The sequence below is a fragment of the Niallia sp. RD1 genome (assembly GCF_024219955.1).
GTDB classification, from domain to species: domain Bacteria; phylum Bacillota; class Bacilli; order Bacillales; family Cytobacillaceae; genus Niallia; species Niallia alba.
The window spans coordinates 460,708-576,050 of record NZ_CP100420.1 but is presented as its reverse complement, the minus strand read 5'-3'; the positions used below and the strand labels follow the sequence as shown (position 1 = coordinate 576,050).

Genomic DNA, 115,343 nt, shown 5'->3' with positions numbered 1-115,343 from the left:
CGTAATAGCTATTCTAAAACAGATCTAGATGCGACATTTATGCGAATGAAAGATGATTATATGAAAAACGGGCAATTGAAAGCTGGTTACAATGTACAAATCGCAACGGAAGGTCAATATGCGCTTGCTTATAGTTTATTTCCAAACCCAACAGATACACGTACGTTAATTCCATTTTTAGATGAGATAGAGCAACATTATTTCGAGTTACCGAAACATATTGTTGCAGATGCAGGTTATGGTAGTGAACAAAACTTTAGTGATATTCTCTCAAACAGAAACCGAGAAGCACTGATAACATATAACATGTTTTTGAAGGAACAAAAGAAAAAGTACAAACAAAATACATTTAATCCTGATAACTGGGTATATGATCAAGAAACCGATACATATACGTGCCCTAATCAGAAACGTTTAGAATTTCAATATCATTCTGTCCGAACCGACGCTACAGGTTTCCAAAGGAGTTTCAAAATCTACGAGTGCGAAGACTGTTCAGGATGCCCATTCCGTTCATCATGTACCAAGGCAAAAGAAGGAAACAATCGAAAACTAATGGTGAACAAAAAATGGGAACAGCAAAAAGAATATGTGAGAGCGAAGCTTTCAGAAGAGAAAACGAGTGCCATCTATCGAAAACGCAAAACCGATGTGGAACCAGTTTTTGGATTCTTGAAGGCTAATTTGCGTTTCACTCGATTTTCTGTACGAGGAAAATCGAAGGTGGAAAACGAAATGGGCCTCGCATTAATGGCAGTGAATTTAAGAAAATTCACTGCCATTAACTAAGATAATAGAAGAATTAACACGAAAAAAAAGAGAAAAGTGAATTTGAGTACCTCAAATTCACTTTTCTCTTTTTTAGAGGCTAGTTATGTCCCAGCCTCTTGTTATATATTAAGGGGGATAAATACAATGTTGGACACACTAGTTATTGGAGCGGGCCAGGCTGGTATTTCCATGGGTTATTATTTAAAAGAAACGGGTATGAATTTTCTTATTTTAGATAAAGGAAAAGAAATAGGGGAGAGTTGGAAGTCCAGATATGATTCCTTGATTTTATTTACTCCTAGAATATATAGTTCTCTACCTGGTTTTGCAATGGAAGGAGATAAGCATGGGTTCCCTACAAAAGATGAGGTAGCTTCTTATTTGAAACAATATGTTAAAAAGTTTGAACTACCTATTAAATTTCAAACAGTAGTAACAAGTATAACAAAACAAGAAGAGGAATTTGTAGTATGTACAAATAGAGATACGTACACGACACGTAATCTAGTTATTGCCACAGGTCCCTTTCAAACACCTATGATACCGTCATTCTCCAGTGATTTATCTAATGAGATTTATCAAGTGCATTCTTCTCAGTATAAAAATCCACAGCAGTTAAAGGATGGGAATGTCTTAGTTGTAGGCGGTGGAAATAGCGGTGCTCAAATAGCAGTTGAACTATCCGAAGAAAAAGAAACATACTTGGCACATAGTAATAAATTAGTATTCTTGCCATTAATTTTTAAACAAAAAAGCATTTTCTGGTGGTTTGATAAATTGGGAATTTTAAGTGCAAGTAAGAATTCTTTATTGGGAGGGTTCATCCAAAAAAAGGGTGATCCTATATTTGGATTCGAACTGAGAGATGCCATTAAACGAAATAAGGTGAAATTAAAAGAAAGAGTAATGGTTATAAATCGCGATAAAGTAATATTTAAAGATTTATCATCACTAGAAGTTAACAATATTATTTGGGCTACTGGTTTTACAAATTCATTACCTTGGCTGAACATAGATGATTTATACAATAAGGATGGAAAACTAATTCATCAACGAGGCGTTACCAATATTAAAGGTCTATATTTTATAGGTTTACCGTGGCAGCATAGACGTGGTTCTGCTTTACTTCAAGGAGTTGGATACGATGCAGAATATATAGTTGCAAAAATAAAATAGAAAAGTTGTTTAAGGGAAGAGGATGGACTTTACTTGTATAAGATAAAGTGGGTAGAGTCCTCAATAAAAAATAAATTAATTGACAAAGAAAATGTTTTTCAGATATCCTTTATATATGCATATCTGTTCATGTAAGAATATATTTATGTATAGGAAAAGAAGGTGGGGGAAGTGATGAGGAAAGAAGTTCTCTCTTTGTTATCGGATGAGAATATAAAAGGAGTTTCTCAACTATGCAAGGTGTTAACCAATCCAACAAGAATAAAAATCTTATCTTTAATTTACAAAAAGGACTTAACGGTTAACCAAATTTCCGATCGACTTAAAATGTCTAACTCAATGGTTTCTAACCAGATAAACTACTTGAAAAATATAAATTATATCGAGTGCAAAAAAGGTACAGAGAACTTTTATAGGCATGACGATGAGAAATTAATTGTTACCATTAATCGACTTTTAGAGCAATCTTGTTAAAAAGGTTGCTATTAAAATAAATAAAAAATATAAAGAAACCTGATAATCCCAGTGGACTATCAGGTTTCTTTATTAATTACTCATCGTTCTCAAATTTTTTATAAATGTATTGAGAAGGATCGATAGGGGTAAAGTTCTTAGGTGTATAAAATCTTAATAAATCACCATTAACCACTTGGTCTGAAAGGGATAGGATGTTAGCAACCTTTTTTTGAGTTTCAATGGCTTCTTCAATTTTATCAGCTTCTAATAACTCTCCTGTCTCCGAGTTATAAAAATTGTCATCAACTGAGGAAATGGTTGGGCTAACAAATTCACCGTTTCTAAAAGGTACAAGTTGATTATGTTCTTCTGACAGTAAGTCTGAACCAAATTGAATATACTCTTTTGTATCCATACCAAGAAGGTGTAGAAGAGTAGGCAATAAATCTATCTGACCCCCGTACTCTTCTTTAATTCCACCTTCTTGTCCAGGTACACGGATAAATAGTGGTACACGCTGCAAGCCAGCTGATTCAAATGGAGTTATTTTTTTCCCTATAACCTTTTCCATTGCTGAGTTATGGTTTTGGGAGATACCGTAATGATCCCCGTACATAATTATAATGGAATTATGGTATAGACCAGAATCCTTTAGGTAATCAAAGAAATTTTCAAGTGCTTCATCTGCATAGCGGGCAGTTTGAAAATAATCATCTACTGACTTATCACCTGTATTATTTGCTTGGATAGTAGTTTCTTCTTGATTTATGGAATAAGGATAGTGATTAGAAACAGATATAAATTTTGCGTAGAAAGGTTGTTTCAAAGAATTAAGCAATGGAATGGATTTATTAAAAAAGGGCTTGTCCATAATTCCATAATCAGTCATCTGTTCCTCGTTAATGCCACTATAATAGCTTTCATCAAAAAAGTTGTTATAACCTAATGATTTATACATCTCATTCCTGTTCCAAAAACTGCCTGCATTTCCGTGGAATACTGCTGAAGTATAGCCTTTCTGCCCTAGAATACCCGGTGCTGCTTGGTAGGTGTTCCCACTTTTCATGGTAAAGGCTGAACCACTAGGTAAGCCATATAGAGAATTTTCTACCATGAATTCTGCATCAGATGTTTTTCCTTGTGCAGTTTGATGGAAAAAATTTTTAAAATATAAAGTATTTTTTTCCTTCGTTAATGAGTTTAAAAATGGAGTAACTTCTTCTCCATTTAATTTGTAGTTAATAACAAAGTTTTGAATCGATTCTAAATGAAAGTAAATTACATTCATGCCTTTGCCAATACCATAATATTCTGGATTAGGTTTTGCATAATTTGATTTAGTATAATTTATTACTTCCGTCATTTCATCACTTGATGCCATGACCCTTTGGGCAGATGCTTTTGAACTCTGTATGCCATCATAAATAGTGTAGTTATATAACCCCAGATATTTTACAATGTAATTTCGATCGAATCCCCTTGTTAACAATTGTGGTCTGTCAACTTCAGCTAAAACGAGGTTTAAAATAGAAAAAATCATAGTAACTGTAAAAATACCTAGTTTAGTTCTTCTTCTAGGTTCTTTCATATCTATTTTAACTAACCGAAAGACTAGGAAAAGAATAAGAATTAATAAATCTAGAAAAAACAGAACATCATAAGGTTTTAATAATGATAATATACTACCACTTACATCTCCAAAATTTTGAGTTTGGGTTAATGTGGGCAAAGTAATAAAATCGTTGAAAAATCGGTAATAGAGAACATTTACAAAGAGTAACAAAGATAAAAATAGATACATGGAAATTAAGATTAAGTACTTCTTTTTAGCTTTAAATAACATTGAAATACCTAAAAAGAATAATGCTGAACCGAGTGGATTTAATAGTAATAAAAATTGCTGCATTAAGTTGGAAATTCCTAAGTCAAACTGAGTGAACTGGACCAGATACGTTTTTATCCAAAGAAAGAAAACTGATAAGAGATAGAAAAATAAAAAACTTATCTCTACTCTTGTTTCTTTTATAGAGGAGACCCTCATTTTTACACCACCTAATTTAAGAAATATTAATATTAAAAAATGTTTCAAGTAATTATAAGCTTTATCTAAACATGCTTACATGAACATATATAATTATAGAGTATAGAAACAAAAAATTATAGTAATAACCAAACTGTTATGGAATAAATTTCCTTCAATATTTTGTCACATTCCTATGATTTTTATTGTGTTAACATTATGAGAGTAGTGTAATCTAACTTAAAAGGTATAGTTAACACTAAAATGAATAATTGCGCATATGTTTTTATTTAAATATGCTTAAATGTTCATGTATGCATTATTCAGAAAGGAGAAATCAACTTTAATTTTACAAGGAAAGGAAAATAAATATGAAATTAAAAAAAATCTTATATTTTGCAACCTTACTTAGTCTTGTTGTTTTAACGGCATGTGAGCCCTTAATGGTTTTAGATCCAAAGGGACCGCAAGGTCGAATAACTGCAGATGTCATTAAAATTTCCATTTGGACAATGGCAATCGTAGTTATAGTAGTTTTGTCTTTATATTTTTATATGCTTTGGAAATATAAAGCTTCTAAACAATCCAAGGACTATGAACCACCTCATATCGAGGGAAGTATTAAATTAGAAATTATATGGACTGCTATTCCCATTCTGATAGTGGCATTCCTATCTTTTATAACCATTAAGTCAACCTATGAGGTAGAAAATGTACCTAAAGGATACAAGGAAGAGCCGTTAGTAATTTACGCTTCATCTTCCAACTGGAAGTGGCATTTTAGTTATCCAGAAGAAAATATAGAAACCGTTAATTATTTGTTCATTCCTACAGATCGCCCGATTCAGTTTAAGTTATATTCTTATGGCCCGATATCAAGCTTTTGGATACCGCAGCTAGGTGGGCAAAAGTACGCAATGGCAGATATGCTAAACACATTAAATTTAGCAGCCGATGTTCCTGGAGAATATATGGGACGTAACGCAAATTTTACTGGTGAAGGATTTGCTCAACAAACCTTTAATGTTCAAGCAATGTCAAAGGAAGAATATGAAAAGTGGATATCAGAAGTAAAGGATACTGCTGACACGCTAACAGAAGATAAATTTGAGGAGCTTTTAAATCCTGGACACTTAGGTCAGTTGACTTTCAATGGTACTCATTTAGGCTTTTCACCACCACCTCATGATATGAAAAAATCTACTAGCGAAGAGAAAAACGAAGACACAGAAAATACAAAAGATATGGACATGGAGGATATGGATATGGAAGGAATGGACCATTAATTATATATTCTTCAACACTAGTGTTGCATAAATGTTGTTAGAATATTCAGTTTAAATATGCCCCCTGTTAAGAGCCAAAAAAGTAAATACCCAACTTAAGGTGGATCCATCCATTTGGAAATTTATTTACAATTAGACTTAAGAGACGACGACAATTTGTTTATTAAGGAATGGTTTTTCCTTCAATCTTTCGAAGCCAAATATGTGCTGGTTTCCACAAAGCTGCCCGTAAATATCGGCTAATTTGTAGGGTTTTTCGTTTACTTTTTGTCTCGATTTGTGCGAGAACATGCAGGCAAAAAACAATAAGTGCGATAAACACTTGATTCTGAATTGCCCATTCGCTTTGGCCGTAAAACTTTTTGATATGGAGATGTTGTTTAATCCATTTGAAAAATAACTCAATCGCCCAGCGTGATTTATACATCTTTGAGATTTCTTCAGCACTTAAATCAAAACGATTTGTGATTAAATGAAGCTCATTTCCTTTTGAATCCATCACTTTTAGAAGACGAAAGTAATTTTCGGCACGGTTTTGCGTCGTACCAATCAACACCATTTGATCCGACAAAACAGATGTATTCTCGGGTAGTTTAAAATCGTAAACCTCCCGTATGACTGCGTTTTTTCGCAGCCTAGAAAGGAAAAAGTAGCCGTCATCTGTCATCCGATCAAAGCGTTCGTAGTCTAAGTAACCACGGTCAAACACATACATACATTCCTTGTCATCAACCATTACTTCAAGCTGACCGCGGTCATGTTCTTTGGCCGTTGTCATAATGGCCTTTTCGGGATAGGATATACCTTTTTCCATAAACACAAGGCGTAAGTGCAATTTAACACCCGCTTTTGTTTTGCGGAATTTTGCCCATTTATGATTAGTCAAATTGAGAGGCAATGTGCTTGAATCAATGATTTTTAATGGCATCACAAGTTTCGTGTTGTGCGTTTTGGCATGAATTTGTGAAACTAAATCAAGGAAAAGCTTTTGGAATAAGTCTGGATTCATGCCATTTAAACGGCGTGAGAGTTGGGAAATACTGATAGAATCAAGATCAATGCCCTTTTGCAGTTGATCATCGAAAAGACAATCGCTCAGCGCATGCAGACTTTCGACTTCTTCTAGCTGCGCAAAAAGTAATAATTTTAGAAATGACTCTGTCGTTAGTTTTTTCGTATAGAAATCTAATTTCAACGTTTTCACGTTTTCTTCAAATAATTGAAGATTTATTGGTGAAAACCATTGTCCAAATGAAGTTTTTCGTGTAATCTTGTCCATAAGATAGTCCTTTTTTAGTGGATTTGGACGGGTTACCACCTAACTTATCCATTATAAAGGACTTTTTCTTTGCATAAAATGATAAAATTGAACATTTCAAGTATTTTTAATAGTTAAATTAAATTAATGCAACACTAGTGAGCCAATATATATATATAAATTTAGTTGAAAGTTTAAAAAAAATAAAAAACAAAAGGCAAGTAATTATAGTTACTCATAACCCCAGCATAGTAACTAATGCAGGTGCAGAGCAAGTTATTGTCCTAGCTTCAAATAATGGAAAAGGGTGGGTTGAAGCTCAAGGATATCATGGCAATGCCAAGATAACTAAACATATATTGCAATATCTTGAAGGTGGTGAAGAATCTTTTCTCCACAAGATGGAGACATATAAAACAATATTAGGTTTAGGTAACTAATTTAAATCTTACGATAGAATTTATATTAAAGAGATGAGCGGAAGTTTCATTTATTAATTTGACTTCAAAGAAAAAAGCGTATTCATCTTTAATAGATTAATTAGCATTCGTTTGGAAAATAAACAAAATGACTTCACCTTTTTTCGTAGACCTAGGTATAATTCAGCAAAAATATATAGTGAAATAGTTAAAGCTTCGCAACTTTCTTTATTTATGTATGGCGACATATTTTTACTAATTGGTTAATTCATCAACAAATTTGCTGAATTAAGCTAGGTGAATTGTTTTTTGGAGAATTAACATCACTTGAAACTTCAAAAGCTTCCATTTGTTCAAAGTCAAAGGGAACAAGTAATTTACTTAACGAGTTAGTATCTGTATTTGTTGGATTTAGCCAGAATTGTTCATCTTCAGGTTTTAATATTACTGGCATTCTATCATGTATTTCAGTCATTAACTTATTTGGTTGAGTGGTAATTACAGAACAAGAATATATCATTTCTCCTTCTGGGGATTTCCAAGATTCCCATAAACCAGCCATACCAAATGGTTGATCATTTTTCAGTTTAATACGCATAGGAATTTTACGTTCATCTGTACGTTTCCATTCATAGAACGAATCAGCAAGGATTAAACAGCGTTTCTTTTTATAGGCATTTCGAAAACTTGGTTTTTCGGCAATTGTTTCTGAACGAGCGTTAATCATTTTATAACCGATTTTCATATCTTTAGACCAGGGAGGAATCAATCCCCAACGTAAATATCCAAGACGATTCTTTTCCCCATCATTAATCACAGAAAGTACGGATTGAGAGGGAGCTACATTATAATTTGGATTATAAAGGGATTCTTCAATTGCTGAGTCGATATTAAAGCGGTCAATAATTGTTCCAAAGTCAGTAAATAAAGTAAAGCGACCACACATGCTATCACCTGCTTTTTAGGTTAAGTGTAGCAAAGTAGAATACGGAAAACAAACGAGTAGTAACTTATCGTCAAGTACGATAACTACTACTACTTATTATTATATTATTAATAATACGAAATCAGCCTTAAAAAAAATAACGCGCTACCTTCAGGCTGCGCGTTTATAAATATAACTACTATCCCTACTATTTTTCTCTTTATATTTTTTTCTTGTTCCCATTTAATAACTAAACGCAATTAAAAATTTCTACCCGACTTTTTTGAAATAACTTTAAATTTTTCTTTCAGTCTTCTATTTGATAACCTATGAGATATTTTTTGATAACGGCAGTTCTTTTATATTTGACCATAAAACTTCAATTGTTTTTTTTCCATTAGCAGCATTAAAGGTGATTTTATTTATATAAGTAAGTTTAACTAGATGCTTCTCAGTATAAAAGGTAGATGTTTTGTAAACAAGAGAGTGTTTATTATTTTTAGATTTTTTTATTAGCAAAATTATCATCCTTTATTTTTTTCTTAATTTTATTAAGAAAAGTGAGGTTGAAATGATAATTTTGACAATGAATTTTTCATTTTCTTTTTCTCCAATTGTATAGAGATAATAAATACGTTTTTTTGACATAAAAAACAAGAACCATCCTACGATATATTGTAGGATGGATTATTTAAAGTTGTTAATTTTGTATCACTATAATTATTCTTATCTTCGAATTTGATAATAAAGTTGTTTGATTTTTAATTAACTAACGCCCCCTATTGTTTAAGTGTTATTTTTCACAAACTTATTCACTAGGTACTTTATTATTTATTATTGGAATGCAACCCCGTTTGGACTTCATAAAATATTTTATGAAATTCCTTTGTTTTCTAACATATACATCATTTTTAGAAAACTGACCTAGGATATTTGTTTTTTATTCTATTGAAGATGATAAAGGGCTTCTCTGTATCTACCCTTGCTTATATTTTTGATTTGTTCCTTGTTAAAAAAAGGCATTCCTGCTAAAAACAGGAATGCCACCTAATAAAGTTATTAATTCTTTACCTTTAATAACCTTAAACTATTTAATGTTACCAAAAGGGTTGCTCCCATATCAGCAAATATGGCTATCCATAATGTTAACCAGCCAGGAATTACTAAGACTAAAGCTAATAATTTTATAGCCAAAGAGAAAGTAATGTTTTGCTTGATAATGGTTAAAGCTTTGCGGCTTAATTTAATCGTATACGGTAATTTACTTAAATCATCAGACATTAGAGCAATATCTGCTGTTTCTAGTGCTGTATCAGTTCCAGCACCTCCCATAGCCACACCTACTGTTGAAGCTGCTAGTGCTGGCGCATCGTTTACACCGTCTCCAACCATTGCAACACTTTGATGTTTGCCACGAAGTTCTTTAATATAATTTAGTTTATCCTCTGGAAGCAAATCAGCTTTAATATCCGAAACACCAACTTGTTTTCCAATGGCTAACGCAGTCCTTTCATTATCACCAGTTAGCATAACTGTTTCAATTCCGTATTTGTTTAACTTGTCTATTACTTCTCTGGAAGATTCTCTAATTTCATCAGCTACAGCAATTAATGAAAGGATCTCTTGATTTGTTCCTAGAACCATAACAGTTTTACCCTCAGTTTGCATACGGGTAATATGTTCTTCAGTGGAACTTTCAATCTTGCCATGTAATTCTTGGAATAGGTTAGGGCTTCCAACATAGTACATTTCATTACTAACTCTTGCTTTTACACCCTTACCTGTAATGGATTGAAAATCTTCTACAATCACTTCATTTATATTCAATCCTGTTTCTTCTGCTTTTCTTAAAATGGCGGAAGCAAGGGGATGCTGTGAACCTTTTTCAATAGCTGCTGTAACTTTTAATAATTGTTCTTTATTTCCGTTAAAAGTAACTAAATCCGTAACAGCTGGAACACCTTTAGTTAAAGTTCCTGTTTTATCAAATGCAATTGCTTTTAAGTGTCCTGTTTCTTCTAAATGAATTCCACCTTTTATTAGAACGCCATTTTTTGCAGCATTCCCTATAGCAGTTACGATGGAAACAGGAGTAGAAACAACTAATGCACAAGGACAACCGACAACTAGTACAGCCAAACCTTGATAAATCCATTCACTCCAATCACCACCAAACAACGGAGGAATTACTGCTATTAAAACTGCCAGAATAACAATTGCAGGTGTATAGTATTTGGCAAATTTATCAACAAACGCTTGAGAAGGTGCTCGTTCAGCTTGTGCTTCTTCAACAAGGTGAATAATTTTAGATAATGTCGTGTCTTCTACTCGTTTCGTTACTCTTACTTCAAGTAGTCCTTCTTCATTTAATGTTCCTGCAAAAACCTCATCGTCAATAGTTTTTGTCACAGGAACACTTTCACCTGTAATGGCTGCCTGATTCAGTGTAGATGTTCCTTTGACAACTGTCCCATCCATCGCTAGTTTTTGTCCAGGCTTAACAATCATGATGTCTCCAACTTGTATATCATTTACATGAATTATCATCTCTTTATTTCCACGACGAATTAACGCTTCTTTTGGAGCGATATCCATTAGTGATTCAATAGATTGACGTGCTTTATCCATTGAATAGCGCTCTAATGCTTCACTAATTGCAAATAAAATAACAACTGTTGCGCCTTCACCCCATTCACCAATAATAGCAGCACCTATTATCGCAATGGTCATCAGTGTATTCATATCAAAATTTAGCCGAACAAGATTTTTTAGCCCTTTTAAGAATAAAGAATATCCTCCAATAACAATAGATGCTGCATAGCCAATATTCGTAAGAATATGTTCTTCTCCAAATTGCTCTCCTATAAACCAACTTATAACTAGTAATATGGCGGAAATATACACTTTAATGTTTTCTTTTTGTTTCCAAAAGGGTTCTCGTTCCACTTGTTGTTCTTTTTCATCACGAATTTTTAGATTCTCAAAAGCTCCGGCTTTTTCTAATTCTTCAATGGTTGTGTTTCCTTGAACATAAACCTTAGATGCTCCAAAATTTACTTTTGCATCCTGTACTCCAGAAAGATTTTTAACATTGTTTTCAAATTTGGCTGCACAGTTCGTACAAGTGAATCCTTGAACACGATATGCTTTCATTTCTTGTTCGGATAGTTTTCCTTGCTGATCAGACATTTACTTTCACCTCATTAATATTAGTTAGAGCAATCATCATTATTTGCCGAATATGTTCATTACCTAAGGAGTAAAACGCTAATTTCCCTTCCTTCCTATAGTTAACAATACCTTGCTTATGAAGAGTTCTTAAATGATGAGAAGCATTAGCAACGCTTGCACCAATAATATTAGCCACATCACAAACGCATAATTCTTCATCTTGGCACAAGGCATAGGTAATCTTTGCTCTATTTTCATCAGCAATGGATTTTAACAATTGGGACAAACTAGAGAAATCAACCTTGTTCAAATCTCCTTGTATTCGATTGACTTTTTCTTCGTCATAACAATAAATTTCACATATATCCTTTTTAATCATTTCTTTCCCCCTATACTCGTTCATTCAAATATACATTTGAATATAGTATACCCCTTACTCATCTTTTTATTCAAGTCAATATTTGAATAAAGAACAAACAAAATGAGAAGCCAACTAATCAAAATATTTATAAATGGATAATAATCCTAACTATTCAATTTTAAAAATAGTAATCTAGTATAAATTGTCTTTTAGTTGGCTATTCTTTTTTATAAGGGGAGTTGAAAAAAATGAAAAAATCCATATTAATTTTATTATGTCTTTTACTACTAGTAACTATTACAACCAAGGAAACTAAAGCTTTTTATGCAGATAATGAGTTAAGTCAGATTACAAAAATAGCTAATAAAAACAATATAAAGGTAACTACATGGAGTATGTATATAAAAGAACCAATTGGACAATTTACTAAAATGAGAGATCTTGATCAAGCAATTTCCACTTTCATGAGAACGGAAAAAGATTATACTTGGTCTAAAAAACAAGCTGAGAAAGATCATTATAAAATTGAAGGGAATAAAAAGTCTTCCAATTTAGAAATGGAAGAGAAAATCTTAATCATTATTTATTCTCAAAAAGGTAAATATAATTTAAGTATTACTTATGATGTAAAAGGTGATTGGAATGAAAGCAAATGGCCAAGAATTTTCAATATGTATAAACAAAAAATAGAGAACTATTCTACATTTTATACGGTTCAAGGAACTACAGATATAGAACAACCTTTGTATACAGAAGCATCCGAATTATTGGTTAGTTTTTCGGGAGAAGAATTACAAAGTCTTAATGAAGATAATTTTATTTCGCTATCTGCATATACAAAACGTTTGGAAACTAAACTTCCTCTTGGTGATAATCAATATATGAACCTTCATATCGCATACAGATTGACTAATGAATCGGCGGATCAGGTAAAAGTAACGATTGGTACCCCTATTATTACGTCAGAGTATTAACACAAAAAACGAGATGTCGTTATTAGACATCTCGTTTTACAGTTTTACTTTTCATTCGTAGTAACATAATGCATTTAAAATAACGGTTAAAGCTGGCCCTGTATCACTTATGAGCTAGCCTTTTCTTCAGACTTCGGAGACAACAATCACTTACTACTTTCGCTGCATCCTTAGTAGAATCTTTACTACAACATCCGCTTCTGTATAATCCATGGCTAAAGGCCAAATGATTAAATGTTTTTTACTCTTAATATTCTCATTGCATTCAGAACAGCAAGTAAGGTAACACCTACATCTGAAAATACTGCTTCCCACATCGTAGCAATTCCAAAAGCTCCAAGTAATAAGAAGATCGCTTTTACTCCTAGTGCGAATATGATATTTTGCCAAACAATACTTCTAGTCCGCTTAGCAAGTTTTATTGCTGTTGCTATTTTAGATGGTTCATCAGTCATTATTACAATGTCTGCAGCTTCAATTGCTGCATCTGATCCTAATCCACCCATTGCCATACCAACATCTGCTCTAGCTAATACAGGTGTATCGTTTATCCCATCACCAACAAACAAAATCTTATCTTTAGAATTCTTGGCAGCATCTAATTTTTCAATCTCTTCCACTTTATTTTGAGGAAGAAGTTCTGAATGTACCTCATCGATTCCAAGGATATTTCCAACTTGCTCGCCAACTGATTTTGCATCTCCAGTTAGCATTACTGTCTTTTTAATCCCTTGTTGTTTTAATGATTGAATTGCCTCAGGAGAATCTTCTTTAATCTTATCCGAAATGACAATAGATCCGATAAAATTCTTATCATAAGCTACATAGACAATCGTACCAATTTCACTATAGTTGTGATACTTTATATTCTCTTTCATCATTAGTTTATGGTTTCCAGCTAATATTTCTTTACCGTCCATTATGACTGAAATTCCATGGCCTGGTATTTCATTATAACTTTTAATACTGTCATCCTGTATTTCTTTCCCATAAGCCTTTTTAATGGATTCTGCTATTGGATGATTAGAATATGCTTCTGCGTAAGCAGCATATTTTATTATTTCAGCTTCTGTAAACCCGTTAGCCGGATGAATAGAAACAACCTCAAATACACCTTTAGTTAAAGTACCAGTCTTATCAAATACCACATACTTCACATCATTTAAAGCCTCTAAATAGTTACTTCCTTTTACTAAGATACCCTTTTTTGAAGCTGCGCCTATTCCGCCAAAGAAACCTAAAGGTATAGAGACAACTAAAGCACAAGGACAAGAAATAACTAAAAAGATTAACGCTCTATATAACCACTCGGAAAATGTAGCACTAGGCATTAATATCGGAGGTACTACAGCTAATAAAACAGCTATTATTACAACCACCGGAGTATAGTACCTAGCGAATTTCGTAATAAAGTTCTCTGTTGGAGCTTTACGACTGCTTGCATTTTGTACTAACTCTAAGATTTTAGAAACGGTGGATTCACTAAACTCTTTTGTAACTTTTACAGTTAAAAATCCATTTTTATTAATGAATCCGCTTAGTACATCATTACCACTTTCAATATCTCTAGGGACTGACTCCCCTGTTAACGCTGACGTATCGACACTAGATGTACCCTCTAAGACCACGCCATCTAAGGGCACTCTTTCGCCAGGTTTTATTACAATAATGTCCCCAATAGAAACTTCCTCAGGGTCGACTTTTTTTATTTCTGAACCTATTTTAATATTTGCATAGTCAGGACGAATCTCCATTAAACTGCTAATTGATTTCCTAGAACGATTAACAGCGATACTTTGGAATAACTCACCAACTTGATAAAATAACATTACTGCTACACCTTCTGGATACTCTTGAATCGCAAAAGCTCCAATAGTTGCTAAAGCCATTAAAAAGTGTTCATCAAACACCTGTCCTCTAGTTATATTCTTTATAGCTCGAAGAACAATATCTCCACCCACTATTAGATAAGCAATTAAGAATGTTACCAATTCTAAAGTCCCGCTTAATGGAGCAAAGATACCCAATCCAAAAATAATGCCTCCTATAATTAACCTGCTAATCATTTTCTTTAGATCATTACTTCCATGTTCATGGGTATGCCCATGAGCATGTGAGTGCCCGTGGTCGTGATCATGATTATGATTATGATCATGGACATGTTCATGGGTATGTTCACCTGAGTGTGATTGAGCTTTTTTCTTCTGCCTTTTTTGTTTCTCTAAAAGTTTAACATGGGGTTCTAGACGAGTAATTGTTTTTTCTGCTTTCGTTAATATCTCTACCTCTTGCTCTTTATCGTATTGCAAAGATATAGTCTGGGTTGCAAAATTAACATTACATTCTTTAACCCCGTTTATAGAAGAAACACCTCTCTCAATCTTCATGGCACAATTTGCACAATCTAAACCTTCTAAGGTAAATTCCCTTTTTAATTGATGTTTTCCTTCTCCCATAGATGTACCCCTCCTATATAGATATACCCCAATTTCCGAATTGTAAATATATGAACAGATATACATATAATCATATATAAATTATATGTACACAATTGCATTTGTGTCAATATCAATTTATATTTTATCCTTAGATGAAGATGGGGAAGGAAAAATCCCCATCCTTCAAATTGAATAACACATTCCTTTATGGAATTGTTAATGTTGGGCATGATCTATCATTTGATTTAAAACACTCATAACATGTTCATCATCACATGAATAAATAATGGTCGTTCCTTCTCTTCTATATTTTACAAGGCGAAGATTTTTCAAAAAACTTAATTGATGTGAAACTGTAGATTGCAGCATTTGTAACTTTTCAGCAATTTCGTTTACTGAGTGTGGTTTATCTGAAAGTAGATGTAATATCTTAATCCTTGTTGGTTCAGAAAGAGCCTTGAAAGTTTGAGAAACGATAAAAAGAGTTTCTTCATCTAATTTATTATTATAGTAATCCGTTGTAGAACCATTATAATCTTTATCTTCACCTAAATGTTCCATAAATTCTTACTCCTTGGTAATAATTTCTTACTATTATAGCATATTTTTTCAAACACCCTTCTTTAGATGCTCTAAATGTTATTAACCAACTATAGTATAGATTAACTCCCTTTAGTAACAATTATAATTACATTAAAACTAAATTATATTCACATTAAAAAGGCGGAGTATATAATTAACAGCAAAATTAAAAATTAAAAATTAAAAAAATTGTACCAAATTTTTCAAACTATAACTCAAAAACTCTAGAGTTACATGGTAAATGAAATCTTTGAATGTATATTTTAATACCTAACAGAAAAAAATAACGTCTGTAGTGAATTTTAAAAATGGAGGTATGAATTATGAGTCACTTTACTGATCATCATCACTCAGGGGAAACTGTAAAAGAATCTGGCCAGTATATAGATGCAGGCGGAGCAAAACAGGAACTAATTCAAGGAGATACTTTTCCGAATTGCCCCAATACAGGAAAGGAAACAACTTGGACACATGCTAGTCACACTCATCAAACAGGAGATACTGTTATGGAGTCTGGACATTATATAGATGCGGATGGCGAACATGTGGTGCTACAGCAAGGAGACAAGTTTCCATCATGTCCTAAAACTGGTCAATCAGTTACTTGGACACATGAACAATAATTATATTTGTTCAATAAAGTAAAAGATAATTATTTTTTAATTAAAACACAAAAGGCATGGTATTAACCATGCCTTTTGTATTTTTATCATTATTGATCTAAAAGTTGTTAAATTTTATAAAATGGAACGGGTTAGAGTAAAGTAGTACTCTTTTTTAATAATATCCCCATATTAAAGCGAGCAGTGTTCCGAAAACAGTTACAATCGCAATAAATAGACCATAATATATACTAGTGTATATGACTTTTTTGTCTTTTGATTCACCTGCATGCATGAAAATTACTAGTTGTACCAAAGCCTGAATAAAAGCTGTTATTAACAGTATGGTAGAACCCATAGCAAATGAAAGGTCAAAAAAATAAACAGTCAATGCTATGGCGGTAAGTATTAAAGAAGAGAGAAAGCCCATAACATGTTTTTTAGGAAATAATTCACTCATATTTACATCATCCCTTTCAAGAATACAAAACTATAAAGGAATATCCAGACAACATCTATAAAGTGCCAGTAAAGAGAGAAAATAAATGCTTTATTGGCTGTCCTTTCATTTATCCCATCTCTTTTTATTTGTAGTATGATTAATGTACCCCATAAAATACCGAACGCTACGTGAGCTCCATGCGTTCCTAAAAGAGTGAATAGGATTGCAGTAAAGCCACTAGTTTGTAAAGTTGCTCCCTCATGAATGTAGACAACAAAATCGTAAATTTCCACTCCTAAAAATGCTAAACCAAGTACAAGAGTTGCCGCAAAAAATGCAAGCATAGCTTTTTGTTTCTTCAGTCTCATCGCATTTATAGCTAATCCTATTGTAAAACTACTTCCTAATAACAATATTGTCTCAATAACAACAGGTGTAATTTCAAATATTTCTGCACCAGTTGGCCCGCTTCCTGTCCGATCTACAAGTGTAAAATACGAGGCAAAAAGCGTTCCAAATAGTGCTATTTCTGCACCAAGGAATATCCAAAAACCAAGAATGTTTAAGCGATTTTGTTGGGTACTATATTCAAGAGGCAATGAATTATCAATCTTCATTATTTTGGACCTCCCAACGAGTCTTCAATTTTTTCTACTGTTTCCTTAGAGATATACCTTCCATTGTCTTTTTCAGTGGAACGCAATGCTAAACAAATAAATATAGCTACTGTTGCTAGGATTAAAAGTATCCAAAGTGCGAATACAAATGCAAAGCCCCAAATAAAAAATAGGAATCCAAAAATAAATGGCATGCCACTATTATTTGGCATGTGAATCTTTTCAATATTACCTCTAAATAGTTTGTATCCCTTTTTCTTGGAATCCCAGAAGGCCTCGGTTGAATCAACTGTCGGAGTGATTGCAAAATTATACTCTGGTACAGGTGATTTAGTTGCCCACTCTAACGAGCGAGCGTCCCATGGATCTGACGAAATATTTCTTGGTGAATTTTTGTAACTGTATAAAATATTGTAAACTATTAAAACAAATCCTACTAAAAGACCTAGAGCTCCTATAAAGGAAATCATATTCCAGATACCGAAACCAGTTGACTCAGAGTAAGTGTACATTCTTCTAGCTTGTCCATCTAAACCTGATATGAACATTGGGAAAAAGGCTACACAAACACTTATCGAAATAAACCAGAACGCCCATTTTCCAATTCTCTCGTTTAGCATGTATCCAAACATCTTTGGCCACCAATAAGTAAGACCAGCAAGCATTGCGAATACAACCCCAGGAATTATAACTAAGTGAAAGTGAGCTACTAAAAACATGGTATTGTGGTATTGATAGTCAGCACTGGCCATTCCAAGCATTACTCCTGTTACCCCACCAATTGTGAAAATAGGAATAAATCCTAAAGAATAAAGCATAGGAACTGTAAATTCAATTTTCCCTTTTCTAAGCGTAAACAGCCAGTTAAATATTTTGATACCGGTTGGTACAGCAATAGCCATAGTTGTGATAGAGAAAATACTATTAACCAAAGCGCCTTGTCCCATAGTGAAGAAGTGATGAACCCAAACTAAAAAGGACAGAACAGATATAGCCACTATGGAAATTACCATTGACTTATAACCATATAGATTTCTTCTTGCGAATGTTGGTATTATTTCACTGTATATTCCGAACGCTGGTAATATGAGGATATATACTTCAGGATGTCCCCAAACCCAGAATAGGTTTGCCCAAAGCATATCCATCCCACCATCAGTGGTTGTGAAGAAGTTAGTACCAAAAAGTCTATCCATTGTCCCCATAATTAACGCTATTGTTAAAATGGGAAAGGCAAAAACAATAATTAAGTTTGTAATCAATGCTGACCAAGTAAACATCGGCATTTTCATAAGAGTCATTCCTGGAGCTCTCATTTTTAGTATAGTAGTAACAAAGTTAATACCTGTTATCAATGTACCAATCCCAGAAATTTGTAAAGCAATCATGTAATAATTGGTACCTACTGACTTACTAAAATCTGTACCCGCTAGTGGAAAATAAGAAGACCATCCTGCATCTGGAGACCCCCCTACAACGAAAGATATGTTAAATAACATAGCTCCAAAGAAATATAACCAGAAACTAACGGCATTGAGCCTAGGAAAGGCTACATCTCTTGCGCCAATTTGTAATGGTACAACAAAGTTCATAAGTGCCATTATAAAAGCCATCGCCATAAATATAATCATAACTACACCGTGTGTAGTAAATACTTCATTATATTCCTGAGCATTCAATAAATTATTATCAGGAACAGCTGTTTGTGCCCGCATCATAATGGCATCTGCTCCACCACGGAAGAGCATTAGTAATGCGGAGATTAAATACATAATCCCTATTCTTTTATGGTCTACAGTTGTAAGCCACTCTCTCCATAGATATCCCCATTTCTTTGTATACGTAATAAATACTAGGATGCCTATCATGGTAAGGACTATAGCAACCATTGAAGCATAGATTGTTGGCCCAGGATTGGGAACAGCAAACCTATCAAAAAAATCCATGTAATAGTACTCCTTTCAAGAAAAAATAATTTTATTTGAAGAATCACTAGTGTTGCGTTAATTTAATTTAACTATTAAAAATACTTGAAATGTTCAATTTTATCATTTTATGCAAAGAAAAAGTCCTTTATAATGGATAAGTTAGGTGGTAACCCGTCCAAATCCACTAAAAAGGACTATCGCATGGACAAGATTACACGAAAAACTTCATTTGGACAATGGTTTTCACCAATAAATCTTCAATTATTTGAAGAAAACGTGAAAACGTTGAAATTAGATTTCTATACGAAAAAACTAACGACAGAGTCATTTCTAAAATTATTACTTTTTGCGCAGCTAGAAGAAGTCGAAAGTCTGCATGCGCTGAGCGATTGTCTTTTCGATGATCAACTGCAAAAGGGCATTGATCTTGATTCTATCAGTATTTCCCAACTCTCACGCCGTTTAAATGGCATGAATCCAGACTTATTCCAAAAGCTTTTCCTTGATTTAGTTTCACAAATTCATGCCAAAACGCACAACACGAAACTTGTGATGCCATTAAAAATCATTGATTCAAGCACATTGCCTCTCAATTTGACTAATCATAAATGGGCAAAATTCCGCAAAACAAAAGCGGGTGTTAAATTGCACTTACGCCTTGTGTTTATGGAAAAAGGTATATCCTATCCCGAAAAGGCCATTATGACAACGGCCAAAGAACATGACCGCGGTCAGCTTGAAGTAATGGTTGATGACAAGGAATGTATGTATGTGTTTGACCGTGGTTACTTAGACTACGAACGCTTTGATCGGATGACAGATGACGGCTACTTTTTCCTTTCTAGGCTGCGAAAAAACGCAGTCATACGGGAGGTTTACGATTTTAAACTACCCGAGAATACATCTGTTTTGTCGGATCAAATGGTGTTGATTGGTACGACGCAAAACCGTGCCGAAAATTACTTTCGTCTTCTAAAAGTGATTGATTCAAAAGGAAATGAGCTTCATTTAATCACAAATCGTTTTGATTTAAGTGCTGAAGAAATCTCAAAGATGTATAAATCACGCTGGGCGATTGAGTTATTTTTCAAATGGATTAAACAACATCTCCATATCAAAAAGTTTTACGGCCAAAGCGAATGGGCAATTCAGAATCAAGTGTTTATCGCACTTATTGTTTTTTGCCTGCATGTTCTCGCACAAATCGAGACAAAAAGTAAACGAAAAACCCTACAAATTAGCCGATATTTACGGGCAGCTTTGTGGAAACCAGCACATATTTGGCTTCGAAAGATTGAAGGAAAAACCATTCCTTAATAAACAAATTGTCGTCGTCTCTTAAGTCTAATTGTAAAAAATTTCCAAATGGATGGATCCACCTTTAGTTGGGTATTTACTTTTTTGGCTCTTAACAGGGGACATATTTAAACTGAATATTCTAACAACATTTATGCAACACTAGTGAGAAAAAATGAATGGTTAAATTTTAGAGGTGTTCATTCATTTTTTCTCCTCTTTCTTCTTTTTTTAATCTCCTATGAAATGAACTTTTCCATTCAATCAAGTGACTGTACAAGTATATGTAAATGGTATTTTTCTTTTCTCTATGATTAATCTTCATTATTTACCAAATACTAGTTGTATTCTGGTATCTTTTTAGGAGGTTTAATAGTGAATATCAAAGAAAGCGAATATAATAAAAAGGTTCTCCATTTACGTGGCTTGAATGAATTAAAGCTAATGGAAATAAGGAATCCTCAAAAACGATATGAATATAAAATTTCTAATCCTCGAAAGAATAGTAATTATTTGATTCATTCAGGGTATGGTTTATATGAGAATGGTTTGAATGGTTCTCGTAGGATCTACGTAAAAATGAGTCAACACCCTATTCTCACTACTCTCACTGCTATCAGTATAGGAACAATGGTTTTAAAAGTAATGAAAAATTCAAAGAAATAATGGAAGGATTCATACTGTTGTTTTTCTAAAATTGATAACCGTTCAGGTTTAAAGGAGAATCAGAAATGTCAACAAAATCCAAAATACCTTCAGAAAAAGGATTAGATAAAACTGTCACTCTATTAAAAGAAGGATATTTATTTATTAATAAAAGAATGGATAAGTATAAAACGGATATTTTTAAAGTGCGTTTATTAGGGCAAAAAGTTATTTGTATAAGAGGAGAGGAGGCAGTGATAATCTTTTATGACGCGGAGAAGTTTCAGCGTAAAGGTGCAGCTCCTATGCGTGTGCAACAGTCATTGTTTGGGAAAAATGCGATTCAAAGCTTGGATGGTGAAAAACATCTTCACAGAAAGCTGCTCTTTATGTCTTTGTTGACACCTGTTCATCAACAAAAACTAGCTACTCTTACAACAGAATCTCTTGATAATGAAAGGAGAAAATGGGAAAATGCTGACCAAGTTGTTTTATTTGATGAAATGAAGCATCTTTTATGTAAAGTAGCTTGTCAGTGGGCAGGAGTTCCACTTGCAGAAACAGAAGTGACAGAACGTGGGAACGATTTTATCGCAATGGTTTATGCTTTTGGAACAATTGGTCCCGAGCATTGGAAAGGTAGAATGGCTCGTAATCGAGCAGAACAATGGATGAAGGATTTGATTGAAAATGCACGTAATGGAAAAGTAGAAACGGAGCAAGGAACTGCTCTACATGAAATGGCTTTTTATAAAAAAATAGATGGAACACAGCTTGATACACAAATGGCAGCCATAGAATTAATTAATGTATTAAGACCAATTGTGGCTATTTCTACTTTTATTACGTTTGCTTCATTAGCTATGCATCAGTATGTGGGAGAAAAAGAAAAACTTCGTTTCGCTGATAATCATTATATAGAAATGTTCATCCATGAAGTACGTCGATATTATCCCTTTGGTCCATTTCTCGGTGCCCGTGTACGAAAAAACTTTACTTGGAGCGGGTATTCCTTTAAAAAAGGGACACTTGTGTTATTGGATATATATGGGACCAATCATGATGCTCGTCTATGGAAAAATCCAACTCAATTTAATCCTAGCCGATTTGAAAATTGGAAAGGCGGATTATTTGATTTTATTCCACAAGGTGGAGGAGATCCGGCAAAAGGACATCGATGCCCTGGAGAGGGAGTTACTGTCGAATTGATGAAAGCGGTTATACGAATTCTTTCAACAAAAATTGAATATAACATTCCAAATCAAGATTTACAATATAATTTAAGTCAAATGCCAACATTGCCAAAGAGTGGATTTATCATGAATAATATTAAAAACTTAGTAGAATAGCACCTTTCAAAGAAACTTGACCTATTGTTCTTGGGTAGGACAAGTTTCTTTTGCTTTTCTCTTTGGAAATAGTTCAAAAATGCTAGTAAATTTTTTTGCGAAAGTAGGGAAAATTCCAATATATATTTTCAATAAAATGGTATAAGAGCGATATAATAATTGTAATAACAATTTAAATGGAAGAGAAGGAAAGAAGGAAGATAAAATGGTAGGTGAAAGAATAAGACAACTGCGAATACATAAACAGTTAACGCAAAAGGAGCTTACGGAAGGAATATGTTCTATCACTTATTTAAGTCGGATTGAAAATGGGCAAATAAATCCTTCGGCAGAGTTTCTAAGAAAAGTATCGAAAAGACTTGGTTATGATTTAACTGAGTTAAGCAGCCCAAATAGAGACGAAAAAACATTGGGGATTGTAGAAAACTATAAACAGAACGGTGAGATAACAGAAGAAGAACTCTCTTATTTGCATATCCAAACACTAGAGTTGAATTCTGCTAAAAGCAATCTTGGGATTTATGGTGTTCTATTGAAGTACTATACGTTGAAAGGCGAAATAGAACATGCGCGAAATATTTACAATTTATCCAAAAGATTTATTTCTGGAGAAATGAGTGTGGAGCTAGAAGAAGAATATTTTTACTATTTTCTCGCGTGTGGCAATTTCTTTTATTATCTTCAGGACTTTACGCTTGCCAATCATTATTATTCAAAAGGAGAGAGTTTACTAAAGTCTAGCGATGATTTGGATGCTGCTAGACTGTACTATAACCTCAGTCTAGTCAAACAAAGAATTCATACAAATACAGAAGTGAGCTTGACCTATTCCAAAAAAGCATATGAAATATTTAAAAGATATAGTGAAAATGAAAACATTATTATTGTTTTAATTACACTGGGTGTGCAATATCGGCTTAATAATAATTTAGATACCTCACTGGAATGTTTAAAGCAGGCATCATCATTAATTTCTCAGGCTGAACAGGATATGTATTTCAGGTATACTGCAATGATTAAATATAACATAGGTAGAATCTTTTCTATTAAGAAGGATTATCAAAATGCAGTAGATTATTATGAACAAAGCATTAAAATAAATGAAGCTTATTCAGCAGAAAAAGAAACTGTTCATTCATTAAGAAGATTAGTTGAGTTGTATATAGAATTAAAAGATTGGATTCAAGTTGAAAGATTTTTAAAAAGAGCTATTGGGATTTCGGAAAAATATCAGCTGAAACATGATTATTTTTTATTAAATCTATTGAAGTTATCTATTAATAAATTACAGGGGGAGGATAATTTCTATGAAAAAGGAATGCAGAAAATGTTGGAGTCGGCAATCCAAACTAATCAAGGATTTCTAATACAGCAAATTTCTAGAGAATTAGGTAATCATTTTTATGATAAAAAGGCATATAAGAAAGCAGCGGACTATTTTAAAAAAATATATGATTTAGAGATGAGTGAGTGATTAAAAGAACATAATTCACCAATAATAGTTGCTAGAATATCTCTTTGTTAAATTTTGATAGAAAAAACTCTATTAAATAGTAAAAAAAGTAATAATATTTTACTACTTTTTTTAACATACTATTTTAGCTATAGTTTAATATATAGAAAATTTAATGGTAGGAGTGATTGTAATGAAAAAATTGATAGTAGCATTACTAGTATTATTAACATTGACTGTTGGTGTAAATATGAATAAAGCTTTTGCAGAACATGAATATCAGCCAGGACCATTCGGGGTAATAAAAAAGGGCTTGGAGTAATTTGGATATGGTGGAGATGAATAATCAGTTAATGCAACGGATATTTGTAACCTATCAAGAGCAAATGAATCGGGATTATTTGCAACCATCAACTTCTCATATTGTCGCGTGTTCCATCGAAAAGCATCATAAAAATATAGGGAAAACAGGGGATTCACTTTTTCACAAAAATACACTCGCACAGATTTTGTTTGAGGTGTTTGAAAAGTTTGAACCAGAATTTATCCAAGCTATTTCTCCTTTAATTATTAAATTGAATCAAGATGTTGTTACAGGAATACCTAATAATGGTGTTTACAAGTTAGATGCAGACAATGAAATTTTTGTTCAGCTTGACCGCATCGAGAGCAATCAATTTCAAGAGGTTGCAGTCCATCAAAAGCAACTTGGCATAAAGTCTAATTTAGGGATTTCCTATAAACTTTTAAGAAAAGATAAAGAGACATTGGATACCTTAATTAAGGTGATGAAAAAATTAAACTATTATCTCTCCTTACATGGAGGGGTAGAATCTACTATTGCTATAGCTGATATTGTATCTGAGCAACAAGAGAAAAAGCTGCTATTGCCTCCTTATATTTTCATACAGTGGTTGTATCCTACTGGTAATTTTAGAGATACTTTTATCTCGTAGTAGGGAAAATTTAATAGTTTGGTGATAAAAAGGCGATAAACAAAATCGTCTTTTTTATTTGGAGTAAAATCATATCTTTTGTAAATGGGATTAAATTTAAGAAGAATTATTAGAGGATATTGATACTTTGCTTCTTTCTGCATCTAGGGATTTATGAATAATTATTGTTGTGTTTGATTTTTCTAAATATTTAAAATAATAATTGACCTCCTTAATAAGGGGAAGTATAATAATTTTATGTTATAAGAAGTGACATCGAATGACTTTCATCAATTTTTTGACATTTTTTTTGTTAGAAAATATAACATTTTTTTGTTGTGTACAGGTTATATACATAATAAGGGGGAAAACAATGAGAAAATGGTGGATGTTAAATGTATCAGTAATGGCAGTATTAGCTCTACTACTTAGTGGATGTGCTGGCTTTAGTTCTAGCGAAGAAGAAAAATCTAGCAATGAAGAAGTTAGTTCATTGAATCTTGCGTTAGAATCGGACATACCAGATTTAAACCAAACGAAATCAACGGATGGAACATCTTTTACCATCCTAAATAATGTCCTTGAGGGACTCTTTCGTCTTGATAAAGACAATAAACCTCAACCGGCAATGGCAGAAAGTGTAGAAGTTTCTGAGGATGCATTAACCTATACCTTCCATTTAAGAGAGGGAATTAAATGGAGTAATGGAGAACCTGTTACAGCAGCAGATTTCAAATATGCTTGGTTAAAAACGTTAGATCCTGATACAGCAAGTGAGTATGCTTTCATTATTGCTCAGTTTGTAAAAGGAGCAGCAGAATATAATGCTGGCGAAGCAGATGAATCAGCTGTTGCGGTAGATGCACCAGATGATAAAACACTGGTTGTGACATTAAACCAGCCTACGCCATTCTTTCTTGATTTAACTGCATTTGTAACTTATTTCCCACTAAATCAAAAGTTTGTGGAAGAAGTGGGGTATGACAAATATGCACTAACAGCAGATAGCATTCTTTATAATGGCCCCTATATATTAACCTCATATGATCAAGGAAAAGGCGTTTCATTAGAAAAAAATAAAGAATATTGGGACAAAGATAATGTTGCAGTAGATAAAGTAAATTTAGACGTTATTAAAGAAGCGAGTACCGCTTTGAATTTATATGATTCTGGAAAACTTGATAAAGTTTATTTACAATCCTCTGACGTAAATAGCTATAAAGATAAAGAAGGATATGGAACAGAAACGATGTTCCGTACTTATTTTACGCAAGTGAATTTACAAGAAAAACCATTTGATAATGAGAAAATTAGACAAGCGTTTCAATTAGCATTCGATCCGAAAATTTTAACAGACACTATTTTAAATAATGGTTCCCTACCTGGAACAGGGGTAGTTCCGGCTGGAATTAGCGGAAATAGTTCCTCCACTTATCGTGAAATTGCAGGTGATATTTTTACACCAGATCCTGCTAAAGCAAAAGAGTTGCTTGAAGAAGGAATCAAAGAGAGTGGAGAGTTACCACCTATCGAACTATTGGCATCAGATGATTCTGTTTCTAAAGATACGGCTACATTTTTACAAAGTGAATTTAAGAAGAATTTAGGGGTAGATGTTTCCATCGTCACGAAGCCGTTTAGTGGAAGATTGGAAGCGATGCGTGAGGGAGATTTCATGATCGCGGTAAATAGATGGGGAGCAGATTATAATGATCCGATGACATTTATTTATGAATGGTTTGGACAGCCAGCTTCCGCATCACGAGGCTATTTTGAAGACAGCAAGTATCAAGAATTAGTACTAGCTGCTCAAACAGAAACAGATGTAGATAAACGTATTGATTTATTTATCGAAGCAGAGAAAATTCTGATTGATAAAGGGATTGTTGGCCCACTTTATTTTGATGGTAGAGCGTTTATGATCAATCCGAAAGTAAAAGGGTTAGAATTGCCGCCTGGAGGATCATTAGAATTGAAGTATGTAACAATTGAAAAATAAAAATGGAGATAGGAGGGAGATTTTTTCCCTCCTAATCTATTAGATTGTTCTCCAACTAGTTAAGGAGGAACTTCTTTAGAAGAAATTAAGTATCTTTTCATGGGAAGAGGTGTTTTTATGGGGAAATTTATTGGCATAAAAATCTTAAATATAATCATTACATTATGGATTATTGCAACAATCACTTTTTTTCTGATGAAGCTGTTGCCGGGCTCTCCTTTTAATGAAGAAAAATTATCGAGTCTCACTGATGAAGCAAGAATGGAGTTTCTTGCAAAATATGAATTGGATAAGCCGGTTTATGTACAATATGGAAAGTATTTAGTGAATCTAGTAAAAGGGGATTTAGGAATTTCCTATTATTACAAAGGACAGTCGGTTAACGAGCTTTTATCTAGTCGTATTCTCCCTTCTGCATTTCTTGGTGTGCAGGCTATCATACTTGGATTATCTATTGGATTAATTTTAGGGATGATTGCAGCTTTAAAGCATAATACGGTTTGGGATTATGTCACGATGTTCGTTGCAGTAATTGGTGTTTCTGTTCCCAACTTTGTATTTGCTGCCCTTTTGCAATATGTAGTTGCCTTGAAATGGGGGTTGTTTCCAGTGGCGTTTTGGGAAGGATACGATAGTTCTATTCTTCCATCGATTGCCTTATCTTTAATGATTATCGCACTTGTTTCCCGATTTACACGAACAGAAATGCTAGATGTACTCCAGCAAGATTATATTCTAACAGCGAAATCAAAAGGACTGAGTCAATGGGGAGTTATTATCAAACATGCTGTTCGAAATGCGATGATTCCAGTTATCACGATTCTCGGGCCGGTTGCGGTTAGTATTTTAACTGGTTCATTGGTTATTGAAAATATCTTTAGTATTCCTGGTATTGGTAGTCTCTTTGTGGACTCTATTAAGTTTAATGATTATACAACCATTATGGGAGTAACACTATTTTACAGTGCCTTTTTTATTCTAACAATGCTTGTTATCGATCTTTTATATAGTGTTATTGATCCGAGAATTCGAATTAGTGGATTAAAGGGGTGAAAATAAATGGCAGAACCAAATCGTAAAATAGATCAGTTACCGGATGAGCTATTTGAGGTAGTTGGAAGGAAAGAGGAGGAGCTTGAACAAATATCTCAGCATTCCTTTTCTTTTACGAAAGATGCATGGATTCGCATAAAAAAGAATAAAGCAGCTATTGCTAGTTTAGTTGTTTTATTATTGATTCTTTTGCTTGCAATTTTTGGTCCTTATATGAACGGCTATTCCTATTATCAAACGGATTATGATAAAACCTATCAACCTCCTAATGGAGAACATTGGCTTGGGACCGATAAGTTTGGAAGAGATCAATGGACGAGAATATGGGAAGGGACAAGAATATCTTTATATATTGCCTTTTTAGCCAGTATTCTTGATTTAGCAATTGGAGTCACTTTTGGTTCTATATCTGCATTAATTGGTGGGAAAGTGGATAGCTTCATGCAGCGAGTTATTGAAATTCTGATGGGAATTCCCCATCTAGTTATTGTCATTCTATTAATCATGATGATGAAGCCAGGGATTTTTACCATCACGGTTGCGATGGTCATTACAGGCTGGGTTAATATGGCTAGGATTGTAAGAGCACAGATTATGAAATATAAGAATCAAGAATTCGTTCTTGCTGCTCGATCTTTGGGTGCAGGAAATAAACGGATTATTGTCAATCATATGATACCTAATACAATTGGCTTAATTATTATTAACATGATGTTTACCATACCAAGTGCTATTTTTACAGAAGCATTTTTAAGTTTTATTGGATTAGGATTACAAGAACCTGCAGCTTCCCTTGGTGTTTTGATAAATGATGGTTTCCACTCGATGCGGAATCAATTTTACTTATTGATTTATCCGGCCATTGTTATTACTGGATTAATGGTGAGCTTTAACTTATTAGCAGATGGATTAAGAGATGCATTTGATCCCAAATTGAGAAAATAATTTAGGAACAATTGTACATAATGATAGACTTTTGGGGAGGCATAGAAAATGGATACAATTTTAGAAGTGAAGGATTTACATATTTCCTTTAAAACATATGCCGGGACAGTTCAAGCAATTAGAGGAGTTGATTTCATTTTAAAGAAGGGGGAAACATTAGCAATTGTAGGAGAATCCGGCTCAGGAAAATCAGTAACGTCAAGAGCAATCATGAAATTGTTACCAGAAGGAATCTCGACTATTAGCAAAGGGGAGATTCTATTTAATGGCCAAGATTTGGTTTCTTTAACGGAACGAAAAATGCAAAATATTCGTGGATCTGAAATTTCGATGATTTTTCAAGATCCTATGACTGCCCTGAATCCAACAATGAAGGTTGGGTTGCAAGTAGTTGAAAGCGTAAGAAAACATCGGAAAATAGCTCAAAAGGAAGCAAAGAAAATAGCGTTAGAACTATTTGAACTGGTAGGAATTCCTAATGTGGAGCTAAGATATAATCAATATCCTCATCAATTTTCTGGTGGTATGCGACAACGAATAATGATTGCATTGGCATTAGCCTGTAATCCAAAAATTTTAATTGCAGATGAGCCAACGACTGCACTTGATGTAACAATACAAGCTCAAATTCTCGATTTATTGAAAGATATTCAGAAAAAAACAGGGACTGCCATCATTTTGATTACCCATGATTTAGGAGTAGTTGCAAATATTGCAGACTCTGTTGCTATAATGTATGCCGGGAAAATTGTCGAAAAAGGTACGGTTGATGAAATATTTTACGATCCAAGACACCCTTATAATTGGGGGCTGTTAAGCTCTATGCCGAACTTAGATACGAAAGGAGAACTAATTTCTATCCCAGGTTCCCCTCCTAACTTAATGAATCCTCCAAAGGGCGATCCATTTGCTGCAAGAAATGAATATGCAATGGCTATTGATTATCAATTAGAACCACCCATGTATCAAATAACAGATACGCATTATGCAGCAAGCTGGCTGTTACATGAAAAGGCTCCTAAAATTACTCCTCCTGTAAGTGTGAATGAAAAGGGAATTTCTTTAGTCCAGAAATCGCTGGAAGTAGAAGAGAAGGAGGAGAATCGGTATTTTTCTGGTGAACCAATTATGGAAGTGAAAAATCTTAAAAAGTATTTCCCACTAGATAAACATCAAACATTAAAAGCGGTTGATGATATTAGTTTCCACATTATGAAAGGAGAGACACTTGGGCTTGTCGGGGAATCTGGTTGTGGAAAATCTACGACTGGGAGAACGATATTAAAGCTATATGAAACAACATATGGAGAGGTTATTTTTAATAAAAAGAAAATTAATGGAAATGTAAAGAACGACGAAAAAAAGGAGATCCATCGGAAAATGCAGATGGTATTCCAAGACCCATACGCATCTCTTGATTCAAGGAAAACCGTGGAAGATATTATTGCAGAGGGGATGGATATCCATCAATTGTATCAAACGAAAGAGGAAAGAACGGAAAAGGTGAAGGACTTACTAGAATTGGTTGGACTTCAAAAAGAACATGCAAGCAGATACCCCCATGAATTTTCAGGTGGACAACGGCAGCGAATTGGAATTGCTCGTGCTTTAGCAGTTGATCCAGAATTTTTAATTTTAGATGAACCTATTTCTGCTTTGGATGTATCTATTCAAGCACAAGTAGTTAATTTACTGAAAAAGCTCCAAAAGGAAAAAGGATTAACCTATTTGTTTATTGCCCATGATTTATCAATGGTGAAGTATATTAGTGATCGTATTGGTGTGATGTATTTAGGGGGACTTGTAGAGCTTGCTCCTGCAGAGGAGTTATATAATGAACCATTGCATCCTTATACAAAGGCGTTATTATCTGCGATTCCAATTCCAAATCCGAAAGTAGAGCGACGGAGAGAACGTATTGTATTAAATAGTGATCTTCCTAGTGCAATTGCTCCCCCAACAGGCTGTAGATTTCGGACTCGATGTCCGATTGCGACAGAAAAGTGCAAAGAAGTACCAGTGTGGAGAGAGGTTAAGGAAGGTAGATGGGTTGCTTGTCATTATAGTGAAACAATGAATGAGATGGCTTAAAAAGAAAGGAAGTAAGGAGATTTTATGTTTCCTTGCTTTTTTTATGGATAAGCTAGAAAGAGTGTATGAATGGCTAATTTTAGTCCCCTCTAATTATCATCGCCTGATATCGATATGACATATGAAACGATGAATGGTATTGATCGAAGCAACAATATAAAATCTATGGCCTCGAACCAGATGGAATTGTGCCAACACTTGGAAGAATCCTGCAATTTATCCATCCAGAAGATCGTGAAAAATTTGAACAGACATATCGAAATGCTATTAAATTAAAGCACGATTTTAAACATGAATATCGAATTCAACGAAAAGATGGGGCTATTCAATATGTCATAGAGAAAGCAAATTAATACAAGATCAGAAATAGTATACCCTCAAATTTATTGGACGATAAAGGATATTTCCTTAAGACAGATTGCGGAGATTAGGCTTCCGAAATTCAGGGTTATCTATTTAATTGAAGGTTGTAATTTCATTCAAGAAGATGAAAGAGCGTATTTGAATAAGTGAGATAAGGAAAATTATATTTTTTAAAGTCGTGGGGAAAAGACTAAGATGTTCGTTTTGGTAAAAAAACCATGCGAGATAGAGGGGGTATTCTCCGCTATTAATATCTTGTGGATTAAGCATATTTAAAATTTTTAAAACAGTACCTTGCAATAAACAATACTAAATGATATATTATTGTCAGGAAGTATTAATTTTACACCAGTACTGTTTAATGTAAGATACTATGTAATAAGTATAGGTAGGTGGAAAAGGTGAATGTACAGTTTAAAAAAGGTGTTTTAGAGTTATGTGTGCTTGTACTTTTGGATAAAAAAGATCGCTATGGCTATGAGCTAGTTCAGAAGATATCAAATCAAATTGAAATATCAGAGGGTTCCGTTTACCCACTGCTTAGAAGGTTAACGAAGGAAGAGTATTTTACAACCTATTTACAAGAGTCAACAGAAGGTCCTTCCCGTAAATATTATAAGTTAACCGATAAAGGAAGAACGTATCTTTACGAACTTATTGCAGAGTGGAATGAATTTTCCACTGGTGTGAATCAATTAATAAAAGAAGGTGTGAATAATGACTAAAGATCAATTTTTTAAAGAGCTGCAAGTTGGATTACGAAAGCTTCCATCTGAGGAGCAAAAAGATATCATGCAGGATTATGAAGAACATTTTTTTATGGGAATGGAAGAGAGGAAAACAGAGGAAGAGATTGCTCATTCTTTAGGATCCCCGCAGCAAATAGCTAAGGAGTTGTTAGCCACTTATCATCTTGAAAAGGTTGAAAACACAGTTTCGACAGGAAATATATTTCGAGCATTATGGGCTGTAATTGGATTAGGCTTTTTTAATATGGTAATTGTTCTTGGTCCTTTTATTGCATTAGTAGCGCTAATTGTATCAGGTTGGATAGTTGGAGGTTCTTTTATCCTTTCTCCATTGCTTGTCATTGTAGATAGTATACTGCAACCAAGTGGATTTGCGTTTTTTCAATTGTTTATGTCCATTTTACTTGTTGGATTAGGAATTTTTATTGTAATTGGCATGTTCTATCTAACTAAATTTTCCATGAAGGGATTTGTGAGCTATTTGAAGTTTAATGCTAAATTGGTGAAAGGTGGCTTAAAGAATGACTAATTTGAAAAAATTAATGATCGTTGGGATTGTTTTAATTATAGTGGGCGCGTTAGGTAGCCTGTTTACATTTCGTGATAGGGGAATAGATATCGCGGAGGAGAAAGTGTTCAAAGAAACCAATATAACTAGTGTAGAAATAGAGTCGAATAACGCCGGAGTTGAAATTATACCAACAACAGATAAGCAAACTAAAGTAGAAGTATTTGGTACAGGATCCAAAGATTCAAAGGCAAATTTAACTGCAAAAGTTGAGGGAGAATCGCTTATTGTTAAATGGGAAGAACAACAGTTTGGTTTTCTTCACCTAGATTTTAATGATTCTCTTACAGTAAGGATTACCTTGCCTGAGAAACAGTATCAAACGATGACGATTAACAAAGATAACGGAAAAGTCTATCTAGCAAATCAAACTATCGAACAGATTAAAGCGGAAAGTAATAACGGCAGAATAGAAATGAAAAACATCTTATCAGAAAGTGTAGAAGTGAAATCTGATAATGGGAGAGTATCATTAGAGCATGTCAGTGGTACTATCAAAGGGAATTCCAATAATGGGAGAATATCCATGAAAACAGCTAATTTAGATCAACCAATTCAATTAGAAACGAATAATGGGCGTATCGATATTGAAACAGAAAATGAACCAGCAAATGTAACTTTTGATGTCCAAGTCGATAACGGCAGCATTAACATTTTGGATAAATATAAGGGAAGTACTGTGATTGGGAATGGGGAGACTCTAGTAAAACTGACGACGAATAATGGAAAAATTCAGGTGTTGAAATGATACAGGCATCTTTTTGAAAAATAGACCGCTTAATACATTTCTCAAAGGCAACTTTATACAGAAGTTGTCTATTTTTGTATGTTCAGATAACTATTGAAAAACTTTTTGCAAAAAATAATTTTTAAGAAAATTGGCAACGTATACATACTGTATAAAAAATAAATGTCTCCGATATAAGTAGAAGGTATATAGCTAAGGAATAAATCATCAATAAAATAGCTTTGTGAAAAGGCAAGAAGAACACAGGGGGATAAAATGAAAATAAAATATCAATTAGCATTAATTTTCTTCATTTTAATAATATCTATGTTAGGAATCGGTTTATACAGTAATTCCAGTCTGCAAGCTCTAATAACAAACAGTAAAGAGCTTACAGATGCAAAAGAGATGCAGCGTCTTGTTACGCATTTACAATATCGTATTGCGGGAATTTCTAATGATGAACGAGGCTTTCTTCTTACAGGAAATAATGAATATATCGATGGAATCAATAGCAAACAATCGGATATAAATGAGACATTGAACACAATGGAGAATTTATCGAATTATCGTGTTTATGAAGAAGGTATACAGACTTTCAATGCTAGTCTTGAATCGTATTTAACGACAAGTGATCAAGTGTCCGCGGTTTATAGAGAGGATAAAGCTTCTGCAGAAATGCTTCATTTTGAGGATTTACGTACATTGAGAAAAGAAGTACTGGATCCAGCTGTGAATGAATTAGTAGAACACATCAATCAAGATGTCATTTTAATCGAAGAAAAAAATCAACAAAATAATGAATTAACGAAAATGATATTAATAATAATTATTGCTATAGCGACTATTTTAAGTATCATATTAGGAGCAATTTTACTTAAATCGATTTTGGGACCATTAAACAAAATAAATAGTCAATTGCAAAATATCGCATCTGGCGAAGGGGACTTAACACAAAGAGTACAAGTAAATGGGAAAAATGAATTTGGTCATTTAGCAAATTCGTTTAACACATTTGTTGGATCGCTTCAGATGATGATAGGCAGTGTAGGGCAAACTTCTAAAAATGTGGCACTTGCATCAGATGAACTGGCTTCTAGTATGGAACAATCAACTGTAGCAGCAGAGCAGGTGGCGGATGCTGTTCAAACTATAGCGGAGAATGGAAATAAGCAAGATACACTTACTCAAAACAGCTTAATAGAGGTTAATAATTCATTAGAAAATATTAAGCATGTAGCAAATACTGCTAGCGAAGTTGCTAATGAGTCCCTACTTATTAAAGAAAAAGCAAAAGATGGAGAGTTAGCGTTGGCAGAAATGCAAACACGGATGGGGGCAATTCATGCATCTGTTGATTTGGCAGGCGATGGGTTAAAGTCCCTTGTTTTAAGTACAAATGAAATCAATCTAGTACTAGCAAGCATTCAAGATATATCTAATCAAACGAATTTGCTAGCATTAAATGCATCGATTGAAGCAGCAAGAGCTGGAGAACATGGAAAAGGCTTTGCGATTGTTGCAGAAGAAGTTCGAAAACTGTCAGAAATGACAGGTACTTCAGTTAGTCAAATTCATACACTTATTAGCTCTATTCATGATCATTCTAATACTACAGAAAAAAATATGTCGTTAGTAAAAGAAAATGTAGATGCTGGAACAAAATTATCTGATACTACAAATGAACATATAAAGGAAATCCTAAATCGCGTAGAATCCATCGCAGATCATATTAAAAAGATGGCTGAAACAACACAAGAAATTACAGCAGAAGTTCAAGAGGTACAAGAGTCTGTTGAAGCAATTGCTCATACTTCTCGTGAAACGTTAGAAAGAACAGAGAGTGTTGCAGCAGCAACAGAAGAGCAAACCGCTTCCTTCCAAGAAATAACAAGCTCAAGCATTGCATTATCTAAAATGTCAGAGGAACTTCAGCAATTAGTCTCTCGATTTAAAGTTTAGGGAAGGACATTCTTTCTTATTAAAAAAATTTTTAGAAATAAAAGAGGAGCACTTTTAATGTTAAGTAGTTCCGATAACGTGGAGAAAATGCAATAATGCAATCCAAATAACACACAGTTTTGTAGCCTGAATTACAAGTGAATTAACAACATAATTAGCACACAAAAAAGCTTGGGACCCCCAAGCTTTTTTTCTTTAATGCGTTGTTCTTATGCAATGTAAGCACCCGTTTGTTTAATAATTTTATACGGAATCATCTGTTTCTTTTTTCTTAAATATTCCTACTAAAAGCATAATTAGTCCTATGATGAAACCTATTGGAAACAAAATTATAATTGTTCCAGGTATTGCCCATCCGTTTTCAATAATAAATCCGTATGTTAAACCAATTGCAAAAGATAAAAATGGTGAAATTGCCACCATAAGAGCAATACCCCAAACAATGTATTTTCTATTTTGAGATTTATCTTTGCTTAGATAATACGCTACAAGTGCACCTATAAATGCAACTCCATACCCCACAACGAATGCCATTTTTCCAAGCCTTTCTCTATTTTATTTTTAAATACCGTTTTATTTCACAAACCTTCTCCATCAGTTAAAGGACTAACTATTCTGAATCTTTAACTATATTTTAACATATAAAGATACAAAATCTTTGTATTTTTCATAAGAACATAAAATTAACACATCAAATAACAAATAAAATAGCATCTTGACAATATCTATTGTCATCGTGCGGATTAGGGTGCTATTTAATATACTATTTTAAATCTAATTTACTTAAAAACACTGTTATATCAAAGAAAATAGCTATGAGATTTACCGTGTTAAAATGGTTGTTAAATACTTATGCTATTTACAATGTTTCTCCACAAAAACGGAACTACTTATTTTAATGTGACTCCTCTTTTATAAGTTTCAATTAAAAGAAAAGGCTATTCGCCTGAATAAAAAACTGGGATTGTTGGTAGTTATACGTTACTTTTGAAAAGTCAAAAGGCTGTCCATTTGTTAAATGAAAGAGGCTTTCTACTAATAATTTAGGGGAATTCTTTTCCAATCCTAAGTATGTTGCTTCTTCCTCATTTAACTTATCTACAAGTAAATAAACATCAGAAAAACCAACCTTTAATCCTAAAGCCTCTGTTATATAATGAAAGATAGATTCTGAAACGATTTCTTTATTTAGATAAGTAATGATCGCTTTATTATAATAGGATTCCTCTAAACAAAGGGTTTGCCCATTTATATAGCGAATTCTTTTCACATAATAAACATCTTCGTTTAGGTCCATATTTAAATGGAGAGCGACTTCTTCTGACGGTTTTCTTACCTCTAACTCGATAATTTTCGAAGTAAGTATATAATCCTCTAAATCTTTTTTAAATCCTTGATTAGACAGTAAACTAATATACCCTTTTCTTTTTTGTCTTCTTACAAAAATACCGCTTCCTCTTACTTGAAAAATAATTCCTTTTTTTTCTAGAAGCTCTAAGGTTTTCGTAATCGTGCTTTTACTTACACTGTACTGCTTCATTAATGACTCGATAACAGGCAGCTTACTTCCTTGTTTAAGTTCGTTTTCTTCAATATATTTTTCTATTTCTCCTGCGATTTGCTGGTACTTTAACATATTCATTCCTCGACAATCTAAATGTTATAGCTCGATTATAGCATATAGGATAAAAATGTTAATCTTAATTATTTGTGTATAAAATAATTATATTGTATTTTTATAATTATACCGGTACAATTATAAAAAGAATAATGTTTATTATTAATAATCGTGGAGATAACAAAATAAATAGGATTACGCTAGATGAGAAGGAGGAAGAAATGTGACTAAAATGCCGAAAGATTTCTTATGGGGTGGAGCGTTAGCGGCACATCAATTTGAAGGTGGATGGAACCAAGGAGGAAAAGGACCAAGTGTTGTAGACGTTATGACAGCAGGTGCCCATGGAGTGCCAAGGAAAATAACAGATACAATGGAAGAAAATCAATTCTATCCGAATCATGAGGCGATAGATTTCTATCATCGCTACAAAGAAGATATTGCCTTGTTTGCAGAAATGGGATTAAAGTGTTTACGAACTTCAATTGGATGGAGCAGAATTTTTCCAAAAGGAGATGAACTAGAACCAAACGAAGAAGGCTTACGCTTCTATGATCAAGTGTTTGATGAGTTGTTAAAGTATGGAATCCAGCCTGTTATTACCTTATCTCATTTTGAAATGCCACTACATCTTGCAAGGGAATACGGTGGCTTCAGAAATAGGAAAGTGGTTGATTGTTTCGTACGATTTGCAGAAGCATGTTTCTTGCGCTACAAAGATAAAGTGAAATATTGGATGACCTTTAATGAAATTAATAATCAAATGGATGTATCAAATCCGTTATTCCTATGGACGAATTCTGGCGTAACTGTAAAAGAAGGAGAAAATGCCAAAGAAGTAATGTATCAAACTGCACACCATGAATTAGTAGCTAGCGCGTTGGCTGTGTCAATTGGGAAAAAAATAAATCCTGATTTCCAAATTGGCGCAATGGTTTCTCATATCCCTATTTATCCTTATTCTTCTAATCCAGAAGATGTTATGTTAGCAGAAGAAGAAATGAGACAAAGATATTTCTTCCCAGATGTACAAGTTCGAGGCGCTTATCCTAACTATGCATTAAAGGAATTTGAGCGAGAAGGATATTCTATTAAAATCGAGCTAGGAGATGAAGAAATTTTACGAAATGGGACGGTTGACTATTTAGGGTTTAGCTATTATATGTCTACTACAGTAAAGAGTGATGTGAAAAATGACAATGCAGGAGATATCGTAAATGGTGCCTTACCAAATGCGGTAGAAAATCCGTATATTAAAGCGAGTGATTGGGGTTGGTCGATTGATCCAACAGGTCTTCGCTATGTGCTAAATCGCTTGTACGATCGCTATCAAATTCCGTTATTTATTGTAGAAAATGGATTTGGCGCAATTGATACGATTGAAGTAGATGGCTCTATCCATGACAAAGAAAGAATAGAATACTTAAAGGCACATATTGAAGCTTTAGAAAAGGCAGTAACTTACGATGGGGTAGATTTGATTGGATACACGCCATGGGGAATTATTGATATTGTGTCCTTTACAACAGGCGAAATGAAAAAGCGTTATGGCATGATTTATGTGGATCGGGATAATGAAGGAAAAGGATCAATGAATCGTTCAAAAAAAGACTCCTTTTATTGGTATAAAGAAGTTATCCAATCAAACGGAGAAAAATTATAAAGATTGCAAAAGAGGTTGGGAAATAACTAAATAGATACGCTGTAAAGACGAACAATCTCTCATTTAGCTAGTAAATAGCGGCTGCTTTCGCATGCTTTTTACAAGAGGAAATATAATTATTGGGGAAAACAGAGCAGCCGGAATACACGAAGACGCCAAGGGGATTAGCGAGACAGCCTGAGACCCTGCAGGCGAAGCCGAAGCGGCTCAGCGCGAGCCCCACGGAAAGCGAAGTGTATTCCGGCTGCGGGGAATCGCACTAAACTTCATAGAAACATCCTTTAAAAAACAAATAAAAAACCAAACAATTATACGGAACTTTCATTAGCATCTTCGTATAATTGTTCGGATTTATCCTTGGCTGGAATACTTATATCCCAGCCCCTTTTCGGTTTCTTATTTTTTTAATAACTTGCCTCAAGTTCATCTATTAAACTACCAACATAAGCAACGGCTTTTTGGATTGGTTCAGGTGTTGACATATCCACATTCGCTAATTTCATTAGATCAAATGGTTTTAACGTGCCTCCAGCTTTTAGAACCTTTAGCCAGCGGTCAACTGCAGGCTGTCCTTCTTCCTCGATCATTTGAGATACGGCAGTAGAAGCTGTAAGTCCTGCGGAGTAAGTATATGGGTAAAGTCCCATATAATAATGTGGTTGCCGCATCCATGTTAGGCCGGCTGCTTCATCAATTTCCACACTATCCCCCCAAAATGACTTTAAGACATCCACATTTTGTTCACATAATATCTTAGCTGTGATTGGGGTTCCTTGTTCTGCTAAGTCATAAATTTTTCTTTGTAAGGCTCCTTCTAAAATATGGGTAACGAAATTATGATAATACGTTCCTAAAGATTGAAGAATGACCCATCTTCTTATTTGATCGTTTGTCGATTTTTAATAATATACTTGCTTAAAAGCATTTCATTCATAGTTGATGGTGCTTCGATAAAGTAGCGAGATGGTCGTGTGTTTGAAATAATTTGATTTCTGCCAGCGAGAGCAAAATGTCCAGCATGTCCAAGCTCGTGTGCCAGTGTAAACGTATTGCGCATAGAGTTATGCCATGTCATTAAAATATATGGATGTGCTCCATAAGGGCTGGAACAGAAGGCACCTGATCGTTTCCCATGGTTATCTGCTAAGTCTACCCAACGATCTTTTAAGCCTTTTTCCATGATTTCCATATATTCTGGTCCCATCACATCAAGTGCCTCTAGAATAAGCTTGGATGCTTCTTCATAGGTGATTTCGGGATCATAGGTAGTATCGAGTGGTGCCTTTAAATCACAATAATGGATTTTTTCTAAACCTAATATCCGTTCTTTTAACTTAGCGTATCTACGCATATGTGGTGCCAATTCTGTGAGGATGGTATCCAGTTGGTTATGATACATTTCTTTCGTTACTTGTTGTTCTTGTAATAGCATATCTGTTACAGATTCATAGTTTCTTAGACGTGATTCGATTACTTGTTTTTTTACCTCTGTTCCATAGATAGCCGCATATGTATTTTTATAGCGATCAAGCCCTTCTGAAAAGGCAGCATATGCTTTTTTTCTTAATTCTTTATCAGAGGATTCTTCATATTTTTCAAAGGAATTGAAAGTCAATGGATATTCAGAGCCGTCATTTGTTACAAAGGAGGAAAATTTCATATCCGATGTTTTGCTTCTTTGATAAATCATATAAGGAGAATGATGGATTTCCCCAAAGGCAGCTAATACTTCCTCGGTTTCTGGTGTTAACATATGGGGTTTTAATTCCATTAAGTCTGTTAGTGTTTTAGAAAAAACTTGTAGCTCTTTTTCATCCTGTATGTATGTATTTAGTTTTTCGTTTGAGAGAGTAAGAATTTCCGAATCAATAAAGGAAAGACTAGAGCTTGCTTTTGCATAGAGGGAAGAAACAATCGCATCGTTCTCTTGATTAACAGGATTAGATCCATCTGTAGACTGATTAAGGTTTGCGTAGGTGAGAGCCCTTGCTAATCTTTCGCTTAGTGCATCTCGTGCTTTCAAACAATCCAATAATGTTTTTGCATCCTGGCCCAATTTTCCTTTATATTGAGTGACAGTAGGAATGTCTTCTTCAATGGCTAGTAATTCTACTTTCCACAATACTTCACTTTCGAATAAATCTCGTAAATCCCAGGTGTGTTCTACAGGAACCTCTGAACGGTAAAGTGTTTTTTCCATCTCTTTATTCATTATCATTCTCCTCTGCTAGTAATTTATCCCACTCTTAACGGACAGTAAGACTCAACCGTAAGCTTATGAGAATACGTGGAAGAGAGGTGGGATATCAACTGCCCGTAAAGGTCCGATTGGTTCACTAACCATCAGTGAGAGAAGAAGAAAAACCCCACTGATGGAAGTTCCATTTTATTTCGTTTTTCGAAACGATTAATTTGATTATACAATAAACGAATGAAAAGTGGGAATAGTTTGTTTATTTTCTCTGGAGTAAAGATAAAAAAACTACGCTTCCTCCCATAAATAATTGTATAATGGATAAAAACCGCTCACCAATTCACTAAATTTTACATTTTGAGGTAAAAGGAAAATTTGCTGAAATTGGAATAAACAAAAAGGAATGAATGGAAATTGCCCTTGAAAATCTCCCGTAAAAAAAGATTTTATTTATTATTTTTTATCTGTATTACCTCCATGTTTATTATCTTTCTCTTCTCCCATATGCCATATGAAGAACAAGATATAAAGCCATTCTTAAGAGATAAAATAGACCTTTCAAATGTTCCTATCCCCTCCATTACCTTTGAGTACGATGGACAGGTTATTTCCTCAGATTCTGATCCTTACGGTTTTATCGAATTTTTGTTTCGGAAAGCAGGGCATGTACTTGGCTATTGCCTCCTAACTCTTCTGCTTTTTCTCACCATTATGCAAACAAAGCTTAAACGAGCATGGGTATATATACTAAGCGGTGCTCTTGCAATATTTTACGCTTTAACAGACGAATGGCACCAAAGCTTTGTCCCCGGAAGAACAGGACATTGGCAAGATGCTATTATTATTGATGGAATCGGTGTAATATTAGGGTTACTTATAGGTTATATAGGAACCTTCCTTTTTAAAAAGAGAGAAACAAAGAGGATGGGACCTAACTAAATAGATACTCTGTAAAGACGAACAATATCTAATTTAGCTAGTAAATAGCGGCTACTTTCGCATCCTTTTTACAAGAGGAATATAATTATTGGGAAAAACAGAGCAGCCGGAATACACGAAGACGCCACGGGGATTAGCGAGACAGCCTGAGACCCTGCAGGCGAAGCTGAAGCGGCTCAGCGCGAGCCCCATGGAAAGCGAAGTGTATTCCGGCTGCGGGTAATCGCACTAAACTTCATGGAAACATCCTTTAAAAAACGAATAAAAAACCAAACAATTATACGGAACTTTGATTAGCACCTTCGTATAATTGTTTGGAATTATCCTTGGCTGGAATACTTATATCCCAGCCTTGTTCACTTATACCTTCTTATACTGTCGATAGGCAAGTACAGCTGTGATTAAGGCAATGGTTGATATCGTTATGGATGAATAAAAGTAACCTAATACAAGTAACCCTGCACTAATAAATATCCATATTTGGACGATCGCTTTCATTGTCTTTACTCCTCTAGATTAAATTGATATTCTTTGTTCTCATCCATTTTTTTTATGTTTAGTGCATCAAAAATGAGTGCTTTTGCAGCGACATATGCGTTATACTCAACGCGCTCTAGCATGTCGTATGCTTTTCGTAAGGTCTTATCAAGTACCAAAATTCCATGTTTATTTAACAGCATTGTTTTCGGTATTGCTTCTTCTTTTAAACTGGCAACATACTCTTTCACTATTAGCGCTAACTCCATGGATGTCGCTGGAGCGAAAGGGAGGACTGGGATTTGGCCAAGCTTTTGAGTGGCTTCTGTTAAATTAGGAAGATCCATTCCAATCGTCGCAAAAACCATTGATTCTTTTGGATGAGCATGAAGAACACAGCCAATGTCACTTCGCTCCCGGTAGCAAGCCATATGCATATTAATCTCCCTCGTTATTTTGCCATCTCCTTCGATTTTTTGCTCTTGCATATCGACGACTAAAATTTCTTCTGGGTTTAAGTCACAGTGCTTAGCTTGTGACATTAATGTAGGGGTCATAATAATATGATTTTCATTCATTCGAACACTAACGTTTCCACCAGCTGCATTTGTTTCAAATCGATCAAACATTGTTTTGACAACTTTACATAAATCTTCTCGCTCTTTACGATACAACATCCTCATCGCTCCCTAATTTTTTTATCGAAATTCTATTAAAATAACTTTCTGCTTCCTTTATGTCAAAATCAGTAGAATTGTGCTTGGTAACCTTTGAGGCTGAACAGCCTGTCGCATATTTCATGATAGTCTTCAGATCTTTTCCTTGAACGAATTGAGCGATAAATGATCCTACGAATACATCACCAGCACCTGTATCATTTCGTTCTTTGACAGTTGGAGAAGTAACTTGGTAAAGGTTATCCTTGTGTGCGACATAACTGCCATCCTTGCCTAAGCTAACGACGACATAATCAATCTTAATTGCAAGTTCTTTTATTTTTTGAATAAGTGTAGTCTGGTTATTTTGAAAAAGTACTTCCACTTCGTATTGGTTCGGTTTAATAAAATTTATGCCCATATCTACAACGGCAGCAAGAGCTTCTCCTGACAAGTCACAGGCGATAAAACATTTCTTGTTCTTAATGGTATTAATAATTTCCAGCAATTGTGCTATAGTGTAATTAGGCGGCATAGAGCCGGCAATAACAACAATATCTTTTTCTGTTAAAAACTGATGGAGAAAATCAATTAGTTTAGAATGGTTTTCTTTCGAAACGTGGAAGCCATTTTCTGTTATCATCAAACTCCCTGCATTGGTGTCGTCCATTACAACTATGCATTCTCTCGTTGAAGCGCCATCTTCAACGAGAAGGTGATGACAGATATTCTTCTTAGCCAAAATACTCTCCATTAATGGTCGATTTGTTTCTCCGATGTAACCGAGTGCTTTATTTTCCATATTGAATTTTGTTAATACATTGGAGACGTGCAACCCTTTTCCGCCTAAATCGTATTCTACTTGATGAGCTCGATTCGTTCGTTTTTTTGTTAGTGTTCCTTTTACTTTTATGAGCCGATCGATTGCCGGATTAAGAGTTATAGTGTAAATCATCTTTTCACCCTCTTTTTAGGCAGCAGAATTTTGTTCTTCTTCCTTCTCAAATTTCTCTGTTCGTTTTTTCATCATTTTATAGTAAGCGACAAATAAAGCGAGCCATACTGCTACCATAATAATTCCGATAATATTTCCCTCCGATGCACTTGCAAAAATATAGCGGAACACTGGGTATTCAAGTGTACTCCAGGAAATTAATTGTCCATCTTGAACGGTAACTGCACCTGTATCGTTCGCTAATTTTGTAATAGTGGAAGCAAAGCCAGTAGCAACATATAAGAATACTGGGGTTGTAATTACACCCAGAAGGAGCATGCGAAGCAAGTTGCCTCCTGTAATAATTAAAGCTGGTACTGCTAAGGAAATATTGATAATTCCTGCGAATGGAAGGATATTATTTCCTGGTAGAATAATTGCATAAATTAAGGTGATTGGGACCATCAAAATCATTGCTACCCAAGCTTCATTACTACCAGCTAAAATAGGCCAATCTAGTCCAATAAATAATTCACGGTTTTCAAATTTACGCTTCATAAAATCAGAAATAGCTTCAGACAACGGAGATAAAGCTTGCATAAACAATTTTGCTACCATTGGGAATAAAGTTAAAGCTGCGGCTGCCTGTACGGCGAGCATTAATATGTCTTGGAATGAATAACCTGCAAAGATGCCCAGTAGCCCTCCAATAATAAAACCCATGACATGATTTTCTGCAAAGATTCCAAGTTTATCTTTTAATGTATCAGCATCAACATGTTTATCTAAGAAAGGTATTTTACTTAATAGCCAATTGAAAGGAAGAAGGAAAACGGCAAATATCATCATGCTATGAGAACAGGTAATACCTGGAATACCAGTGATTTTTTCTATCTGTTTTTGGTTTACGTCGGCTAACAGCAATTCAACGACCATTTGAATGGCAGCAACGATAAAAGCTAAAACAATACTTCCGCTAACTCCTATAATTAAGACAGCTGTCAAAATCTTGCCCCAAACATTCCATAAATCAACATTTAATGTTTTCGTTTTATTAAGCACCAGTAAGATAGCGTTTACAAGCATTTGCAAGGGAAACATTAAGAATGCTAAAGGCCAAGCCCATGCAAGAGTAGCCATGGAAGTCCAACCACCATCTATTATGTTTAATTGAATTCCCGTTTTTTCTACAAGAGACTGTGCAGCAGGTGTTAGTGCATCAAGCATAAATCCTATTACAATCCCCATTCCGATGAATGCAACCCCTAAGATAATCCCAGAACTTAAGGCTTCACGGAATTTCATTCTTGCGATGATCCCGACGATAATCATTAGTAAAGGAACGAATACTGCTGCTCCAAAATCTAAAATATATTGAAAGAAACTTTGAATTACATCCATTTCTTTTCACCTCATATTATTTTAATAGAGAGATTAACTTTTCTGTTTCTTCTTGTAATCCCATCCCAGTTAGAAAGGCAATTCCATTTAATGTCGGAATATCATATTGTTTTTTTGCTTTCGTGATGGCAATATAGACATCACTTGATTTAACATGTAAATCTAAAGATTTAATATCGACTGCTTCAACATTTGCGCGAACTCCGTTTTTCTCTAAGATTTTTTTAACCTTAGAAACTACTGTTTGGCTAGTTGCAACTCCTGAACCACAAGCTACGATTACTTTTTTCATTTTGATTCCTCCTTAAAGAGATGTTTGTAAAAACGTAAATAAATCTCTTCCTTCATATTTTTTCAGTTTTTCAACAAATGGAGGCATATTAAAGCGTTCCATTAAAGTCTGAAGTAGTGAAATATGGCCATTTGGATCGGTAATGCCGAGGATAAAGAAACAATCAATATCAATAATATGATCATCTGTCCCCATATGAACAAAAGGAAGTTTATATTTATTTTTGACAACAGCAACAAAAGGTTGTTTGATATGCACAGAGTCTGTATGGGGAATGGCAACATTAAATTCTTCCAAAGCTAATCCTGTTGGGTATTCCTTTTCTCGATCAATTACTGCTTGGATAAAAGTCGACTTTACATAATCAAGTGCAAGAAGTTGATTACCGATGAAGTAAAAGAGCTCTTGGGACGTCTTTGCCTCTATGTTTGTAAAAATTAGCTCTTCTTTAATTAGGCCAGTTTTAAGCATATAATTTCACCTCCTTTCAGTAGCAGAATTTAAGCAATTCAGTATTTCGTCTGGCTGCGTTGCTTTGTAAAGAATTTCTGCCCTGTGTTCATCTAAAAATAATTCATTCAGTGCTAGTAGTGTAGGGACATGATGGTTGTTATCTTCAGGTGCTATTACTACAATCATTTTCGCAAGTTCTCCATCTGGCATATAGATAGGGTGTTTACATACTAGGAGACTAAAGTCTTCTTTTAATACGCCCTCAGAAGGTTTGGCATGGGGGAGATAGACAGATGGACCAATCATCATTCGACTACTGTCATTTTCAAATAGCTCGATGACTTTTTCTCCATAGCGTTCTGTTATTGAGCCCCGTTTTTGCATAGGTTCTAAGGCTATATTTAATGCGGATTTCCAGTCCATTTCCGTTTGAGTAAACAGAATGTTTTCAGGATAAAAAGTAAATAATTGCTCTGTATCGTTTACATGTTTCTCTATAACTGGTTCTGCCATTGTTTCTTGATAAAAATCTACTATTTTATTAGAAACTTTTTCATAATCATCGGTATTTAAATATTTTTTTATATGGTGAACTAACTCTTTAGCCTTTTTGTTTATATCCTTTTCAATTGATGTTCTTATTTGTTTTTTCAGTGCAAGGCGGTCTTCTTTGTTTAAGACTGGGTTTACAATCACTAGTTTTTTTGTTGTATTTAAGGGAACGGTAGCAAAGATGAAATCTACCTCATCTTCATAATTTTTAAAATTTCTTTCTGCAAAAGCGCCAAGAAATCGGAAGGTGGGAAACATGCCCTTTAAAGTCTCTAATAGAAATTTAGAGACAGATGTCCCGTTGCGGCATACTACCATTGCAGAAAAAACGTATTCTCTATCATCTTGTGTTTTATAGAGCCACGCTTGTATATGCATCGCAAGATAGACGATTTCTTCTTTGGAAAAAGGTTTTCCAGCAAAATTTTCGAGCGGGTACACCGATTTGGAAATAACAGCGAAAAGGGAAGAATATTCTTCAATAAATTGTTCAATAATAGCATTTTGAATATTTAATCGCATCCAAGATCGATAGATAGCTGGTCTTAAATGGACAAGTAACTTTTCCTTCATTTCTTTTTTTCGGATAAGGTCAATTGCTAAATTTTGTTCTACTACATCTAGAAACTCATCTATAGCAAATTGTAAATCTTCTCCTCGAGACAAATCCAAAGCTGATTCCAACATATTAGAGGATAAAACTTGAAGGGCCAGATAAAGCTTATCCTTCTCAGATAAGTCTGTTAAGTCCCAGAATATATTTTTTAATATTTCTAATTCATTGGTATTCTCTAAATCAAATCTTTTAATTTCTGAAAACCATTCCCGATTATAGGCCTTCATTCTTTTTATCAAGAGGGTTAGTATAATGGGAAGGTGTTCAATTTGTTCATCCGTGAATGAAATTTTAAGTGCTTTTTCGACTTTCAATAGTCTTTGTTCTAATAAGAAAAGCTCATTTCGAACAATAAATTTCTTTTTTTCTAACAGTGGAATAGCAAAATCATGAAGTAGTAGTGTCTTTAATTCAGTAACTAATAATTTGCGAAGGTTATATTCTGTACCGATAATTTTATATCCCTTTGTTCTTGAATATTCAACTTGTACGGAATAACCTTTTACTCGTTCCTTGATTATTTTGATATCATTCAATAACGTATTCTTACTAACGTCAACGAAATCAGCTAAGCCTTGGAGAGAATAATAAGATGAACTTGTAAGCAATAATAAAATAATTAAACTCATCCTTACTTCTGGTGATAAATAATCTAGATTGATAAATTTTGATGATTTAAGAATGTGATAAAGATATTCTCTTGTTTTATCTTCTAATTTAACACGACCATCGTAGTCAATCGAAATGGGTGGTATTTTATTCGTCCTCAAATATTTATTAATAAAATGAATTTGTTCTTTAGGTGATATTTTCTTATCAGGAACATCTCCTTCAATCCGCGTTAAAGAAGTAGATTGGTTGACTAAAAGATGAAAAATAATTTCATTTAATTCACTCTTCAATGTTTTCACCTCCATATCTATCTGTTATATTACTTGTATTACGCTACCGTTAATTTCATTATACACAATAAAAATTCCCTGGAAGATTAGTTAATCACAATTATGTAAATGCTTACATTTTGCTGATTGTGTTTTAAGTAAGCATGGACTACAGAGGGACGGTTTTAAAAAGAGAGGAGAGTTAAAGATATTGTATCAAGATAAAGAATTGACATTAAGACCGATTATGGAAGAGGATCTTTATCGTCTTTGGACGCTGGCGTTTAAAGAGGAAGCCCCAGAATGGAAAAAGTGGGATGCTCCGTACTATCCTTATAAACCAATAAGTTATGAAGATTTTTTAACAAAAAAAGAACAATATGTAGATAGAGATGATCGCTGGTCAATTATTGTAAATGAAAAGTTGATTGGTATCATCGGTTATTATTGGGAACATGAACCATCAAGATGGTTAGAGATGGGAATTGTTATTTATGATCCAAATTATTGGAGCGGTGGATATGGAACAAGAGTGATAAAGATTTGGATGGACCATCTATTTAAAGCATTGCCCTTAGTTCGAGTTGGATATACAACATGGTCAGGGAATGAGCGAATGATAAAGGTCGGAGAAAAGCTTGGAATGACGATGGAAGGGCGGATGAGAAAGTGCCGTTACTATAATGGAGTATACTATGACTCCATTCGAATGGGAATATTAAGAGAGGAATGGGAAGCTTTAAGAGCAGGAAGCAAATCAATTTAATGGAAACGAGAATGTTTAATAATCGAACAGAACTGCTAGCGATCATTTTATCTATATGTGCTTTCTAGCATAGTTAGGCAAAAGTTGCATAAAGTTATGTCCTAATATTCATTCTTTTCTATGCAGGCAAGGAGTATAATGGAAGAAAAGCTGAAGAGCAAGCTGTATATGTAGTAAATGTCAAATGGAATCAAGTAAGCGTGAAAAATGAATGAATGGAGTGAGGTCCATGAAGAAAAAGGTTGAATACGTATTCTTCTGCCAGCATTGTGGATTGCCTCAACGTATTCCAGCGTTTGTGCTAAAAACGTATTTATGTGATGACATGGTAAAACAATACTATTGCAACAATTGCAGCCGAGAAAATCTAATTCCTCCATATATAAAAAAGCTGAAAACAGAACTTTAATGGATGATGTAATCATATCTAGAAGAGGCTGGGACATAAGTATTCCAGCCAAGGATAATTCCGAACAATTATACGAAGATGCTAATGAATGTTCCGTATAATTGTTCGGGCTTTTATTTGTTTTTCAAAGGATGTTTCCATGAAGTTTGGTGCGATTCCCCGCAGCCGGAATACACTTCGCTTTCCATGGGGCTCGCGCTGAGCCGCTTCGGCCTGTGGCCTGCAGGGTCTCAGACTGTCTCGCTAATCCCATAGGAGTCTTCGTGTATTCCGGCTGCTCTGTTTTTCTAACTAATTATATTTCCTCTTGTAAAAAGTATGCGAAAGCAGCCGCTATTTACTAGCTATATTAGAAATTGTTCGTCTTTACAGAGTATCTATTTAGTTATGTCCCATCCTCTTTTTTCTGAAAGAGTAATTGTTTAGACCAATATAGTTGAACAGAACGAAAGATTTTCCATTTTTAATGAGTAATAACCAATAGATTGTACAAACTATTTAAAGTAGAACAGTGGCTCATTGTTGGTTAGTGGAATAAAAAGGTCTCTTTAGCTTTACTTATTGGAGATGCTCATTACATCTTCAATCATGGAAACTTTTAAGTAGTAGTTGAATAAAGTGAATTACAAGGAATACTGGGACAAAATTAATGAACAGAATGGCATATTGCATTCTTTATATAGTTCCTATTGGCATAAATACTCGGATTTTTCTACATGGCAGTTTTGGGTCATTCTTATTTCATTACTTTTACCATTATTAATCCTTTATTTTGTAGTAGATAGGAAAAGGCTATTCGAAATATTTTTCTTTGGCTATACTGTTCATTTATTTTGGGCATATATTGATATAGCGCTTAGTAGAGGAACCTATTTAACCCATACATATTTTCTTTTTCCGTTACTCCCTAGTGCATCTAATATTACAGGATCCTTTCTTCCAGTTGGATTTCTGTTGGTATACCAATATGCCACAAACCATAAAAAAAATTTTTATATCCTAACAATACTGTTAAGTGCTGCAAATGCTTTTATATTTGCCAATATCGAAGAGGCAGTTGGCTTAGTAACATTTCATAATGGGTTTAATTCTTTTCATTTATTCCTTTTGGATTTGGTAATTGTATTTGTAGCATACTGGTTTACTAAGCTAATGTTACGATTTAGAATTCATACGAAAGAAGAAGAGTAAGATAGCACTTTTTTTAATGAGACTGGGACATAAGTATTCCAGCAAAAGATAAATCCGAACAATTATACGAAGATACTAATAAAAGATCCGTATAATTGTTTGGTTTTTTATTTGTTTTTAAAACATGTTTCCATGAAGTTTAGTGCAATTCCCCGCAGCCACCTCACTTCGCCTCCGGGGAAACTAGTTTCATAAGGAAGATGAAAGCCAAAAATCGAAGAAGCAACGAGAAAAAAGGCGTTCATAAGGAAGATGAAAGCCAAAAATCGAAGAAGCAACGAGAAAAAAGGCGTTCATAAGGAAGATGAAAGCCAAAAATCGAAGAAGCAACGAGAAAAAAGGCGTTCATAAGGAAGATGAAAGCCGAAAATCGAAGAAGCAACGAGAAAAAAGGCGTTCATAAGGAAGAGGAAAGCCAAAAATCGAAGAAGCAACGAGAAAAAAGGCGTTCATAAGGAAGATGAAAGCCAAAAATCGTAGAAGCAACAGAAAAAAGGCGTTCATAAGGAAGATGAAAGCCGAAAATTGTAGAAGCAACGAGAAAAAAGGCGTTCATAAGGAAGAGGAAAGCCAAAAATCGAAGAAGCAACGAGAAAAAAGGCGTTCATAAGGAAGAGGAAAGCCAAAAATCGAAGAAGCAACGAGAAAAAAGGCGTTCATAAGGAAGAGGAAAGCCAAAAATCGTAGAAGCAACAGAAAAAAGGCGTTCATAAGGAAGAGGAAAGCCGAAAATTGTAGAAGCAACAGAAAAAAGGTGGCCATAAGGAAGATGAAAGCCAAAAATCATAGAAGACTCCAGAAAAAGATCGTTCATCTCCCAACTCTTTGCAAATAGCAAATAATCTAAAACAATGCATTTGAGCGAAAACGAAACGAGGTGTATACTTGCCAAAGGAGATTATTAAAGGAGGAATTTATTTTGTTACAAAAGCCAAAGGCTATTTTTCTGGATATGGATGGGACTATCTTGAATCATCAGAATCAGGTAAGCCTAAAGACAAAAGAGATTATTGATGATTTACGAAAGGATGGTTTCTTTGTATTCATTGCAACGGGAAGATCCTTTGATGAAATTGCATCTGTTGTGCCAGAAGGGTTTGAAGTGGACGGATATGTTACTTCTAACGGCATGGCCGGCTATATAGGAAAGGAGCCTGTTTTTCAGCACACGCTCCCTCTAGAATTGGTTAAAACAATTATTGATAAGGCAAGAGAACATAAAGTGTATTACGAACTTTTCCCTTATGACGATCCTCGGATGGTATTAAATCAGGATAAAGAGTATGTTATCCATGAAATTAGGGACCCAAAACCAGACAGTGTTGGAATTAACGAATGGCTGTCTCGTAAAGAAGCTATCAGCGGAAAAATTGCTTGGAAGAATACAATTGAAGGAAAAGAATTTTCGAAGTTTTATTTTTTTGCTCGTACAAGAGAGCATATTAATCAATGGAAACACGTATTAGAGGAACTAAGAAAAGAAGTAGATTTTACTGCCTCTACTTCTTCTGCACATAATGTAGAAGTAATGGTTGCGAATGTAAATAAAGCCACTGGTATTAAGCAAATGTTAGAGAAATTTAATCTTTCAGAAGAAGAGACAATGGGAATTGGCGATAGTGATAACGATATCCAAATGCTTCAATTTGTTTCCATGCCGGTTGCTATGCAAAATGCACCAGATCACATTAAAGAATTAGCAGCAGAAATAACAGAGTTAACCTGTGATGAAGATGGGGTTTGTCATTTCTTAACATCTCGATTTAAGTAATGAAGCTGCATTTTTAATTCCTGTTTTTACCATATTAATGATTGCTCGATCTGGAAAACCTACTATAGGTAAAAGAAAGGAGCATGAAAAATGACAAAGAAATTTAATAATGGTAGTAAGAATCAAAACGCACCTAGAGGAAACCAGTCTAGTGTTAGTGGCGATAATAGCAAGGGAAATAAGCGGAACAAAGATCAAAGTGATAAAACAGAAGATTAAGTAAAAGCCAGCTTCATATGAGCTGGCTTTTACTTAATAATAGGTTCAAACGCGTTCTTGCAGCTTTTGAATATTTACAGAATGAAAAGGCTAACCCCCTGGTTCATCCACCACACTAGATGGATTTCCATCCAAGTCGTAAAAATCAAAAATATTTCATGCCCTCAAAATCATTGATTTCCATCATTTCCCCTCCGGTGTTTGTAGCAATATTTTATCTCACTCTTAACGGATAGTAAGTTTCAACCGTAAGCTTATGAGAATACATGGAAGATCAACTGTCCGTAAAGGTCCGAATGGTTCAACTAACAGGGGATATAGGAAAAACACCACTGATGGAAGTTTAGCTTTATCCAATTTTAAACGTAAATATATTGTTATTTTAGGAATTTAATAGCCACTCGGAATTTGTCGAGGATTATCTTGGGTTTTTAAAAGGGTTTTAGTAGAAATGGCTCGAATTATAAATTAGCTAAAACTACTTAGAAGGGCTGGTTCTAAATTGTTGGCTTTTCCTAATATCGAACAATTATCGTATCATTTATTAGTAATTATCTTACCGATCGTTTGGTACCTTTTAGTAAGTAAAGAAGATGTTTCTCAACGAAAAAAACTAATTTCTAATTTTTCTCTTATCCTTTTTATCATGCTTTTTTTCACTATGGTGCATCCAATTCAAATGGAAGAGGGCTTGTTTTATGATCTTAAAGTGGTTCCCATTCTATTAGCTCTTGTTTATGGTGGATTAAGCACGAGCATTCTCTTAACTGTCATTTTGATTGGTTATAAATTTTTCATACTAGGAAACGGTTTTTACATATATATTTTAAATTATTCTATTGCAGGAGCCATTATCCTCTTTTTAAAAAATAAATTGGTAACTCTTACATTTGGAGCGAAATGGAAATTGATAATGGGTGTTTATTGGCTTTGTGCTTTGACACGAGTTATATTTGTTTTTATAACAGAACAAGTAGCCCAGCTTCCTTTCGTATTGATTTATTCATTTACTACGTGGGGAGCATTATTTATCGTTACCAGCATTATTCAATATAATGATGAGAAAATTCTCAATCAGAAAAAAGTTCAAATAGCAGAGCGATTAAATGCGGTAAGTCAATTGGCTGCTTCTGTTGCCCATGAGGTACGGAACCCGATGACGTCGGTAAAAGGATTTTTGCAACTAATAAGTGGGGACAACAATTTATCTGGAAAACAAAGGAAATACATAGAAATCTCCTTACAAGAATTAGAGCGGACAGAAACAATCATCAGTGATTATTTATCGATGGCAAAACCAGTTTCAAAAGAAGAAGAAGAAAATTTAAATATTACAACAGAACTAAGAGGCGTTATTGAAGTAATGACTTCTTATACTAATACTCATAATATTATAATCGATGCTGTTATCTCTAATCAGCTATATTGTAAAGGAAAGAAAAATGAATTTAAGCAGGCAATGATTAATATGATGAAAAATAGTGTAGAAGCCATGAATGGAAACGGCGTTTTAAAGGTTCGTGCATATGCTTTAGGAGAAAAGATTTTTATTGAGATCGAGGATAATGGGATAGGGATGACGAACAAACAGGTCAAACAACTAGGCACGCCTTATTATTCCACGAAAGATAAAGGAACAGGTATTGGCTTAACCTTAGTATACCGAATTATTCGAGATATGAAGGGGGAAATATCTGTTGTCAGCAAAAAAGGGCAGGGAACAACGTTTAGGATAGCTTTGTTGAAAACAATTGTTTGATAGAAAAGTCGGTTCTCCACTAAATAGAATCGACTTTTTTATTGTTTTTCCTTGTCAGCTCAATGATAAAATAGTCGATCCAAGTAATGAGTGGGATGAAAAAAGGAAGTATATAAAAAGAAGTATGCCCAATCCCAAATAATCTTACTTCGTCATTAAGTAAATAGATAATCCACGTAACACCTACTAAAAAAACTGTATTCCAACAGAAAGTCACTAGCAATGCTATCCATTTATTTTTTGTTTTGGTGAAAGTAAAAATAGATAGGGGAACAGAAAACAAGAAAGATATTAAAATGAAAAGTATAACCAACAGATTCCCTCCAAATTTTTCTAATTTAAATATATCCTGAATCCGTGATAAAAAATAATTCTTCCGATAATTTTAGGAATTCCTTATTTTCTTGCCATTCGTACTAATTTAAGTTGGATTGATTGTTTTTTGTGTACACTAAATAAAACCTGCTTACCTATAATTTTTTTCAGGTCTTATTACCTATTCAGTTTCCTAGGCTTATGTTGTAAATGAAAGATACAGTCGTTTAAAAGTAGGAAACCAAGGACTATGATTTCCAAACTTTAAGTAAATTCTTCGGGAATGCTTTACCAATTTTGCAGCTAATGTAATCAAATTCTGGATAACCGTTTTTACTCGGCGACGGAAGACCTTTCTTTTAAGCGGCGCATCCCCTGATTTCAGGCTTTCTTGGCCAATAATCCGAAGGAGATTGTAGGTTAAACATCCAAGATGTAAGATTAATTCATTGGTGGCAAATTTCCCAGAAGGGAAACGTTCTAGGTCTAAATCCGTTTTTAATTCACTGTGGAATTGTTCACAAGTGGCATGTTCGTGATAAAGGCTAATTATTTCCTCTGTTTCATTAGGTAGGGTAGTCCAATAGCTCTCAAACTCAACATCTGGGATTAAGAGGATTTGGCCGTTTTTATCAATCGTTCTTTCTGTTACTTTATAGACTTGGCGAATGGCTTTTTTCATTCCCTTTGGAGTTGTTTCTAAAGCACCATAGAATACACGTTTTCCTTCTCGCTCCTGAACGCATTTACCGAATTGTTCAGCTACCATGAGCCAGTTTTCAGGCTTTTCACGGCGAGGATTTCGTTTAATTATGAAATCGGCCTTTTCATTCACACAAACTTTTAGGTTTTCGACACTATCGTTTCCTGCATCCATACGGACCAATAACGATAGATCAGTAATCATCCGAGAATATATAATACTTTTCTCGAGAAATTTCTCAGTATCCTTTTGAACGTGTGTGCTTCCCTCCCGAAGTTCCACATTTACAACGTAGCCTTCTTGACCCAAATAGGAGAAGTTAGGGGAATACCCGTCACATCCTTTGTATGTGCGACTAACCCCTTCTTTCTTAGTATTTGAGTTATCAAATGGCGATACATCAATATCCAGAGGTACGTATGATTTTTTGTCACTAGTAATTGTTGGAGTGACAGGAGAATCAAATTGCCGTATTAGTTTAGCCGATTCTTCCAGAACAATGGATTTCCATCCAGTCACCTTGGCAATTTGATCGAGTCGTTGCCGTAGTGTGGGACTTGATGGAACCACTTGAATATCCAATGCACGATAAAAGAAGGGATCATCTCGAAATTCTTCGATATGGTCGAAATCATTCTTACCTTGGCACAATAGACCCACATAAGAAGTGGTAACATCCCCATTAAGAATGGCCGGAGACGACTTGATTTCTGGGACCTTTAAGGATGAAAAACGTTTGTAAAATTTTGTTTTTGATAAAAGCAAACCTATTAAACCTAGACCCGAATGGGTCGTTAATGTATCATCGGAATCTTCTAAAATAAACTTAACCAATTTCAACACCTGCCTGGTGAAATAAAATTATCAACATAAATCAGCTGATAACATTATTATATCAGGCTTTGTGGGCACATTTATTATTAATTACGTCACGGACTCAGGTATATTTTAACATGATTGTTCTTAAAATATGGTTCCTAATAAATCAAAAATTTACATTCCTTTACTAAAATTATAAAAAAGGTTAAAAGGGAGTGAAAAGTAAGATTGTATACTTTATTTATTGAGATTAGAATCCCCTTCTTGTTTGTTTCCAAGTAGTTTTGGTTTAGTCCGTCCGGAATCTTTTACATAAGGAGTTTTGATAGATGAATATAACAGTGGCAGGTACAGGGTATGTTGGCTTAGTAACAGGTGTTTGTTTAGCAGAAGTGGGTCACCAGGTTACTTGTGTTGATGAGGTTAAAGAGAAAATAGTTCTTCTAAACTTAGGGATTTCCCCTATTTATGAGCCGGAATTAGATACATTAATAGAAAAAAATGCAAGTGCAGGGAAATTGACATTTACAACCGATCACGAACAGGCATATGCGCATTCAGATGTTATTTTCATAGGGGTAGGAACTCCAGAAAATGAAGATGGATCAGCTAACTTAAATTATGTTTTTCAAGTTGCAAAACAAATTGCTGAAAGTGTAACCCATGATTGTTTAATTGTCATTAAATCAACTGTTCCTATTGGGACAAATGATCGTGTTGAAACTTATATTAAAAATCACTTGAAACATAAAGTAACTGTTGAGGTTGCGTCAAATCCAGAATTTCTTGCCCAAGGCAGTGCAATTAAAGATACGTTGCACGCGTCACGAATTGTGATTGGGGTAGAAAGTGAGCAAGCGAAGGAAATATTGACAGCTATATATGAACCTTTTCAACAACCGATTTTAACGATGAATCGCCGCAGTGCAGAAATGGTGAAATACGCATCAAATGATTTTCTTGCCCTAAAGATTTCTTTTATTAATGATATTGCTAATTTATGTGAAGCAGTTGGAGCAAATATAGAGGATGTAACAAGTGGGATGAGTTATGATGAGCGTATTGGAAAAAAGTTCTTAAATCCTGGTATTGGGTATGGCGGTTCTTGTTTCCCAAAGGATACAAAGGCTTTGCATTGGCTTGCAGAAGAAGAAGGTTATATTTTACGGACGGTAAAGGCTGCTATAGAAGTAAACGAGAAGCAGAAATTTAAGTTGATTTCAAAGGCACGGAATGAATTTTCCTCATTCAATGGATTGAAAGTGGCAGTATTAGGACTTACCTTTAAGCCTGGAACAGATGATTTACGGGAAGCTCCTTCTATCCCAAATGTACGATTATTATTAAACGAAGGAGCTAGAGTTCATGTATATGATCCAGTTGGAGAAGAGAACTTTAAAAAGCACTTTTCGACAGAGGTTGTTTATGAAAAAACAGCAGAACAAGCATTAGAGGAGGCAGATCTTTGCTTCATTTTCACCGAATGGGAGGAAATTAAAGCTATTGATTTATCCTTTTTTAACAAAATGAAAGTACCGTTTGTCTTCGATGGAAGAAACTGTTTCTCACTAGAAGAGGTAAGAAAGGCGAAGATTAATTATTTTTCTATTGGACGACCAGAAATTAGAATGATGGAAGTTGGAGGAAGAGGTGGAGACGGTTTTCTAGTTACCTAGTGTAATGATAAAAAACAGCCTATATTGTGGGCTGTTTTTTAATTTTTCTTAGTACAGTGTTTTAGGTAATTTAATTGTAAATGTTGTGCCAACATCTACCTCACTTGTTACACTGATAGTTCCTCGAGGACTTTCGATAATCTAAAAGCAAATCATAAGGCCGATTCTTGTTCCTTTGGATTTTATTGTAAAAAAGGCTCGCCAAATTTACTTAGCACCTCTTTTGAATTCCTTTTCTTGACCCACCATTCAATTTATATAGATAGGATCTAAATTGAATGGATTCTAATAAAATACATTCATATTTTTAATGAGATCGATAAAGAGTTGCTTTATTTTAATCATTGACTAAAACACTTATTGTAAGATAATGAAGGTAGTCTAAATATTTTGAAAATTATCTTAAAAGGAGGGTTTTTATGTTCTGGACAGAGAAAAAGTTGGATGCACGAATCAAGGAGCTAGAAAAATACCGCTACCGAGAAGCTATTTCATTAGAATCCTTTCAGATGCAATTAGATAAAGAAGGAGAAATTGGCGCGAGACCACCGGAAAATGGGGAATGGACAACTATTCGTGTTGGAAATAATTGGGCAGGAAGGGATCATTATGCTTGGTTAAAGGCAGAGGTATCAATACCTGCTAACTGGAATGATAAACAAGTATTGGGATATTTTGATTTTGGTGTAACAGATGGTGGTACGAATTCTGGCTTTGAATCACTATTGTATGTAAATCAGAAAACGTATCAGGGCGTAGATGCCAATCATCGAGAAGTATTTTTTAAAGAAGAACATTGTGGAACAAATATCAGTTTGATTTTTCGTTTATGGTCTGGCTTAGAAGGCGGCGGTGAACCACGCATCCAAGAACATAAAATAAAAAAGGCAGAGATTGGATGGCTCGACGAAGCGACAGATGATTTATATTATACGGCTAAAGCAATAATCCAAACGATACATATTTTAGATGAAAATCGACCAGAATATCAAACTCTTCTAACTGCTTTAAATCGAGCTTTTTATGAAATAGACTGGACGGAGCCAGGCTCTGATCTATTCTATGAATCTATAAGCAAAGCAAATAATCATTTGAATACTTCATTAGAAAAAATGGATAAACATACTGCTGTTACCATTCATGCAATTGGTCACACACATATTGATGTTGCGTGGCTATGGCGATTGAAGCATACCAGAGAAAAAACAGCGCGCTCTTTCTCAACAGTATTGCGCTTAATGGAGAAATATCCAGAATACTTATTTATGCAATCACAGCCACAGCTATACGCGTATATCAAAGAGGACTATCCAGAGATTTATACCCAATTGAAGGAAAGAGTAGCAGAGGGAAGATGGGAGCCAGAAGGCGGGATGTGGCTCGAGCCTGACTGTAATTTGCCATCTGGGGAATCCTTCGTCCGTCAATTATTACACGGAACAAGATTTTTAAAAGAAGAGTTTGGTGTAACGAGCAAGTATCTATGGTTACCAGATGTCTTTGGTTATAGCTGGTCGTTGCCGCAAATTTTAAAAAAATCAGGTATTGAGACATTTATGACGACAAAAATTAGCTGGAATCAGTACAATAGGATGCCACATGATACCTTCCAATGGCGAGGCATTGATGGGACGGAAATTTTGACTCATTTTGTTACGACTCCATATCCGAACAGTAGAGGCTGGGCATATGACTATAATGGAGAAATGCAGGCAGATGTCGTTCAAGGCGCTTGGGATAACTATAAAGACAAAAATATTACTCAGGATTTACTTCTGTCATATGGCTATGGAGATGGTGGTGGTGGAGTAAACCGAGATATGCTGGAGATGCGGAGAAGATTTGACCGAATTCCTGGTCTGCCAGCTGTGAAATCGACAAAAGCAGGAGATTATTTTGACGCCCTTCATGAGAAAGTGAATAACACAGAGGAATATGTCCATACATGGGACGGAGAACTTTATTTAGAATTTCACCGAGGAACTTATACTAGCCAAGCATATAATAAAAGAAGTAATCGAAAAAAAGAATTATTGTATCGGGAAACGGAACTGCTGAGTGTATTAGCTAGTATATTTACTGAAGATTGGTCTTTTTATCCGCAGGAAGAGCTTCACAAAGGCTGGACGATTTTATTAAGAAATCAGTTCCACGATATCATTCCTGGTTCATCCATTCGTGAAGTATATGAAGATAGCATTTTAGAATATGAAGAAGCAGAAGCGCTAGCATTTGAAGCGCAAGAAAAAGTTTCAACTAGTATAATAGAAAAAAGTATCTATCACTATACAGTGATAAATGACTCTTCTTGGACACGTTCAGGATTGGTAGAAATTCCAGACAAGCCTGAGTTAGAAGAGGGACAATGGCTATCGGAAAAAGAGAAAGTATTGCAAGCTGAAAAAGTGGCTGGAAAGTGGCTTGTGCAGGTGGAAAAGATTCCATCTCATGGATTAGCTAATCTTTTATTTAAATCGACTAAAGCTAGCGATAGGAATAAACAATCTTCTTTTGTGATCAATGAATCTGGGATAGATACACCTTTTTATAAAATTCTTTGGAATGAAAAAGGCCAATTAATTCGAATTTTTGATAAAAAAGCCAAAAGAGAGATCTTAAAAGAAAAGCAAGAAGGAAATGTACTACAAGTATTTGAAGATAAACCATTAAGATGGGAAGCTTGGGATATTGATATTTTTTACCAAGAAAAGCATCACGAGATTTCAGCTCTTGAAGAGATTGAAATAGTGGAAGATAATTCTTTACGAGCAGTAATACGATTTACCTGGACATATCACCATTCTAAAATAGAGCAAGAGCTTATTCTCTATTCAGAAAACCAAAGAATAGACTTTAAGACATTTGTTGATTGGCATGAACAGCATCAGCTATTAAAAGTGGCGTTTCCTGTTGAGATTCGTTCTACTCAAGCTACCTATGATATTCAATTTGGAAATGTCCAAAGACCAACTCATTGGAATACAAGCTGGGATTATGCAAAGTTTGAAACCGTTGGACATCAGTGGGCTGATTTATCGGAGCATGGTTATGGAATAAGCCTATTAAATGATTGTAAATATGGCTATGACATCAAAGATTCTATGATGCGTCTATCTCTCATTAAGTCTGGTACTTATCCAGATTATTTGCAGGATCAAGGAGCACATACATTTACTTATTCTCTTTTCCCACATGAAGGAGACTGGAGAGAAGGCGGTACAGTTCAAGAAGCATGGGATTTGAATCAGCCATTAAAAGGTTTGGAAGGAAAGTTAAAATCTAAAGATTTCTCTTTATTCCAATTAGCGTCTGACCATTGTATGATTGATGCTGTTAAAAAAGCAGAAGATGAAAATAAAATCATTGTTCGTTTACATGAATTTATGGGGAAAAGAGGAGCGGTAGAATTAACCTCAGATGCTTCTATAAAATCGTGGCAGGAATGTAACCTCATGGAGGAAACAATGGATGAAAAACAGGAAAATGAAGAGATAACATTCGAAATAAAACCATATGAGATTAAGACATTGATAGTGGAAATTTAAATTTTAAGGAGGCAGATTTTAAGGTGTTAATAACACTTTAAAATCTGTTTTTTGTATGTTTTCTATAGCGATGCTTATACTAAAGTGGAAAAAATCTATAGTGAGGATTTAGTTAATATGAATACAAATAGAAGGAATGACAAAAATAATCTATGCTGTTACAAAAAAAGAAGTCCAATGCTACAGAGGTGCTATTTATATAGAAATGAAAAAACTTGTGTCTATAATAACGAAACGAAGTTAATGTACTTTTTTCTTTGTCCGTTGTAAGGTCTTTTCTAAGGCGGTTATATCTTTTTAATTATCTTTAAATCGGAGTGGCATTGTTTTAAGAGTTTCTGTATTTCATTCCATTTATTGTTTGGATTCATTCATGATTCTCCTTACATAATTATGATAGTAATAAAAATTATGTGGAGTAGCGAAAAATTATTCATATTAAAGACGATTTTCTTTAGGGTGAGACATACTTTTCAAGTTTTACTCAAAAGGCAAGTTTGCTAGAAGTAATAGTATCCGATGAAGGAAGTAAAGGTTAAGAAGAATACCACTAAAAATACTTCGCCTGAGTGAAAAGCTTTCTGCGATAGCTGTTTGGCGATTACTTCATGCATGTTAAGCCTCATTCAAATTATTGAAAGTAAGAAGAAAATGGAGATTTAAAATCACTATCTTTGACAAACGATACTTACTAATGGTAAGTTAGTTCTTGAATATAATGAACTAATTAGTTGGAGGAAGAATAATGTCACAATTAGAACAAGTTATGAAGAGTCGTAAATCGGTTAGAGCGTATGATTCCACATACAAAATAGAAAAAAAAGAATTAGAAGAAATCATTGAATTAGCAACGAGTGCTCCATCATCTAGTAATTTGCAGTCTTGGAGATTTATTGTGATTCAAGATCAAGAACTAAAAAAAGAGCTAAGAGAAATTGGAAATAATCAAGCACAAATAGAGGATTCTTCTGCTATTATTGCTGTTTTAGGAGATACGGAGGCTTATAGAAATGTAGAGGAAATCTATGAACAAAATGTATCCCTTGGATATATGGATCAATCAATTGCAGATAGAACGGTAAATAATACGCAAAGCTTATATCCAAATCTACCAAAACCAATTCTTACACAAATTGCTAGCTATGATGCAGGATTAATTTCTATGCAGATTTTATTACTAGCAAAAGAACGCGGGTATGATACAGTTGTGATGGGTGGCTTTGATAAGGCTGTATTTGCGAAACGTTTTGAATTGCCAGAAAATCAATTTCCTATTACACTAATTGCGATAGGGAAAGCAGCTGCGCCAGCCTTTAATACAAGCCGATTACCAATAGATAAAATTACGAAATTTTATTGATTAATAGAGAAAAAGTGCCTTGATTCTTGAAAGAAAAAGGCACTTTTCTAAAAAAAATTATTCTATCTCACTTGCAGAGGTTTCACCAGCTATACGGCCAAATACGATAATGTCAGCAACTGCATTTCCGCCAATTCTATTCCCTCCATGAACACCACCAGTAACTTCACCAGCAGCATAAAGTCCTTTAATTGTATTGCCCTTTTTATCTAGAACATGAGTCTGTGTATCAATTTTTAATCCACCCATAGTATGATGGATACCTGGAGTTACAGGAATAATATAATATGGTCCTTCTTCTAACGTTTGGGTTAGATGAACTCGGTCAAACTCTTCGTCTTTTTTATTTTTAACGTATTTTGTATAATTTTTTAAAGTAGTAGCAAGGGTGCTGCTGTCTATTCCACTCTCGCTTCCTAAAGATTCTATTGTTTCTCCTTTTGTAGCGTAACCATCTTCAATATATCCCGCTAATGAGGCATTTTCATCTGCCATTTCTTGATTTACGACAAGATAAGCTACTTTATCTGTTTGTGCCAAAATATTTTTGGAAACAACATCACGTGTCAATAATTCATTGGTAAATCTTTTTCCTTCTTTGTTTATTAAAATAGCTCCGTCACCACGTAATCCTTCTGTAAATAGATATCCTGTTTCTGGATCGGTTGTTGGATGTATTTGGATTTGGTCTATATCGACGAGATCAGCCCCAACTTCTTCTGCCATAACAATTCCTGATCCTGTTGCTCCAGCATGATTAGTTGTAGAGAAACCTTCCAAGTTTTCATTGTATTCAATAACCATTTCAGCATTTGCACCAAAACCACCAGTTGCTAAAATAACAGATTTTGCAGTAACGGTGAATGGATTCATATTTTTATCGGTAGCTTTTACTCCTACGATCGCGCCATCTTTTTCAATTAAACTATCAGCTGTAGTGTTTAATCACTTATACTGCCTGTTTCTCCATCTGCACTGATTTCAATTTTCTCAATCTTATCTTTTGAAACCGTTACAGTGGCTTTAATTTCTCCTCCATGACCATTGGAAACGCCTTCATATGTACCAGCATTAAATTTTCCTTTTTCTTCTGTATTCGTACTGTTGCTACATCCTGCTATTATGAGCATAAATATAGCGATAAGGACGAGCGATATACTAGACAATTTTCTCATAAAAATTAACCCCTCTCTTTTTAGTGTTCAATGTTTCACAATGTCTATCATAGTGAAAATGTCCAACTACTCGTTATGTAAATATCAATGTTCAAAATAAGTTCATAAGTCTATGAAGGTTTTGTGAATATTTGTATCCCACTCTTAACGGACAGTAAAACTCCCCCTCAAGCTTATGAGAATACGAGGAAGATAGGTGGGAGATCAACTGTCTGTATAGGTCCGATTGGTTCAACTAATCATCAGTGAGGGGAAGTTTCACTATATGGTATACAAAGCCGTTCTTTTGTAATTCATTACAAAGAGGAAATATAATTAGTTGGGAAAATAGAGCAGCCGGAATACACGAAAACTCCTATGGGAGCTGCGAGACAGTCTGAGACCCTGCAGGCCATAGGCCGAAGCGGCTCAGCGCGAGCCCCATGGAAAGCGAAGTGTATTCCGGCTGCGGGGAATCGCCCCAAACTTCATGGAAACATCCTTTGAAAAACAAATAAAAGCCCGAACAATTATACGAACATTCATTAGCATCTTCGTATAATTGTTTGGAAATATCCTTGGCTGGAAGACTTATGCCCCAGCCTCTTTTACTTTTGTTTACAGTTAAGAACTTATAAGTTTTCTGAAGTTAATTTGGTGCCCTCTGTTTTCTTAACTATTAGAAAGGATTTGTTCCTATAACAGTAGCTGCTTTTACATAGATTCTTGGATGTAATTTTAACTGTGAAACAATCAGTTCAGCAATATCTTCTGGCTGCATGTACTTCTCTGCACTGCCTTTAATCAAATCTGTTTGAACAGCTAACTCTGTGGCAACTGTGCTTGGTGTTAAGGAAGTAACACGAATATTGTTTCTACGTACCTCTTGTGCCAATGATTCTGTCATTCCGATTAAACCGAATTTAGAAGCGCTGTATGCACTGGATGTTGCTGCCCCATTCAAGCCATTTGTGGAAGAAATGTTGATGATGTCTCCCCCATTTTTTTCGATTAATTGTGGTAAAACAGCTTTTGTTACATAGTATGGTCCCATTAAGTTTACATCAATAATCTTTTTCCATTCTTCTGGGTTCATTTCTAAAAGTGACTCGAATTTACCAATTCCTGCATTATTGATTAAAATATCTGCTTTTCCTAGCTCGTTTGTTAATGTAGAAATTGCTTGTTCTACTTCTTCTAAGGATGATACATCAACCGTTGCATATGCAGCTTTAACACCAAGAGCTTCAACCTCTTTAACGACTTCTTTTAACGCTTCTTCTGTACGAGCAAGTAAGCCGACATTTACGCCCTCATTTGCTAATGCAATCGCTACTGCTTTCCCAATGCCTCTACCTGCTCCCGTAATGAATGCTATTTTTCCTTTTAAAGATTGTGCCATTATAAGTAACTCCTTTCAACCTATTGATTCTGTATATGATACTTTGTCTATTTTATTATTTTCAATACGCGATAGCAAGAAAGCCGCTTATAGGAAAGATATTTTCATTTTTCGTTGTATGTGGGGGGAAAAACAATGATAATAAAATCACATAGTATCCACTAAAAAGGAGGATTTTAAATGTCTTTTTCCTTGTCTCCAATTGGTATTTTTCTTGCTATAGGCTTACTCGTACCGAATATCCTATTTATTCTCTTATTTCCACCAAAAAATATACCTTCAAAATCAAATAAAACACCATGGCTTTTTGTTGTTTTTGAAAGGGTAGGACAAATAGGCTGCCTATGTTTAGTAATCATTACTAAAAATCCTGCTGGAGAAATAATTAATAGCTGGCTTCTCTTATCCTTTCTTTCTCTTATTCTATATTATCTACTATGGGTGAGGTATGTTAGAAGTGACCGAGAATATCGGTTTCTGATGAAGTCTTTTCTCTTCATACCCATTCCGTTAGCAGTCTTGCCATGCTGTATTTTTATTACTGCAGCTATTTGGGGACATTCTTTTTGGTTAGGAATAGCAGCTATTGTATTTGCGATTGGTCATTTAAAAGTGAGCTCAGATAATAAGGAATAGAAGTCCTAACTTATTGGGAAATTTCCCGTTGGTTGGGACGTTTATCTATAAATGATAGAGTTTACCTAACTGCTTTGAGTTTATTGAATCCGCTTTCATCTGATATTTAAATAGAAATAGAAGTTAACAAAATACAGAAAAATAGTTATAGAGAGGTAATTTATATGATGCAAAAGCTTCAGCGATATGGGGGATCTATGTTTACACCAGTACTTTTATTTGCCTTTTCGGGAATTGTACTTGCAATAACTATTATGCTAAATAATCCTCAAATTGTAGGAGGTATAGCAGAAGAAGGTACCACATGGAATAGTATCTTAAGTATTTTGGAAAATGGAGCATGGACTGTATTTAATCAGATGGAATTGTTTTTTGTAATAGGTATTGCACTTGGATTAGCTAAAATAGCTAATGCAAGTGCTGTAATGGAAGCAGTCGTCGTATATCTAACTTTTAATTATTTTCTTTCAGGTATATTAGAATACTTTGGATCAACATTCGGAGTTGATTTTAGTCAAAATGTTGGCAGTACTAGTGGAATGAAGCTAATTGCTGGCATAAAAACATTGGATACAGGGATTATCGGAGCCATTGTAATTTCTAGTTTAACTGTATGGCTACATAATAAGTATTTTGAAAAGAAACTACCCGAATGGCTTGGCATTTTTCAAGGTTCTGCTTACGTGGTAATCCTTGGTTACTTTATGATGATTCCAATCGCAGTTGTCGTTGCCTGGGTTTGGCCGATTGTTCAGTCTGGAATCGGTTCTCTTCAAGGGTTTTTAGCTAGTTCGGGAACAATGGGTGTTTGGTTTTATCATCTTTTTGAAAGAGCATTAATCCCAACAGGTTTGCATCATTTTATTTATACACCATTTATGTTTGGTCCAGCTGTTGTAGAAGACGGAATTGTGAAATATTGGATGGGGAATCTTGGTAGCTTTGCGCAAAGCACGGAATCATTAAAGGCAATGTTCCCAGCTGGTGGCTTTGGGTTATATGGAAACTCCAAAATGTTTGCAGCACCCGGTATTGCATTAGCTATTTATTTCACTGCTAAGAAGGAAATATTCTCTCAATGTAATAGAATAGCAGAATTAGGTTCCACAGAAGGATCAGAGTTAGAAATAGATGAACATGCTTCTTATATCGTAGACTTAGCTTGTGCAATTGCATATGACACACAAGAAAGAATGCTTTTAATTGTCGAAAATAATGGAGCGAATGGTCCAGAACCATTAGTGCAAGGAACTATTCCAAGATTCCAAAAAGGATTAATGGAGCAACAAGTAGCCGTAGAAAAATTAGTAGTGTAAGCTTGGGAAGAACATTCCTATCAAAAACTTTGGCAAGCCATTACATTATCTAGAATGGTGCCAAATGCTAAAATAGCTAAACAGATCTTAGACGATTTACTGGAAGTGAATAAAGAATATTGGCCAGAGCTTAATTAAGCAAATGGACTGAGGTTGGGACATAACTAAATAGATACGCTGTAAAGACGAACAATTTCTAATTTAGCTAGTAAATAGTGGCTGCTTTCGCACACTTTTTACAAGAGGAAATATGATTAGTTGGGAAAACAGAGCAGCCGGAATACACGTAGACGCCACGGGGATTAGCGAGACAGCCTGAGACCCCGGAGCTGAGGAGGCTCAGCACGAGCCCCACGGAAAGCGAAGTGTATTCCGGCTGCGGGGAAACGCACTAAACTTCATGGAAAACTCCTTTTAAAAACAAATAAAAAACCAAACAATTATACAGAACTTTCATTAGCATCTTCGTATAATTGTTCGGATTTATCCTTGGCTGGAATACTTATGTCCCATCCTCGTTCGTTGTAAGGAATAGGCATGTTTTTTAAGATGCATTCATAGTTTAGTATATATACCAATTTTAAAGGAGAGAGCTACATTGAGTATTACTAGACTAGCAGATCGCTTTTGGGACGGCATGACTTTAACGTATGTAAACCACAAAGGAATCATTTATCCTTACTTCGCTTTTATGATTACTGCGTTTCTATTTGAATTATTTCTTACAGTGTTAATAGGTATATCTATTTATTTCTTTTATCAATCAGGGTATTATCCTAATGTCCTGTTTTATATTGGATGTTGCGTTGTTTTTTTGCTACTTATCATGACAATGGTTACGATAAAATCTATCTATCTAAAGATTAAGTATGCATCAAACAGCCATTAGAGAATCTCGTTCTTTTTACGTAAATAATAGTATAAAATCAGACAGCAAATGGAACAAAGTATAGATAGTAATGCAATAAATCCATAGCCTGCCTGTTGGCCAATGACACCATTACTGGAATAAAACAAACGATTTATCCCATCTATAATTACGCCAATTAGCAGGTTGCCGAGTACACTAGCGATTCCCATTAAAGTAACAGTAAAGGTGATAGCTGTACCAGTTCCTTTAGGATATCGTTTGGCAAGCAGTGCCATGACGGTTGGATAAATGGGGGCAATACCAACTCCTGCGATAGCAAAAAGAATGGCACCCTTTTCTCCAATAATAATGCCAGCAAAGCTACAAATACCGGAAAAAGCAGCAAAAATCATAATAGAAATGGTATAGCCAATTTTATCTGTTAAAGGGCCAAGAAATAGTCTAGACAGCATAAAAAACAGGAAAAATATCGATAGCATACCAGATGCTGTTTCTACATTCCATGAATACGCTTTAATTAAAAAGTTAACTAACCATCCTCCTACAGCCAATTCCGATACTACCCCAAAGGAGAGAATCATGACAATAAGCCAAGCAACTGGATCCCGGAGTAAAAATCGATAAGAAACTGTCTCATCATCGCTTGTTTCTTCCTCTGGGAATTTACCAAAAAAAGAAGGGATGATGGGCAAAAGGGCTAACAACAACACAATGAAGTACATTCCTCGCCAGCCTAATTCTCCTCCTGCAATTGTCCATCTCATCATCCATGATGCAATAATCGGCGCTATCATTGAACTTAATCCATAGAAAAAATGAGCCAAATTCATCATAAAGCCAGTATTTTTCGTGAAAATACGAGCCGCCATTATTCCAAGGCCGATTTCAAGCATTCCGTTTCCAATATATAAAAGAAAGTAAGAGGAAGAAAGGGCGAAATACTTTTCTGAGAAATAAAGACAAATCCCAGAGATAGCCATAGAGGCAAAAGCAACAATACCAGTCCATTTAATACCAATTCGATTTGCGAGAGCAGCAGTAAAGGTACAGGCAATTAAATAGCCAAGTGAGTTGATAGCAAGTAAAAAACCTATTTGTGACTCACTTAAAAGGAAATCGGCTTGAATAATAGGAATGGCAGGACCTTTGACATTCTCTGATAATCCGAAAATAAGGAACCCGCCAAAAATAATAACAAGTAGAACATAGTAATTGAATTTCGCTTGTTTCTTACTAAAAGTATTCACACAATCCATAGATAATCCTTTCTTTTTTCTAACGTTGTAAGTAGTGAGTTTCTAAGGAAATATTATTTGTGATAACGAGAATGTCGAGAAGGAAGGTTGCTATCTTCCGTTGGACTATTATTATCACTATTAGATGGAAGCTTTTGTTTATTAACGATTTTTTTAATGCCTTTAAAGAATAAGGTAATGACTAGATATATTCCGAAAAAAAGGAGAAAGCCATTAATCCCTGCAACAGCATCTGCGAATTCCATATTACCCCTTCCTGTAATCCCTTGTTGGATTTCAATTGCAAATACTAATACAAGGATAAGCGTAAATGTATAGATAAAAGAAATGCTTTTGATGCTCCAAGCTGCTAATCGTTTAAAGATAAATTGAACAATAAAAAATGATATAATCCCAATGATACCGATAATCCATAAATGTAAATCCTTGTCTGTAGCTTGCCAGCCAAGGATTGTAGCGACGTCCATAATAATATCGTGAAAAATGTTGACAATCTCAGCGATAATTTTAAAAAACTCTACCATTATTTTCCTCCTTTTGGGAAGTTCCTTTCATTAAATTATACTTTACGATAAGAAATAATAAAATAAGTAATCAATTATTCTATCATTAGTAAACCCTCTTCAAGTTAAAGTATAAAAATGTTAATATAGGAGAAAAGACGTTCAATTGAACGAACAAGTATAGAATTTATTTCGTTGAAGGGGCAATGTCTATGCTGCTTTGGGATCGTAATAGGCAAATATGGGGACAAATTACGTTAGTTTCTATCTCCATATTATTTACTACTTATCAATTTGTGATAAATCATGAACCATTTTTCAACATTGATTTTTTCCTGTTTACGATAATAGCATGGATTGTTGGCTGGAGGTATGATGTATCTAAATACTACGAAAAGAAAGCCAAGGATAGTGAAGAAAGCTACCGTCTTCTAATGGATTCATTACCTGAATCTATATTTATTCAATCATATCCAGAAAATAGGTTGATTTATGTTAATCATGCTGCTGTTAGAATGATGGCGGCAGAGAGTAATAAAGAGTTAATTAATCGTTCATTTGGAGAATTTGTAACAGCTGATTATATGGAACGATGGAAAATGAGAATAAAGATTGCGTTAGAAAAAAAAGGCCACTCTCGCATATTGAATATAAAATGAAGCGTGTGGATGGAAGTGTTTTTTTCTATGAGGCATCTTGTTTAGCGATTAAGTTAAATGGTAATGACGCAGTATTATCAATAGGAAAAGATGTCACTGCGAGTAAAGAAGAAACGATGAATTTACTACAAAAATCAGAGAAACTAGCGATTTTAGGAGAGATGTCAGCAGGAATTGCTCATGAAATTAGAAATCCATTAACATCAATAAAAGGATTTATTCAACTTGCCAAGTCAGAAAATCCGAAGAACAAGTATTTTGAAATTGTATTGTCAGAAATTGAAAGAATTAATAGTATTGTTGGAGAATTACTATTTCTTGCTAAGCCTACAGCTGATGTTTTCTTAGTTAAAGATATTCGCAGTATAATTAAAGATGTAGTTACGTTAATACATACTCAATTGAGCTTACATAACATTCAGATTAAGGAAGTATATGAATGGGAAATGCCAATGATTTTATGTGAAGAAAAACGCCTAAAACAAGTATTTATTAACCTCTTGCAAAATGCAATCGAAGCCATGCCAGAAGGTGGCTATATTTCAATTAAGGGAACGTCCTTGGGAGATGGTAATATATCGATTGAAATTATTGACCAGGGAGTAGGAATTTCGGATGAAAGAATTAGTACACTTGGGGAACCATTTTATACAACAAAGGAAAAAGGGACAGGCCTTGGTTTAATGACTTGTTATAAAATTATTGAAAGCCATAATGGTAAATTGATTTTCCAAAGTGAATTAAATAAAGGAACAAAAGCAACGATAATCTTTCCAGCTGCTACACAGGACACTTTACTTGGTACTGTTTCTAAAGGTTGAAAGAGCTAGATGTAAGACCCGCACTGATTAGTGGGGGTTTTTGTATGAAGCGGAATTTTAGGTTTTGGAACAAGTCTTATAATAATATTACTCCTCTATGGAAAAATCGATAGACTTCTTCAAGGTTAATTCTTTTGAGGGAAAGACAAAATTTATAGTATAAGAACCATGAGGTAACTTTTTCACTGAAACGTCATAGACAACTGTTCCCCCAGGTTTCAAGAATAGAGTTGAAGGAAGCTTTTTATTGGTTGTCATTTTTAGCTCTTTCACAACTTCTCCATCCGCTTTTCGAATAGTGAAAGTGTATTGTTGCATTGTATCAAAATGAAAAGTAAATGGATGCTTGGCGTTGTTGGTTATTTGAAAAACAAAAAGTAAGACATCTTTCTCTTGGGTATAAGAAATAGAAGCTTCTATCATGCTTAAAACATTCTTGTCCCCATCTTGGAAGTCGAAATCATCTTTTGCAGGAATAGAAGCCTCTATATTTTTATCGATTTTCACTGATTTATGTGATGGCAATTCAATAGATGATTCACTTTGTTTGCTGGAAGGTTGTTCCTGAGTTTCTGTTATCTTTCCGTTTGAACAAGCTGTTAATAATAGGATGATGGAGAAAATAATTCCTTTTTTAAGCGCCATGAAAAAGCTCCTTTTCTTATTTTGATTTAAGCATAGAAAGAATTACAGAACATTATAGTGTTACACAATATCAATTTTATTATAATAGTATTATATTAGCGGGTAAGAAAAATGAGTAAAAAGTAAGAAATTTTCAATAATTATAAAAATATATTCTTTTTCCCTATTGTTTTTGTTATAGTATTATTCAGACATCTCAGAATATTCATATATCTGTATTTATTATACAGTGACAGAGCTAAAGAGAGGACATTAAATCTGTCATAAAAAACATTGGGGGATATGAAATGGTAAATTGGAAGAAAGTAATGGGAACGTTCGTATTATCGGCAAGTTTAGTTTTTACTTCCTTTGCTTCATTATTTGGATCAGTTAATAAAGTAGAAGCAAAGTCCACCCCAGTATTACATACTCATGATGATTCAGCTCTACCTTTTGTGAGCAAACATGCAAGTGGTCCATTTGACATTGGAATGGTAAATGAAGAAAAAGTACTTGCATCTTTAATTGAACAAGGAATTATTAGTAAAAATGCCTCGAAAGAAGAACAACAAAAGAAATTATTATCCTATTTAAAGAAGCGTGCTGATAAAGCGGAGGCATTAGTTGATGATCCGAAAGAAGTACGAAATGGTATTCAAAAGAAAGCAGGACTAGGGCCTGTAGCGGCAGGTACTCCGAAAGAGTCAAAAAAAGAGAAAATTGCAGCGAAAAAGACATCACCAGACTCTATTATAGAAGAAAATTGGGATGGTGAAGTAACTACAGATGAAGTATTAGTATTACTTATTGACTTCCCTGATTATCCACATAGCAGTATTACTAAAGAGGATAATCCTGTTCTATTATACGATGACTACACAAAAGAACACTATGAACAAATGGTCTTCGGAGACTCTACATACAAAGGTGGAAATGACGAAAATTTCATTTCAATGAAAGCATACTATGAAGAACAATCAGGTGGGAGTTATACAATTGATGGCGTTGTATCTGACTGGTATACTGCAAAGCACCCAGCTGCTTATTATGGAGGAAACTATCCTACAGCAGATGGAAGTGACATTCGACCGAGAGATCTAGTACAAGAAGCATTAGAAGCTGCATCAAAAGATCCTAATATTGATTTGTCACAATTTGACAAAGAGGATCTTTACGATTTAGATGGAGATGGCAATTACCGTGAGCCAGATGGAATCATTGATCATTTAATGATTGTGCATGCGGGCACGGGTGAAGAAGCTGGCGGTGGTGCTATTGGTGCTGATGCTATTTGGTCTCATAGCTGGAGTTTAGCAGAGCCTACTGTTATTCCTGGTACGGAAGGACAAGCAGAAGTTCCTTACTGGGGTGGAGGGTTAACTGCTTATGACTACACCGTTCAACCTGAAGATGGTGCAACAGGCGTTTTTGCCCATGAATTTGGACATGACTTAGGTTTACCTGATGAATATGATACGAATTATACGGCTGGTGGTGTAGGTGCTCCTACAGATTACTGGACGATCATGGCCTCTGGAAGCTGGGCAGGGATCATTGGGGGTACAGAGCCTACTGGATTTAGTCCATATGATAAGGAGTACTTGCAAAATAAATGGCCAAATTCTAACTGGTTCAAACCAGTAGAATATAGCCTAGAAGATATTATAGATGGTACAAAAACACTTAATATCGACCAAGCAAGTATGAAAGGGACAAACGCAGATGCAGTAAGAGTGTCTCTTCCTAATAAGAAAACAGTTATTAATACACCAACTAGTGGGCAATATGAGTATCATAGTGGAAGTGGAAATGATTTAAATAATGATCTTGTTACAACAGTAGATTTAACGAAAGCAACACATGCTGAATTTACCTTTAATGCTAATTACGATATTGAAGAAAATTGGGATTACGGATCTGTCCAAGTAGATGACGGGTCAGGATGGAAGGCAATACCAGGTAATATAACAACAGATCAGGATCCAGAAGGATATGGACAAAATCCAGGGCATGGTATTACTGGAACATCGAATGGATGGGTAACTGCTTCATTTGATTTATCTGCATACGCAGGTAAAACAATTAAACTGAAAATTAATTACTGGACAGATAGTTATGTTGCGATGCCAGGTTTATATGTAGATGATTTAGTTGTAAATATTGATGGAGAAGACGTTATTGTAGATGATGTAGAATCTGATGATGCAGCATTTACACTTGAAGGTTTTACTAAAAGCGATGGTTTAAAAGAGTCAGAGCATTATTACTTAGTGGAATGGAGAAACTGGGCGGCAGCGGATACAGCGTTAGGTAGAATAACACGCGGTAACTCTGTATTGACACTTGATCCAGGAATGGTTGTTTGGTATGTGGACAATCTATATGACAATAACTGGGTAGGAGATCATCCAGGTGACGGATTTTTAGGAGTAGTAGATGCACATCAAGCAACCGCAGCTTGGTCTGGTGGAGAAGTAGCTTCTACTAGATACCAAATCCAAGATGCAGCATTTTCTTTAAATCCAACTGATAAAATGTTTATCGACTATTTAGCTGTTGATAATACAAGTATCACGTTACCTTCTCAGCCAGCAGTTCCGACTTTTAATGATTACAAAGATTATTCTAATCCAGGTCAAATATACTCTGGACGAAATGTGCCGAAATATGGATTAAATATTAGTGTACTTTCACAAGCGAAGGACAACAGTGTAGCACAGATTCAATTATCTTATGATGATCATAATCCAAAAGTAGAAGTTAGTGGCTTGAAAGAAACTTATTCAAGCAATGAAGGCTATAATACCCTTGATTTATCTGTCATTAGTGACGATGAAGCATTAGATCAAGCTATTACTGTAACAGCAAAAGTAGTAAATAATAAGAAAGATACGGTTGTTTCTGCGGAACAAAAGTATGTCTCTGATTTAGAAGAGAAAGAGTTAAACTTCCAGCTGACTCTTCCTGAAAAATTAGAATCTGGTCAATATACGCTAGAAGTTACCGTAGCAACAGCAGACAAAGTAATCGTGTCAAAAACAGATACATTTACGGTAGATAATGAAGCGCCAATTCCAGATGTTGGAGAAAATAATGGTTCAACAGAGCCAATTAATCATGTTTCAGTAACGGTGAATATTCCAGATGCGAAGGATGATACCCTAGAATATTTATGGTCTGAATCGAAAGAGTTAGATTCTGTAGAGTCCGTAACGGCAAAAGGAATGAGAAACTCGGTAACAGAACTAAATGCGTGGAAACCATTTAAGAATGGAGATACATTAACCTTAGAAGGACAGAGTGGAACCTATTATCTTCATGTTCGTGGGAAAGATGTATTAGGAAATTCAATTCAGTGGACGTCTAATGCATTTAATGTTGATACAGAATTACCTGCCATCACATTAGAAGGTGATAACCCATTAGTCATTCAAGCTGGTACTGAATATGTAGAACCAGGATATACTGCCATCGATAATGCAGATGGCGATTTAACCTCTACGGTTGAGGTAAAAGGTTTAGAATCACTGGATGTAAAGAAACCAGGAGAATATGTATTAATTTACACAGTAAGTGATACTGCTGGAAATAGTGTAGAAGTCCAAAGAAAAATCCATGTTGTCGATAAAGAAAAGCCTTATATTTCCTTAACAGATGGAACAGTAGAAGTAGAAGCTGGAGAGGAATATATAGAACTAGGATATACTGCTATCGATAATGTCGATGGAGATATTACAGCTAAAGTTGAAGTTACTGGTGAAGTAGATATATCGAAACCAGGTGAATATACGTTAACCTATACAGTTACGGATTCCAGTGATAACAGCTATTCTGTTACACGTCTAGTAAAAGTAATAGATACAACTGCACCAAATCTAGCTTTAGAGGGTGGAGAAAAAATCGTCATTGAGGGCGGTACAGAATATGTAGAATCAGGATATACTGCTACCGATATTGTCGATGGAAATCTCACTGAATCTGTTGCGGTATATGGAAGCGTAGATGTAACAAAAGTAGGAGAATACGAATTGAAATATCATGTAATCGACTCTAGTGGTAATGAAGCAATAGCGACTCGTACGGTTACGGTTCAAGATACGATAGCACCAGTAATTAAGCTTTCTGGTGAAGACACGATAACCTTAGATTTAGGTCAAGCCTATTTAGAGCCTGGATTTACCGCTACTGATACGTTAGATGGCAATATTACGGATCAAGTAGTAGTATCTGGAACACTTCGCTTTGAAGTGGGAACTTATACAATTATGTATACAGTGACAGATGCTGCCGGAAATGAATCAACTGCTAAACGTACTGTTAAAGTCGTTGATAAAACGGCACCAGAGTTAACCTTAAAAGGTAGCCATTCTATTACGCTTATAAAAGGAGAGAAATATAAAGAGCCTGGTTACAAAGCGAAAGACAATGTCGATGGTAATATAACTGATAAAGTAGTGATTTCTGGACGAATAGATACGAATAAAGTAGGAGCCTATACACTAACTTATACAGTTGCTGATTCTTCTGGCAATAAAATTTCTGTAGAAAGAATCATTATTGTCAATGAAAAACCGGATATAGTTAAGGATGATAATGACGGATCAGATAATGGTACACCATCCGATTCTACTAAAGATGGAACTGCAAATAATGGTCATTCAAATGGAACAAAAACCACAGGGGGTACAAACAGTAGTTCCGGTAGTAATCTGCCTAACACGGCAACTTCGACCTATAATTGGATTTTAGCAGGTGTGATTATTATTGTTGCTGGTATAAGTTTATTCATTATTCAAAGAAGAAAAAAAGCGTAAATAATGTATGATTTCATACTGTACAGAGAAGAGATAGTATCTTTTCTCTGTATAGTATTTTTTTTAGAGTTTTAGTTGAATGAACGTTTTAGGAAATGTTAGGAACAGGTATTTTGGTTGTTCTCCATGTTATAATGGCTTCAAACTAGAAAAAGGATGGTGGATGTAGTGATTAATAACTTCGATGAAGTAGTAAATCGACGGAATACGTATTCCATTAAATGGGATGGTGGAAAGATTATTAAGCAGATGGGGCTAACAGAGCGATATGATGAAGAAACTATTCCGCTATTTACGGCAGATATGGATTTGCCTGTGCCACAAGCCTTAGTAGATGCATTACATAAAACGGTTGATAATCGCATATATGGATATTCTATTTTTCCTGATGAGTATTATGAAGCGATTCAGCATTGGTTCAAGAAAAGACATAATTGGGAAATAGACAGAGATTCTATTGTCTACAGCCCAGGAACGGTTCATGCTATTAACATGGCTGTTCGAGCTTTTTCAGAGATTGGAGACGGTGTAATCATCCAACGTCCAGTGTATCCACCATTCACTTCTGCTATTGAAGGAAATGGAAGAGTGGTTAGAAATAATGCATTACTTGAAGATGAAGAAGGATACTATACAATAGATTTTGCCGATTTTGAAGCAAAAGCAAAAGAAGAATCAACGAAGCTGTTTATTCTTTGTAATCCCCATAATCCAACTGGGCGCATTTTTACAGTGGAAGAACTTACGCGTTTAAATGAGATTTGTGTTAAACATAATGTGTTAATTATTGCAGACGAAATCCATGGTGATTTGATCAGATGTAATCAGAAATTCACTCCAATTGCTATGGTAGCAGCAAATAATGATCATTTGATTACATGTACGGCTATCAATAAAACATTTAATGTGGCAGGACTCCACTGTACTAATTTAATTATTCCGAATGTAAAGTTGCGAAAGGCTTTTAATAAAGAAATGGGTCACCAATTGGCATCACCTTTTACGATCTCTGCACTTATTGCAGTATATAATGATGGAGAAGAATGGCTCGAGGAACTAAAGGAATATATTGACGGAACAATGGAATGGGTAAAGGCATACATAGATGAACATATGCCAAAGGTGAAAGTGACGATTCCGGAGGGAACCTATATCATGTGGATGGATTTCAGTGGTTATGGGATTACACCAGAAGAAGTACATGAGCGTATTTATCATAGAGCCAATGTGTTACTAGAAGATGGAAGTATGTTTGGAGAAGAAGGCATTACTTATCAACGAATTTGTATTCCTTCGCCTAGACCAATTATAAAAGAAGCGTTAGAAAGAATCGCGAGAGAGTTTGCTGATTTGAAATAAGTTAGTCTATGTGTAGGGTCTGATTAATTAAGATCCTTTTAACATAAGTGTACTTGAAATGAATACACTTGTTTAAAACGTATCTTTTATGATTAGGCCCTTTTCCTTGTATTCGTTTTTTTACTTATATAGATAGATTACATAGCTATCCTACTGTATAAAAAATGAATAAGTGCTTAAGCTGGTATTTATTGAGCAGTACACGAGAATGAAAAAAATACCAAAATATATTTAGATAGTTTTAAAACAATCAAAATGCAGCATATTCTTATATTTAACCTTTAAAAGTTTTTTTATAAAACGTGACGTATTCTTTACCAATAGGCTAAGGATAATATATAATAGAGAGGAAGGAATTCCACTTTTTTGTGGACTTGCTATATTTTTTCTACTAAATCGAAAGGATGATTTTTATTGTTATTCAACAGGCAGTACAAACCGAATTAATTAAAAAGTATTGGGAAATGTATGAAAGTAAGAAAGAGAGGACGTATATTGTAAAGCCCTCGATGCCAATTATGTATTTTGGTAATAGTAAGAAATATTTTGAATCCCCTATCCGCATCATTACTGTAGGTCTAAATCCGTCTAGACGCGATTTCCCTGACCCTGACCCTTTCCAAAGGTTTCAATCGATGAAACGAGACCATCACTATCAATTCAATCAACAGTATATTACTGCACTTGACCAGTATTTTGAAAAAGACCCATATAAAGCATGGTATGAGCCTTCTTTTGAACCGTTATTGAATGGAATAAATGCAAGCTTTTATGGTAACAAAGAAAATACGGCATTGCATACAGATATTTGCTCACCGCTTGCAACAAATCCTACTTGGGATAGTTTAAGCAAAGAAGCGAAGAAAGACCTTCAAGCAGAAGGTGTAAAATTATGGCATGAACTTATTGAATACTTACAACCAGATGTTATCCTTATTTCGGTTGCGGGAGAACATTTATCAAAAATTAAATTCGAGACAGAGAGTGATTGGGAGACAGTTTATACGGTTCCTAATTCACGTTATTTAATTAATAGTAAAAAAATAAAATTGGCTAATAAATCAGCTAATATTTACTATGGAAGATCAGCGGAAATTCCTTTTGGCCAAGTTTCCCCAGAGAATAAGGTGAAGATTGGTGAATATATTAAGGTGATTACAGAGAAAAAAGATCAGGCAATTGATTTCAGAACCTTTCATCATGCGGTTTTAGAGTCGGAACAGAGAGAGAATGAACTTTTTGGCTGGAGCCAGGAAGCAAATTAATGAAAAAAGGAATCAGACATTTTTGTTTGATTCCTTTTTTCATCCACATTAAATACATGTATTCAATGAAAAGCACGGATTTAAATTTTGAAGTTCCCCGTTAGATTCAAACGAGACGATAAGAAGATATTTGGGAAGCTTGAATGACACCAAAGCATTCGGCATCAATGAAATCCGTCATACAAGAATAAGCGGTGCGTCTTCTCGGCGTATTGCTACCGAAAAAGTATAAGGTATCCAATTCAACTAGGATGTGGGGATTTGAAATTTCTTTAGAAATGGCAAAAGGTTAAATAACTATTCCAATAAGCAAATGGATGATCGATGGGTTTTTACCTATTCTAAGGAAACTAAATAAAAGCACGGTTATTTAAAGTGAAAAAGCTGGAAACTTTCACCTTTTTAAAATTTTAGTTTTCATTTCAGCGAAAATCCGTTATAATCCATTATGTTGTCAAATAATCAAACAATATAAAACTCGTATAATAGCAGGAATATGGCCTGCAAGTTTCTACCAGATGACCGTTAATCGTCTGACTACGGGTAAGCGTATAAAATGGAGATATACTGATCTATGCATAAATAGAGCAGTCTATTTTGCTCGAAAAAGCACAGTCGCTTACTCATAGAGTAAGTAACTGTGCTTTTTTTTGTATTATTTAAGGATAGTCGAGCATCTCTTTGCTGCTAAAAACTGTCCTCCAAAAAAGGAGAGAGTCTAGTAATGGAGTTATTGAAGAAAAAAATTGAAGCAGAAGGTATTGTTTTAAGTGATAATGTATTAAAAGTAGATTCTTTTATTAATCACCAAATGGACCCTCATCTGATGAAAGAAATTGGCCTAGAATTTGCGAACATTTTTAAAGAGGCAGGCATTACTAGAATATTAACGATAGAGTCATCTGGGATTGCACCAGCTATCATGGCTGGTCTAGCATTAGATGTTCCCGTAATCTTTGCAAGAAAAAGAAAGTCGCTTACGTTAACAAGTGACTTATATACTGCAACGGTTTATTCCTTTACAAAACAAGAATCGAATGAAATTACTGTTTCCAAAAAGTATATTCATCCAGATGATCATGTTCTCGTAATTGATGACTTCTTAGCTAATGGACAGGCTGCTTTAGGCTTAGCAAATATTGTCGAGCAAGCTGGTGCTAAGGTAAGTGGGATTGGGATATTAATCGAAAAGTCATTTCAGCCTGGAGCTGATGATTTAATTGCTAAAGGCTATCGCTTAGAATCATTAGCCAGAATAGCATCCTTAAAGGATGGAAAAGTTACATTTGCGGAACAACGAACACATGAAGGCATTTATGCAGGAGGATATTAAAATGGAAAAAATGACAGTAAAAACGTGGTCTGTAGGTCTGCAGCATGTGCTAGCAATGTATGCTGGAGCTGTACTAGTGCCTTTAATAGTTGGTGGAGCATTAAAATTAACACCTGAACAACTAACCTATTTAATTTCGATTGATCTTTTAACTTGTGGTGTGGCTACATTGCTACAGGTGTGGAAAAATAAATTCTTTGGGATTGGTCTTCCCGTTATGCTTGGCTGTACATTTACTGCTGTTGGTCCGATGATTGCAATAGGGAGTAAGCATGGAATAACTGCAATTTATGGCGCCATTATTGTTTCTGGTATTATTGTTGTACTTATTTCTTCTATTTTTAGTAAACTAGTAAAATTCTTTCCGCCGGTAGTAACTGGTTCTGTAGTAACAATCATTGGTCTAACTTTGATTCCTGTCGCTTTTAATGATATGGCGGGAGGACAAGGAAGTGCAGACTTTGGTAATCTAAAAAACTTAGTTCTTGCTTTTGGAGTACTAGCTATTATTATATTGCTTAATAAATTTACAACTGGATTTATCAAAACAATTTCTATCTTACTTGGTATTATTATTGGCACGATTGTTGCAGCGTTTATGGGGATGGTTCATTTTTCAGAAGTAGGAGACGCAAAGTGGATTCATGGAATTACTCCGTTTTATTTTGGAGCACCAACTTTTGATTTAACTTCTATTATTACGATGACCCTTGTGGCGATCGTAAGTTTAATTGAATCAACAGGCGTTTATTTGGCACTTGGTGATATTACAAACAAAAAGGTTTCAGAAGAAGATTTAGGAAAGGGATACCGTGCAGAAGGGTTAGCATCTGTTATTGGTGGAATTTTCAACTCATTTCCATACACTGCGTATTCTCAAAACGTTGGTCTAGTTCAGCTAACTGGTGTAAAAACGAAGAATGTCATTTATGCTGCTGGTACAATTTTAGTTATTTTAGGATTTATTCCTAAAATTGCAGCTATTACAACATTAATTCCTACAGCAGTACTTGGAGGAGCTTCGCTTGCAATGTTTGGAATGGTTGTGTCCTATGGAATTAAAATGTTAGGAAAGGTTGACTTTAATCAACAAGGAAACTTATTAATTCTTGCCTGTTCAATTGGAATGGGTCTTGGTGTTACGGTCGTTCCTAATATTTTCATGGAATTCCCAGAAAACATCCGTATTCTTTTCCAAAGTGGTATCGTAGCAGGTGGAATAACCGCTATAATCTTAAATATTTTATTTAATATTATTCCAAGTTCCCGTGCAAAAACAGCACAAATAGAAGAAAAGACAGTAGCTTAATTTTAGACGCTAAAATAGAGTGTTAAAAAAAGACTTTTCCAAAAATAGGAAAAGTCTTTTTTGTCAGAAAAATTAATGGTTCTAGAGGAAAAGAGAAAAAAGTCTGTCAGATAATATTACAAAGTACTTTTCAAAGCAACCAACTTAATATATTATGTAAACTACACGGTGTAAAGTTAGAAAATTCAGAAAAATAATCTTCCTTTCTTTCTTTCATTTACCACTTTTTCACAAACAAATTTAATCATTAAAATCATATGGCATTAACTAATAAAGGAGGTATGTATTATTACTAAAGTAGTCACGTTAAATGATACCATCTCATTTGGAGATAAAGCTCCATTTGTTCTAATTGCCGGCCCCTGTGTTATAGAAGATGAGAAACTTGTCATGGAAACAGCAGAGCAGTTAAAAGAGGTAGCAACGAAGCTAAACATTCCATTTATTTTTAAGGCTTCCTATGACAAAGCAAATCGTTCTTCTATTCATTCATTTCGAGGACCGGGAATGGAGAACGGGCTAAAAGTTTTAGCCAAGGTAAAGGAGACATTTGATGTTCCAATCACATCAGATGTACATGAGCCAGCACAAGCAATAGTCGCAGCAGAAGTGTTAGATATTCTGCAGATTCCTGCTTTTTTATGCAGACAAACAGATTTATTAGTAGCGGCAGCAAATACTGGGAAGATAGTGAATGTAAAAAAGGGACAGTTTTTGGCACCGTGGGATATGAAAAATGTTGTTACAAAAATAAGGGAGGTTGGAAATGAACAGATTCTATTAACAGAGCGTGGTTCTACATTTGGCTATAATAATTTAGTTGTGGATATGCGATCTCTTATCACGATGAAGGAATTGGGAGTTCCAGTTGTTTTTGATGCGACCCATAGTGTCCAGATACCTGGTGGAAATGGCACGACGACCGGCGGGAAAAGTGAGTTTGTCCCTTATTTGTCCAGAGCCGCTGCTGCGGTTGGGATTTCGTCGATTTTTATGGAGGTTCATCCTAATCCAGATGAAGCAATGTCAGATGGACCAAATATGGTGAAATTAGCTGAGTTAGAGGAAGTGTTAAAGCCGATTGTCGAGATTGATGCATTGGTGAAAAATCTGTAAAGAATGGGAGTGGTTGATATGCAAGAAATTAATTTGCCAAAATTCGATTATACAGATACTTTAGCAATCGTTCTAGAAAAAGAAGCAAAGGCAATCTTGGATTTAAGAGATATATTGGATGAATCAGCAGAAGATGCTATTCAATTAATTTTAGCCTGCAGAGGAAAAGTGGTTGTAACTGGGATAGGCAAGTCGGGGATTATCGCTCGAAAGATAAAGGCGACTTTCTCAAGTACTGGAACGCCATCTTGTTTTTTACACCCATCTGAAGGCTTACATGGGGATTTAGGAATGGTGACGTCTGATGATATTGTGCTTGCTATTTCCAATAGTGGAGAAAGTGATGAAGTAGTAAGATTACTTCCATCCATTGAAACAATTGGGGCAAAGTTGATTGCTATTACGAAAAATGTGTTTTCTACTCTAGGGATGAAAGCCGATGTTACATTATGTTTAGGAGAGTTTGAAGAGGCTTGTCCGTTAGGATTAGCACCAACAACAAGTACAACGGTAACACTTGCATTAGGTGACGCACTTGCAATTGCCTTACTAGAGGCACGCAAGTTTAGGCCAGAAGATTTTGCTCTTTATCATCCGAACGGTTCGTTAGGAAGAAAATTATTATTAAAGGTAGATGATGTTATATTTCACACAAGAAAAAATCCAGTTGTCCACAAAGGAGATAAAGTAAAGGACGCTTTATTTACGATGACAGATCAAGGACTAGGAGCCGCATCGATTGTAAATGAGAAAAATGAATTAATCGGTGTCCTTACAGATGGTGACATTCGTAGAGCATTTGCGCTCACAATGGATGTATTGAATGAAAATGTGGAAAATTTAATCTCTGCTCCCTCTATAGTAGTGGAAAAAGGAGCTTTAGCTGCTGAAGCACTACAATTAATGGAGGAAAAAGAAATTACCGTATTGCCAATTATTGATAGCCATCATAAACCCGTTGGAATGCTTCATCTTCATGATTTAATGAAATTAGGTATATAACGTAATTAATGCGGATTAAGCTAATTGTATTAGACGTTGATGGTGTATTAACAGATGGGAGACTATATATTGGTTCAGATGGTACCGAGTTTAAGGCATTTCACACACAAGACGGTATGGGCATTAGTCTGGCAAAACAAGCGGGGATAAAGACAGCTATTATAACAGGCAGGAAGTCGAAAGCAGTCAGAAAAAGAGCAGAGGAATTGAGCTTTGACTATGTTTTTGAAGGAATTCACGATAAATTAGAAACACTTCAGAAGATAATCGATGAAATAGGAATAGGCTTTGAGGAAGTATGTTATATGGGTGATGATCTCAACGATATTCCTATTTTAACAAAGGTAGGATGGCCATGTGCTCCAAAAAATGCAATGGATATGGTAAAAGATCAAGTCATGTTTGTTGCAGATTCAAATGGAGGAGATGGGGCAGTTCGAGAAATGATCGATTCTCTTCTCCTACAAAAATATAGTCAAGAAGAAATAGTACAGCTTTTTTTATCAAAACAAGCAGAAATAACTCAATAGAACGAAAAGGAAAGTGCTAATGGAAAAATAGCACTTTCCTTTTTTTATAAAAAATATTATTCCGATTTATTTAGTGTGTATTAATGGATTTTTATTATATTTATATATAGTTAGATTCTTAGGTGTAAGGAATTTTTACGTATGGGTGAATCTTTATTTAGTAATATTGAGCAGTCAGCATACACATAGTATCTTGTGGGATTAGCGAGACAGATTAGACCAATCAAGAGTGAAACGACGACGAAGCGGCTCAGCGCGAGCCCCATGGAAAGCGAAGTGTATGCTGACTGTGGGCATGGTGAAAAAAGATATGTTGATATAATTTAAAAATAGGTTTTTTTATAGAAAATTTAGCGAAAAAAACAAAAAATAAAAAAACATAGTTGACAATTTATTTATCTAGTTTTATAGTTGTTATCAAATCTTACAAAATTAAATAAAAACATTTTTCTTATCCAGAGAGACGGAGGGACAGGCCCGAAGAAGTCTCGGCAGCGGATTTATTAAATACCGTGCCAATTCCTGCAAATGCTAAGTTAGCATTTGAAAGATGAGAAGAAGTAGTTTCTTTGTCTTATAAAGGCCCTGCTTTTTCTTTCTGGAAAGAAGAAGCAGGGCCTTTTTGTATCTCTTAATAGACCTGTTTCTTCTTCACAAGATACTTATGTTTTTGATACTGCATAGGAGTGAGGGGCAATGATTGAATTTCAGAAGGTAGCTAAGACCTTTAAGCTTGGCAGTCGTGAAGTAAACGCGGTTAAGGATGTATCGATATCCATTGCACAAGGGGAAATCTTTGGGATTATTGGTTTTAGCGGAGCAGGCAAAAGTACCTTATTACGACTTGTCAATTTATTAGAAACACCGACAAACGGAAATATACAAGTTCAAGGAGTAGATGTTTCGTCCTTATCTCAAAAAGAAATCCGTAAACTTCGCAGAAGAATTGGGATGATTTTTCAAAACTTTAATCTTTTTTCTTCTCGAACGGTAGCAGGGAATGTTGCTTATCCTTTAAAGCTCGCTGGTGTACCGAAAAAAGAAATAAAAGAAAGAGTGGCAGAGCTTCTGCAATTTGTGGGTCTATCCGATAAAGCAGACGATTATCCAGAACAGTTATCAGGGGGACAGAAGCAACGAGTTGGTATTGCACGTGCCCTAGCAACTTCTCCAGATATATTAATTTGTGATGAAGCAACCTCTGCACTGGATCCTGATACAACTGGGGAAATACTGCGTCTATTAAAAAAGGTAAATAAGGATTTAGGCATTACTATTCTATTAATTACGCATGAAATGCATGTTATTCAAGAAATATGTGATCGAGTGGCAGTAATGGAAAATGGAGAAGTAATAGAGAATGGTTCCGTTTTTGAAGTATTCACAAATCCGAAACATCCAACCACGCAGCGCTTTATTCAGTCTGTACAGCAGGATCGTCCTTCTGACTCCTTATTAGCGGAATGGAGGAAAAAGGGTGGTAAACAGTTATACAGAGTAATCTTTAAAGGTGAAATTGCAAGTGATCCAGTACTTTCAAAGGTCACAAAAAAGTTTAATGTCGATGTAAATATTGTTTATGGCTCAGTTCGTGAATTGCAAGAAAAGTTCTACGGCAATCTGCTCGTATCCTTTGAAGGAAGTAAAGAAAATATTTTATCTGTTCTTAATGAATTAGAGACATTAGTCACAGTTGAGGAGGTGCTTATTTAATGAAGGTCGATTGGAGTACTTTTTGGCCACGCATTGTGGAATCAACAGGAGAAACAATATTAATGGTTATCATGACGCTTATTTTAGGCTCTATTATAGGAATTACAATAGGTTTACTCCTTTTCGTAACAAGAAAAGGCAATATTTTAGAAAATAAATTAGTTTTCCGTTTGCTTAATATTTTAATTAATATTATCCGCCCTATTCCATTTATTATTTTTCTAGTAGCAATCAGCCCGTTAACAAGAGCGATTGTAGGTACTACGATTGGGACATGGGCAGCGATCTTCCCAATGACTATTGCAGCCTCTTTTGGAATTGCTAGAGTAGTAGAGAATAACTTAGTTAGTATTGATCCAGGTGTTATTGAAGCTGCTAAAGCGATGGGAGCAAGTCCTTTGCAAATCATTTTTACAGTGTTAATTCCTGAAGCGTTAGGACCACTTATTCTTGGCTTAACTTTTGTAACCATCAGCTTAATTGATTTTTCTGCGATGGCTGGTACCGTTGGTGGAGGCGGACTGGGACATGTCGCGATGACATATGGCTATCAACGATTTGACGGCAGTGTAATGCTTGTTACCGTTATTATCTTAATTATTCTCGTCCAAATCGCTCAATGGATTGGAAATACATTATCAAGAAAAATAATGAGACGTTAAGGGGGATATTGCTTTAACGGAGGGATTTTTATAACTATTTAAAGTTAAAATTATACAAAATTTACTAATTAAGGAGAATGTGTGATGAAGAAATATTTTGCTATTTTACTATTATTAACGACAATTTGGGCACTTGCAGCATGCGGGTCGGAAAGTACATCTGGTGGGGATAAAACGGTGAAGGTGAAAATTGGTGTAACTGGATCTGATGGAGAGGTTTGGCCAATTTTGAAAGAAAAGGCGAAAGCAGAAGGGATTGAAATTGAGCTTGTTGAGTTTTCTGACTATACATTGCCAAATCAAGCTTTAGCGAATAACGAAATTGATATTAATTCGTTTCAACATATCGCATTTTTAAGTCAATTTAACCAAGAAAATAAGACCGACTTAACGCCAATTGGAGCAACTGTGATAGCGCCGATGGGGATCTATTCTGAAAAGGTGAAAGATGTAAGTGAAATTAAAGAAGGCGATAAAATTGCTATTCCGGACGATCCTTCCAACCAAGCACGTGCTCTAAAATTACTTGAATCAGCTGGATTAATTACTTTAGCAGATGACTTTGGACTATTTGGAGATCCATCTAAAATTGTGGGAAATCCAAAAAATCTCGATATCTTACCGATTGTTGCACAGCAAACGCCAAGAGTATTACCTGATGTTGCAGCATCTGTTATCAATAATGGTGTTGCCGGTCAAGCTGGCTTTGATCCTGTAAAAGATCCTATTTATTTAGAAGATGCAGACGATGAAAATGCATTGCCATATGTAAACATCTTTGCAGCTCGTACAGAGGATGCAAATAACGAAACATATCAAAAAATTGTGGAGCTTTATCATGAAGAAGATGTGATTAAAGCAGTTGAAGCAGATACAAATGGTGGTTCCATTGTAGTAGATATTGACAAGGACGAATTACAAAAACAATTTAAAGGACTTTAAGGAGGAGAGGGAAAATGAGTAACACTTTATCTGGTATCAATCTTATTCACGAATCCATTCTTGCAAATAAAGAACTGTATATTGAAACAAGTCAATCGATTCATGCGAATCCTGAAATCGGGAACCAAGAATTTTTCGCAAGTAAAAAGCATGTAGACATTTTAACAAATGCTGGATTCAAAGTGGAAATTGCCGTAGCTGGTCATGAAACATCTTTTTATGCAGTAAAAGATAGTGGGATATCTGGTCCAACCATTGCTTTCCTCGCTGAGTATGATGCACTCCCTGGATTGGGTCATGCTTGTGGGCATAATATTATTGGAACTACAAGTGTAGCAGCTGGAATTGCACTTTCCCAAACACTTTTCGAAACAGGAGGAAAGGTTGTTGTCTTAGGGACACCAGCGGAAGAGGGAGGACCAAATGGAAGTGCAAAAGGAAGCTTCGTGAAACATGGTTATTTAAAGGATGTTGATGTGGCCTTAATGATTCATCCTGCTGGTCAAACATCATTAACAAGTGAAACGCTTGCTGTAGATCCACTCGATTTCCATTTTTACGGGAAAGCGGCACACGCATCAGGTTCACCTGAAAAAGGGATAAACGCTCTTGATGCAGTTATCCAATTATTTGTTGGCATAAATGCGCTTAGACAACAGCTTCCTGATGATGTAAGAATTCACGGGATTATCACAAACGGGGGAGATGCACCTAATATCATTCCGGAATATGCGTCTGCACGATTCTACATTCGAGCAGAAACATGGAATAAAACAGAAGAGGTTGCTACAAAAGTTCGTGCGATTGCTGAAGGAGCTGCCCTTGCAACTGGAGCAACTGTTAAAGTGGAAAGATTCCAAAATGAAGTGAAGGATTTTGTATTAAACCCAATTTTAGATGAGATATTAAAAGAAGAGCTAGAGGCAGTTGGAGAGACGGTTGTAACAAAAAGATCTCGTGGAAAAGGATCAACAGACGCTGGGAATATAAGCTATGAAGTACCAACAGCACATCCGCATATTAAAATAGGACCAGATGATTTGATTGCACATACGAATGAATTTAGAGAAGCAGCGAAATCTTCAATCGGAGATGAAGCTATTATTAAAGGTGCTCAGGCGCTTGCTACAACGGGATATCGTTTGCTTTCAGATAGCGTGCTTTTAAACCGTGTTAATAAAGCATTTGAAGCTGCGAAGATCGAGAAAGACAGCTCGCTTTAAATAAATATATATAATAGAAAAAAAGCAATTTGAGGTATCAATACCCCAGTTGCTTTTTTATTTGCCATCATTTTTAAGAGATTATTTAGAATGATGGGAATTAAATATATTTAGATAATATTTTGAAAGGTTTAAATTTTATTAATTTAATTTGTTAATCAATTAATGGATGACAACGTCCTTAATATAAGGTAACATCTAAAACTGTATATCTTTTTTAATGTATTAACAATGTTTTTCAAATGTATATTAACTATATTGAAATAGTTTGATGTATTCGATGAAGGATTGTTATTGCTTTTTATTTAGGAGGAATTTTCTATGTCAATATTAGTTGGGATATTAGGTATCATCGTAACGATAGCTATCTCCTTTTTATTATCAAATGATAAAAAAAGGATTAACTATAGAGCTATTATCGTATTATTTGTGCTGGAATTTATTGTAGCTCTAATAATGTTTAAAACCACTGTTGGGCTAAAAATTGTAGAAGCTACATCAAATGGAGTTTCCAATGTGCTCAATTATGGATATGAAGGCGTTAATTTTGTTACCGGGGGCTTAGTTCCAGAAGGTGGAAGTGTCTTTTTTATAAATGTATTGATGCTGATCATTTTTACTTCTACTTTATTATCTTTATTAACGCATATAAAAGTATTGCCATTAGCTATTAAATATATTGGCGGGGCATTGGCAAAGATTACAGGGTTATCAAAGGTTGTAACATTTAACAGCATTAACTCCATCTTTTTCGGTCAATCGGAATCACTTATTGCTATTAAATCACATTTAGATTCGATGAATGCTAATAAGTTATTTATTGTCTGTACATCTGCAATGGCATCTGTTTCTGCTTCTATAATGGGAGCATATATGGAAATGATTCCACCTCAATTTGTACTTGCAGCGATGATTTTAAATGCATTATCAGCACTAATTATAGCAACATTAGTTGCACCTATTAGCAAAGAGGAAGATGAAACCATTAATGTCAAAGATGTTTCCAATACAAATTCTGTATTTGGTGCGATTTCAGCTGGTGCGTTAGATGGTGGTAGAGTTGCTTTAATTGTTGCTGCAATGTTAGTAGCATATGTCGGTCTACTTGCTTTAATTGATGGTTTCTTCACAAGTGTCTTTGGAATTGGGTTTACCGGAATATTAGGTTATATATTTGCTCCGGTGGCATGGATAATGGGTATTCCGGTTAGTGAGATTGTAACAGCAGGCTCAGTAATGGGAACGAAACTGGCTGCAAACGAATTTGTGGCAATGCTGCAATTCCAGCCATTAATCGGGGAGCTTTCAGAGAAGACAGTAGGAATTGTTTCGACATTCCTTGTTTCTTTTGCAAACTTCTCTAGTATTGGAATAATTGCTGGGTCTATTCAAGCAATTAATGCCAAAAAAGCAGATATCGTTGCAAAATTTGGTTTGAAAATGTTATTAACAGCAACATTAGCTTCTATTTTAACAGCGACAATTGTAGGGTTATTTTTATAATAATGAAAAAAGGGACTGTTTCTAGTCCCTTTTTTTCATTATAGTCTCTTAATTTATTTTTTTATCAATATCTGTTGTATCCACTTTATTACCAAACCATTCTGCAAGCTTTGTTCTTGCTTTTGATTTGATATCATCGTCAATATACATCGCTACTTGAAATAAGGCAATTCCTAATGCGCCAAGATCATCTGTGTAGCCTATTCCTACTAGAAAATCAGGTATCAAATCAATTGGCAGGATGAAATAGCCTAAAGCTCCAATAATTGTCGCTTTGACTTTTTTAGGTACATTTGGTTTTTGTAAGGTGTAATACAAAAGCAACACCGCGTAGACGACAGAAGAACCAGCCTTTTTAGCATACCGAGCGAGTTTTGCCCAAAATTTTTCTTCAGAGAAATGCTTTCCTGATACAGTTATTTGTTGTTCTAATTTTTCTTTTGAATCTTCCATTATGAAAGCTCCTTTCCTAATGGTTTTTATGCCTATTCTTATAATGATTATATGCTCTTGCTGCGTATAAGTAAAATATTTGCCTATCGTTTCAATCTATTTACCAATAAAAGTAATAATAATCCGAAGCCATCCAAAAAAAGAAATCCATAAAGGAATGCTGATGAGCATGCCAAAAAATAAACCTTTTCCTATATTTCCGGTTTCTGGTATTTGATAGCTATGATCCTTTAAAAGTACTGATTGTTTTACTAATAATTCATTATTATTTTTTTGTCTCACTTTTATAGTCCCCTTCATTTGCATCGTCGAAGGTGTATTCGGTAGCTGGCTGGCATGAGTAGTTGAATGATTGGGAAAAGGTTTTGTCCTTTTTAGTCTAGCCCGAAGCCCCTATAGCTTTGCGTCATCATTTTTCAATGATTTTGCCCTTTCGTCGATTGGTTAAATTATATACTTAAGATTAGTGCTAAGTAGTTCATTATACCAGTTACTAAAGTCCTGAAAACTATGATTTTATTCCATCTTCCTTTTTAGTGTGTTTCTTTTGTCCTTTTATCTTTCTTTTCCCCCACTTAAGAATAGATTTTCCATTCATTAATCCCCATATGATGATAGGGGATAATATATTAAATGCCAGAACAAAAATAACAATAATCCACAAAAGCCACTCTGTGTTTAAAACATGTTGATAGAGCCAAGTATGATAAAAATTCAAAATATCTCCGCCTTTATTGATGCCACTAGTCTCTTTTTTATACGAAAAAAAATGCTTTTATACATTTTTTTGATATACGAATAGAATTTCTTTTACTTGGTTAAGAAGATAATAGTAAAAAGTAAGGGTGGACGATATGGAAACAACAAGTAAAGACATGAGGTTCACGACGGAGTTAGAAAAAAATATAGCTAAAATTAAAAAGCATTTGGGAGATAGTGTCGATCTTGTAAAAAGGAAAATTTACTTTTTAGGGAATAGACAAGTTTCCTCTGTTTTATTTTATATTGATGGGCTCGCCAGCGTAGAGCATGTGGAAAAAGTAATTGATGCAATGATGTATGAAGGAAATGAATTTATTAAAAGAAACCAATTAATGATCTCTGATCTGGAAACTTTAATCGAACAACATGTTTTAATGAATACTTCTTTTTCCATGATTACAGAAGTAGAAAAGGCTTTAGTAGCAATCCTTTCTGGTGATAGTATGCTTTTTGTAGATGGATGTGAAAAAGCTTTCCACATCCAAACAAAGGGTTGGGACACGAGGAGTGTTGATGAGCCGCAGACAGAACAGGTTGTCCGTGGCTCAAGAGATGGCTTTACGGAAAATATACGAACAAATACTGCATTAGTTAGAAGAAGGCTCCGCGATCCTGAGCTGCGATTAGAAACAATGAGTATCGGAGTACGATCAAAAACGGATATTAATATAGCCTACATTACAGGAACAGTAAAAAAGGGATTAGTAGATGAAGTAAAGAAGCGATTAAATAATATTAAAATTGATGGAATTTTAGAAAGTGGCTACATAGAGGAAATGATTGCAGATTCGCCATTTTCCCCGTTTACAACGGTAATGAGTACCGAGAGACCCGATAAAGTAGCTTCTGCATTATTAGAAGGAAGAGTAGCGATTTTCGTTGATAATACCCCATTCGTTTTAGTAGTTCCTACTTACTTTTGGCAATTTTTGCAAGCTAGTGATGACTATTATATGGGATTTATGGCAGGCAGCTTTTTTCGAATCATTCGCTATATAGCCTTTGTAATTAGTCTGACGCTTACTTCCATCTATGTCATGTTAGTAAGTTTCCATCAGGAGATGATTCCAACGCCTTTAGCATTGACCATTGCATCTGGTCGAGAAATTGTTCCTTTTCCCGTTCTTTTAGAAGCTTTATTAATGGAAATAACTTTTGAGCTAATGCGTGAGGCTGGGCTCCGAATGCCAAAACCAGTTGGGCAGGCTGTAAGTATTGTTGGTTCACTTGTTATCGGACAGGCTGCGGTCCAGGCGGGCATTGTCTCTCCGTTTATGGTAATTGTTGTAGCAGTTACTGGAATTTCATCCTTTGCAATACCGAATTATTCTGCCTCCTATTCCATACGCTTAATCAGGTTTCCGTTATTGATTGCTTCGGGAACATTAGGGTTGCTCGGCTTTTCCGTTATGTTCTCTCTATTAGCGATTCATGCTCTAAGTATTCGTTCGTTTGGTGAATCTTATTTGGCGCCAGCAACTCCTTTTCAGCCAAATGATCAAAAGGATACTCTCATTCGGTTTCCTTGGTGGGCAATGAAAAAAAGGCCACAGCTTGCAGATGGAGATACGATAAAGTTAGGTGATCATCAGAAGCCTTCTCCGCCTGATAAAGTAAAGAAACCTTTAAAGCTGAATGACGAAAATCAATCTGAATCAGAAAAGACGAAAAATGATGAAGATAATAACAAAGATTACGAGGATATTACCGGATTAAGAAGATGGAAAAAGAAAAGTGGAGGTAATAAAGGAGAGAAAAGAAAGGAATGAAGCGAGCTAATTTAATTATTCTCATTATTTTTAGTACTTTGCTCCTAACTGCTTGTGTGGGAAAAAGAGAAATAAACGATCTTGCTCTTGTAATGGCAGTCGGAATTGATAAAGGATCAGAGGATGGAAAGATAAAAGTTACTGTGCAAGTTTCTAGACCAGGTGATGCCAGAGGACAAACTGGTGCTCCTACGGGCCAATCAGGAGAAACGACATGGAACGTAGAAGCAGAAGGAGAGTCCATTTTTGAGGCGATTCGTAATTTAACTGGTGTTGCGTCGCGAAGAGTATTTTGGGCTCATAATTTTATTATCGTTATAAATGAAGAAGTAGCCAAAGAAGGGATTGGAGACATAGTTGATTTTTTTACAAGAAATCCAGAGCTTAGGATGAGAACATTGGTTGCTTTAACCCCCGATAAGGCTAGCGAACTAACCTCTACGATAACAAGTTTGGAGGTTACGCCTGGAGAAGCATTAAGTAAATTATTTCGGTATACAAATATCTCAACACTTGCCCCGTATACGGAAATAACAGACTTGTTAGCTGCTTATTTAAGTGAATCTTCTGAGCCGCTACTTGCAAGGGTATCTTTGAAAGAAAGAAAAATTGATGGACTTAAACCAGAAGAAGGGGCAAAAGGGAAACAAGTAGAACTATCTGGTGCTGGGGTATTTGAAAATGATAAATTGGTAGGAATCTTACAAGCAGATGAATTACAAGGAATTATCCTTTTTAGAGATAATATTGACTCGGGAGTAGTGGTTGTTTCATGTCCCAAAGAGAAGAATAACAATATTAGTGTTGAGTTAAATAAGCAAAAGTTTGAAGTAAAACCAACTTACAAAAATGAAGAGGTAGGTTTTAATGCTAAGCTGGACGCTTCGGTTACAGTGGTTGAAGCGGGCTGCTCCTTTTCCATTAGTAATAAAGATGATGTGGAACAATTAGAAAAAGCGGTAGAAGCTAAATTAAGAGAAGATATCAATAAGTCTATTGAAAAAATCCAAAAGGAATATAAAACGGATGTACTAGAATTAGGAAAAGTTTTTCAAAATAAATACCCTTATGAGTGGAGGAAGGTAAAGAAAGACTGGAAAAATAGTTTTTCAGCTGCCGACATAAATCTTACCATTCATGCAAGTGTAGACAGTGGTTCATTATTATTCCAGCCAACTATATCTGGTAAAGAAGAAAGGAAGGAAAAATAATGAAGGTTCAAATAACGAATGGTATGCTAATGGCATTAATTATTAATATGCTTTATGCAAAATCTATCGGAATGACACAAGGTATAATGGCACGGGAAGTAAAAGGCGATATCTGGATATCAACGTTTTTCTCCACATTTCAAGGACTGCTAATTATAGCATTAATCGTTATAGTGATGAGGCGTATACCAGAGGGAGATTTAATTGATCAATTCCACCAAATTTTAGGGAAATTTCCTGGGAAATTTGTCGCTATTTCTGTGTTTGTCTTTTTTATAGGAGCATATGGAAGTATTATGGCAACATTTGTTTATCATTTAAGAGATTATTTTTTACCAGAGGCTCCTACAGTATTATTTATATTGGCTGCTTTTTTAATAGGCATTTATGCTATCCATTTTGGAATAGAAGTGGTCGCAAGAATGGCATTGATAGGCGTATTTTCTATCCTTGCTTTAAATATTTTATTAATGTTAGGCTCTCTTAGTAATTTTGATATAAAAGAATTACTTCCTGTTTTTCAATCAGGATTTACAGAGACGGTATGGGCGAGTAGACACCATAATACAGATTATGCAATGACTGCGATGATGGTTTGCATGATCCTTCCGTTAGTAAGAGATAAGCAGACTTGGATGAAATCTTCTACTGCAGGTATGTTTTATGGTGGAATGATTGTAGTTATGTGGCCAATACTTGAAACAGGTGTTCTTACGGCAGATGTTACAGCACAATATATTGTTTCTTGTATGCAAATGGCAAGAAGCGCGGAAATTGGGCTATTTATTCATCGTTATGAAATGGTTATGGTTGCCTTTTTTGCATTATCAATTTTAACCCAAATTATTATGACATTTCTCTGTTCAGCTATTGCTGTACAAAAACTTTTTGGATTAAAAGATTATCGTCCAGTAATTATCCCAGTTGGAATCGTTTTAAGTATAACTTGTTATTGGTTAGTAAAAGATCATCATCGAGCTATGCGTTTTATTGAAGGCCCGTGGGTGTTATTAAGTATCGGAACCGTTGTCGGGTTAGTCGTTATATTATGGGTTTCTGGTTTTGTCTTCCGCAAGAAATGGAAAACAAATCATGAAGTGAAGCAATAATTTGTAATGTCCATAGGAGATTTATTTTTAGGATGAAATCAATTAAGACCTTGCACCTCAATTGGGCGAATTGCATAGAGTAATACATCAAAAACGAAAGGGGAAAACTGATGTATTTTCAGCCGTATTATCCTTACTATGGACAACAAGTAAATTCACAACCACAAAGTAGACTTATCATCTCACCAATAGGTGGTGGAACTGGTATAAATCTTCCACCAATTGGCGGAGGCACTGTTCCAAGTTTACCTCCAATTGGTGGGGGGGGATTGCCACCATTTCCTGGAGGTCAAGTTCCGCCTATAGTAGGGGAACCACCAGCTTTTCCGGATGGCCCACATATTGGAGGAGGAGCGGACCATGGACCACCAACAACACCACCGCCATCCTATACACCACAATCAAACCAGTCACTTGTAAGTACATTTGCGATTGATTCTGGATCCATGCGACCTTGTTTGTTCCGCTTTACGTATGTTTGGCTAGAAAATGGCCGCGGATTTTGGTTCTATCCAACCTTTGTTGGCCGCCAATCTATCGCAGGATATCGCTGGCGGATGAATCGTTGGACTTATTACGGAACAGATACTAACCGCATCCGTTCTTTTCAATGTACTTAAAGAAGCAAGGAGGTGACCTTTACTAGGTTCACCTCCTATTTAAATGGGAAAGATTGAGTTTAGCTTGATAGAAGCTATTGGTGGTGAGTGTGTTCGACAAAAAATGTGAATTGGAAAATCAATTTTTTTATGGAAGATGATGTTGAATGTACAGGAAGTAAAGGGAAAGAGGTCTTCATATTGAAGATGGAAGCTGAAACTTTAATTTCAATATGATGAGACTCACGAATAAAGGGGAAGTGGGATGATTCAGTAGTTCATTATTTTGAATTGATTTCTTATTATCAAGAAAAAATTTGTTCTATAAAAGAAACAAAAAAGTAAAAGAAGTAATTGACTATGTATAGATTATAATGATAATATGTTCTTAAATAAGAACTAATGGAATATAAAACAGAGGTAAATTATTATTTTTTGCTTAGTTGTTCTTTTTAAAGAACAACTAAATTGATAGAAAAGACACCCTGATGAAGTCTAACGTGTAGTGATCATGAAAGGTTGTTTTCTAAAGGATTGTTGTTTTTTCAATTGAAAAAAAGAACTAGTTGGAAAAATAGAGCATCCGGAATATACGTAGACTCCTGTGAGATTAGCGACTCCGGAGGCGAAGCTGAGGAGGCTCAGAGCGACCCCCACGGAAAGCGAAGTGTATTCCGGCTACGGGTAATCACAACAAACTTTATGAAAACAGCCTCAAGAAAAAAGAAAGTTGGTGGATTCATTGTCCTTAGTAGTAGAAGAGGAAAAAGGAAGTATATCGTTTTTTAGCATGCCTGGAGTAAAGAAATCGTATATGAAACCGAGAATTGTCGCTTTAATTCCCGCTCATAATGAAGAAAAATCGATAAGGGATTGTTTAGCTGGATTAAATGATCAATTGCTTCCAAAGGGAGTAGAGTTAGATGTCTATGTTATTGCAGATAACTGTACGGATCGCACCGAGGAAAAAGCGATAAAGGCAGGAGAAGAATTTGGCCTAAATCTTAAGGTGATTGTTACAGAAGGAAATAAGCTTCGTAAAGTAGGAGCTTTAAATAGTGGGTGGAAATTACTGTATGGCGACATTATGGATTTTTATCATATGCAATTAACCGAATCCCAAGAATTATATAAACAAAGTATTAAAGCGATTCTTGGAATGGATGCAGATAGTCGTTTAGCTCCTAACTGTTTAAAGTATCTGTGGGAAGGCTTAATGAGTGGTCGTAACATTGGCGGAGTTATGGCAAAGTATACAATGAGGATGCCGAAAAAGAAAAGCTTATTAAGTAAAAATGATGTCTATTATGAAGAAAAATTAGCAAGTGGTGAATATGGTGGTCCAATTAGTAGATGGTGGACTCATCAACAAAAACAAGATATGGCAAGCTGGTTATTAGATCTTCAATATCATGGAGGGAGTACATATGTACTTGGAGGGCAAGCAACATTGTTTCGCCCAGAAGCCCTGCAAGAAGTAGTTAATCATAATAAATTAGATGGACCTTGGCAAAATGATAGTGATGTAGAAGATATGCTGCTTACATGGCAATTACAGAAATCGGGATGGAAGACGCTTATTAGTCCAAAAGGACGTTGCTTTGTTGATGCAATGCGTTCCTACCATACCTTTAGAGAACAACGAAATAAGTGGAATTCAGGAACAGTAGATTTATTAACCAATAAAGATTTAAGTATTCATACGCGCCATAAGGGGAAAATTTGGCGAAACCAGTTGAAATCCTTATCGGACTTAGTAATCCGAGTTCTTTTCGTTGTTTTGTTAGGGATAGCTCTAGCAACAGACCAATTCTATTGGTCTTGGATTTGGTTAACACCGATCGCCTTGGCATCCGTCCTGAACACTATTCTAGCTCTAAAAACACCGATGTATCGGCCGATCGATATTATCCTTGCCACGTTATTAATAGGACCAGAAATTTATTTATGGGTGAACTTAATAACATTTAGCCAAGTGTGGCTCCAAAAGCTTTCCGCTAATAAAAAGGATGGTTGGGCCAATCAATATGCAGCAGAGTCTGGGAAAACACGTAGTAAATTAGCACAAGGAATATTAGTTGCCATTATATGTGTCTTAATTATCGGATATGTGTGCTTCTATTATCGTGATTATTTAACTAGTGAGGCTGTTCAACAATCAATTAATCCATATTTAATGGGCGGATGGATAACGTTAACTTACTTAACAATTATAAAATCTCTCATGATGGTTTATCAGATTTGGACATTGCGTGGGCGGCATACAGCTTAAGGATATAATAAAGAAAACTTCCATTAGTGGGAGTTTTCTTTATCTCTGCTTGTTCTTAGTTGCACTCACTTCCCAGTAAGAGCGGGAAAGTTAATTGGTTTTACTAATTCATTTAATGGGGGAGAGTTATCCCCCCATTGTTTGAAGTTTTCCCTTATCATGAATTAGGATTTGCTTGTTTCCGATTAATGTAAGGATTCCTTTGTCTACAAGTTTTGCAAGTTTTCTACTAATGGTTTCTCTAGTAAGACCTACATAACTGGAGATTTCTTCTCTTGTAATGGGGAGCTTAATAAGCACTGTATTTTGGTTTTCTGATCCAAATTTCTCACAAAATTCTAGAAGCATATCAGCAATTCTTACTTCAGGGTCTTTCGTTGCTAAAGTTCTTGCTAAATCTTCTGTATGGGATAAACGCTTTGTGATTGTTTTTAGCAATTTGAAAGAGATGTCCGGATTATTTGCCATTATTTGATCAAAATCTGTTTTCTTTAATAAACAGATCTTTGTATCTTCTAAAGCGTGGCAACTTAAGTTCATGACGATGTCATCATGGAAGAGGTTGCTTTCTCCAAAAAAATCACCATCAGTTAATAAATGAACAATTTGTTCTTTCCCCTGAACGGTTAATTTAGATAGTTTGACTTTCCCACTATGAATAATAAAAAGGGATGTAGAAATTTCCCCTTCCTCTATAATCATCTCGCCTTTTTTAAAAAGTCTATGGTGAACAACATCTGTTATTTTTTTTATTTCTAATTCGGATAAAGAATGAAAGATAGGCACCCGTTTTGGGCACGGGGTAATTATATGTTGTTGCATAATTAACACCACCAATATGTTTGTGTATTTTTTCACAATTAATACAATGAATATCTAATTAAATTATAACAATGTTTAATCTGTGATTTCAATCCTATTTTATCTTGTCTTTATCTTCTATACTGTAGCTATTCTAATAAAGGAGAGTGGCGATATGAATTCCATTTTTACAGATGATACAAAAACAGGCGATATTATTATTAAGTTCCCGGCAGCTAGTAAGCTCTTTAAAGAATATAAAATTGATTTTTGCTGTGGAGGAAATCGTCCGATAGGTGAGGTTATTAAATCTCTACAACTGGAAGATAAGGACCTAGTAAAAGTTCTTAATATTATGTATGAACAAATGCAGACCACGGAAGAAATAGACTGGATGAATATGCCATTAGCAGAATTAGTGAATCATATCATCCACCATTATCATGCAAAAACGAGAGAGTTATTAGAAGAATTAGATGGATTTGTGAGTAAAGTATATCGTGTACATGGAGAGAGAGATTTATATTTGAAAGAAGTGTACACTCAGTTTTACTTATTAAAGGATGAATTAGAACAACACTTACTTGGAGAAGAGCAACGAATTTTTCCAAAAGTAATAGAATATGATGCAAATAATGAACTAGAAAGCCTTGAAGCAGCTAGAGCTGAAATAGCTATATTGGAAGAGGAACATGAAGGAGCAGGGGAAATATTAAAGAAAATCCGTCAAGCTACGAATGATTATGAGCTTCCACTGAATGCATGTAATACGTATCGATTAACGTATTTAAAATTAGAAGAGTTGGAAAGTCTGACATTCGATCATATTCATCTGGAGAACAATGTATTATTTAGAAGATTGTAAATGATAAAATGCTTCCTTAATTTTCTTAAACTATTTATTAAAGTGAGATAGGATTAATATCTGAATTAATTGAAAATATATGATAATATGAATATATCTCAATGATGAAGAGTTCACTTTGTAAATTAGTGGAGGGAAATGATGGAGAAGGTTAATTTAGCTGAAAAGTTTGCGTTATTTCATGATTATTGGAATCCTAAAATTGTTGGTGACTTGAATGAATCTTATGTTAAGCTAGCGAAGTTCAAAGGAGAGTTTGTTTGGCATCAACATGAAAATGAAGATGAAATGTTTTTGGTAGTGAAGGGAAATTTATTGATTAAATTTCGCGATCAAGATGTTTGGGTAAAGGAAGGCGAATTTCTTGTTGTTCCAAAAGGTGTTGAGCATATGCCAGTTGCGGAAGAAGAAGTTCATGTTCTATTGTTAGAACCCAAAACCACATTAAATACAGGAAATCAAGTGAACGAAAAAACGGTAACTGATTTAGAGTCGATATAGAAATAGAGGAAGCCTATTAATTATAGAATAGGCTTTTTTTAATGCTCTTTTACTATTCAAATGCTTTAATTAACGTATTTTAAAAGCACATATGGTAAAATGTGTATGAATATTACAAAGAAAGGACGGGATAGCTGCATGAAATTAGGTTGGATAGGATTAGGAAATATGGGAATTCCAATGGCTTTGAATCTAGTAAAGGCTGGTTATGACTTAACGTTTTATAATCGTACACCGGATAAAGGAGAGGAACTACTTGCTGCTGGTGCAAAACAGGCTCAATCGTTAACAGAACTAGTTGATAACTGTGACTTAATTTTTACGATGGTGTCTGATGATAATGCTGTGAAAAGTATCTATCTTGAAAATGGAATTTTATCTCATGCTAAAGCTGGAAAAGTATTTATTGATATGAGTACGGTTTCCTCGCAAACGTCTCAATTCATCTATAAGACTGCTTTAGAAAATGGAGTGAAGTTTCTTGATGCTCCTGTATCAGGAAGTGTACAGCCGGCTAAGGACGGCAAACTGCTTGTTTTAGTTGGCGGAGAGGAACATGTGTACGAACAGATCAAATCTGTATTGGAACCGATGAGTAAGCTCTCTATTTATCTCGGTCCATCTGGGTCTGGAAGCAATGCAAAACTTGCCATTAATCTATTATTAGGAATCACTGTACAAGGGATTGCTGAATCCGTCCTTTTTGCGGAGAAACAAGGGATTAAAAAGGAAAATATGTTAACCATTATTAACGAAAGTGCAGTTGGTACAGCTATTTCCAAAATGAAAACACTATCCATTTTGAATGATGAGTTCCCAGCAGCATTTGCATTAAAACATATGGCAAAAGATTTACGCCTAGCAAGTGAAACAACGGAATTAAATGCTATCGGGGCTTCTGCAAATAAAACATATCAGTCTGCTCTTGAAAATGGGTTAGGGGAATTAGATGTGATGGCTGTTTTAAAAGAGTTAAAAGGAGATGGACCAACATCGCTTTAAGCGATGTTGAGTTCCGTCCCTTTTTTTAGTTTCTTATATCTGCTTAATGCTAGTTAGGCTTTCGAGGACGTTCATTGCCGCAATAACCTCATCTGCACCATAAGAACCCATAAGCTGAAGAGACTCTTTCGGATTAACAGCATGAGTAGCAATTTTTTGTAAGGCATCTGTTTGGTTGTCAACAATATTTAAATCCGCTAAATTAGTTGGAAAACCAAGCTGTTGATAAAATGGCAACAATGCTTCGATTTCGTCTATCCGGTTTTCTAAAGCAAGCTGTACTAAAATACCATAAGCAACTTTTTGACCATGAAGAATTGTGTGTGTTTCTTCGATAAAGCTTAGACCATTATGAATCGCGTGTGATCCAGACATTCTACCATATCGTCCACCGAATCCACCCACTGTTCCTGCCAAAGTAATAACGGCTTCCACCGTTTTTGTAAAGCTTGGTGTCACTAAACCAGATGCACTGTTTTGTACTGCTTCTATGCTTTCCTTTAATAAAATATCACGGATGAAAATAGATTGGCTTAATGCTGCTTGTACAAATAAAGAGTGAGATCTTTCATCATTTGCATTACGAATAATGGCTTCTGCTTCATACCACTTTGTTAAAGTATCGCCAATTCCGCTTTTTAAATAATCAATTGGTGCATGAATTAAAAATGCTGGATCGACCAATGTTAAATAACTAGAACGATGATGATAAGCTACTCTTTCAAATGCTCCTTCTGGAGAATAAATAACACTTAATGGAGTGCTTGCCGCACATGTTCCAGCAACGGTTGGAATTAAAATAACTTCGATATTTAATGTATCTGCAACAGCTTTAGCGGTATCTAAAATAATTCCACCTCCGATGCCGATAATAACATCGGTTGCTGTACAGGATGGGGTGATTTGATCAACTGCTTGTTGAGAACTGTAGCCTCCATGCTGAATAATTTTCCAATGAGTAGGAATAGAATCGACATACTGCGAAAAAGCTTGAAAAGACTTATAGCCTGTTATGATTGTAGGAGTTTGAAAAGGGGACAGTAAACTGTCTAATTCCTTTAGAATTTCTTCTTTACAAATATATTGATTCGGACCACTTCTAACAATATCCTCTGGTTGAATGTGCATGATTTTTTCCTCCTTACAGATAGTCTCTATGAATAAATTCTATTATTCTAAAAATTATACAACTTTCAGTAAACGAAATGTAGGTATTCTTTGCAAATAATCTAATTAACTAGATGAAGTAATAGAAAAACAGCAGTATAAATTTGCTATAGTTAAGAGAAGAATAATCTATTTGGGGGATAATGATAATTATTGAATTAATGGTACATTGCGTTCAGTAATAATGACAACAGCCTATGAGTTAGAGAAAAGAGCGAAATAGTATTTGTTACAGGATTTTGATATGTATGTATAAAGAATTCTCCGAAGCCCTTCCAATTCCTTATCACTGATTAATAAAGCACTCTCCTTCCTGCGGGAGGGAGAGCGATATAAGAATATTAAGCCCATCTTCTAAGACCGAAAGTAACATGTGGCCCTATATATGGAAATAAAGCAGGGAAAGTTTCAGTTCCAGATGGCGCAGGGCTAATAGAATAGTGAGTACCACCAATCATATAATGATAGGGGCTATCTCCTAATATTTGTTGATTCCATGCGCCATAGTAGGGCAGAGGGAAATTTTGATATATTGGTCCATTCAGTCCAGTAATTATTGTTGGTTGCTTAACCTATACCTCCATTAATTTTTTGTTTTAGTCCACTTATTTGTATAAGATGATTGATTGCATAATAGGCTAAAGCAGATTAACTTATTTAAGGAAAGCTTATTGAAACAGAAGATTGAGTCAAGTTTTTGTGGGAGTTTTTTTAGCTCCCTTTTTTATAAAGTAAAACCTCTAAGTTTGTATCCGCTTTCCAATTGGTTTTGTTCTTCCAACTGTTGATTCTCTCATTTTTTAAAAACCTTTTAATCCCTGTAAGGCAAAGTGAACGGGTTTTCCAATCGCTTGATTTAAGTATGGCATGTTCTGACGCACGGTTTCTGTTACTAATTTTGTGGGTATTTTTCTTTTCGCTCGATGCTCTTTCTTTGATTTTTCCGTGGCTTTTTCCCATTTCCCATATATCGTTTGGATGGATAGGTCATCCTTCAATCCAATCCACAAGCGCGCCATGCTCATGACTCCTTTTTTGCTCCATGCTCTTCCATTCTTTAATCGTTTGGCTAATTGATTCATCATCGCCTCTGCACTTCCCATTGGACGATACGCTGTCGTGTCCACACCTTTTTCCTGTAACCAACTACGGTAATCTTTTATGGTTTCCTGATGATGCGTTAAAAAGGCAAGGAAATGCTCTAGTTTTTCTTCTTTTTCTGGTGTATCCATTGTTCCTACTGCGCTATTCAACTCTAGAAGTAATGTTTCTACCTGGTAGTTTCTTAACGCTCTTTTCATGTAGCGGTATCGAGGATGGCTCTTCATTAGTTGCTTCATCGAACGAGCGACATGAAAACGATCCATGGTGAAAAAGGCGCGTTCCCGAAAATACTCCCGACATGCCGTTATCCAGCCTGCTCCATCACCATTAATAATAAGCAAGGTTTGGGTAGGATCATACGCATAATGATTCTGTAAGAACGTTTCAAAGGCTTCCCAAAAGGGTTCTTTTCCTTCATAAAGAAAATGCCTTTTATTTCGGAGCCTGATTCGCTTTCCGTTTTCTTTCCATCCCTCGTGTACAGCGGCGAATTTCAACTCCCATCCACGCTTTTTCTTTTCTTGACTCTTCACATATAATCCATCTACTTCGACAAACAATACCTTTTGAAAAGGGCGTTTTTCCTTAGCGGGAAGTACGCTTGTTTGAAGAAGATGTTGCCGTAATGCTTCGTGGCTCATCGCCGAATAGCCTAAAAATTGTTCGAACGTTTCCACCGCCTTTCGATAGGAGGAGCCATTCGTCGCTAGTTCTAACCCCCATTCTTCTAGTAGCGGACTAAATCCCTTATTCCCCTGAAACTGTAAATAGTGATCTAATAGACAAATATATTTTTTAGTCACACGATCAAAATAATAATTACGCTTCAGCTCCACAGCTCCAAACGCTGTATCTAATCGTATTTCTCGTTTATCACGTAAAGCAAATCTTCTTTTGTCTCGTTGCTTGGCAATCTCTTGATCCCAATTTTCTAACGTTTGAATAAGGATTTCTTGAAACGTCATTTGTAGTGTTCGAAATAAAGTTTTTTCCAATTCTTTTAATGATGGCATTTTTATGTTACATTGATTCATGAGAGCCTCTCCTTTTCGTAGTTTTCTAGTCAAACTCTACTTTACAAAAGGAAGCTCTCTTTTTTAATACTTAATTTTTTCCAGCTACCGCGCTTTCGCTTGGTGGCCTTTTTGTCTAGTTGGGGGACTCGTCCCCCAACTAGACAAAAAGGATATTTATTCTCCCACAAACATTTTACTCATACGAAACAGAATAGATAATACTGGTTAAAATAAACAAAGAATTTGGTGATACCGTTTGAAGGATATTATTTTTCGGCTATTAGATTTTATTAATAATCATAAAACAAAAGATACGAATTATTTCATTGCACTGGCTTTATTAAAAGATGTGCAACAGATTGCTAATATGAATATTTCTGTTTTAGCAGAATCCTGCTATACCTCACCAGCAGCAATTACAAGGTTCTGCAAAAAAATTGGCTATGCTTCCTTTCAAGAATTTAAAGATATTGCTAAAAAAGATAGTATAGAAAATTCAATCGATGAATATATTGAGCAAGGATTGCAAGTGAATGAAGTAGCAAAAGTGCTTCACAAACAGTTTTATCAGAAAATGGTTGAGTGGCTGCATACAATGGAAACAGGGATGAATGTTAGTGATGTTAGAGAGATTTTAGAAGTAATCCATGACGCAGAGAAAGTTTCTTTCTTTGGAACGCAGCTATCTCAAGCAATGGCTCAAGATTTTCAGTATCGTTTAGTGAAGTATGGAAAATTCGTTCATGCTTTTTCAGATATCCAAGAACAAATGGAGAATATAGCAGAATTAGATGACCAATCCGTTGCTATTATCACAAGCCCCTCTGGAAGATTTATAGAAGGGAATGTGGAATTGATGCGACTTATTCAAAAGAGTAAAGCAAAAATAATTATTATAACCCATAATGATGAGATTCCTTTTATAGAGAAAGCTGATATTGTATATCGACTGCATGGAAAAACATATGATAGAACAGGATTCTCTTCCGAGCGTTTTGGTCTCATGTATTTTTATGATTTTGCGATTGCTTTCTATCAAAAGTTATATCCAGGCGATAAAAGTTAGAAGGCGTAAATGGTCATCGCCATATGTAGGAGGAAATCTGTATTTTTACTATAATCATAGGGTAATTCCTTTGCTTTGACCTGTTATTTTTAAATTGGTACTATGAGTACGAGGTGAATTAAAAATGAAAAATAATTTCCAAGCAGTCGTAGTTGATAATAAAGATAGTAATTTTTCAGTACAAACAAAGCAGTTGGGGTTGGAAGATTTATCCGCTGGTGAAGTAGTAATAAAAGTTCATTATTCTGGAGTAAATTATAAAGATGGGCTTGCTAGCACTCCTGACGGCAAAATTGTGCGTTCATATCCACATATTCCAGGAATCGATTTGGCAGGAATTGTTGTTTCATCAGAAGATAGTCGCTTTAAAGAAGGAGACTCTGTCATCGCTACTAGCTATGAAATTGGTGTATCTCATTCTGGGGGATATAGTGAATATGCTCGTATTCCTGCAGATTGGATTGTTCCACTACCAGCGGGATTAAGCTTAAAAGAAGCAATGATCATTGGAACAGCAGGCTTTACCGCAGCTCTTTCTGTGCAACGATTGCAGGATAATGGCTTGAAGCCAGAGAATGGACCTGTATTGGTTACAGGTGCTACTGGTGGTGTCGGTAGCTTTGGTGTGGCGATGCTTTCCAAATTAGGCTTTGAGGTTGTAGCAAGCTCTGGGAAAAAAGAAGCTGCAGACTATTTAATAAGTATTGGAGCATCAAATGTTATCGGAAGAGAAGAAGTATATAACGGCAAAATAAAGGCGTTGGACAAGCAAGTATGGGCTGGTGCAGTTGATCCTGTCGGTGGTGAATCTTTGGCAGCCATTATTAGCAAAATAGTATATGGTGGATCCGTTGCAGTAAGTGGATTAACAGGTGGCGGAGCAGTGCCAACAAGTGTATTTCCATTTATTCTGCGAGGAGTAAACCTTCTTGGAATCGACTCTGTTTATTGCCAAATGGAGATTAGACAAAAACTGTGGGGAAGAATTGCAACCGACCTTAAACCAGAGGAACTATCTTCATTTATTTATAAGGAAGTATCCTTACAGCAATTACCTGAAGAATTGCCAAAAATATTAGAAGGCGGTATAACAGGAAGAATTATTGTTGCAGTAGAATAAAAAAGAGAGGCTGTTCTTACGGAATGGCCTCTAAGAAAAGATAGAAAGAATGAAATAAATTAGTATGCTTTATAAACCTCGTGCCGTATCTCCAGAAATCCTCGTTTTACAATCCTTGAATCTACGAAATGAACTAGATTTAAATGAAAAACAGTATTTAGTTCATCTGCAAAAAGGCTGGGAAGGAGAAAAATGTTTGATTACTTCACAGAAAATCTTTTAGAGGACTGTTATATAATCAATGATTTACTACTGCAAATAAATAACACTACCTTTCAAATGGATGCCACTATTATTAGCTCTGAAGGAATTCACCTTTTTGAAATAAAGAATTATGAAGGGGATTATTACTATCAAAATGATCGAATGTATACGATGAATCATAAGGAAATCAGTAATCCGCTTAATCAAATCAGGAGGAATGAAACGCTATTTCAACAGTTACTTCAAAAGAATGGTTGGGGAAATAAAACAATTACTTCCTCTGTTGTTTTTATTAATCCCGAGTTTACCCTCTACCAAGCCTCCTTATCTTTACCATTTATTTTTCCAACGCAAGTTCAGCGATATTTAAAAAGAATGGATTATCATTCCTTAAAGCTAAACAAGATTCAGAAGCAACTGGCTGGAAAATTAACATCATTGCATATTGACAATTCCCCTTTTCAAAATTACCACCATATGACTATAAAGAATTACAGAAAGGAATATTCTGTGAAACATGTAATTCATTCGAAGTAACAGAAGCAGGAATGAATGTGATTTGCGAAGAATGCGGCCATGAAGAAACAGTCGAAACAGTGGTATTACGCAATGTAGATGAACTTAAATTACTTTTTCCTCAAGAGAAAATAACAACGCCCTTATTATAATGATTGGTGTAGGATCATTCATTCCAAAAAAAGAATTCGTAGAATATTAGAAAAGCACTATAAGCTAACCGGATTCAATCGTTGGACTTATTTTGAATAATCTTGGAAGAATAATAGAGTTTATTAATTGTCAGTGGGAAAATGAAAGAAAGGAGAGAGTGTAAGCACATTTTTTATTGGAAATTGTATTAGAAGGTAACAGAGAGTATGCTCTGTACCCTTAAGTAAGAAATGAAAGGGAGAAAGGTAACAGAGGAGCTGAGTCTGTTACCATAAGCAAGAAATAGAAGAGAAAAAAGTAATAGACAGCACGTCTTTCTTGTTCTATCAAGAATATTCAGTAGCATATGGAGGAGAATAGATAGAGCGATAGTGCTAATCTGATTTAAAACTTTTAGGTTGTGGAATTTTTTCGATGATTTATGGATTTAAGAAAAGAATTTCTATATTTATTTGAAAAGTGTAGCGAAGTTGGTTTTTAAAAAAACAGCATGCCTGTATAATACAGGTATTAGCTGTTTTTTTATTTTTCTAAAACCTAAATTAAAGAATGAGAGGAATGGAAGTTTCTCTTTATATTGAAAATAGTAATTATAGTGATGAATATAAACATTTTATTTAATACCTCCCCTATATAAACTAAAAAAATTGCTTAAAGGGAGAAAGAAAGGAGAGAGGCTAATGGGAAAAAGCCTGATACAACAACAAATAGTAACGAAGGATAGTAAAGGTCTTTTTCTTACAGGTGATGGGTTTGATACAATTGCCGTCTCGCCGAATGTTAATGAAAGGTTCGTAAAAAAATATTTAAATCCTATTAATACTTATCACATACCAAGTGACTTAAAGAAAAGTGGCGAAAAAGAAATAGCTGCCTATCCGCCGCTATTTACATTTATACAGCCTGAAACAGGTGAATTAGTGCTAGGAAAAGCAAATTTTGCCCCTGCAGAAAGCGCGAAACAAAAGAACCGTCTTTTTGTACATAATTATATTATTCCGGCTATTCGAAAAGAGGAATGGATCCATCACTCATCCAAAATCTTTCACATCGAACATTTTTACGGCTTGGAAGATACAGAGCATTTAAAGGAAGAACTAGAAGAAATAGAGCATCTCGCATATACGAAGGAAAATATATTTGCTAAAAAGCAAGAACTGTTTCATGTTTTGCAACTAGATGAAAAGAAATTCAAAGAACTATTGTTTGCTTGTATTACTGCTGTTGCCGAAAACAAAAGAGTATATATATCGTTTCAAGCTTCACATGATATGCAACATAAATATGCAATGTGGCTATTGGAATTGCTATTTCTTTATATGCCCTATGAAACAAGAAGGTTGTTTGGTGCGACCACTTTTCATAATGAGCCAGAGATTATGGAGAATGTTCATGTGATGTTTGTAGAACAAGGATCAATTCGTCTCAGAAATAAAGCAGTGGAAAATCAATTTACTTTTGATTTAAGCCAGGATAAAATTAATGGTTTGAATTTCAAGGAAGAAGAACATGATTATCTTCATTTTGCCTATGAAGCCCTTGTAACAGCGACAGAGCTTGACGAATTTTTCATTTATTGTGAACGGGCCTTAAAAGGCTTGGATAAACAGACAAAACTAACGATTCAAACGTATAATAGCTTATTTCTCTTATTTTATATGGAAAAGCTAGATTATTATTTTTACGATAATGATAAAGTTGCTACCCTAGAAATGCTGTTAGTTTTTCTTCAAAAAAAACATCGGGAAAAGCTTGAACTCGTACATATTTTCAAACAAGTGCTGCATAGAGAAGAGCTGATGAAAGATGCTTCCATTGTTCAGGACTATCTGAAATTAGTTTTGGAGATTCAAAAGGTAGTAGAACATGTCGATGTTGTTGAATTTATAGTTAAAACGATTGCCTACTATGAAGGAGAAGCTGTCTGTCAATCACTATGGCAGATACTGGAGAAGTATCCAGATACGTATCAGCAAGTTTTATCTTATATGAGCGATATTTTTTCTTATGCGGAGATCATTGAGGATTATTTAAAGCATCAATTTAGTTTTCAGCATTCCTTATCAAAAGTATTGATTAATATAAAAAATTTATTGCAAATTAATTCTTCTTTTGAGCACAACGGCACTTTCTTAAAATCAACGAAAAATAGACTTGTGTATGAGGTCAAAAAAAATAGCCATCCTATTTCTATTGTTTTTGAAATAGTTACCTATTTTCAAAGATCCCTTCCTTTTGAATCGTATAAACGCATGGTGCTGCCTGATGTAAAGGGACAGCTTTTAGTGCAATTACAGTTAGAAAAAGTAAATCTTGCAGATGTTAAACATTTTGGAGAGATATTTTTACTCGAGAAAGAGGAACGTAGCTTTGAGATAAAGGGCTGGGAAAAAGAAAAGTTTGAAGTACTAGAGTTACTGTATACCTACTTTTATCTAGCGTTTGAACAAACACAATATGTTTTTCGGATGGCAAGTGCGCCAATTACAGCGAAAGCATGTGAATTAGCCCAGGATATTATAAAAGAAAATGGTTTATTTAAACCATATGAACGATTTCTGCTTCTATTCCCAGGCGGAATGGAAGGTGTCGAACATCGTCAAGTATTTTCTTATATTGCTATATACGGCTCTGAGGATGAAATGCTTAATTATATTGAATGGTCGCTGAAAAAATTTGGAACAAGTCCAAGATTCAGTCATGCCTTAAAAAATTATTTAATCACTGATCGAAATTCTATTTGGAAGAAAAAAGAAATGAAGAGAGAATTAGCAAGCATTCGTTCACAATCCTTGAAAAAACTATTAAAAGAGGTGCGCGAACAAACCGCAAATCCAGGAGTGAAATTCTTTCGGAAATACGGAGTGCTTTTGATAGTAGTTGTCATTCTTGGTGTTGTAGCGTATTTTTATACCACTTTTAACGGACAGTAAAACTCCCCCCTCAAGCTTAGGAGAATACGAGGAAGATAGGTGGAAGATCAACTGTCCGTAAAGGTCCGATTGGTTCAACTAACCATCAGTGGGGAGGAAGGCAAACCCCTACTGATGGAAGTTTCACTTTATGTGCATTAATGGAAAGACAGAGTATTCTTTAAAAAAGGCTCTGTTAAATTTTAATGTTGATAATTCAATAAAAATTGAGGAAACTCGTTCGGGTTTCCTCAATTTTAATTTTCTATGGTTCAGAAATTCCATTTGCCAATAGTAACAGAAATAACCATATTGATAGTGGTATCATAAATGCAATGTTTGAAAGGATACTGAATACTTTTACAGTCTTATTTTTTTGATTCCCAATATTAAAGACACAATAAATCCTACATCTATCAAAATATATAAGAAAATGGGAATCCATAGATTAATATTTGGGAATATCCGACCATTAAAGACAAAGAAAACAAGTAGTGCAACTAAGAACAATACTAAAGTTAAAATTATTGGATAAAATTCTTTTTGTTTTTTCAAGATACTACCTCCTTTCATCTATTCACGTTCCAATTGTAACAGAAAAATGTGATAATTTTGTAAATTTTTGTAATTTCTACTTCGTTAATTGAATAAGGGCTACACATTAAATTTTGATAGCCTCAAACTATCATATGTGTCAGTCATTTCAAACACAAATGATGTTAATAGGAACTCTTTTAAATGTTGATTAGTGCTTTCGTTACTACGACTATCGACAAATAACAACCAAGCAAGGTAATTATCAAGATATTTCGTAGCCACACCTTTAAAGCGATTTATCCATTGTTTTAAACGAGAATGGAGACCATTGACGTTCTGGATGTGATATAAGCCCTTAATAACGTGTTTTCCATTATCAGATTTTATCCGATAATGCTCTAAACCTTTTTCTTTTGCATAGGTTTTATAGGCTCTCCACGCATCGGTTACAATCACATTCTCGTTTGAAAGTTTAGAACCAATCAAGGCATCGACTTTCGGTTTTACAATACGCCCCATACAGGCAACTTTGGAGATAGTTGATTTAGTTCGGTCTCTGGCAACGAGAACACAAACCTGTTCGTGGCTGATTCCTCTGAGCTTGGATTTACCGCCACGTTTGCGAGGTTTACGGTCAGCGATGCCACGTTGCCCCTTTTGAGAGTATAGGAAATAGGTCTCGTCAATTTCAACGATACCTTCAAAAATGTTCAACATCCATTTGTTTTAAAGCAGTCAGTAGTTTATGCCGCCAGTAAAAAAGCGTAACCCAAGTTACCCCAACGATGTCAGCCGATTTTCGTAGGGAATATCCTTTGAACATACAATCAACAAATGTAATCCATTCGTTACCTTTTCGTGTGCGATAAAGAACTGTATTAGTTGTATCTGTAAAGGTCTTTCTGCAACTTTTGCAACGATACCGTTGATGACCCTTAACTTTGCCGAACCGAACAACGTGTCCCTCATTTCATTGATTAACCGACCACCAGCCGAGGAAGAAGGGTCAACATAGCGTTTAACCCATTGATACACTTGTTCTTTTTGGGTGTGGTAATTTGTCTATATGCTTTAACAAGTTGCTAAACGCTTTGCTCACCTTGATAACCTCCCCGAATGTTTGTTCTTGTGTTGATTATATCAAGATTTGCGACAGGTATCAAATATCAACATTTACCTTAAACAGAGCCTTAAAAAAAGATGCTCTGTTTTTTTTATAAGAGTCGTAATCTAAATTTAATTGTATGTCGAGACAAAGCTAATCAAGTGGAATTAGCGAAAATCTTTGTTATGATAAGAAAACAACATTGGAGAAAGGAGAATGAAAATGCAGTATATGAATGGGGAATGGCGTCATTCAGTCTCAGGGGAGTCTTATTCTGTCTATAATCCAGCTACAGGAGAAGTTATTGAACATGTAGCAAGAGGAGGAAGAGAAGACGGACATCTGGCGATCGATGCAGCAAGTAGTGCGCTACCTTTATGGGCGAAGAAAACAGCTAAAGAACGTTCTAACTATTTAAAAACGGTAGCAGATAAGCTCCGGGAAAAAACAGAGGAATTAGCAAGAATCATTACGACTGAAATGGGAAAACCGATTGCAGAATCAAAGGGTGAGATTAACTTAGCTGCTGATTATCTGGAATGGTATGCCGAAGAAGGAAAACGAATCTATGGTGATACGATTCCTGCTAGTTCTGAAACAAAGCGGATTATTGTATTAAGACAGCCGGTAGGTGTAGTTGGTGCGATTACACCATGGAATTTTCCAATTGCTATGCTTGCCAGAAAAATTGCTCCAGCACTGGCTGCAGGGTGTACGGTTGTTTTGAAACCAGCTGAATCGACTCCTTTAACAGCAATCGAGGTAATGAAGGTATTTCATGAAGTCGGACTGCCAAAAGGAGTGTTGAATTTAGTCCACGGTGATGCAGCTTCCATTGGAGATGCGATGATGGAAAGACAAGAAGTAAGAAAAATAACCTTTACAGGCTCAACAAAAGTTGGAAAAGAGCTAGCAGCAAAAGCGTCTGCAACGATGAAGAAGATTTCAATGGAGCTGGGTGGACATGCTCCTTTTATTATTTTCGAGGATGCTGATTTAGAAAAAGCAGCTGAAGGTGTTATTGCAAGTAAGTTCCGTAATGCAGGACAGACATGTATATGCACCAATCGCATTTATGCTCAGAAAACAATTGCAGAGCGTTTTGCTGATATCTTGGTAACAAAAATGAAGAAATTGGTTGTTGGAAATGGTCTGCAGCCGGAAGTAACAATTGGACCACTTATTAATGAAGCAGCTGTTGCGAAAACAGAGGATCATATTCAAGATTCTATTAATAAAGGGGCTCAAGTAGTATATGGAGGAAAAAAACCAGCAGGCGAAATGTTTGAAAAAGGTCATTTCTATGAACCGACGATTTTATTACATGCCACCCACGAGATGAAAATTGCGACAGAAGAAACATTCGGACCGGTAGCGCCAATTTTTGAATTTGATACAGAAGAGGAAGCATTACGCTTAGCCAATGATACTTCCTATGGATTAGCAGCATATTTTTATACAAAAGATGTATCTCGAGTCTTTAGAATGTCTGAAGGACTTGAATATGGAATAATTGGTATCAATGATCCAGTACCTACTACTGCGCAAGCACCATTTGGCGGAGTAAAAGAATCTGGAGTGGGCCGTGAAGGTGGAAAATATGGATTAGAGGACTATTTAGAATATAAATTCCTTTCTTTAGAACTTGACATCTAAGTAGTTTACCTGGTTTTTACAATCTGCTATAAAAAATAGAGTAAGAAAATCTGACAAAATGAAAGAAAGTCGTACAAAGATATGGTATTATCCAATAAACAGAATATTCTATTTTTTATACAAGTAGATTAAGTTTTGCTTATGTGCTTGGAGCATTTGATAGGCAAAGGAATGACTCATTCGTTCTGCTATATCTATTGGGGGGGATAATTATATTAGTTGATCAACTACCAAGAACACTAGGAGAATTGAAACAAAGCATCATGAGGGAAAACAATCTTGTAAATCAATTGATTTTTAAAGTTGGTCTAACCGAACAGCAGATTAGTTTAATGGATAATAAAATTATCATTATTGCTAAGCATAAGCGTATCCCTGTACTGGAAATTATCGAAAGTTCAAGTGATAGCCTAGCGGAGATCATTGATCGTCTACTAATTGACAAATACAAGGAGTTGCTTTTGCGTAACTTAGAGGAAAAACTACACTTTAACGTGCAGTTAATATTAAAGGATTATGATTCCATGAAAGAAATAAGTGGAACGATTATCGTCTTGGACAAGAAAATTGAATCCTATTTGGCTGGTTAAATGAACTCCTTACAAGAGAGCAGGAAAACCGTCAGAATTACACTGAGTTATAACACTCAGGAAATTC

The 115,343-nt window shown here is 35.0% G+C and carries 95 protein-coding genes, 5 pseudogenes and 3 riboswitches (1 of these 103 running past the window's edge); of the genes and pseudogenes, 64 read left to right on the top strand and 36 right to left on the bottom strand.

Features of this window, described 5'->3' with window-relative positions; genetic code table 11:
- From NKG37_RS02765 to NKG37_RS02755, 3 genes and pseudogenes are all read left to right on the top strand, one after another.
- A pseudogene (locus NKG37_RS02765) lies at nt 1-789 on the top strand (IS1182 family transposase) (its annotated part extends 450 nt beyond the left edge of the window); the annotation flags it as partial.
- A 126-nt stretch (nt 790-915) separates the two neighbouring features.
- Entirely contained in the window at nt 916-1,947 is a 1,032-nt protein-coding gene (locus NKG37_RS02760; RefSeq protein ID WP_016205121.1) for a flavin-containing monooxygenase, read from the top strand.
- Between the two features lie 174 nt (nt 1,948-2,121).
- A complete protein-coding gene (locus NKG37_RS02755; protein WP_016205120.1) occupies nt 2,122-2,421 on the top strand; it encodes an ArsR/SmtB family transcription factor in 300 nt (99 codons plus the stop codon).
- Nucleotides 2,422-2,497: 76 nt separating this feature from the next.
- Here NKG37_RS02755 and NKG37_RS02750 read toward each other — a convergent pair whose 3' ends face one another.
- Entirely contained in the window at nt 2,498-4,444 is a 1,947-nt protein-coding gene (locus NKG37_RS02750; protein ID WP_016205119.1) for a lipoteichoic acid synthase, read from the bottom strand.
- Between the two features lie 350 nt (nt 4,445-4,794).
- Here NKG37_RS02750 and qoxA point away from each other — a divergent pair, with 350 nt between their 5' ends.
- Nucleotides 4,795-5,709 (top strand): cytochrome aa3 quinol oxidase subunit II, encoded by a 915-nt coding sequence (gene qoxA, locus NKG37_RS02745; RefSeq protein ID WP_152112368.1) that lies wholly within the window; start codon nt 4,795-4,797, stop codon nt 5,707-5,709.
- 163 nt (nt 5,710-5,872) lie between these two features.
- Here the strand turns inward: qoxA and NKG37_RS02740 are convergent, their stop codons facing one another.
- Nucleotides 5,873-6,988 (bottom strand): IS4 family transposase, encoded by a 1,116-nt coding sequence (locus tag NKG37_RS02740; protein ID WP_254415764.1) that lies wholly within the window; start codon nt 6,986-6,988, stop codon nt 5,873-5,875.
- Between the two features lie 134 nt (nt 6,989-7,122).
- Here NKG37_RS02740 and NKG37_RS02735 point away from each other — a divergent pair.
- Nucleotides 7,123-7,407 (top strand): annotated as a pseudogene (locus tag NKG37_RS02735) (TrlF family ATPase); the annotation flags it as partial.
- Between the two features lie 250 nt (nt 7,408-7,657).
- Here NKG37_RS02735 and NKG37_RS02730 read toward each other — a convergent pair.
- The 3 genes from NKG37_RS02730 to NKG37_RS02720 form a co-directional block, all read right to left on the bottom strand.
- A complete protein-coding gene (locus tag NKG37_RS02730; protein ID WP_016205108.1) occupies nt 7,658-8,332 on the bottom strand; it encodes an SOS response-associated peptidase in 675 nt (224 codons plus the stop codon).
- A 1,038-nt stretch (nt 8,333-9,370) separates the two neighbouring features.
- Nucleotides 9,371-11,500 carry a heavy metal translocating P-type ATPase gene (locus NKG37_RS02725; RefSeq protein ID WP_254415762.1) on the bottom strand — a complete coding sequence of 710 codons (2,130 nt, stop codon included), beginning with the start codon at nt 11,498-11,500 and terminating at the stop codon, nt 9,371-9,373.
- On the bottom strand, nt 11,493-11,861 hold the full coding sequence (locus NKG37_RS02720; protein WP_016205110.1) for an ArsR/SmtB family transcription factor: 369 nt from the start codon (nt 11,859-11,861) through the stop codon (nt 11,493-11,495). Before NKG37_RS02720 ends, NKG37_RS02725 begins: the two co-directional genes overlap by 8 nt.
- A gap of 230 nt (nt 11,862-12,091) precedes the next feature.
- Between NKG37_RS02720 and NKG37_RS02715 the strand changes: the two genes are divergently transcribed.
- On the top strand, nt 12,092-12,817 hold the full coding sequence (locus NKG37_RS02715; RefSeq protein ID WP_016205111.1) for a YwmB family TATA-box binding protein: 726 nt from the start codon (nt 12,092-12,094) through the stop codon (nt 12,815-12,817).
- A 230-nt stretch (nt 12,818-13,047) separates the two neighbouring features.
- Here the strand turns inward: NKG37_RS02715 and NKG37_RS02710 are convergent, their stop codons facing one another.
- The gene (locus NKG37_RS02710; protein WP_016205112.1) at nt 13,048-15,273 is read right to left on the bottom strand and encodes a heavy metal translocating P-type ATPase; all 2,226 of its coding nucleotides are present in this window, start codon (nt 15,271-15,273) and stop codon (nt 13,048-13,050) included.
- A gap of 198 nt (nt 15,274-15,471) precedes the next feature.
- A complete protein-coding gene (locus NKG37_RS02705) occupies nt 15,472-15,816 on the bottom strand; it encodes an ArsR/SmtB family transcription factor (RefSeq protein ID WP_016205113.1) in 345 nt (114 codons plus the stop codon).
- A 344-nt stretch (nt 15,817-16,160) separates the two neighbouring features.
- On the opposite strand from NKG37_RS02705, the gene NKG37_RS02700 reads away from it, so the two are divergent.
- Nucleotides 16,161-16,460: a hypothetical protein gene (locus tag NKG37_RS02700; protein ID WP_016205114.1), complete on the top strand. Its 300-nt coding sequence runs from the start codon at nt 16,161-16,163 to the stop codon at nt 16,458-16,460.
- Nucleotides 16,461-16,614: 154 nt separating this feature from the next.
- On the opposite strand, the gene qoxD is transcribed toward NKG37_RS02700, so the two are convergent.
- The 3 genes from qoxD to qoxB are packed head-to-tail and all read right to left on the bottom strand — an operon-like array spanning nt 16,615 to nt 19,444.
- Nucleotides 16,615-16,899, bottom strand: coding sequence for a cytochrome aa3 quinol oxidase subunit IV (gene qoxD, locus NKG37_RS02695; RefSeq protein ID WP_016205115.1), 285 nt, complete (start codon nt 16,897-16,899; stop codon nt 16,615-16,617).
- 2 nt (nt 16,900-16,901) lie between these two features.
- Nucleotides 16,902-17,498 (bottom strand): cytochrome aa3 quinol oxidase subunit III, encoded by a 597-nt coding sequence (gene qoxC, locus NKG37_RS02690; RefSeq protein ID WP_016205116.1) that lies wholly within the window; start codon nt 17,496-17,498, stop codon nt 16,902-16,904.
- Nucleotides 17,498-19,444, bottom strand: coding sequence for a cytochrome aa3 quinol oxidase subunit I (gene qoxB, locus NKG37_RS02685; RefSeq protein WP_016205117.1), 1,947 nt, complete (start codon nt 19,442-19,444; stop codon nt 17,498-17,500). The genes qoxC and qoxB overlap by 1 nt, the downstream gene beginning before the upstream one ends.
- Nucleotides 19,445-19,627: 183 nt before the next feature.
- On the opposite strand from qoxB, the gene NKG37_RS02680 reads away from it, so the two are divergent.
- The 15 genes from NKG37_RS02680 (at nt 19,628) to NKG37_RS02610 (ending at nt 35,561) form a co-directional block, all read left to right on the top strand.
- Entirely contained in the window at nt 19,628-20,743 is a 1,116-nt protein-coding gene (locus NKG37_RS02680) for an IS4 family transposase (RefSeq protein WP_100525938.1), read from the top strand.
- A 354-nt stretch (nt 20,744-21,097) separates the two neighbouring features.
- Nucleotides 21,098-21,388, top strand: a complete 291-nt coding sequence (locus NKG37_RS02675; RefSeq protein ID WP_254415761.1) for a hypothetical protein — start codon at nt 21,098-21,100, stop codon at nt 21,386-21,388.
- Between the two features lie 65 nt (nt 21,389-21,453).
- A complete protein-coding gene (locus NKG37_RS02670; RefSeq protein WP_254415760.1) occupies nt 21,454-22,716 on the top strand; it encodes a CYP152 family fatty-acid peroxygenase CypC in 1,263 nt (420 codons plus the stop codon).
- 205 nt (nt 22,717-22,921) lie between these two features.
- Complete coding sequence (locus tag NKG37_RS02665; protein WP_254415759.1) at nt 22,922-24,190, top strand: helix-turn-helix domain-containing protein; 1,269 nt, start codon at nt 22,922-22,924, stop codon at nt 24,188-24,190.
- 172 nt (nt 24,191-24,362) lie between these two features.
- On the top strand, nt 24,363-24,491 hold the full coding sequence (locus tag NKG37_RS25995; protein ID WP_302183206.1) for a hypothetical protein: 129 nt from the start codon (nt 24,363-24,365) through the stop codon (nt 24,489-24,491).
- 7 nt (nt 24,492-24,498) lie between these two features.
- Nucleotides 24,499-25,125 carry a hypothetical protein gene (locus tag NKG37_RS02660; protein WP_254415758.1) on the top strand — a complete coding sequence of 209 codons (627 nt, stop codon included), beginning with the start codon at nt 24,499-24,501 and terminating at the stop codon, nt 25,123-25,125.
- A 352-nt stretch (nt 25,126-25,477) separates the two neighbouring features.
- Nucleotides 25,478-27,103 carry a peptide ABC transporter substrate-binding protein gene (locus NKG37_RS02655; RefSeq protein ID WP_254415757.1) on the top strand — a complete coding sequence of 542 codons (1,626 nt, stop codon included), beginning with the start codon at nt 25,478-25,480 and terminating at the stop codon, nt 27,101-27,103.
- Nucleotides 27,104-27,220: 117 nt separating this feature from the next.
- On the top strand, nt 27,221-28,156 hold the full coding sequence (locus tag NKG37_RS02650) for an ABC transporter permease (RefSeq protein ID WP_031537260.1): 936 nt from the start codon (nt 27,221-27,223) through the stop codon (nt 28,154-28,156).
- A 6-nt stretch (nt 28,157-28,162) separates the two neighbouring features.
- On the top strand, nt 28,163-29,101 hold the full coding sequence (locus NKG37_RS02645; RefSeq protein WP_254415756.1) for an ABC transporter permease: 939 nt from the start codon (nt 28,163-28,165) through the stop codon (nt 29,099-29,101).
- Between the two features lie 48 nt (nt 29,102-29,149).
- The gene (locus NKG37_RS25990) at nt 29,150-31,192 is read left to right on the top strand and encodes an ABC transporter ATP-binding protein (RefSeq protein WP_302183205.1); all 2,043 of its coding nucleotides are present in this window, start codon (nt 29,150-29,152) and stop codon (nt 31,190-31,192) included.
- Between the two features lie 188 nt (nt 31,193-31,380).
- Nucleotides 31,381-31,545: a PAS domain-containing protein gene (locus NKG37_RS02630; protein ID WP_254415755.1), complete on the top strand. Its 165-nt coding sequence runs from the start codon at nt 31,381-31,383 to the stop codon at nt 31,543-31,545.
- A gap of 411 nt (nt 31,546-31,956) precedes the next feature.
- Nucleotides 31,957-32,280 (top strand): PadR family transcriptional regulator, encoded by a 324-nt coding sequence (locus NKG37_RS02625; RefSeq protein WP_254415754.1) that lies wholly within the window; start codon nt 31,957-31,959, stop codon nt 32,278-32,280.
- Nucleotides 32,273-32,833, top strand: a complete 561-nt coding sequence (locus NKG37_RS02620) for an HAAS signaling domain-containing protein (protein ID WP_254415753.1) — start codon at nt 32,273-32,275, stop codon at nt 32,831-32,833. The genes NKG37_RS02625 and NKG37_RS02620 overlap by 8 nt, the downstream gene beginning before the upstream one ends.
- On the top strand, nt 32,826-33,620 hold the full coding sequence (locus tag NKG37_RS02615; RefSeq protein WP_254415752.1) for a DUF4097 family beta strand repeat-containing protein: 795 nt from the start codon (nt 32,826-32,828) through the stop codon (nt 33,618-33,620). The genes NKG37_RS02620 and NKG37_RS02615 overlap by 8 nt, the downstream gene beginning before the upstream one ends.
- 255 nt (nt 33,621-33,875) lie before the next feature.
- Nucleotides 33,876-35,561, top strand: coding sequence for a methyl-accepting chemotaxis protein (locus NKG37_RS02610; protein WP_254415751.1), 1,686 nt, complete (start codon nt 33,876-33,878; stop codon nt 35,559-35,561).
- Between the two features lie 243 nt (nt 35,562-35,804).
- Here the strand turns inward: NKG37_RS02610 and NKG37_RS02605 are convergent, their stop codons facing one another.
- Together NKG37_RS02605 and NKG37_RS02600 are read right to left on the bottom strand one after the other, a co-directional pair.
- Nucleotides 35,805-36,095, bottom strand: a complete 291-nt coding sequence (locus NKG37_RS02605; protein WP_254415750.1) for a hypothetical protein — start codon at nt 36,093-36,095, stop codon at nt 35,805-35,807.
- Nucleotides 36,096-36,486: 391 nt separating this feature from the next.
- Nucleotides 36,487-37,197, bottom strand: coding sequence for a GntR family transcriptional regulator (locus tag NKG37_RS02600; RefSeq protein WP_254415749.1), 711 nt, complete (start codon nt 37,195-37,197; stop codon nt 36,487-36,489).
- A gap of 205 nt (nt 37,198-37,402) precedes the next feature.
- Between NKG37_RS02600 and bglA the strand changes: the two genes are divergently transcribed.
- Nucleotides 37,403-38,842, top strand: a complete 1,440-nt coding sequence (gene bglA / locus NKG37_RS02595; protein ID WP_254415748.1) for a 6-phospho-beta-glucosidase BglA — start codon at nt 37,403-37,405, stop codon at nt 38,840-38,842.
- A 404-nt stretch (nt 38,843-39,246) separates the two neighbouring features.
- On the opposite strand, the pseudogene pepF reads toward bglA, so the two are convergent.
- Nucleotides 39,247-41,054: pseudogene (gene pepF, locus NKG37_RS02590) on the bottom strand (oligoendopeptidase F).
- Between the two features lie 486 nt (nt 41,055-41,540).
- On the opposite strand from pepF, the gene NKG37_RS02585 reads away from it, so the two are divergent.
- A complete protein-coding gene (locus tag NKG37_RS02585) occupies nt 41,541-41,975 on the top strand; it encodes a VanZ family protein (RefSeq protein WP_254415747.1) in 435 nt (144 codons plus the stop codon).
- Nucleotides 41,976-42,335: 360 nt separating this feature from the next.
- Here the strand turns inward: NKG37_RS02585 and NKG37_RS02580 are convergent, their stop codons facing one another.
- Genes NKG37_RS02580 through NKG37_RS02550 form a run of 7 tightly spaced genes read right to left on the bottom strand, consistent with a single transcriptional unit; the run spans nt 42,336 to nt 48,258 of the window.
- A complete protein-coding gene (locus tag NKG37_RS02580; RefSeq protein WP_169189179.1) occupies nt 42,336-42,473 on the bottom strand; it encodes a hypothetical protein in 138 nt (45 codons plus the stop codon).
- A gap of 5 nt (nt 42,474-42,478) precedes the next feature.
- Nucleotides 42,479-43,129 (bottom strand): class II aldolase/adducin family protein, encoded by a 651-nt coding sequence (locus NKG37_RS02575; protein WP_169189178.1) that lies wholly within the window; start codon nt 43,127-43,129, stop codon nt 42,479-42,481.
- Complete coding sequence (locus NKG37_RS02570) at nt 43,116-44,063, bottom strand: 1-phosphofructokinase family hexose kinase (RefSeq protein WP_169189177.1); 948 nt, start codon at nt 44,061-44,063, stop codon at nt 43,116-43,118. Before NKG37_RS02570 ends, NKG37_RS02575 begins: the two co-directional genes overlap by 14 nt.
- A 15-nt stretch (nt 44,064-44,078) precedes the next feature.
- Complete coding sequence (locus NKG37_RS02565; protein WP_254415746.1) at nt 44,079-45,443, bottom strand: PTS galactitol transporter subunit IIC; 1,365 nt, start codon at nt 45,441-45,443, stop codon at nt 44,079-44,081.
- Nucleotides 45,444-45,459: 16 nt separating this feature from the next.
- Complete coding sequence (locus tag NKG37_RS02560) at nt 45,460-45,735, bottom strand: PTS sugar transporter subunit IIB (protein ID WP_016202105.1); 276 nt, start codon at nt 45,733-45,735, stop codon at nt 45,460-45,462.
- Nucleotides 45,736-45,747: 12 nt separating this feature from the next.
- A complete protein-coding gene (locus NKG37_RS02555; RefSeq protein WP_101729404.1) occupies nt 45,748-46,206 on the bottom strand; it encodes a PTS sugar transporter subunit IIA in 459 nt (152 codons plus the stop codon).
- A 6-nt stretch (nt 46,207-46,212) separates the two neighbouring features.
- On the bottom strand, nt 46,213-48,258 hold the full coding sequence (locus tag NKG37_RS02550; RefSeq protein WP_169189175.1) for a BglG family transcription antiterminator: 2,046 nt from the start codon (nt 48,256-48,258) through the stop codon (nt 46,213-46,215).
- A gap of 190 nt (nt 48,259-48,448) precedes the next feature.
- Between NKG37_RS02550 and NKG37_RS02545 the strand changes: the two genes are divergently transcribed.
- The 5 genes from NKG37_RS02545 (at nt 48,449) to NKG37_RS02530 (ending at nt 54,352) form a co-directional block, all read left to right on the top strand.
- Nucleotides 48,449-49,003 (top strand): GNAT family N-acetyltransferase, encoded by a 555-nt coding sequence (locus NKG37_RS02545; RefSeq protein WP_169189174.1) that lies wholly within the window; start codon nt 48,449-48,451, stop codon nt 49,001-49,003.
- Nucleotides 49,004-50,030: 1,027 nt separating this feature from the next.
- The gene (locus NKG37_RS02540; RefSeq protein ID WP_254415745.1) at nt 50,031-50,603 is read left to right on the top strand and encodes a hypothetical protein; all 573 of its coding nucleotides are present in this window, start codon (nt 50,031-50,033) and stop codon (nt 50,601-50,603) included.
- Nucleotides 50,604-51,522: 919 nt separating this feature from the next.
- Complete coding sequence (locus tag NKG37_RS02535) at nt 51,523-52,374, top strand: Cof-type HAD-IIB family hydrolase (protein WP_016202111.1); 852 nt, start codon at nt 51,523-51,525, stop codon at nt 52,372-52,374.
- Between the two features lie 90 nt (nt 52,375-52,464).
- On the top strand, nt 52,465-52,593 hold the full coding sequence (locus tag NKG37_RS25985; RefSeq protein ID WP_016202112.1) for a hypothetical protein: 129 nt from the start codon (nt 52,465-52,467) through the stop codon (nt 52,591-52,593).
- A gap of 505 nt (nt 52,594-53,098) precedes the next feature.
- Entirely contained in the window at nt 53,099-54,352 is a 1,254-nt protein-coding gene (locus NKG37_RS02530; RefSeq protein ID WP_254415744.1) for a sensor histidine kinase, read from the top strand.
- A gap of 19 nt (nt 54,353-54,371) precedes the next feature.
- Here NKG37_RS02530 and NKG37_RS02525 read toward each other — a convergent pair whose 3' ends face one another.
- A complete protein-coding gene (locus tag NKG37_RS02525) occupies nt 54,372-54,665 on the bottom strand; it encodes a hypothetical protein (protein ID WP_016202114.1) in 294 nt (97 codons plus the stop codon).
- A gap of 201 nt (nt 54,666-54,866) precedes the next feature.
- Nucleotides 54,867-56,210 (bottom strand): IS1380 family transposase, encoded by a 1,344-nt coding sequence (locus tag NKG37_RS02520; protein ID WP_118977697.1) that lies wholly within the window; start codon nt 56,208-56,210, stop codon nt 54,867-54,869.
- Nucleotides 56,211-56,518: 308 nt separating this feature from the next.
- Here NKG37_RS02520 and NKG37_RS02515 point away from each other — a divergent pair, with 308 nt between their 5' ends.
- The 3 genes from NKG37_RS02515 (at nt 56,519) to NKG37_RS02505 (ending at nt 62,770) form a co-directional block, all read left to right on the top strand.
- Nucleotides 56,519-57,865, top strand: coding sequence for a UDP-glucose dehydrogenase family protein (locus NKG37_RS02515; RefSeq protein ID WP_224427807.1), 1,347 nt, complete (start codon nt 56,519-56,521; stop codon nt 57,863-57,865).
- Between the two features lie 419 nt (nt 57,866-58,284).
- Complete coding sequence (locus tag NKG37_RS02510) at nt 58,285-61,410, top strand: alpha-mannosidase (RefSeq protein ID WP_254415743.1); 3,126 nt, start codon at nt 58,285-58,287, stop codon at nt 61,408-61,410.
- Nucleotides 61,411-62,155: 745 nt separating this feature from the next.
- A complete protein-coding gene (locus NKG37_RS02505; protein ID WP_254415742.1) occupies nt 62,156-62,770 on the top strand; it encodes a nitroreductase family protein in 615 nt (204 codons plus the stop codon).
- Nucleotides 62,771-62,827: 57 nt separating this feature from the next.
- On the opposite strand, the gene NKG37_RS02500 is transcribed toward NKG37_RS02505, so the two are convergent.
- The 3 genes from NKG37_RS02500 to NKG37_RS02490 all read right to left on the bottom strand — a co-directional run bounded on the left by NKG37_RS02500 (nt 62,828) and on the right by NKG37_RS02490 (nt 65,326).
- Complete coding sequence (locus tag NKG37_RS02500; RefSeq protein ID WP_254416352.1) at nt 62,828-63,673, bottom strand: FAD-dependent oxidoreductase; 846 nt, start codon at nt 63,671-63,673, stop codon at nt 62,828-62,830.
- Between the two features lie 38 nt (nt 63,674-63,711).
- Nucleotides 63,712-63,945 (bottom strand): FMN-binding protein, encoded by a 234-nt coding sequence (locus NKG37_RS02495; protein ID WP_016202119.1) that lies wholly within the window; start codon nt 63,943-63,945, stop codon nt 63,712-63,714.
- 658 nt (nt 63,946-64,603) lie between these two features.
- Nucleotides 64,604-65,326 carry a 3-ketoacyl-ACP reductase gene (locus tag NKG37_RS02490; RefSeq protein WP_016202120.1) on the bottom strand — a complete coding sequence of 241 codons (723 nt, stop codon included), beginning with the start codon at nt 65,324-65,326 and terminating at the stop codon, nt 64,604-64,606.
- A gap of 180 nt (nt 65,327-65,506) precedes the next feature.
- On the opposite strand from NKG37_RS02490, the gene NKG37_RS02485 reads away from it, so the two are divergent.
- The 3 genes and pseudogenes from NKG37_RS02485 (at nt 65,507) to NKG37_RS02475 (ending at nt 68,167) form a co-directional block, all read left to right on the top strand.
- A complete protein-coding gene (locus NKG37_RS02485; RefSeq protein WP_224427808.1) occupies nt 65,507-65,962 on the top strand; it encodes a hypothetical protein in 456 nt (151 codons plus the stop codon).
- 164 nt (nt 65,963-66,126) lie between these two features.
- A pseudogene (locus tag NKG37_RS02480) lies at nt 66,127-67,416 on the top strand (PTS transporter subunit EIIC).
- A 460-nt stretch (nt 67,417-67,876) separates the two neighbouring features.
- Entirely contained in the window at nt 67,877-68,167 is a 291-nt protein-coding gene (locus tag NKG37_RS02475) for a hypothetical protein (RefSeq protein WP_016202125.1), read from the top strand.
- Here the strand turns inward: NKG37_RS02475 and NKG37_RS02470 are convergent.
- Both NKG37_RS02470 and NKG37_RS02465 read right to left on the bottom strand, forming a co-directional pair.
- Entirely contained in the window at nt 68,164-69,405 is a 1,242-nt protein-coding gene (locus NKG37_RS02470) for an MFS transporter (RefSeq protein WP_169189169.1), read from the bottom strand. The genes NKG37_RS02475 and NKG37_RS02470 overlap by 4 nt on opposite strands.
- A 53-nt stretch (nt 69,406-69,458) precedes the next feature.
- Nucleotides 69,459-69,929: a hypothetical protein gene (locus NKG37_RS02465; RefSeq protein WP_169189168.1), complete on the bottom strand. Its 471-nt coding sequence runs from the start codon at nt 69,927-69,929 to the stop codon at nt 69,459-69,461.
- A 191-nt stretch (nt 69,930-70,120) separates the two neighbouring features.
- On the opposite strand from NKG37_RS02465, the gene NKG37_RS02460 reads away from it, so the two are divergent.
- Both NKG37_RS02460 and NKG37_RS02455 read left to right on the top strand, forming a co-directional pair.
- Nucleotides 70,121-70,567: a PAS domain-containing protein gene (locus NKG37_RS02460; RefSeq protein ID WP_254415741.1), complete on the top strand. Its 447-nt coding sequence runs from the start codon at nt 70,121-70,123 to the stop codon at nt 70,565-70,567.
- On the top strand, nt 70,501-71,388 hold the full coding sequence (locus NKG37_RS02455; protein WP_254415740.1) for an ATP-binding protein: 888 nt from the start codon (nt 70,501-70,503) through the stop codon (nt 71,386-71,388). The genes NKG37_RS02460 and NKG37_RS02455 overlap by 67 nt, the downstream gene beginning before the upstream one ends.
- A gap of 87 nt (nt 71,389-71,475) precedes the next feature.
- Here NKG37_RS02455 and NKG37_RS02450 read toward each other — a convergent pair whose 3' ends face one another.
- On the bottom strand, nt 71,476-72,033 hold the full coding sequence (locus NKG37_RS02450; RefSeq protein WP_101729393.1) for a BsuPI-related putative proteinase inhibitor: 558 nt from the start codon (nt 72,031-72,033) through the stop codon (nt 71,476-71,478).
- Between the two features lie 287 nt (nt 72,034-72,320).
- On the opposite strand from NKG37_RS02450, the gene NKG37_RS02445 reads away from it, so the two are divergent.
- The 13 genes from NKG37_RS02445 (at nt 72,321) to NKG37_RS02385 (ending at nt 90,786) form a co-directional block, all read left to right on the top strand.
- Nucleotides 72,321-76,829: an immune inhibitor A domain-containing protein gene (locus NKG37_RS02445; protein ID WP_254415739.1), complete on the top strand. Its 4,509-nt coding sequence runs from the start codon at nt 72,321-72,323 to the stop codon at nt 76,827-76,829.
- 168 nt (nt 76,830-76,997) lie between these two features.
- Nucleotides 76,998-78,188: a MalY/PatB family protein gene (locus NKG37_RS02440; RefSeq protein WP_016202131.1), complete on the top strand. Its 1,191-nt coding sequence runs from the start codon at nt 76,998-77,000 to the stop codon at nt 78,186-78,188.
- Between the two features lie 404 nt (nt 78,189-78,592).
- Complete coding sequence (locus NKG37_RS02435; protein ID WP_101729390.1) at nt 78,593-79,453, top strand: hypothetical protein; 861 nt, start codon at nt 78,593-78,595, stop codon at nt 79,451-79,453.
- Nucleotides 79,454-79,911: 458 nt separating this feature from the next.
- Nucleotides 79,912-80,013: riboswitch (purine riboswitch) on the top strand.
- A 164-nt stretch (nt 80,014-80,177) separates the two neighbouring features.
- Nucleotides 80,178-80,786: a xanthine phosphoribosyltransferase gene (locus NKG37_RS02430; protein WP_016202133.1), complete on the top strand. Its 609-nt coding sequence runs from the start codon at nt 80,178-80,180 to the stop codon at nt 80,784-80,786.
- Nucleotide 80,787: 1 nt separating this feature from the next.
- Complete coding sequence (locus NKG37_RS02425) at nt 80,788-82,095, top strand: nucleobase:cation symporter-2 family protein (protein ID WP_101729388.1); 1,308 nt, start codon at nt 80,788-80,790, stop codon at nt 82,093-82,095.
- 288 nt (nt 82,096-82,383) lie between these two features.
- Nucleotides 82,384-83,211: a 3-deoxy-8-phosphooctulonate synthase gene (kdsA, locus tag NKG37_RS02420; RefSeq protein ID WP_040342925.1), complete on the top strand. Its 828-nt coding sequence runs from the start codon at nt 82,384-82,386 to the stop codon at nt 83,209-83,211.
- Between the two features lie 18 nt (nt 83,212-83,229).
- Nucleotides 83,230-84,213, top strand: a complete 984-nt coding sequence (locus tag NKG37_RS02415) for a KpsF/GutQ family sugar-phosphate isomerase (RefSeq protein ID WP_254415738.1) — start codon at nt 83,230-83,232, stop codon at nt 84,211-84,213.
- Between the two features lie 8 nt (nt 84,214-84,221).
- Nucleotides 84,222-84,743, top strand: a complete 522-nt coding sequence (locus NKG37_RS02410) for a KdsC family phosphatase (protein WP_101729385.1) — start codon at nt 84,222-84,224, stop codon at nt 84,741-84,743.
- 448 nt (nt 84,744-85,191) lie between these two features.
- A riboswitch (SAM riboswitch) is annotated at nt 85,192-85,300 on the top strand.
- A gap of 139 nt (nt 85,301-85,439) precedes the next feature.
- The gene (locus NKG37_RS02405) at nt 85,440-86,456 is read left to right on the top strand and encodes a methionine ABC transporter ATP-binding protein (protein WP_016202138.1); all 1,017 of its coding nucleotides are present in this window, start codon (nt 85,440-85,442) and stop codon (nt 86,454-86,456) included.
- Nucleotides 86,456-87,118 carry a methionine ABC transporter permease gene (locus NKG37_RS02400; protein ID WP_016202139.1) on the top strand — a complete coding sequence of 221 codons (663 nt, stop codon included), beginning with the start codon at nt 86,456-86,458 and terminating at the stop codon, nt 87,116-87,118. The genes NKG37_RS02405 and NKG37_RS02400 overlap by 1 nt, the downstream gene beginning before the upstream one ends.
- 84 nt (nt 87,119-87,202) lie before the next feature.
- The gene (locus NKG37_RS02395; protein ID WP_016202140.1) at nt 87,203-88,060 is read left to right on the top strand and encodes a MetQ/NlpA family ABC transporter substrate-binding protein; all 858 of its coding nucleotides are present in this window, start codon (nt 87,203-87,205) and stop codon (nt 88,058-88,060) included.
- A 14-nt stretch (nt 88,061-88,074) separates the two neighbouring features.
- Complete coding sequence (locus NKG37_RS02390) at nt 88,075-89,283, top strand: M20 family metallopeptidase (RefSeq protein WP_254415737.1); 1,209 nt, start codon at nt 88,075-88,077, stop codon at nt 89,281-89,283.
- A 321-nt stretch (nt 89,284-89,604) separates the two neighbouring features.
- Nucleotides 89,605-90,786, top strand: coding sequence for a NupC/NupG family nucleoside CNT transporter (locus tag NKG37_RS02385; protein ID WP_169189160.1), 1,182 nt, complete (start codon nt 89,605-89,607; stop codon nt 90,784-90,786).
- A gap of 48 nt (nt 90,787-90,834) precedes the next feature.
- Here NKG37_RS02385 and NKG37_RS02380 read toward each other — a convergent pair whose 3' ends face one another.
- The 3 genes from NKG37_RS02380 to NKG37_RS02370 form a co-directional block, all read right to left on the bottom strand.
- Nucleotides 90,835-91,239 carry a YkvA family protein gene (locus tag NKG37_RS02380; RefSeq protein WP_016202144.1) on the bottom strand — a complete coding sequence of 135 codons (405 nt, stop codon included), beginning with the start codon at nt 91,237-91,239 and terminating at the stop codon, nt 90,835-90,837.
- 96 nt (nt 91,240-91,335) lie between these two features.
- On the bottom strand, nt 91,336-91,521 hold the full coding sequence (locus NKG37_RS02375; RefSeq protein WP_016202145.1) for a hypothetical protein: 186 nt from the start codon (nt 91,519-91,521) through the stop codon (nt 91,336-91,338).
- A gap of 37 nt (nt 91,522-91,558) precedes the next feature.
- Nucleotides 91,559-91,679, bottom strand: a riboswitch (cyclic di-GMP riboswitch).
- A gap of 68 nt (nt 91,680-91,747) precedes the next feature.
- A complete protein-coding gene (locus NKG37_RS02370) occupies nt 91,748-91,957 on the bottom strand; it encodes a hypothetical protein (protein ID WP_016202146.1) in 210 nt (69 codons plus the stop codon).
- Nucleotides 91,958-92,093: 136 nt separating this feature from the next.
- Between NKG37_RS02370 and NKG37_RS02365 the strand changes: the two genes are divergently transcribed.
- The 5 genes from NKG37_RS02365 to NKG37_RS02345 all read left to right on the top strand — a co-directional run bounded on the left by NKG37_RS02365 (nt 92,094) and on the right by NKG37_RS02345 (nt 98,961).
- Nucleotides 92,094-93,770 carry a spore germination protein gene (locus NKG37_RS02365; RefSeq protein ID WP_169189158.1) on the top strand — a complete coding sequence of 559 codons (1,677 nt, stop codon included), beginning with the start codon at nt 92,094-92,096 and terminating at the stop codon, nt 93,768-93,770.
- Nucleotides 93,767-94,981, top strand: coding sequence for a Ger(x)C family spore germination protein (locus NKG37_RS02360; RefSeq protein WP_169189157.1), 1,215 nt, complete (start codon nt 93,767-93,769; stop codon nt 94,979-94,981). The genes NKG37_RS02365 and NKG37_RS02360 overlap by 4 nt, the downstream gene beginning before the upstream one ends.
- Nucleotides 94,981-96,090, top strand: a complete 1,110-nt coding sequence (locus tag NKG37_RS02355) for a GerAB/ArcD/ProY family transporter (protein WP_254415736.1) — start codon at nt 94,981-94,983, stop codon at nt 96,088-96,090. Before NKG37_RS02360 ends, NKG37_RS02355 begins: the two co-directional genes overlap by 1 nt.
- Before the next feature lie 110 nt (nt 96,091-96,200).
- Nucleotides 96,201-96,710 (top strand): hypothetical protein, encoded by a 510-nt coding sequence (locus NKG37_RS02350; protein ID WP_254415735.1) that lies wholly within the window; start codon nt 96,201-96,203, stop codon nt 96,708-96,710.
- Between the two features lie 712 nt (nt 96,711-97,422).
- Nucleotides 97,423-98,961, top strand: a complete 1,539-nt coding sequence (locus NKG37_RS02345; RefSeq protein WP_319005168.1) for a glycosyltransferase family 2 protein — start codon at nt 97,423-97,425, stop codon at nt 98,959-98,961.
- Between the two features lie 126 nt (nt 98,962-99,087).
- Here NKG37_RS02345 and NKG37_RS02340 read toward each other — a convergent pair whose 3' ends face one another.
- On the bottom strand, nt 99,088-99,783 hold the full coding sequence (locus tag NKG37_RS02340) for a Crp/Fnr family transcriptional regulator (protein WP_101729378.1): 696 nt from the start codon (nt 99,781-99,783) through the stop codon (nt 99,088-99,090).
- A 154-nt stretch (nt 99,784-99,937) separates the two neighbouring features.
- On the opposite strand from NKG37_RS02340, the gene ric reads away from it, so the two are divergent.
- The 3 genes from ric to NKG37_RS02325 all read left to right on the top strand — a co-directional run bounded on the left by ric (nt 99,938) and on the right by NKG37_RS02325 (nt 102,130).
- Nucleotides 99,938-100,627 carry an iron-sulfur cluster repair di-iron protein gene (ric, locus tag NKG37_RS02335; RefSeq protein ID WP_016202154.1) on the top strand — a complete coding sequence of 230 codons (690 nt, stop codon included), beginning with the start codon at nt 99,938-99,940 and terminating at the stop codon, nt 100,625-100,627.
- Nucleotides 100,628-100,765: 138 nt separating this feature from the next.
- Nucleotides 100,766-101,128 carry a cupin domain-containing protein gene (locus NKG37_RS02330; RefSeq protein WP_212118633.1) on the top strand — a complete coding sequence of 121 codons (363 nt, stop codon included), beginning with the start codon at nt 100,766-100,768 and terminating at the stop codon, nt 101,126-101,128.
- Nucleotides 101,129-101,266: 138 nt separating this feature from the next.
- Nucleotides 101,267-102,130: an NAD(P)-dependent oxidoreductase gene (locus NKG37_RS02325; RefSeq protein WP_016202156.1), complete on the top strand. Its 864-nt coding sequence runs from the start codon at nt 101,267-101,269 to the stop codon at nt 102,128-102,130.
- 33 nt (nt 102,131-102,163) lie between these two features.
- Here the strand turns inward: NKG37_RS02325 and NKG37_RS02320 are convergent, their stop codons facing one another.
- Both NKG37_RS02320 and NKG37_RS02315 read right to left on the bottom strand, forming a co-directional pair.
- Nucleotides 102,164-103,252, bottom strand: coding sequence for an iron-containing alcohol dehydrogenase family protein (locus tag NKG37_RS02320; RefSeq protein WP_254416351.1), 1,089 nt, complete (start codon nt 103,250-103,252; stop codon nt 102,164-102,166).
- An 845-nt stretch (nt 103,253-104,097) separates the two neighbouring features.
- Entirely contained in the window at nt 104,098-105,414 is a 1,317-nt protein-coding gene (locus tag NKG37_RS02315) for an ISLre2 family transposase (protein ID WP_254414845.1), read from the bottom strand.
- 259 nt (nt 105,415-105,673) lie between these two features.
- On the opposite strand from NKG37_RS02315, the gene NKG37_RS02310 reads away from it, so the two are divergent.
- From NKG37_RS02310 to NKG37_RS02295, 4 genes are all read left to right on the top strand, one after another.
- On the top strand, nt 105,674-106,483 hold the full coding sequence (locus NKG37_RS02310) for a MurR/RpiR family transcriptional regulator (protein ID WP_169189153.1): 810 nt from the start codon (nt 105,674-105,676) through the stop codon (nt 106,481-106,483).
- Nucleotides 106,484-106,607: 124 nt separating this feature from the next.
- Nucleotides 106,608-107,603, top strand: a complete 996-nt coding sequence (locus tag NKG37_RS02305) for an acrylyl-CoA reductase family protein (RefSeq protein ID WP_169189152.1) — start codon at nt 106,608-106,610, stop codon at nt 107,601-107,603.
- A 192-nt stretch (nt 107,604-107,795) separates the two neighbouring features.
- The gene (locus NKG37_RS02300; protein ID WP_224427719.1) at nt 107,796-108,344 is read left to right on the top strand and encodes a nuclease-related domain-containing protein; all 549 of its coding nucleotides are present in this window, start codon (nt 107,796-107,798) and stop codon (nt 108,342-108,344) included.
- Between the two features lie 812 nt (nt 108,345-109,156).
- A complete protein-coding gene (locus tag NKG37_RS02295) occupies nt 109,157-111,409 on the top strand; it encodes a GAP1-N2 domain-containing protein (protein ID WP_254415734.1) in 2,253 nt (750 codons plus the stop codon).
- Nucleotides 111,410-111,748: 339 nt separating this feature from the next.
- Here NKG37_RS02295 and NKG37_RS02290 read toward each other — a convergent pair whose 3' ends face one another.
- Together NKG37_RS02290 and NKG37_RS02285 are read right to left on the bottom strand one after the other, a co-directional pair.
- Nucleotides 111,749-111,943: a hypothetical protein gene (locus tag NKG37_RS02290; RefSeq protein ID WP_254415733.1), complete on the bottom strand. Its 195-nt coding sequence runs from the start codon at nt 111,941-111,943 to the stop codon at nt 111,749-111,751.
- A gap of 99 nt (nt 111,944-112,042) precedes the next feature.
- Nucleotides 112,043-113,024: pseudogene (locus tag NKG37_RS02285) on the bottom strand (IS1595 family transposase).
- 222 nt (nt 113,025-113,246) lie between these two features.
- Between NKG37_RS02285 and NKG37_RS02280 the strand changes: the two are divergent.
- Together NKG37_RS02280 and NKG37_RS02275 are read left to right on the top strand one after the other, a co-directional pair.
- A complete protein-coding gene (locus NKG37_RS02280) occupies nt 113,247-114,686 on the top strand; it encodes an NAD-dependent succinate-semialdehyde dehydrogenase (RefSeq protein ID WP_224427722.1) in 1,440 nt (479 codons plus the stop codon).
- Nucleotides 114,687-114,934: 248 nt separating this feature from the next.
- Entirely contained in the window at nt 114,935-115,276 is a 342-nt protein-coding gene (locus tag NKG37_RS02275) for a Na-translocating system protein MpsC family protein (RefSeq protein WP_198013175.1), read from the top strand.
- Nucleotides 115,277-115,343 lie beyond the last annotated feature (67 nt).

Bases quoted from the DNA above. Each gene is read 5' to 3' on its own strand.
- NKG37_RS02760 (WP_016205121.1), top strand. From the start codon at position 916: ATGTTGGACACACTAGTTATTGGAGCGGGCCAGGCTGGTATTTCCATG.
- NKG37_RS02755 (WP_016205120.1), top strand. From the start codon at position 2,122: ATGAGGAAAGAAGTTCTCTCTTTGTTATCGGATGAGAATATAAAAGGA.
- NKG37_RS02750 (WP_016205119.1), bottom strand. From the start codon at position 4,444: ATGAGGGTCTCCTCTATAAAAGAAACAAGAGTAGAGATAAGTTTTTTA.
- qoxA (WP_152112368.1), top strand. From the start codon at position 4,795: ATGAAATTAAAAAAAATCTTATATTTTGCAACCTTACTTAGTCTTGTT.
- NKG37_RS02740 (WP_254415764.1), bottom strand. From the start codon at position 6,988: ATGGACAAGATTACACGAAAAACTTCATTTGGACAATGGTTTTCACCA.
- NKG37_RS02730 (WP_016205108.1), bottom strand. From the start codon at position 8,332: ATGTGTGGTCGCTTTACTTTATTTACTGACTTTGGAACAATTATTGAC.
- NKG37_RS02725 (WP_254415762.1), bottom strand. From the start codon at position 11,500: ATGTCTGATCAGCAAGGAAAACTATCCGAACAAGAAATGAAAGCATAT.
- NKG37_RS02720 (WP_016205110.1), bottom strand. From the start codon at position 11,861: ATGATTAAAAAGGATATATGTGAAATTTATTGTTATGACGAAGAAAAA.
- NKG37_RS02715 (WP_016205111.1), top strand. From the start codon at position 12,092: ATGAAAAAATCCATATTAATTTTATTATGTCTTTTACTACTAGTAACT.
- NKG37_RS02710 (WP_016205112.1), bottom strand. From the start codon at position 15,273: ATGGGAGAAGGAAAACATCAATTAAAAAGGGAATTTACCTTAGAAGGT.
- NKG37_RS02705 (WP_016205113.1), bottom strand. From the start codon at position 15,816: ATGGAACATTTAGGTGAAGATAAAGATTATAATGGTTCTACAACGGAT.
- NKG37_RS02700 (WP_016205114.1), top strand. From the start codon at position 16,161: ATGAGTCACTTTACTGATCATCATCACTCAGGGGAAACTGTAAAAGAA.
- qoxD (WP_016205115.1), bottom strand. From the start codon at position 16,899: ATGAGTGAATTATTTCCTAAAAAACATGTTATGGGCTTTCTCTCTTCT.
- qoxC (WP_016205116.1), bottom strand. From the start codon at position 17,498: ATGAAGATTGATAATTCATTGCCTCTTGAATATAGTACCCAACAAAAT.
- qoxB (WP_016205117.1), bottom strand. From the start codon at position 19,444: ATGGATTTTTTTGATAGGTTTGCTGTTCCCAATCCTGGGCCAACAATC.
- NKG37_RS02680 (WP_100525938.1), top strand. From the start codon at position 19,628: ATGGACAAGATTACACGAAAAACTTCATTTGGACAATGGTTTTCACCA.
- NKG37_RS02670 (WP_254415760.1), top strand. From the start codon at position 21,454: ATGTCAACAAAATCCAAAATACCTTCAGAAAAAGGATTAGATAAAACT.
- NKG37_RS02665 (WP_254415759.1), top strand. From the start codon at position 22,922: ATGGTAGGTGAAAGAATAAGACAACTGCGAATACATAAACAGTTAACG.
- NKG37_RS25995 (WP_302183206.1), top strand. From the start codon at position 24,363: ATGAAAAAATTGATAGTAGCATTACTAGTATTATTAACATTGACTGTT.
- NKG37_RS02660 (WP_254415758.1), top strand. From the start codon at position 24,499: ATGGTGGAGATGAATAATCAGTTAATGCAACGGATATTTGTAACCTAT.
- NKG37_RS02655 (WP_254415757.1), top strand. From the start codon at position 25,478: ATGAGAAAATGGTGGATGTTAAATGTATCAGTAATGGCAGTATTAGCT.
- NKG37_RS02650 (WP_031537260.1), top strand. From the start codon at position 27,221: ATGGGGAAATTTATTGGCATAAAAATCTTAAATATAATCATTACATTA.
- NKG37_RS02645 (WP_254415756.1), top strand. From the start codon at position 28,163: ATGGCAGAACCAAATCGTAAAATAGATCAGTTACCGGATGAGCTATTT.
- NKG37_RS25990 (WP_302183205.1), top strand. From the start codon at position 29,150: ATGGATACAATTTTAGAAGTGAAGGATTTACATATTTCCTTTAAAACA.
- NKG37_RS02620 (WP_254415753.1), top strand. From the start codon at position 32,273: ATGACTAAAGATCAATTTTTTAAAGAGCTGCAAGTTGGATTACGAAAG.
- NKG37_RS02615 (WP_254415752.1), top strand. From the start codon at position 32,826: ATGACTAATTTGAAAAAATTAATGATCGTTGGGATTGTTTTAATTATA.
- NKG37_RS02610 (WP_254415751.1), top strand. From the start codon at position 33,876: ATGAAAATAAAATATCAATTAGCATTAATTTTCTTCATTTTAATAATA.
- NKG37_RS02605 (WP_254415750.1), bottom strand. From the start codon at position 36,095: ATGGCATTCGTTGTGGGGTATGGAGTTGCATTTATAGGTGCACTTGTA.
- NKG37_RS02600 (WP_254415749.1), bottom strand. From the start codon at position 37,197: ATGTTAAAGTACCAGCAAATCGCAGGAGAAATAGAAAAATATATTGAA.
- NKG37_RS02585 (WP_254415747.1), top strand. From the start codon at position 41,541: ATGCCATATGAAGAACAAGATATAAAGCCATTCTTAAGAGATAAAATA.
- NKG37_RS02580 (WP_169189179.1), bottom strand. From the start codon at position 42,473: ATGAAAGCGATCGTCCAAATATGGATATTTATTAGTGCAGGGTTACTT.
- NKG37_RS02575 (WP_169189178.1), bottom strand. From the start codon at position 43,129: ATGTTGTATCGTAAAGAGCGAGAAGATTTATGTAAAGTTGTCAAAACA.
- NKG37_RS02570 (WP_169189177.1), bottom strand. From the start codon at position 44,063: ATGATTTACACTATAACTCTTAATCCGGCAATCGATCGGCTCATAAAA.
- NKG37_RS02565 (WP_254415746.1), bottom strand. From the start codon at position 45,443: ATGGATGTAATTCAAAGTTTCTTTCAATATATTTTAGATTTTGGAGCA.
- NKG37_RS02560 (WP_016202105.1), bottom strand. From the start codon at position 45,735: ATGAAAAAAGTAATCGTAGCTTGTGGTTCAGGAGTTGCAACTAGCCAA.
- NKG37_RS02555 (WP_101729404.1), bottom strand. From the start codon at position 46,206: ATGCTTAAAACTGGCCTAATTAAAGAAGAGCTAATTTTTACAAACATA.
- NKG37_RS25985 (WP_016202112.1), top strand. From the start codon at position 52,465: ATGACAAAGAAATTTAATAATGGTAGTAAGAATCAAAACGCACCTAGA.
- NKG37_RS02515 (WP_224427807.1), top strand. From the start codon at position 56,519: ATGAATATAACAGTGGCAGGTACAGGGTATGTTGGCTTAGTAACAGGT.
- NKG37_RS02510 (WP_254415743.1), top strand. From the start codon at position 58,285: ATGTTCTGGACAGAGAAAAAGTTGGATGCACGAATCAAGGAGCTAGAA.
- NKG37_RS02505 (WP_254415742.1), top strand. From the start codon at position 62,156: ATGTCACAATTAGAACAAGTTATGAAGAGTCGTAAATCGGTTAGAGCG.
- NKG37_RS02495 (WP_016202119.1), bottom strand. From the start codon at position 63,945: ATGAGAAAATTGTCTAGTATATCGCTCGTCCTTATCGCTATATTTATG.
- NKG37_RS02490 (WP_016202120.1), bottom strand. From the start codon at position 65,326: ATGGCACAATCTTTAAAAGGAAAAATAGCATTCATTACGGGAGCAGGT.
- NKG37_RS02485 (WP_224427808.1), top strand. From the start codon at position 65,507: ATGTCTTTTTCCTTGTCTCCAATTGGTATTTTTCTTGCTATAGGCTTA.
- NKG37_RS02470 (WP_169189169.1), bottom strand. From the start codon at position 69,405: ATGGATTGTGTGAATACTTTTAGTAAGAAACAAGCGAAATTCAATTAC.
- NKG37_RS02465 (WP_169189168.1), bottom strand. From the start codon at position 69,929: ATGGTAGAGTTTTTTAAAATTATCGCTGAGATTGTCAACATTTTTCAC.
- NKG37_RS02460 (WP_254415741.1), top strand. From the start codon at position 70,121: ATGCTGCTTTGGGATCGTAATAGGCAAATATGGGGACAAATTACGTTA.
- NKG37_RS02455 (WP_254415740.1), top strand. From the start codon at position 70,501: ATGGAAAATGAGAATAAAGATTGCGTTAGAAAAAAAAGGCCACTCTCG.
- NKG37_RS02450 (WP_101729393.1), bottom strand. From the start codon at position 72,033: ATGGCGCTTAAAAAAGGAATTATTTTCTCCATCATCCTATTATTAACA.
- NKG37_RS02445 (WP_254415739.1), top strand. From the start codon at position 72,321: ATGGTAAATTGGAAGAAAGTAATGGGAACGTTCGTATTATCGGCAAGT.
- NKG37_RS02435 (WP_101729390.1), top strand. From the start codon at position 78,593: ATGATTTTTATTGTTATTCAACAGGCAGTACAAACCGAATTAATTAAA.
- NKG37_RS02430 (WP_016202133.1), top strand. From the start codon at position 80,178: ATGGAGTTATTGAAGAAAAAAATTGAAGCAGAAGGTATTGTTTTAAGT.
- NKG37_RS02425 (WP_101729388.1), top strand. From the start codon at position 80,788: ATGGAAAAAATGACAGTAAAAACGTGGTCTGTAGGTCTGCAGCATGTG.
- NKG37_RS02415 (WP_254415738.1), top strand. From the start codon at position 83,230: ATGCAAGAAATTAATTTGCCAAAATTCGATTATACAGATACTTTAGCA.
- NKG37_RS02410 (WP_101729385.1), top strand. From the start codon at position 84,222: ATGCGGATTAAGCTAATTGTATTAGACGTTGATGGTGTATTAACAGAT.
- NKG37_RS02405 (WP_016202138.1), top strand. From the start codon at position 85,440: ATGATTGAATTTCAGAAGGTAGCTAAGACCTTTAAGCTTGGCAGTCGT.
- NKG37_RS02400 (WP_016202139.1), top strand. From the start codon at position 86,456: ATGAAGGTCGATTGGAGTACTTTTTGGCCACGCATTGTGGAATCAACA.
- NKG37_RS02395 (WP_016202140.1), top strand. From the start codon at position 87,203: ATGAAGAAATATTTTGCTATTTTACTATTATTAACGACAATTTGGGCA.
- NKG37_RS02390 (WP_254415737.1), top strand. From the start codon at position 88,075: ATGAGTAACACTTTATCTGGTATCAATCTTATTCACGAATCCATTCTT.
- NKG37_RS02385 (WP_169189160.1), top strand. From the start codon at position 89,605: ATGTCAATATTAGTTGGGATATTAGGTATCATCGTAACGATAGCTATC.
- NKG37_RS02380 (WP_016202144.1), bottom strand. From the start codon at position 91,239: ATGGAAGATTCAAAAGAAAAATTAGAACAACAAATAACTGTATCAGGA.
- NKG37_RS02365 (WP_169189158.1), top strand. From the start codon at position 92,094: ATGGAAACAACAAGTAAAGACATGAGGTTCACGACGGAGTTAGAAAAA.
- NKG37_RS02360 (WP_169189157.1), top strand. From the start codon at position 93,767: ATGAAGCGAGCTAATTTAATTATTCTCATTATTTTTAGTACTTTGCTC.
- NKG37_RS02355 (WP_254415736.1), top strand. From the start codon at position 94,981: ATGAAGGTTCAAATAACGAATGGTATGCTAATGGCATTAATTATTAAT.
- NKG37_RS02350 (WP_254415735.1), top strand. From the start codon at position 96,201: ATGTATTTTCAGCCGTATTATCCTTACTATGGACAACAAGTAAATTCA.
- NKG37_RS02340 (WP_101729378.1), bottom strand. From the start codon at position 99,783: ATGCAACAACATATAATTACCCCGTGCCCAAAACGGGTGCCTATCTTT.
- ric (WP_016202154.1), top strand. From the start codon at position 99,938: ATGAATTCCATTTTTACAGATGATACAAAAACAGGCGATATTATTATT.
- NKG37_RS02330 (WP_212118633.1), top strand. From the start codon at position 100,766: ATGATGGAGAAGGTTAATTTAGCTGAAAAGTTTGCGTTATTTCATGAT.
- NKG37_RS02325 (WP_016202156.1), top strand. From the start codon at position 101,267: ATGAAATTAGGTTGGATAGGATTAGGAAATATGGGAATTCCAATGGCT.
- NKG37_RS02315 (WP_254414845.1), bottom strand. From the start codon at position 105,414: ATGCCATCATTAAAAGAATTGGAAAAAACTTTATTTCGAACACTACAA.
- NKG37_RS02305 (WP_169189152.1), top strand. From the start codon at position 106,608: ATGAAAAATAATTTCCAAGCAGTCGTAGTTGATAATAAAGATAGTAAT.
- NKG37_RS02300 (WP_224427719.1), top strand. From the start codon at position 107,796: ATGTTTGATTACTTCACAGAAAATCTTTTAGAGGACTGTTATATAATC.
- NKG37_RS02295 (WP_254415734.1), top strand. From the start codon at position 109,157: ATGGGAAAAAGCCTGATACAACAACAAATAGTAACGAAGGATAGTAAA.
- NKG37_RS02280 (WP_224427722.1), top strand. From the start codon at position 113,247: ATGAAAATGCAGTATATGAATGGGGAATGGCGTCATTCAGTCTCAGGG.